The sequence below is a fragment of the Nonlabens agnitus genome, assembly GCF_002994045.1.
Taxonomy (GTDB): Bacteria; Bacteroidota; Bacteroidia; order Flavobacteriales; family Flavobacteriaceae; genus Nonlabens; species Nonlabens agnitus.
Genome location: NZ_MQUC01000003.1, coordinates 1 through 115,343, shown reverse-complemented (window position 1 = coordinate 115,343; position 115,343 = coordinate 1). Strand labels below are relative to the sequence as shown.

112 protein-coding genes, 1 tRNA gene and 1 pseudogene (1 of these 114 running past the window's edge) are annotated in these 115,343 nt (G+C 42.6%); 44 read left to right on the top strand and 70 right to left on the bottom strand.

Features of this window, described 5'->3' with window-relative positions; all coding sequences use genetic code 11:
- The 7 genes from BST86_RS00670 to BST86_RS00640 form a co-directional block, all read left to right on the top strand.
- On the top strand, window positions 1-941 hold the 3' portion of the coding sequence (locus BST86_RS00670) for a pyridoxal phosphate-dependent aminotransferase (RefSeq protein ID WP_105981593.1). Its footprint begins 250 nt before the window's first position; the window shows 941 of its 1,191 coding nt (coding positions 251-1,191); its start codon lies beyond the left edge, outside the window; it ends in the stop codon at window positions 939-941.
- A complete protein-coding gene (murB, locus tag BST86_RS00665) occupies window positions 938-1,969 on the top strand; it encodes a UDP-N-acetylmuramate dehydrogenase (RefSeq protein WP_105981592.1) in 1,032 nt (343 codons plus the stop codon). The genes BST86_RS00670 and murB overlap by 4 nt, the downstream gene beginning before the upstream one ends.
- A gap of 45 nt (window positions 1,970-2,014) precedes the next feature.
- Window positions 2,015-2,221 (top strand): hypothetical protein, encoded by a 207-nt coding sequence (locus BST86_RS00660; protein ID WP_055412033.1) that lies wholly within the window; start codon window positions 2,015-2,017, stop codon window positions 2,219-2,221.
- Complete coding sequence (locus tag BST86_RS00655) at window positions 2,222-3,328, top strand: glycosyltransferase (protein ID WP_105981591.1); 1,107 nt, start codon at window positions 2,222-2,224, stop codon at window positions 3,326-3,328.
- A 47-nt stretch (window positions 3,329-3,375) separates the two neighbouring features.
- Complete coding sequence (gene lipA / locus BST86_RS00650) at window positions 3,376-4,248, top strand: lipoyl synthase (protein WP_055412031.1); 873 nt, start codon at window positions 3,376-3,378, stop codon at window positions 4,246-4,248.
- A 28-nt stretch (window positions 4,249-4,276) separates the two neighbouring features.
- Window positions 4,277-5,272, top strand: a complete 996-nt coding sequence (gene gap, locus BST86_RS00645; protein ID WP_105981590.1) for a type I glyceraldehyde-3-phosphate dehydrogenase — start codon at window positions 4,277-4,279, stop codon at window positions 5,270-5,272.
- Window positions 5,273-5,426: 154 nt separating this feature from the next.
- Window positions 5,427-7,793, top strand: a complete 2,367-nt coding sequence (locus BST86_RS00640) for a tetratricopeptide repeat-containing hybrid sensor histidine kinase/response regulator (protein ID WP_105981589.1) — start codon at window positions 5,427-5,429, stop codon at window positions 7,791-7,793.
- On the opposite strand, the gene lpxK is transcribed toward BST86_RS00640, so the two are convergent.
- Complete coding sequence (gene lpxK / locus BST86_RS00635; RefSeq protein WP_105981588.1) at window positions 7,774-8,757, bottom strand: tetraacyldisaccharide 4'-kinase; 984 nt, start codon at window positions 8,755-8,757, stop codon at window positions 7,774-7,776. The genes BST86_RS00640 and lpxK overlap by 20 nt on opposite strands.
- Before the next feature lie 47 nt (window positions 8,758-8,804).
- On the opposite strand from lpxK, the gene BST86_RS00630 reads away from it, so the two are divergent.
- From BST86_RS00630 to msrA, 3 genes are all read left to right on the top strand, one after another.
- Window positions 8,805-9,896, top strand: coding sequence for a Nif3-like dinuclear metal center hexameric protein (locus BST86_RS00630; protein WP_105981587.1), 1,092 nt, complete (start codon window positions 8,805-8,807; stop codon window positions 9,894-9,896).
- Window positions 9,897-9,900: 4 nt separating this feature from the next.
- Window positions 9,901-10,680, top strand: coding sequence for a zinc ribbon domain-containing protein (locus tag BST86_RS00625; protein ID WP_105981586.1), 780 nt, complete (start codon window positions 9,901-9,903; stop codon window positions 10,678-10,680).
- Window positions 10,681-10,801: 121 nt separating this feature from the next.
- Window positions 10,802-11,464, top strand: coding sequence for a peptide-methionine (S)-S-oxide reductase MsrA (msrA, locus tag BST86_RS00620; RefSeq protein ID WP_105981585.1), 663 nt, complete (start codon window positions 10,802-10,804; stop codon window positions 11,462-11,464).
- Here msrA and BST86_RS00615 read toward each other — a convergent pair.
- Window positions 11,461-12,723 (bottom strand): NRAMP family divalent metal transporter, encoded by a 1,263-nt coding sequence (locus BST86_RS00615; RefSeq protein ID WP_105981584.1) that lies wholly within the window; start codon window positions 12,721-12,723, stop codon window positions 11,461-11,463. The genes msrA and BST86_RS00615 overlap by 4 nt on opposite strands.
- A gap of 185 nt (window positions 12,724-12,908) precedes the next feature.
- Between BST86_RS00615 and asnB the strand changes: the two genes are divergently transcribed.
- The 18 genes from asnB to hisIE all read left to right on the top strand — a co-directional run bounded on the left by asnB (window position 12,909) and on the right by hisIE (window position 30,074).
- Entirely contained in the window at window positions 12,909-14,570 is a 1,662-nt protein-coding gene (gene asnB, locus BST86_RS00610; protein ID WP_105981583.1) for an asparagine synthase B, read from the top strand.
- A gap of 191 nt (window positions 14,571-14,761) precedes the next feature.
- Window positions 14,762-16,168 (top strand): anthranilate synthase component I family protein, encoded by a 1,407-nt coding sequence (locus BST86_RS00605; protein ID WP_105981582.1) that lies wholly within the window; start codon window positions 14,762-14,764, stop codon window positions 16,166-16,168.
- Window positions 16,165-16,650 (top strand): hypothetical protein, encoded by a 486-nt coding sequence (locus BST86_RS00600; protein ID WP_105981581.1) that lies wholly within the window; start codon window positions 16,165-16,167, stop codon window positions 16,648-16,650. Before BST86_RS00605 ends, BST86_RS00600 begins: the two co-directional genes overlap by 4 nt.
- The gene (locus BST86_RS00595; RefSeq protein ID WP_105981580.1) at window positions 16,643-17,218 is read left to right on the top strand and encodes an anthranilate synthase component II; all 576 of its coding nucleotides are present in this window, start codon (window positions 16,643-16,645) and stop codon (window positions 17,216-17,218) included. Before BST86_RS00600 ends, BST86_RS00595 begins: the two co-directional genes overlap by 8 nt.
- 1 nt (window position 17,219) lies before the next feature.
- On the top strand, window positions 17,220-18,212 hold the full coding sequence (gene trpD, locus BST86_RS00590; protein WP_105981579.1) for an anthranilate phosphoribosyltransferase: 993 nt from the start codon (window positions 17,220-17,222) through the stop codon (window positions 18,210-18,212).
- 55 nt (window positions 18,213-18,267) lie between these two features.
- Window positions 18,268-19,071 (top strand): indole-3-glycerol phosphate synthase TrpC, encoded by an 804-nt coding sequence (trpC, locus tag BST86_RS00585; protein WP_105981578.1) that lies wholly within the window; start codon window positions 18,268-18,270, stop codon window positions 19,069-19,071.
- The gene (locus BST86_RS00580) at window positions 19,068-19,706 is read left to right on the top strand and encodes a phosphoribosylanthranilate isomerase (RefSeq protein WP_105981577.1); all 639 of its coding nucleotides are present in this window, start codon (window positions 19,068-19,070) and stop codon (window positions 19,704-19,706) included. The genes trpC and BST86_RS00580 overlap by 4 nt, the downstream gene beginning before the upstream one ends.
- Window positions 19,703-20,878, top strand: a complete 1,176-nt coding sequence (trpB, locus tag BST86_RS00575; protein ID WP_105981576.1) for a tryptophan synthase subunit beta — start codon at window positions 19,703-19,705, stop codon at window positions 20,876-20,878. The genes BST86_RS00580 and trpB overlap by 4 nt, the downstream gene beginning before the upstream one ends.
- A 3-nt stretch (window positions 20,879-20,881) precedes the next feature.
- Window positions 20,882-21,664, top strand: coding sequence for a tryptophan synthase subunit alpha (gene trpA, locus BST86_RS00570; RefSeq protein ID WP_105981575.1), 783 nt, complete (start codon window positions 20,882-20,884; stop codon window positions 21,662-21,664).
- A 3-nt stretch (window positions 21,665-21,667) separates the two neighbouring features.
- The gene (locus tag BST86_RS00565; protein ID WP_105981574.1) at window positions 21,668-21,931 is read left to right on the top strand and encodes a hypothetical protein; all 264 of its coding nucleotides are present in this window, start codon (window positions 21,668-21,670) and stop codon (window positions 21,929-21,931) included.
- Between the two features lie 252 nt (window positions 21,932-22,183).
- Window positions 22,184-23,035, top strand: coding sequence for an ATP phosphoribosyltransferase (gene hisG, locus BST86_RS00560; protein WP_105981573.1), 852 nt, complete (start codon window positions 22,184-22,186; stop codon window positions 23,033-23,035).
- Window positions 23,035-24,327 carry a histidinol dehydrogenase gene (hisD, locus tag BST86_RS00555; protein ID WP_105981572.1) on the top strand — a complete coding sequence of 431 codons (1,293 nt, stop codon included), beginning with the start codon at window positions 23,035-23,037 and terminating at the stop codon, window positions 24,325-24,327. The genes hisG and hisD overlap by 1 nt, the downstream gene beginning before the upstream one ends.
- 60 nt (window positions 24,328-24,387) lie before the next feature.
- A complete protein-coding gene (locus BST86_RS00550) occupies window positions 24,388-25,572 on the top strand; it encodes a pyridoxal phosphate-dependent aminotransferase (RefSeq protein ID WP_105981571.1) in 1,185 nt (394 codons plus the stop codon).
- A 66-nt stretch (window positions 25,573-25,638) separates the two neighbouring features.
- Window positions 25,639-26,748, top strand: a complete 1,110-nt coding sequence (hisB, locus tag BST86_RS00545; RefSeq protein WP_105983903.1) for a bifunctional histidinol-phosphatase/imidazoleglycerol-phosphate dehydratase HisB — start codon at window positions 25,639-25,641, stop codon at window positions 26,746-26,748.
- Entirely contained in the window at window positions 26,745-27,392 is a 648-nt protein-coding gene (gene hisH, locus BST86_RS00540) for an imidazole glycerol phosphate synthase subunit HisH (protein ID WP_105981570.1), read from the top strand. The genes hisB and hisH overlap by 4 nt, the downstream gene beginning before the upstream one ends.
- Before the next feature lie 128 nt (window positions 27,393-27,520).
- Window positions 27,521-28,285: a 1-(5-phosphoribosyl)-5-[(5-phosphoribosylamino)methylideneamino]imidazole-4-carboxamide isomerase gene (hisA, locus tag BST86_RS00535; RefSeq protein WP_105981569.1), complete on the top strand. Its 765-nt coding sequence runs from the start codon at window positions 27,521-27,523 to the stop codon at window positions 28,283-28,285.
- A 194-nt stretch (window positions 28,286-28,479) separates the two neighbouring features.
- Entirely contained in the window at window positions 28,480-29,295 is an 816-nt protein-coding gene (gene hisF / locus BST86_RS00530; RefSeq protein ID WP_105981568.1) for an imidazole glycerol phosphate synthase subunit HisF, read from the top strand.
- A gap of 140 nt (window positions 29,296-29,435) precedes the next feature.
- Entirely contained in the window at window positions 29,436-30,074 is a 639-nt protein-coding gene (gene hisIE / locus BST86_RS00525; protein WP_105981567.1) for a bifunctional phosphoribosyl-AMP cyclohydrolase/phosphoribosyl-ATP diphosphatase HisIE, read from the top strand.
- A 97-nt stretch (window positions 30,075-30,171) separates the two neighbouring features.
- Here hisIE and BST86_RS00520 read toward each other — a convergent pair whose 3' ends face one another.
- Window positions 30,172-31,245, bottom strand: a complete 1,074-nt coding sequence (locus tag BST86_RS00520; RefSeq protein WP_105981566.1) for a hypothetical protein — start codon at window positions 31,243-31,245, stop codon at window positions 30,172-30,174.
- Between the two features lie 149 nt (window positions 31,246-31,394).
- Between BST86_RS00520 and BST86_RS00515 the strand changes: the two genes are divergently transcribed.
- Window positions 31,395-32,507: an alkene reductase gene (locus tag BST86_RS00515; protein WP_105981565.1), complete on the top strand. Its 1,113-nt coding sequence runs from the start codon at window positions 31,395-31,397 to the stop codon at window positions 32,505-32,507.
- Here the strand turns inward: BST86_RS00515 and BST86_RS00510 are convergent.
- Window positions 32,504-33,070 (bottom strand): TetR/AcrR family transcriptional regulator, encoded by a 567-nt coding sequence (locus tag BST86_RS00510; RefSeq protein WP_105981564.1) that lies wholly within the window; start codon window positions 33,068-33,070, stop codon window positions 32,504-32,506. The genes BST86_RS00515 and BST86_RS00510 overlap by 4 nt on opposite strands.
- Before the next feature lie 47 nt (window positions 33,071-33,117).
- Between BST86_RS00510 and BST86_RS00505 the strand changes: the two genes are divergently transcribed.
- Together BST86_RS00505 and BST86_RS00500 are read left to right on the top strand one after the other, a co-directional pair.
- Window positions 33,118-34,800, top strand: coding sequence for an aromatic amino acid hydroxylase (locus BST86_RS00505; protein WP_105981563.1), 1,683 nt, complete (start codon window positions 33,118-33,120; stop codon window positions 34,798-34,800).
- 134 nt (window positions 34,801-34,934) lie between these two features.
- Window positions 34,935-36,881 carry a tetratricopeptide repeat-containing sensor histidine kinase gene (locus BST86_RS00500; protein WP_105981562.1) on the top strand — a complete coding sequence of 649 codons (1,947 nt, stop codon included), beginning with the start codon at window positions 34,935-34,937 and terminating at the stop codon, window positions 36,879-36,881.
- On the opposite strand, the gene BST86_RS00495 is transcribed toward BST86_RS00500, so the two are convergent.
- From BST86_RS00495 to BST86_RS00440, 12 genes are all read right to left on the bottom strand, one after another.
- Window positions 36,878-37,525, bottom strand: coding sequence for a response regulator (locus BST86_RS00495; protein ID WP_105981561.1), 648 nt, complete (start codon window positions 37,523-37,525; stop codon window positions 36,878-36,880). The genes BST86_RS00500 and BST86_RS00495 overlap by 4 nt on opposite strands.
- Before the next feature lie 12 nt (window positions 37,526-37,537).
- Window positions 37,538-37,912, bottom strand: a complete 375-nt coding sequence (locus tag BST86_RS00490; RefSeq protein WP_172443286.1) for a hypothetical protein — start codon at window positions 37,910-37,912, stop codon at window positions 37,538-37,540.
- A gap of 6 nt (window positions 37,913-37,918) precedes the next feature.
- Window positions 37,919-38,917 (bottom strand): hypothetical protein, encoded by a 999-nt coding sequence (locus BST86_RS00485; protein WP_105981559.1) that lies wholly within the window; start codon window positions 38,915-38,917, stop codon window positions 37,919-37,921.
- Between the two features lie 8 nt (window positions 38,918-38,925).
- The gene (locus BST86_RS00480; RefSeq protein WP_105981558.1) at window positions 38,926-40,971 is read right to left on the bottom strand and encodes a hypothetical protein; all 2,046 of its coding nucleotides are present in this window, start codon (window positions 40,969-40,971) and stop codon (window positions 38,926-38,928) included.
- A 173-nt stretch (window positions 40,972-41,144) separates the two neighbouring features.
- The gene (locus BST86_RS00475; protein WP_105981557.1) at window positions 41,145-41,396 is read right to left on the bottom strand and encodes a hypothetical protein; all 252 of its coding nucleotides are present in this window, start codon (window positions 41,394-41,396) and stop codon (window positions 41,145-41,147) included.
- Complete coding sequence (locus BST86_RS00470; RefSeq protein WP_105981556.1) at window positions 41,389-42,300, bottom strand: hypothetical protein; 912 nt, start codon at window positions 42,298-42,300, stop codon at window positions 41,389-41,391. Before BST86_RS00470 ends, BST86_RS00475 begins: the two co-directional genes overlap by 8 nt.
- 31 nt (window positions 42,301-42,331) lie before the next feature.
- Window positions 42,332-43,252 (bottom strand): hypothetical protein, encoded by a 921-nt coding sequence (locus BST86_RS00465; RefSeq protein WP_105981555.1) that lies wholly within the window; start codon window positions 43,250-43,252, stop codon window positions 42,332-42,334.
- A gap of 2 nt (window positions 43,253-43,254) precedes the next feature.
- Complete coding sequence (locus BST86_RS00460) at window positions 43,255-44,148, bottom strand: hypothetical protein (RefSeq protein ID WP_105981554.1); 894 nt, start codon at window positions 44,146-44,148, stop codon at window positions 43,255-43,257.
- An 85-nt stretch (window positions 44,149-44,233) separates the two neighbouring features.
- Entirely contained in the window at window positions 44,234-44,680 is a 447-nt protein-coding gene (locus tag BST86_RS00455; RefSeq protein ID WP_146126677.1) for a hypothetical protein, read from the bottom strand.
- Window positions 44,677-45,372, bottom strand: coding sequence for a hypothetical protein (locus BST86_RS00450; RefSeq protein WP_105981552.1), 696 nt, complete (start codon window positions 45,370-45,372; stop codon window positions 44,677-44,679). The genes BST86_RS00455 and BST86_RS00450 overlap by 4 nt, the downstream gene beginning before the upstream one ends.
- A 96-nt stretch (window positions 45,373-45,468) precedes the next feature.
- Window positions 45,469-45,813, bottom strand: a complete 345-nt coding sequence (locus BST86_RS00445) for a hypothetical protein (protein WP_146126676.1) — start codon at window positions 45,811-45,813, stop codon at window positions 45,469-45,471.
- Between the two features lie 3 nt (window positions 45,814-45,816).
- Entirely contained in the window at window positions 45,817-46,203 is a 387-nt protein-coding gene (locus BST86_RS00440; RefSeq protein ID WP_105981550.1) for a hypothetical protein, read from the bottom strand.
- Window positions 46,204-46,312: 109 nt separating this feature from the next.
- Between BST86_RS00440 and BST86_RS00435 the strand changes: the two genes are divergently transcribed.
- The 4 genes from BST86_RS00435 (at window position 46,313) to BST86_RS00420 (ending at window position 51,830) form a co-directional block, all read left to right on the top strand.
- A complete protein-coding gene (locus tag BST86_RS00435; protein ID WP_105981549.1) occupies window positions 46,313-46,609 on the top strand; it encodes a rhodanese-like domain-containing protein in 297 nt (98 codons plus the stop codon).
- 41 nt (window positions 46,610-46,650) lie between these two features.
- Window positions 46,651-47,493 carry a helix-turn-helix domain-containing protein gene (locus BST86_RS00430; protein WP_105981548.1) on the top strand — a complete coding sequence of 281 codons (843 nt, stop codon included), beginning with the start codon at window positions 46,651-46,653 and terminating at the stop codon, window positions 47,491-47,493.
- 141 nt (window positions 47,494-47,634) lie between these two features.
- Window positions 47,635-47,991 (top strand): isoaspartyl peptidase/L-asparaginase, encoded by a 357-nt coding sequence (locus tag BST86_RS00425; RefSeq protein WP_105981547.1) that lies wholly within the window; start codon window positions 47,635-47,637, stop codon window positions 47,989-47,991.
- Window positions 47,992-48,686: 695 nt separating this feature from the next.
- Entirely contained in the window at window positions 48,687-51,830 is a 3,144-nt protein-coding gene (locus tag BST86_RS00420) for a VPS10 domain-containing protein (protein ID WP_105981546.1), read from the top strand.
- Window positions 51,831-51,913: 83 nt separating this feature from the next.
- Here the strand turns inward: BST86_RS00420 and BST86_RS00415 are convergent, their stop codons facing one another.
- Together BST86_RS00415 and BST86_RS00410 are read right to left on the bottom strand one after the other, a co-directional pair.
- Complete coding sequence (locus BST86_RS00415; protein ID WP_105981545.1) at window positions 51,914-52,312, bottom strand: hypothetical protein; 399 nt, start codon at window positions 52,310-52,312, stop codon at window positions 51,914-51,916.
- Window positions 52,313-52,391: 79 nt separating this feature from the next.
- Window positions 52,392-53,042, bottom strand: a complete 651-nt coding sequence (locus BST86_RS00410) for a MarC family protein (RefSeq protein ID WP_242446422.1) — start codon at window positions 53,040-53,042, stop codon at window positions 52,392-52,394.
- Window positions 53,043-53,304: 262 nt separating this feature from the next.
- Between BST86_RS00410 and BST86_RS00405 the strand changes: the two genes are divergently transcribed.
- Entirely contained in the window at window positions 53,305-55,662 is a 2,358-nt protein-coding gene (locus BST86_RS00405) for a transglycosylase domain-containing protein (RefSeq protein WP_105981544.1), read from the top strand.
- Window positions 55,663-55,806: 144 nt separating this feature from the next.
- Here the strand turns inward: BST86_RS00405 and BST86_RS00400 are convergent, their stop codons facing one another.
- The 8 genes from BST86_RS00400 to BST86_RS00370 all read right to left on the bottom strand — a co-directional run bounded on the left by BST86_RS00400 (window position 55,807) and on the right by BST86_RS00370 (window position 64,361).
- A complete protein-coding gene (locus BST86_RS00400) occupies window positions 55,807-59,406 on the bottom strand; it encodes a ShlB/FhaC/HecB family hemolysin secretion/activation protein (protein ID WP_105981543.1) in 3,600 nt (1,199 codons plus the stop codon).
- A 177-nt stretch (window positions 59,407-59,583) separates the two neighbouring features.
- Window positions 59,584-59,997 (bottom strand): DUF6691 family protein, encoded by a 414-nt coding sequence (locus BST86_RS00395; protein ID WP_105981542.1) that lies wholly within the window; start codon window positions 59,995-59,997, stop codon window positions 59,584-59,586.
- Window positions 59,998-60,000: 3 nt separating this feature from the next.
- Window positions 60,001-60,558, bottom strand: a complete 558-nt coding sequence (locus tag BST86_RS00390; RefSeq protein WP_105981541.1) for a YeeE/YedE family protein — start codon at window positions 60,556-60,558, stop codon at window positions 60,001-60,003.
- Window positions 60,559-60,690: 132 nt separating this feature from the next.
- On the bottom strand, window positions 60,691-60,849 hold the full coding sequence (locus BST86_RS14830; RefSeq protein WP_172443285.1) for a hypothetical protein: 159 nt from the start codon (window positions 60,847-60,849) through the stop codon (window positions 60,691-60,693).
- Between the two features lie 7 nt (window positions 60,850-60,856).
- Window positions 60,857-62,185, bottom strand: coding sequence for an MBL fold metallo-hydrolase (locus BST86_RS00385; RefSeq protein ID WP_105981540.1), 1,329 nt, complete (start codon window positions 62,183-62,185; stop codon window positions 60,857-60,859).
- Window positions 62,186-62,322: 137 nt separating this feature from the next.
- The gene (locus BST86_RS00380) at window positions 62,323-62,697 is read right to left on the bottom strand and encodes a rhodanese-like domain-containing protein (protein ID WP_105981539.1); all 375 of its coding nucleotides are present in this window, start codon (window positions 62,695-62,697) and stop codon (window positions 62,323-62,325) included.
- A gap of 174 nt (window positions 62,698-62,871) precedes the next feature.
- Complete coding sequence (locus tag BST86_RS00375) at window positions 62,872-63,675, bottom strand: sulfite exporter TauE/SafE family protein (RefSeq protein WP_105981538.1); 804 nt, start codon at window positions 63,673-63,675, stop codon at window positions 62,872-62,874.
- A gap of 59 nt (window positions 63,676-63,734) precedes the next feature.
- Window positions 63,735-64,361, bottom strand: coding sequence for a Crp/Fnr family transcriptional regulator (locus BST86_RS00370; protein WP_105981537.1), 627 nt, complete (start codon window positions 64,359-64,361; stop codon window positions 63,735-63,737).
- A gap of 227 nt (window positions 64,362-64,588) precedes the next feature.
- Between BST86_RS00370 and BST86_RS00365 the strand changes: the two genes are divergently transcribed.
- Window positions 64,589-65,749 (top strand): BamA/TamA family outer membrane protein, encoded by a 1,161-nt coding sequence (locus BST86_RS00365; protein WP_105981536.1) that lies wholly within the window; start codon window positions 64,589-64,591, stop codon window positions 65,747-65,749.
- 368 nt (window positions 65,750-66,117) lie between these two features.
- Here the strand turns inward: BST86_RS00365 and BST86_RS00360 are convergent.
- The 17 genes from BST86_RS00360 to BST86_RS14825 all read right to left on the bottom strand — a co-directional run bounded on the left by BST86_RS00360 (window position 66,118) and on the right by BST86_RS14825 (window position 83,075).
- A tRNA-Arg gene (locus BST86_RS00360) sits at window positions 66,118-66,191 on the bottom strand.
- Window positions 66,192-66,220: 29 nt separating this feature from the next.
- A complete protein-coding gene (locus tag BST86_RS00355) occupies window positions 66,221-66,667 on the bottom strand; it encodes a GatB/YqeY domain-containing protein (RefSeq protein WP_105981535.1) in 447 nt (148 codons plus the stop codon).
- Between the two features lie 41 nt (window positions 66,668-66,708).
- The gene (locus tag BST86_RS00350) at window positions 66,709-67,230 is read right to left on the bottom strand and encodes a hypothetical protein (RefSeq protein WP_146126675.1); all 522 of its coding nucleotides are present in this window, start codon (window positions 67,228-67,230) and stop codon (window positions 66,709-66,711) included.
- Between the two features lie 127 nt (window positions 67,231-67,357).
- Window positions 67,358-69,355: a cell division protein FtsZ gene (gene ftsZ / locus BST86_RS00345; protein ID WP_105981533.1), complete on the bottom strand. Its 1,998-nt coding sequence runs from the start codon at window positions 69,353-69,355 to the stop codon at window positions 67,358-67,360.
- A gap of 83 nt (window positions 69,356-69,438) precedes the next feature.
- On the bottom strand, window positions 69,439-70,797 hold the full coding sequence (gene ftsA, locus BST86_RS00340; protein WP_105981532.1) for a cell division protein FtsA: 1,359 nt from the start codon (window positions 70,795-70,797) through the stop codon (window positions 69,439-69,441).
- Entirely contained in the window at window positions 70,797-71,519 is a 723-nt protein-coding gene (locus BST86_RS00335; protein WP_242446421.1) for a cell division protein FtsQ/DivIB, read from the bottom strand. Before BST86_RS00335 ends, ftsA begins: the two co-directional genes overlap by 1 nt.
- A complete protein-coding gene (gene murC / locus BST86_RS00330) occupies window positions 71,516-72,874 on the bottom strand; it encodes a UDP-N-acetylmuramate--L-alanine ligase (RefSeq protein WP_105981531.1) in 1,359 nt (452 codons plus the stop codon). Before murC ends, BST86_RS00335 begins: the two co-directional genes overlap by 4 nt.
- Window positions 72,867-73,958 (bottom strand): undecaprenyldiphospho-muramoylpentapeptide beta-N-acetylglucosaminyltransferase, encoded by a 1,092-nt coding sequence (gene murG / locus BST86_RS00325; RefSeq protein WP_105981530.1) that lies wholly within the window; start codon window positions 73,956-73,958, stop codon window positions 72,867-72,869. Before murG ends, murC begins: the two co-directional genes overlap by 8 nt.
- On the bottom strand, window positions 73,945-75,144 hold the full coding sequence (locus tag BST86_RS00320) for an FtsW/RodA/SpoVE family cell cycle protein (RefSeq protein ID WP_105981529.1): 1,200 nt from the start codon (window positions 75,142-75,144) through the stop codon (window positions 73,945-73,947). The genes murG and BST86_RS00320 overlap by 14 nt, the downstream gene beginning before the upstream one ends.
- Window position 75,145: 1 nt before the next feature.
- Window positions 75,146-76,507, bottom strand: coding sequence for a UDP-N-acetylmuramoyl-L-alanine--D-glutamate ligase (murD, locus tag BST86_RS00315; RefSeq protein WP_105981528.1), 1,362 nt, complete (start codon window positions 76,505-76,507; stop codon window positions 75,146-75,148).
- Entirely contained in the window at window positions 76,507-77,739 is a 1,233-nt protein-coding gene (mraY, locus tag BST86_RS00310; protein WP_105981527.1) for a phospho-N-acetylmuramoyl-pentapeptide-transferase, read from the bottom strand. The genes murD and mraY overlap by 1 nt, the downstream gene beginning before the upstream one ends.
- Window positions 77,739-79,205: a UDP-N-acetylmuramoyl-L-alanyl-D-glutamate--2,6-diaminopimelate ligase gene (locus BST86_RS00305; protein WP_105981526.1), complete on the bottom strand. Its 1,467-nt coding sequence runs from the start codon at window positions 79,203-79,205 to the stop codon at window positions 77,739-77,741. The genes mraY and BST86_RS00305 overlap by 1 nt, the downstream gene beginning before the upstream one ends.
- Window positions 79,202-81,181, bottom strand: a complete 1,980-nt coding sequence (locus BST86_RS00300) for a penicillin-binding protein (RefSeq protein WP_105981525.1) — start codon at window positions 81,179-81,181, stop codon at window positions 79,202-79,204. The genes BST86_RS00305 and BST86_RS00300 overlap by 4 nt, the downstream gene beginning before the upstream one ends.
- Window positions 81,168-81,494, bottom strand: coding sequence for an FtsL-like putative cell division protein (locus BST86_RS00295; RefSeq protein ID WP_055411949.1), 327 nt, complete (start codon window positions 81,492-81,494; stop codon window positions 81,168-81,170). The genes BST86_RS00300 and BST86_RS00295 overlap by 14 nt, the downstream gene beginning before the upstream one ends.
- Window position 81,495: 1 nt before the next feature.
- Entirely contained in the window at window positions 81,496-82,413 is a 918-nt protein-coding gene (gene rsmH, locus BST86_RS00290; RefSeq protein WP_105981524.1) for a 16S rRNA (cytosine(1402)-N(4))-methyltransferase RsmH, read from the bottom strand.
- Window positions 82,388-82,855, bottom strand: a complete 468-nt coding sequence (gene mraZ / locus BST86_RS00285; RefSeq protein WP_055411947.1) for a division/cell wall cluster transcriptional repressor MraZ — start codon at window positions 82,853-82,855, stop codon at window positions 82,388-82,390. Before mraZ ends, rsmH begins: the two co-directional genes overlap by 26 nt.
- A 46-nt stretch (window positions 82,856-82,901) precedes the next feature.
- On the bottom strand, window positions 82,902-83,075 hold the full coding sequence (locus BST86_RS14825; protein ID WP_172443284.1) for a hypothetical protein: 174 nt from the start codon (window positions 83,073-83,075) through the stop codon (window positions 82,902-82,904).
- 40 nt (window positions 83,076-83,115) lie between these two features.
- On the opposite strand from BST86_RS14825, the gene BST86_RS00275 reads away from it, so the two are divergent.
- On the top strand, window positions 83,116-83,880 hold the full coding sequence (locus BST86_RS00275; RefSeq protein WP_055411946.1) for an alpha/beta fold hydrolase: 765 nt from the start codon (window positions 83,116-83,118) through the stop codon (window positions 83,878-83,880).
- Window positions 83,881-83,892: 12 nt separating this feature from the next.
- Window positions 83,893-84,495 (top strand): ribosome biogenesis GTP-binding protein YihA/YsxC, encoded by a 603-nt coding sequence (gene yihA, locus BST86_RS00270; RefSeq protein WP_055411945.1) that lies wholly within the window; start codon window positions 83,893-83,895, stop codon window positions 84,493-84,495.
- Here yihA and BST86_RS00265 read toward each other — a convergent pair.
- The 4 genes from BST86_RS00265 to gldB all read right to left on the bottom strand — a co-directional run bounded on the left by BST86_RS00265 (window position 84,492) and on the right by gldB (window position 87,637).
- Window positions 84,492-84,734 (bottom strand): DUF3820 family protein, encoded by a 243-nt coding sequence (locus tag BST86_RS00265; RefSeq protein WP_105981522.1) that lies wholly within the window; start codon window positions 84,732-84,734, stop codon window positions 84,492-84,494. The two genes, yihA and BST86_RS00265, sit on opposite strands and share 4 nt — an antisense overlap.
- Window positions 84,735-84,754: 20 nt before the next feature.
- Window positions 84,755-85,816: an erythromycin esterase family protein gene (locus BST86_RS00260; RefSeq protein ID WP_172443283.1), complete on the bottom strand. Its 1,062-nt coding sequence runs from the start codon at window positions 85,814-85,816 to the stop codon at window positions 84,755-84,757.
- Between the two features lie 501 nt (window positions 85,817-86,317).
- Entirely contained in the window at window positions 86,318-86,659 is a 342-nt protein-coding gene (gene gldC, locus BST86_RS00255; protein WP_105981520.1) for a gliding motility protein GldC, read from the bottom strand.
- Complete coding sequence (gldB, locus tag BST86_RS00250; protein WP_105981519.1) at window positions 86,660-87,637, bottom strand: gliding motility lipoprotein GldB; 978 nt, start codon at window positions 87,635-87,637, stop codon at window positions 86,660-86,662.
- A gap of 50 nt (window positions 87,638-87,687) precedes the next feature.
- Between gldB and nadE the strand changes: the two genes are divergently transcribed.
- Together nadE and BST86_RS00240 are read left to right on the top strand one after the other, a co-directional pair.
- Window positions 87,688-88,476, top strand: coding sequence for an NAD(+) synthase (gene nadE, locus BST86_RS00245; RefSeq protein WP_105981518.1), 789 nt, complete (start codon window positions 87,688-87,690; stop codon window positions 88,474-88,476).
- 106 nt (window positions 88,477-88,582) lie between these two features.
- Window positions 88,583-89,212 carry a response regulator gene (locus tag BST86_RS00240; protein ID WP_055411939.1) on the top strand — a complete coding sequence of 210 codons (630 nt, stop codon included), beginning with the start codon at window positions 88,583-88,585 and terminating at the stop codon, window positions 89,210-89,212.
- Window position 89,213: 1 nt separating this feature from the next.
- Here the strand turns inward: BST86_RS00240 and dnaG are convergent, their stop codons facing one another.
- The 6 genes from dnaG to era all read right to left on the bottom strand — a co-directional run bounded on the left by dnaG (window position 89,214) and on the right by era (window position 95,744).
- The gene (gene dnaG, locus BST86_RS00235) at window positions 89,214-91,178 is read right to left on the bottom strand and encodes a DNA primase (protein WP_105981517.1); all 1,965 of its coding nucleotides are present in this window, start codon (window positions 91,176-91,178) and stop codon (window positions 89,214-89,216) included.
- A 125-nt stretch (window positions 91,179-91,303) separates the two neighbouring features.
- On the bottom strand, window positions 91,304-92,077 hold the full coding sequence (locus BST86_RS00230; RefSeq protein WP_105981516.1) for a hypothetical protein: 774 nt from the start codon (window positions 92,075-92,077) through the stop codon (window positions 91,304-91,306).
- 81 nt (window positions 92,078-92,158) lie between these two features.
- The gene (locus BST86_RS00225) at window positions 92,159-93,265 is read right to left on the bottom strand and encodes a porin family protein (protein WP_105981515.1); all 1,107 of its coding nucleotides are present in this window, start codon (window positions 93,263-93,265) and stop codon (window positions 92,159-92,161) included.
- A gap of 78 nt (window positions 93,266-93,343) precedes the next feature.
- On the bottom strand, window positions 93,344-94,099 hold the full coding sequence (locus tag BST86_RS00220) for a hypothetical protein (protein WP_105981514.1): 756 nt from the start codon (window positions 94,097-94,099) through the stop codon (window positions 93,344-93,346).
- Window positions 94,089-94,652 (bottom strand): RNA polymerase sigma factor, encoded by a 564-nt coding sequence (locus BST86_RS00215; protein ID WP_105981513.1) that lies wholly within the window; start codon window positions 94,650-94,652, stop codon window positions 94,089-94,091. The genes BST86_RS00220 and BST86_RS00215 overlap by 11 nt, the downstream gene beginning before the upstream one ends.
- A 201-nt stretch (window positions 94,653-94,853) precedes the next feature.
- Complete coding sequence (gene era / locus BST86_RS00210) at window positions 94,854-95,744, bottom strand: GTPase Era (protein ID WP_105981512.1); 891 nt, start codon at window positions 95,742-95,744, stop codon at window positions 94,854-94,856.
- Between the two features lie 189 nt (window positions 95,745-95,933).
- Here era and BST86_RS00205 point away from each other — a divergent pair, with 189 nt between their 5' ends.
- The 3 genes from BST86_RS00205 (at window position 95,934) to BST86_RS00195 (ending at window position 98,816) form a co-directional block, all read left to right on the top strand.
- Window positions 95,934-96,875: a mechanosensitive ion channel family protein gene (locus tag BST86_RS00205; RefSeq protein ID WP_105981511.1), complete on the top strand. Its 942-nt coding sequence runs from the start codon at window positions 95,934-95,936 to the stop codon at window positions 96,873-96,875.
- Window positions 96,876-97,099: 224 nt separating this feature from the next.
- Window positions 97,100-97,969 carry an OmpA/MotB family protein gene (locus BST86_RS00200; protein WP_105981510.1) on the top strand — a complete coding sequence of 290 codons (870 nt, stop codon included), beginning with the start codon at window positions 97,100-97,102 and terminating at the stop codon, window positions 97,967-97,969.
- A gap of 196 nt (window positions 97,970-98,165) precedes the next feature.
- Complete coding sequence (locus BST86_RS00195) at window positions 98,166-98,816, top strand: fasciclin domain-containing protein (protein WP_105981509.1); 651 nt, start codon at window positions 98,166-98,168, stop codon at window positions 98,814-98,816.
- A gap of 563 nt (window positions 98,817-99,379) precedes the next feature.
- On the opposite strand, the gene BST86_RS00190 is transcribed toward BST86_RS00195, so the two are convergent.
- The 17 genes and pseudogenes from BST86_RS00190 to BST86_RS00145 all read right to left on the bottom strand — a co-directional run bounded on the left by BST86_RS00190 (window position 99,380) and on the right by BST86_RS00145 (window position 115,318).
- Window positions 99,380-101,359: an OmpA family protein gene (locus BST86_RS00190; protein ID WP_242446420.1), complete on the bottom strand. Its 1,980-nt coding sequence runs from the start codon at window positions 101,357-101,359 to the stop codon at window positions 99,380-99,382.
- 9 nt (window positions 101,360-101,368) lie between these two features.
- On the bottom strand, window positions 101,369-102,310 hold the full coding sequence (locus tag BST86_RS00185; protein ID WP_105983899.1) for a PorP/SprF family type IX secretion system membrane protein: 942 nt from the start codon (window positions 102,308-102,310) through the stop codon (window positions 101,369-101,371).
- A 32-nt stretch (window positions 102,311-102,342) separates the two neighbouring features.
- On the bottom strand, window positions 102,343-108,393 hold the full coding sequence (locus BST86_RS00180; RefSeq protein WP_105981508.1) for a DUF7507 domain-containing protein: 6,051 nt from the start codon (window positions 108,391-108,393) through the stop codon (window positions 102,343-102,345).
- A complete protein-coding gene (locus tag BST86_RS00175; protein WP_456237719.1) occupies window positions 108,360-112,337 on the bottom strand; it encodes a beta strand repeat-containing protein in 3,978 nt (1,325 codons plus the stop codon). Before BST86_RS00175 ends, BST86_RS00180 begins: the two co-directional genes overlap by 34 nt.
- Window positions 112,338-112,387: 50 nt before the next feature.
- A complete protein-coding gene (locus BST86_RS00170) occupies window positions 112,388-112,612 on the bottom strand; it encodes a DUF7507 domain-containing protein (RefSeq protein WP_105981506.1) in 225 nt (74 codons plus the stop codon).
- Window positions 112,587-112,712: a hypothetical protein gene (locus BST86_RS15055; RefSeq protein WP_262497906.1), complete on the bottom strand. Its 126-nt coding sequence runs from the start codon at window positions 112,710-112,712 to the stop codon at window positions 112,587-112,589. Before BST86_RS15055 ends, BST86_RS00170 begins: the two co-directional genes overlap by 26 nt.
- Window positions 112,713-112,899: 187 nt before the next feature.
- Window positions 112,900-113,079 (bottom strand): DUF7507 domain-containing protein, encoded by a 180-nt coding sequence (locus BST86_RS15150; RefSeq protein ID WP_394340894.1) that lies wholly within the window; start codon window positions 113,077-113,079, stop codon window positions 112,900-112,902.
- 121 nt (window positions 113,080-113,200) lie between these two features.
- A pseudogene (locus BST86_RS15145) lies at window positions 113,201-113,443 on the bottom strand (DUF7507 domain-containing protein); the annotation flags it as partial.
- A gap of 120 nt (window positions 113,444-113,563) precedes the next feature.
- Window positions 113,564-113,752 carry a DUF7507 domain-containing protein gene (locus tag BST86_RS00160; protein ID WP_105981504.1) on the bottom strand — a complete coding sequence of 63 codons (189 nt, stop codon included), beginning with the start codon at window positions 113,750-113,752 and terminating at the stop codon, window positions 113,564-113,566.
- A gap of 14 nt (window positions 113,753-113,766) precedes the next feature.
- Window positions 113,767-113,865 (bottom strand): DUF7507 domain-containing protein, encoded by a 99-nt coding sequence (locus BST86_RS15205; RefSeq protein ID WP_172443282.1) that lies wholly within the window; start codon window positions 113,863-113,865, stop codon window positions 113,767-113,769.
- A 72-nt stretch (window positions 113,866-113,937) separates the two neighbouring features.
- Entirely contained in the window at window positions 113,938-114,048 is a 111-nt protein-coding gene (locus tag BST86_RS15200) for a hypothetical protein (protein WP_456237718.1), read from the bottom strand.
- A gap of 13 nt (window positions 114,049-114,061) precedes the next feature.
- Entirely contained in the window at window positions 114,062-114,223 is a 162-nt protein-coding gene (locus tag BST86_RS00150; RefSeq protein WP_105981502.1) for a DUF7507 domain-containing protein, read from the bottom strand.
- Entirely contained in the window at window positions 114,190-114,447 is a 258-nt protein-coding gene (locus tag BST86_RS14715; RefSeq protein ID WP_146126673.1) for a DUF7507 domain-containing protein, read from the bottom strand. Before BST86_RS14715 ends, BST86_RS00150 begins: the two co-directional genes overlap by 34 nt.
- Complete coding sequence (locus BST86_RS14710) at window positions 114,365-114,547, bottom strand: hypothetical protein (RefSeq protein ID WP_146126672.1); 183 nt, start codon at window positions 114,545-114,547, stop codon at window positions 114,365-114,367. Before BST86_RS14710 ends, BST86_RS14715 begins: the two co-directional genes overlap by 83 nt.
- Window positions 114,548-114,631: 84 nt before the next feature.
- Window positions 114,632-114,802 (bottom strand): hypothetical protein, encoded by a 171-nt coding sequence (locus tag BST86_RS14810; RefSeq protein ID WP_172443281.1) that lies wholly within the window; start codon window positions 114,800-114,802, stop codon window positions 114,632-114,634.
- Window positions 114,744-114,893 (bottom strand): DUF7507 domain-containing protein, encoded by a 150-nt coding sequence (locus BST86_RS14805; RefSeq protein ID WP_172443280.1) that lies wholly within the window; start codon window positions 114,891-114,893, stop codon window positions 114,744-114,746. The genes BST86_RS14810 and BST86_RS14805 overlap by 59 nt, the downstream gene beginning before the upstream one ends.
- Window positions 114,890-115,318: a DUF7507 domain-containing protein gene (locus BST86_RS00145; RefSeq protein ID WP_172443279.1), complete on the bottom strand. Its 429-nt coding sequence runs from the start codon at window positions 115,316-115,318 to the stop codon at window positions 114,890-114,892. Before BST86_RS00145 ends, BST86_RS14805 begins: the two co-directional genes overlap by 4 nt.
- Between the last annotated feature and the right edge of the window lie 25 nt (window positions 115,319-115,343).

Below are 115,343 nucleotides of genomic sequence, written 5' to 3'. Positions count from 1 at the left end.
GCATGAACTTGTCCATCGACGATATCATCGTTTCCACCGGTGGTAGCGAGGCGTTGTTGTTTGCCATGGGAAGCATTTGCGATTATGGTGATGAAGTCATCATTCCAGAGCCATTCTATGCCAACTATAACGGGTTTGCCACAGCTAGCGGCGTTACCGTAAAGCCTATTACAACCAGTATTGACAATAATTTTGCATTGCCATCCATAGCAGAATTTGAAAAATTAATCACAGATAAAACCAAAGCCATTCTCATCTGTAATCCAGGAAATCCTACTGGGTATCTTTATACTCAGGAAGAAATGGATCAATTGGCAGCGCTGGTCAAAAAGCACGATTTATTTCTTGTGGCAGATGAAGTCTATAGAGAATTTGCCTATGATGGACGTGAGCATTTCTCAGTCTTGAATCAAGCAGGTCTGAAAAACCACGCGATTATGATCGATAGTGTGAGCAAACGCTACAGTATGTGTGGCGCACGAATAGGTTGCATGGTTTCCAAAAATAAGGAAGTTGTAGCTGCAGCAATGAAATTTGCTCAGGCCAGATTAAGCCCACCAACTTTTGCGCAAATTGCCGCAGAAGCCGCTCTTGACACACCACAATCCTATTTTGACGACGTGATACAGGAATATATCGAGCGTCGAGACATTCTTATATCCAGCCTTAAAAAAATCGACGGTGTAGAAGTGGCAAATCCAGGTGGCGCCTTCTATTGCGTTGCTCAATTACCCGTAGATGATACTGATGAATTTGCTCAATGGCTACTGGAATCTTTTGACTTTGAGGGCGAAACCATCATGGTGGCACCAGCAGCAGGCTTCTATAGCACACCAGGCATGGGTAAAAACCAGATCAGGATCGCATATGTACTCGAGAAAGATTCTTTGGTAAAAGCAGTAAACATCTTAGAGAAAGGACTCAAGGCCTATTTATCGTGATTGAGATTTCACATGGATACTCTTTAAAGAAGCACAATACTTTTGGTATTTCCGCTTTCGCGAAAGCGTACACCTCAATAACCACCTTACAGCAATTAGAAGAAGCACTCACCTATTTTGTTGGTGCGGAAAAATTTTTGTTAGGTGGCGGCAGTAATATGCTTATCCTGAATGACATTGAAAAGCCGGTCCTACACATCAATTTAAAAGGCATTGAAAAAGTAAACGAGAATGGCAATAAAGTTCATCTAAAGGTGATGGCTGGTGAAAACTGGCATGAATTGGTACTCTATTGTGTCAACAATAACTTTGCAGGAATTGAAAATCTCGCTCTCATTCCAGGAAATACTGGTACTGCTCCTATTCAAAATATAGGTGCCTATGGTGTGGAGCTAAAAGACGTTTTTGTTTCTTGTGAGGTGATGGATCTGGAGACCAGAGCCGTGAAGACCTTGACTAAAGAAGACTGTAATTTTGGCTATCGAGATTCCATTTTTAAGAACGAAGCCTTGGGCAAATTTGTGATTACCTCAGTCACACTAGAGTTGACGGATCTTAAAAAAAACAATGATTATCAACTCAAGGTTGATTATGGTGCCATCAAGGAAGAAATGCAGCAATTGCCTGGTGAAGACACTATAGGCAAAGTCGCCCAAGCGGTCATTAATATTAGGACCAGTAAACTACCAGACCCTAAAGTAATAGGCAATAGTGGCAGTTTTTTCAAAAACCCTGTCATCGATAAAGAAACCTATCTAAAACTCCTCGAATCCTTTCCAGACATGCCTAGTTATCAAGTAAATGATAATGAGGTCAAAATACCAGCTGGATGGCTGATCGATAAATCTGGTTTTAAAGGCAAACGGTACGGTGATGCAGGAGTTCATGATAGACAAGCCTTAGTATTAGTCAATCACGGCAAGGCTACAGGAATGGAAATCTTGAGTGTGGCAAGAGAGATTCAAAAAACCGTCAAGGAAACTTATGGAATCGTCATTGAGACTGAGGTCAACCTTATAGAGAATTAGTATAATCACAAGGTTTAATCATCGCCAAATTATTAAATTTGCATCATGGAATTACTATTGATCACATTCGGTTTGTTAGCTCTGGCGTTTGCTGGGATTGCCATTAAAATTTGGGGTAAAAAGGACGGTAAGTTCGCTGGAACTTGCGCCAGCCAAAACCCATATTTGAACAAGGATGGACAAGCCTGCAGTATGTGCGGTAAATTGCCAGAAGAACAAGGTAATTGCGATACCAGCGATAAAAAAGCATAGATGGCAATAGGTTTATTCTATGTAATCCTTTTGGGTTGTGTCCTACTCAACGTTTGCTTTTACTTTTATTTTTCCAAGGTCTGCTTTTCTAATCCAACGACTTACACTAAAAACGTCACACCAGTATCGGTGATCGTTTGCGCAAAGAATGAAGAGGAAAATTTAAAGAGACTTGTTCCTCAACTTCTTTCTCAGGATCATCCCAATTTTGAAATCATCTTGATCAATGACGCCAGTACCGATGATACTCGATTTGTGATAGAAGAATATATGGCGCAACATCCGCAAATTAAAATGGTGGATGTGGTCAACAACGAGACCTTTTGGGGCAATAAAAAATATGCTTTAACCCTAGGTATCAAAAAAGCAGTCAATGACCATTTGGTTTTTATTGATGCAGACTGTGAGCCAGCAAGTAACCAGTGGCTGTCCCTATTAAGCAGTCCATTGAAGAACGACACTACCATAGTTTTGGGTTACAGCGGCTATCACAAGGCTAAAAATTCCTTACTCAACGCATTGATCCGGTTTGAAACTGTTCTGGCAGCGGTTCAGTATTTGGGCTATGCCATGAGAGGTAATCCTTATATGGGCGTGGGCCGCAATCTGGCTTATACTTCAAAACAGTTTTATGACGTGAGTGGTTTCATGAGTCACATGAAGGTAATGGGTGGCGATGACGATCTGTTTGTGAATGAAGCTGCTACTGGAAACAATACTGCAGTGGTCATTGATCCAGAGGCCTTTACCATGAGCAAGCCAAAACAGGAATGGAATAAATGGTGGATCCAGAAAAAAAGACACGTACAGACGTCAAAACTCTATAAGACCAAGCACAAATTGAGTCTTGGGCTGTTTTTCACTTCTCAGATCTTCTTTTTTATAGCCACCATCTTGGGGTTCCTTTTTGGGCTGCAATGGGAAGCTATTCTATCGCTGGTTCTAATAAGATACGTGATCGTGTGGATCGTAATGGGGAAAGGATTATCTCGCTTTCGCGAAAGCGAACTCATTCCATTCTTCCCATTACTGGAACTATTACTGGTATTTCTTCAGGCCGGTCTATTTATCTCAAACATTACCCACAAACCCAGTCGCTGGAAGTAGTCAGGTTTTAACTCTTTGAACGACTACATTATCCTTAACTTTGTTCTATGAATACAGCAGAAACAAGCGTTGCGCCACCTAAGGGAAAACCAAAATGGTTGCGCGTCAAATTGCCGGTAGGTCAGAAATATAAAGAGTTGCGCGGTGTGGTCGACAAGTACGATCTACACACGATATGTACCTCTGGAAGTTGCCCCAATATGGGTGAATGCTGGACTGAAGGTACCGCGACATTCATGATTTTAGGGAACACCTGCACACGCTCTTGTGGTTTTTGTGGTGTGAAAACCGGCAGACCAGAAGATGTCGACTGGGCAGAGCCTGAAAAAGTTGCCCGCAGCATTAAGCTCATGAACATCAAGCATGCCGTACTTACCAGTGTGGATCGTGATGATCTCAAGGATATGGGTAGTATCATCTGGAAAGAAACCGTTGCCGCAGTGCGACGCATGAATCCCACAACCACCCTAGAAACGTTAATCCCAGATTTTCAAGGAGTGACTAGAAATATTGACCGCATCGTTGCTGCAAATCCAGAGGTGGTTTCCCACAATATGGAGACCGTGAAACGACTGACTCGTGAGGTGCGCATACAGGCAAAATATGAACGTAGTCTCGAGGTATTGAGATATTTGAAGCAAGAAGGCATCAACCGTACCAAATCTGGTATCATGTTGGGACTGGGCGAGCAAGAAAGCGAGGTCATTCAGACCATGGAAGATTTGCGAGACAATAACGTGGATGTTGTCACTATAGGACAATACTTGCAACCTTCTAAAAAGCATCTTCCTGTCAAGGAATTTATCACACCAGATCAATTCAAGAAATACGAGACTCTAGGCCTGGAAATGGGCTTCAGACACGTGGAAAGTGGCGCGCTGGTTCGCAGTTCTTACAAGGCGCACAAACATATTCTATAGATTTCCTTAAAGGTAAATTAGCACAGTTATGATACAGGTTGCCATAAATGGCTTTGGACGCATAGGCCGTACGTTTTTACGCACCACACTATTGAATCCACAAGTCAACGTTGTGGCAATTAATGATCTTGCTTCTATCGAAGTGATGGCGCACCTTTTTAAGTATGATTCCATTCATGGAGTACTACCTAATGAAGTGACCCATGATCAGGATCATTTGATTATCGATGGCAACAAGATCAGGTTCACGCATCATTCCGCTTTAGATCAGCTCCAGTGGAATGACATTGACGTTGTCATAGAATCTACAGGTAAGTTCAAATCTGTTGCAGACCTTAACAAACATCTTACTGCAGGTGCAGGAAAAGTTATTTTGAGTGCACCAGCCGTAGACGATGCTATTAAAACGGTGGTTTTAGGAGTGAATGACCACATCCTTGAAAAATCAGACCGCATTGTTTCCAATGCCAGTTGTACGACTAATAATGCCGCGCCTATGATCAAGGTTCTCGATGAACTTTGTGGTGTGGAGCAGGCATATATCACAACGGTGCACAGCTACACGACAGACCAAAGTCTACACGATCAACCGCATAGAGATTTAAGGCGTGCCCGCGCAGCTGGACAATCCATAGTGCCTACCACAACCGGTGCCGCCAAAGCGCTTACCAAAATCTTTCCGCATTTGAGTGATGTCATAGGTGGTTGCGGTATACGTGTGCCGGTTCCCAATGGCAGCTTGACAGACATGACCATCAATGTAAAGCAAGAAGTTACCATTGATCAAGTGAATGATGCTTTTATCGCTTTCGCGAAAGCGAACCCATCAACCTTTAGTTATACCGATGTACCGTTAGTTTCTATCGATATATCGGGATCTCCTTTTTCATGTATTTATGATAGTCAGATGACTTCGGTCATCGGGAAATTGGTAAAGATCATAGGCTGGTACGATAATGAAAGTGGATATTCCAACCGACTTTTGGATCTAGTGGTGAGATTAGATAGCTTGAACAAAAGTTAATAATTGCACATCTTTATCGATAAACGGATGATCTCTCGCCTAAAACAAGGGTAGATTCCGCATCTTGATTCTAACCGTTTATATTTGTTATTCAAGTTTTTGTGTGAAAAGAGTAATTTTTTTAGCAATCACCATTCTATTAAATTTTTATGGAATGGCGCAGGATACAGACAGCAGGCTATCTCAGGAAGGCCAGCAAATCGCTGTTGATGCCATGTTGGAGCGCGCAAATCTTGAACTACAAAGCAACCGTTTTACCGAGGCCCAGAAAACACTGCAGGCCGCCATGGAGATTGCAAGTGACTCTGCCATACATTTAAGAACGCAGGTCGTTGAGGCGAACTTCTTTATTTATACGGGACAATTAGACGAGGCTCAAAAAAATGTGGATCGTCTTAAAAGTCAGATACCGCTGACGTCAGATTTTTATATAGATCTACTTCTTATCCAAGCGGATATTCACATTAGAAAAAAAGAATATCTCCTAGCTGATGAGATTTTGAAGACGATCAATATTGCGTTGACTAAATCACAGGACAGCACGAATGCACTTAAGGCTCGATACTTATCGGCTAATTTGAATTTGAGCACTGCCAACTATACGGAAGCACTGGAAATCTACAAGGATATCATTCCTAAACTACGTGAGCAGAGTTTATTCTACTTTGAATCTAAAGCCACCTTCAACCTAGCGGAAACGCACTTTGAAAAAGGTGACTATGACAGTGCCAACGAGGTTGTGGAGCAAGCTGTTTCTAAGGCGAGTAGCTATGGATTTACAGGCATATTACTTAGCTGCTATTATTTAAAATCGTCTGTTGAAAAAGGCTTGGGCAACTATGAACAAGCGTTGTTATTCTTAGAGAAATATCAGCAACTTAAAGATAGTCAATCCAACGACACCAATTCACTCGCAACCAGCTCAGCATCTATTGATAAAGTAGGTGAGCTTAAAAAAGAGCTTTTGGCAAAAGATCAACTTATAGCAGATCAGGACACAAAATTGAAAGGTCGTGGGATGCAGAACATCCTGTTTTTTGTATTGCTTACGCTCATGTCCTTATTGACCATGTCCTTATTTAAGAATAATAAGCTAAGAGCGAAAAGTAATCAAACTCTAGAAGGCAAGAACTCTGCTCTTATGGATGAACGTGATCGAGCGCAAGATGCTGCCAAAATAAAAGCAGATTTCTTATCTACTATTACTCACGAACTGCGCACACCTATGTATGCCGTTACCGGTTTGACGCACTTATTATTAGAGACTGAACCTAGACATGATCAAAGAGAGCATCTAGAAACGCTTCAATCTTCAGGTGAATATCTATTATCATTGATCGACAATATTCTGGACTTCAATAAATTGGAAGCCAATAAAGTCGAGCTGGAGCAGATTCCGTTTGACCTTAAAAAGCGAGTGGAAGACATTACGACGTCTCTAACTAATCAAGCTAAGGATCAAGGCAACAGCCTAAGCCTAGAATTTGACAGTAGAATCCCAAGTCGTATTAAAGGTGATCCTGTTAAGATGTCTCAAATTCTTATCAACCTTGTGGGCAATGCCATCAAGTTCACCAAAAACGGTAATGTTTGGATTAGAGTGGATCAGGTAAAACAAGTTGAGGATAGATGCCTTATTCACTTTGAAGTAGAGGATAATGGTAAAGGAATATCTGAAGAGAAACAACAGGACATCTTCAACAACTTTACGCAGGAAGGTTCCAGTACTACGAGAGAATATGGTGGTACCGGTCTAGGATTAGCTATTGTGAAAAACCTTGTAAGCCTCATGGGTAGTCAGATCGTTCTGGATAGTAAGATAGGAAGAGGTAGTATTTTCTCTTTTGATCTTTGGTTTGAGTTACCAGATACCAATAAGTTTTATGAAGATAAAAACTTAAAGATCTACGAAACGGAAACAGAAGAAGAGTATCCAGAGTACAAGAAACCAGTAAGGTCTCCTAAGACCCAAAAAGAAGATAAAACCGCTTCCATCGAGAAGACGGAAAAAATAGAACCAGTTACTGCCGAAGAAAATAAAGCACCACAGAATCAAGAAGACGCTGCTAAAAAAGAAACTCAAGAAACATCAGAAGGTAAAAACAACGATGTCATTGGCCTCAAAAAGGCTACTCCTATTGAACTCATCTCTAAGAAAATTCTGATTGTTGAGGACAACAAGATCAACCAAATGATCACTCGCAAGATTCTTGAAGGAAAGAATTTTGACTGTGACATTGCAAACAATGGTATTGAGGCATTAGGTAAGATCAAGGAGAATACATATGATCTAGTTTTAATGGACATACACATGCCAGGCATGGATGGCAAGCAGTGTACTCGTGAAGTGCGCAAATTTGATCGTGAGCTCCCTATTATCGCCCTTACCGCTGTGACTCTGGACGAATCAGAGAAAGAATTCTATGAGATTGGGTTTGACGATATCATACCTAAACCTTTTAAAATGGATGAATTCTTTGAAAAGATCCAAAAGGCCTTTACTAATTACCAGATATATTAATCTGAGGCTCTTCACCTATGAAGACGGTAGTGATTCCCACGTAGTATAAATTTTCCAGATTAAATTCTTTGAGTCTCACGTAATCCTTTTCGGTGGTGAGAATAATGTCATCTTTTTGCAGACCATCCAGATCTGAAGCTCTAAAATTATAATGATCTGGGAATTTCAAATGCTGGATAATTACAAATCTTTCTAGAAATCGAATAAAGTATTCTGGTTTTGCTATTCCAGTAATCACCTTGACATCTTTTCCCTTTAGACTAGACAAGTCTAGTTCATGATGCTGCCCAATCGCATGATCGCTATACGAGATTTTAGAAAAATAAACTTTCTGATAGGCTTTTGGCTTGATTCGCTCGTTGATAGAAATCATTTCAGCTTCAGTGAGTCCATCTGGACATTTTGTAACAACGATACTTTGAGCACGATCAGCTCCAGCTCTGGACTCTCTTAAATTACCAGCAGGCAACAGTGCATCATTGAAGTATGGCTGGCTGTAATGTGTCAATAGCACATAATGGGACGCCTTGACATATCGATGTTGGAAAGCATCATCCAGTATTATAAGATCTAAATCATGATCTTCTAAAAGTCGTTTGATGCCATCCACACGTTTTTCACAAACCGAAACTATCAATTGATCCCTAAATTTCAGTTTGAATTGCAAAGGTTCATCACCTACCTCAGTCGCCTTACTAGATTCAAAAACTTCTAGATAACCTTTGGTGGCACGACCATAACCACGACTTAGGACAGCGATTTTATGGCCAGCATGCTGCCTTACGAGGTATTCCACCATAGGAGACTTGCCGGTGCCACCAGTACTCAAATTACCTACAGCAATGATGGGAATTTCAAATGAAGTAGCGTTGATCCAGCCTTTATCAAAACCGTAGTTGCGCAAGCCGGTAACACCATCATAAAGAATCGAAAACGGATACAGCAAAAATCGTAGGCCTGTCATGACCTCAAAAGTAGCTTAAATTTTATCTTTACTATTTTACGACATCTATGAAAATCAAGGATATTACAGACCACATTGAACAATTGGCACCGCTACATTATGCGCAGGATTTTGATAATGTTGGATTGCTGGTTGGAGAATACACAACTCAGGTTACCGGTGTTTTGATCACCTTGGACTGCTTAGAGAATGTGGTGCAGGAAGCGATAGAAAAAAAATGCAACTTGATCGTCACCTTTCATCCCATCATCTTTTCAGGCTTAAAGCATCTCAAACCTACCGATTATGTGAGGCGAGCAGTTCTTAAAGCCATCAAACACGATATTGCCATATATGCGACACACACTGCATTAGACATGGCCCATGGCGGCGTGAGCTATCGCATGGCGCAAGAATTGAAACTTCAAAACGTTGAAACACTGGTGCCAGAACGATCAGTGATCAAAAAACTGATGGTTCATGTTCCAGATACCCATAAAAAGGACCTTCAAGAAGCCTTATTTGTGGCTGGCGCTGGGCAATTGGGAAATTATAGCGAGTGTAGCTTTAGCATTGCAGGAACCGGAACATTCAAGGGAAACGAGCACAGCAATCCATCCTTGGGCTCTCCAGGCGTTAGAGAAGTGGCAAGCGAGGTCCTTCTGGAAGTGGCATATCTGCCGCATCTGGAACGATCGATCTTGAGCGCGATGATGAAGCACCATCCTTATGAAGAGGTCTCCTACTCCATCCAGACGCTAGAAAACGAGTACGCTAGAATGGGAATGGGAACCGTTGGAGAATTGGAACAACCACTAGCCAGCGATGAATTTTTAAAACTCGTAAAGACAACGTTTAACGCTGGTGTGGTGAGAAGTTCGCTTTCGCGAAAGCGAAACATCCATAAAGTAGCTTTATTAGGAGGTTCTGGCTCCTTTGCCATTAAAGATGCCATCAGTAGAGGTGCAGATGCCTACATCACCGCAGACCTGAAATATCACGACTTTTTCCAAGGCGAAAACATCTTGCTTTGCGACGTGGGACACTATGAAAGTGAGCAGTTCACAAAAAACCTATTGCAGGAATATATTAGCGAGAAATTTAGTATTTTTGCAATCCTTTGCGCACAGACGCAAACAAACCCTGTAAATTACACATAGACAGATGGCAAAAAAGACCGAGGCAACTGTAGAAGACAAGTTAAGAGAACTTTACGACCTACAATTAATCGATTCTAGAATTGATGAGATACGCAACGTTCGTGGGGAATTACCTCTAGAAGTTGAAGATCTTGAAGATGAAGTGGAAGGATTGAAAACACGTCTTGCAAAACTAGACACGCATCTAGTAGAGCTTAATGAGCAGATCAAGGGCAAGAAGAATTTGATTGAAGAGGCAAAGACCTTGATCAAAAAATATTCTGAGCAACAAAAAAACGTTCGTAACAATCGTGAGTTCAACTCTTTATCCAAAGAAATTGAATTCCAAGAATTGGAAATGGAACTGGCTGAAAAGCACATACGTGAATTCAAAGCACAGATTGAGCAACAAAACGAAGTCATTGCAGAAAGCAAAGAGCGGCTTGAAACTCGTGCAGATCACTTAAAGCACAAGCAAGCAGAACTTAAGGAAATCCTTAAAGAGACTGAAAAAGAAGAGCAGGCTCTTATCAAAATGTCTAACGAGCATGCAGAAAGCATTGAGCCAAGACTTATGAAAGCTTATGCTCGTATCAGAAAGAATGTAAAGAACGGCCTTGCTGTTGTGCCTATTGAAAGAGGTGCCTCTGGTGGTTCTTACTTTACCATTCCACCACAGGTTCAAGTTGAAATAGCATCTCGCAAGAAGATCATCACTGACGAGCACTCTGGAAGAATTCTTGTTGACGCGGCACTTGCGCATGAGCAGGCAGAAAAAATGAGCGCCACATTTGAAAAGATCTAAAGCTGATCTTTTCCATTGTAAATAACCCGTCTAGGTCAATCCTAGACGGGTTTTTCTTTTAACTAGGATTTAAGGGATGAACACCCTACCGACTCTACTTTTGAAGAAAATAAATAATATTATGAAACTAATAAGCTTAATACTGTTGATGTTTGCAGCAAACAGCTGTAACCAAAAAGATAAGGACATGGAGCAAACAGAGGCTGCCATGAATTCAGAACCTATTGAAGTAGCCGCAACGCAAGAAGGAATGGAAAAAGCGTATTTCGCTAGTGGATGTTTCTGGTGTGTAGAAGAAATCTATGAAAGTGTCAATGGTGTGAGCGAGGCCATTTCTGGTTACAGTGGTGGCACGACTGAAAACCCTACCTACGAACAGTCAAACACCGGTACCACAGGTCACGCTGAAGCTAATGAGATTATTTACGATCCTAAAGTTGTAAGCTTTGAAACCCTAGTAGATGTTTACTTTGCCTCTCAAAATATTGAACAGGTAAACGGTCAAGGTCCCGATCGTGGGTCACAGTACCGCAGTATCATTTTCTATCAAAATGATGAGCAAAAACAAATCATCGCCTCAAAAATCAAGGAGCTGGAAGATGCTGGTTATGAAGTGGCTGCAGAGGTCAAGCCCTTTGAAAAATTCTGGGTTGCTGAGGATTATCATCAAGACTATGCAGAAAATCACCCAACGAACGGATATATACAAAACGTATCTATTCCAAGATGGAGACGTTTTGCCGCAGCAATGCCCAACGTTATTAAGGAAGGTGTAAGCCATTAGTCAAAACCTCCAAAGTAGTAGAAGATATATACTACTGAGAATAAGATCAACACAGTAATTCCCAAAAGAGAAATCGACCTCATTAAAAAGTCAGGTTGGTGTTCTTTTGGGAATTTTCTATTGGTGACCAATTTATAATTGAGAACCGCAACGATAGGTGCAAATAGAAAGGATAATATAGTGGCTATATCTACGAGCAATAAAAATCCTTTTGGGTTATCACTCAAAACATAGTTGATCACAAAACCTCCTGTAGCCGTTATCATCAAAGCGACCAAGTACCATTTTGAATTTACTTCAGTTCCTTTTAGGAATAGAACCTCGCAAGATCTTTTAAGCGCTCGAGAATAACCATCCAACACGCCTATACTCGTGCCATACATGATACAAAATGCCGCAACAGCAATCATATAATAGGACCACTCACCTATCGCACCAGTGAACAAACCTATGACTTGATTAAAGAAATCTGCACTACTGGATGCCACTAAAATGTCTGTACCATACACCAAATAAGAACCTAGGGTCAAAAACATCACAGCTAGAACCGCACTTATCCAATAACCTAAGGCAAATTCCCCAGTAGCTTGCTTTACCGTAGACTTGTAGCCGCTAGATTTTTGTTTTTCAAGAGTCCACAAGCTATTCCAGGCACTTAAATCTACAGCGGTAGGCATCCAACCCATTAAGGCAATAGCAAAAGGTATGGTGGTAAGAGACCATAACTCTGGCGCTACAAAATCTGAGGATGGTATGGCAGGACCTTTAATCAAGACCAAAACAAAGGATACCAAGGTGCAAACGATCATTAAAAAACCTACAATCTTGATGAGATGATCCAACAATGTAAACTTCCCAAAAGCTAAAATCCCAAAACAAGACACGATCACCAATAACAACGGGACAAAAGCGCTAGCTGGTGTCTGTATTTGGAACAGCTCCTTCATAAAGACGGCGGTTACATTAAAAACGGCGGCACTAACAAAGAATAAACTCACGATCATTACAAAAAAATAGGACCCTATGGCCCATTTCCCCATACGCCCATAACCATCGATAAGACTTTCTCCAGTACCTGCAGCATATCGCGTTCCGTATTCAAAAAAGGGATACTTCAATATATTGATCACCACTATTGCCATCAAAAATCCAAATCCATAAATCATTCCAGCTCTGGTGCTTTGAACCAGGTGGCTTACTCCAATGGCGGTGCTGGCAAATATTAAACCTGGACCCAAGATCTTAAGAAAATTACTCATCGCTGATTCATAGCATTAAATTTGTTTACTAAGAATTTTTAATTATGTTTGTTTTGTTATGTTACAAAATAATAATTTCAGAACTAATAATAATCCTTCACAAACGTAGGGTAGTCTCTGATATTTAATAATATTCTAAAGGTCTACTTCAAAGTAGACCTTTTTTCATTTAAAAACCAATCATTATGTGCGGAATCGTAGGAGTATTCGATCTAAAAAAAAGCAGTGCAGACCAACGACAGGATGTACTTGAACTTTCAAAAAAACTAAGACATCGTGGTCCAGACTGGTCAGGAATCTACTGTGGTGAAAAAGCCATCCTGGCTCACGAGCGCCTGACCATTGTGGATCCACAATCTGGCGGACAGCCGTTATATAGCCCAGATGGCAAAATTGTTTTGGCGGTAAATGGGGAAATTTATAACCACCAGAAAATACGTGAACAATACAGTGATTATAAATTCAAGACAAAATCAGATTGCGAAGTTATCCTTGCTCTATATCAAGATAAAGGCGTCAATTTTATGGATGATTTAGTAGGCATGTACAGTTTTGCACTATATGATAGCGAGAAGGATGTATTCTTATGTGCTCGGGACCATCAAGGAATCATACCGTTGTATTACGGGACAGATGAAATGGGTCAGTTTTATGTAGCAAGTGAATTAAAGGCCTTAGAAGGAACCTGCAATGAAATCGCTCCGTTCCCACCAGGACACTACTATTACAGTGAGGACAAAGAATTTAAAAAGTGGTACGATCGCGATTGGAAAGACTATGACGCCGTAAAGGACAACACCAGTTCAGTAAAAGAATTGCGCAAAGCGATGGAAGATAGCGTTCACAGACATCTGATGAGTGACGTACCTTATGGTGTCTTGCTTTCTGGTGGACTGGACAGTTCTATTGTAAGTGCCGTAGCAAAAAAATATGCCGCGAGGCGTGTTGAGTCTGGCGATTACGCAGACGCCTGGTGGCCACAATTACACTCCTTTGCGATAGGTCTTGAAGGCAGTCCAGATCTTGCCGCTGCAGAAACGGTAGCAGAACATATAGGAACCGTGCACCACAGTGTCAACTTTACGATTCAAGAAGGTCTTGATGCCATAAAAGATGTCATCTACTATTTGGAAACCTATGATGTGACCACGGTAAGAGCTTCCACACCTATGTATTTATTGGCTCGAGTAATCAAATCCATGGGTATTAAGATGGTACTGTCTGGAGAAGGTAGTGACGAGATTTTTGGCGGTTACCTCTACTTTCACAAAGCGCCTAGTCCAGAAGAATTCCACAAAGAAACCGTTCGTAAACTAGACACGCTACACCTATACGATAACTTGAGAGCGAACAAATCCTTGGCCGCTTGGGGTATTGAAGGTCGCGTACCTTTCCTTGATAAAGAATTCATGGATGTTGCCATGCGATTGAACCCTAAGGATAAGATGTGCGGTAAAGGCAAGATGGAAAAGCACATATTGCGTGAAGCCTTTGAAGACTACTTGCCAAAAAGTGTGGCCTGGAGACAGAAAGAACAATTTAGCGACGGTGTAGGATACAGCTGGATCGATACTCTAAAGGAAACTGTAAACGAACAGGTTACTGATGAAATGATGGAATCTGCTAAATACAAGTTCAAAATCAATCCACCACAAAGCAAGGAAGAATACTATTATCGCAGCATCTTTAGCGATCATTTCCCTAGTGATGCCGCGGCGAGTTGTGTGCCATCAGTAAAATCTGTGGCCTGCTCTACTCCTATTGCATTGGAATGGGATGCCGCATTTAAGAATATGAATGACCCTTCAGGCAGAGCAGTTGCTGGAGTTCACGATGATGGATATTAAAATGTGAGCTTAAAATGTTTGCGCTTTCGCGAAAGCGTAATTATCTTTACACTTCAATGGAAAGAACAAATCATACTTGGTGGTGGAATAACATAGCTCAACAGCCGTGAAGTCACCCGTATGAATGAATATACAAGGTCTGCTTTACGGCAGGCCTTTTTTATTAGCCTATTTCCATTTAAAAAGATATAATGAAAGTTTTTAAACCTACTACTTCCCACCAAACAGTCCTGGCAGATACGATGACGCCTGTGGGCATCTACATGCGACTGCGGGACAAATATCCTGGCAGTATTTTGCTGGAGAGTAATGAATACGGACAACGCAGTAACAGCTTCTCTTTTATTTGCTGTAGTCCTGTAGCAACCTTTGAGATTGACTATGATAAGGTCTCTATCGCAACACCAGATGGTAAGATAGATGAGCAGGATTTTTCTACAGATTATGATCTCGTAAAAGGGCTTGAGAATTTCAAAAATTTATTTGACCCTGGAGCGACAGAGTTTCCTTTTCCCACGAATGGGCTTTTTGGGTACCTTAGTTATGATGCGGTACAGCTGTTTGAAAATATCGAATTCTCTAAAGAAAAAATCATTGATGAGGAAGCTATCCCATTAGTGCATTATCAGGTATTCCAAAATGTGCTGGTCTTTGATCATTATCACAATCAACTATATGTTTTTGATCATGTTTATGAAAAAGGTACTTCAAAAATGGAGAACCTCATCAACATCATACAGCATAGAGACATCGCAAAATATGATTTCTTCACTGATGGTGCTGAAGAATCAGAAATGACAGATGCCGATTTCAAACATCTAGTAGAAAAGGGCAAGGACCACTGCAAGCGAGGTGATGTTTTCCAGATTGTTCTTTCCAGAAAGTTTATCCAAGCTTACAAAGGTGATGACTTCAATGTATATCGCCAGTTGCGAGCGATCAATCCTAGCCCATATTTGTTCTACTTTGATTATGGAAATTTTAGAATCTTCGGCTCTTCGCCAGAAGCTCAATTACTCATAAAAAATGAAAAAGTGAGCATCCAGCCTATTGCAGGTACCTACAAAAGAACTGGCAATGATGCAGCAGATCTAGCTGCCGCCAAGGAATTAAAAAACGACCCAAAAGAAACGGCAGAACATATCATGCTGGTGGATCTTGCTCGCAATGATTTAAGTCGTCACGCTCGTGAAGTACAAGTGACTGACTATCAAAATATTCATTTCTATTCTCATGTAATTCACATGGTAAGCACAGTCACTGGTGTGATTGAGGAAGAAGACCGTATACCGCTTATAGGCGATACTTTTCCAGCAGGCACATTAAGTGGTGCTCCTAAATTTAGAGCCATGCAGCTTATTGATAAGTATGAAAAATCTGCTAGACAATTTTACGGTGGCGCCATAGGTTACCTAGGTTTTGACGGTAGTTTCAACCATGCCATCGTCATAAGAACCATTCTATCCAGTAATAATAAGATGCAATTTAGAGCTGGTGCTGGAGTAGTTGTGGAAAGCAATCTAGAAAACGAAACCCAAGAAGTTTACAATAAAACAAATGCCTTGAGAAAGGCGATCCAACAAGCAAATTTGAAATGAAAAAGAAATTATTAATACTGATAGGTATAATTGGGATTGTAACATCCTGCTCAAATGATAAAGCCATCTTTAAAGTGGACATTATTGAACAAGAAACTGGAGATAAGATTGAGTTTGTTCCTAACATGCCATTTGAACTCATAAAGGATAGCACGTACTTCTATTTTTCTAAAGAAGACTATTATAAGGTGATGGTTGCAGACATTTCTAAAGGAAAACAGATCTACAAGTCCGATAAATTTGAGATAAGGGTGATTCTAAGAAAATATATGAATGCTAAGGGTACTTACTTTGAATTTGTATTACGCTCATTCAGCAAAGATTTTAAAATTATCGATTCATACGTGATGGCTAGTACAATTGAAGAATTAAATTGTAACGGTGTCATTGATGGCAAGCTCAACATAACTACCACTTGTGCCGATGGTACCGTTACTACGGCCACAGTAGACGAATACGGGAAATTTATTATCAATGAATAAAAAGTCCAACATACTGGTAATCGACAATTACGATTCATTTACCTACAATCTCGTCCACTATCTGGAAGATCTTGAGGCAAATGTCACCGTGATGAGGAATGATAAGATTGCACCAGAAGAATGTTTAACCTACGACGCCATCATTCTTTCACCTGGTCCTGGCGTTCCTAGAGAAGCTGGAAAATTGATGGAGATTATTGACACGGTAAAAGACACGGTTCCCATATTGGGGATTTGTCTGGGACATCAGGCCATTACCGAAGCCTTTGGCGGTACGATTATCAATCTAGAAAAAGTATATCACGGTATTGCCACTGTTATGCAGCACGATAATAGTGCATTCTTTGATGGTGTGGACAAACAATTTGAAGCAGGTCGCTATCACTCCTGGAACGCCCAGGAATCTGATTTCCCAGACGTACTTCAAATCACCGCCCGAGATGAAAACGGTCAGATCATGGCCCTGAAGCATAAGGATCTACCCATTTATGGAGTACAATTTCACCCAGAAAGCGTCATGACGCCACAGGGAAAAACCATGCTCAAAAACTTTTTAGCAACACTCTAGGATGAAGGAAATACTCAACGAATTATTTGAACACAAAACGCTTTCGCGAAAGCGTGCTCACGACATCCTTACTGCCATCACCGCAGGTGAGGTCAACGATTCCCAGATTGCTGCTTTCCTTACTGTGTATGGAATGCGTAGCGTTACCGTGGATGAGCTGGCTGGATTTCGTGATGCCATGTTGGAGCAGGCCTTACTAATAGATCTAGAGAAATACAATCCTATAGATTTATGTGGTACCGGTGGCGATGGCAAGAATACCTTCAACATAAGCACGCTGGCAAGTTTTGTAACGGCTGGTGCTGGAGTTAAGGTAGCCAAACATGGTAACTATGGCGTAAGCTCAGTGAGCGGTTCCAGTAATGTGATGGAATCCATGGGCTTTAAGTTCACTAATGATTTTGACACCCTAGAAAAGCAAATTGACGAAGCAAACATCTGTTTTCTTCATGCGCCGTTGTTTCACCCAGCGATGAAAGCGGTAGCGCCTATAAGAAGAGCACTAGGAATCAAAACGTTTTTCAATATGTTAGGGCCGTTGGTGAATCCTGCGAGACCTAAATTACAAAGTGTTGGTGTCTTCAATTTACAGCTAGCCAGAAATTACGAATACCTTTTCCAAAACGAAGAAGGAAAACGATACGCCATACTCCATGCACACGATGGTTATGATGAGGTGAGCTTGACGGGAAAAACAAGAATCGCGGGCAACAATGGTGTCACTGACGTCAAACCAGCAGATTTTAACTTGTCTCAACTAACTTTAGAGCAAATATCTGGCGGTGAGTCACTGGAAGAAGCAGCTACGATATTTAAAAACGTTTTGGAAAATAATGCTACTGATGCTCAAAAGTCTGTGGTACTGGCAAATGCGGCCACAGCCATTGCTGTTGCTCAGCAAGTTTCCTTGATAGAAGCTGTTGGTAAGGCGCGTGAGTCACTGGAATCTGGGAAAGCACTGGAGTGTTTTGAAAAATTGCTAAGCCTTCAATAACACAGGTTTTCACCATTACGGAAGAATACTTTAAAACTTTATACCAACTACCACCTTGGAAGACATACTTAAAAAAATAACCGATCAAACACGAGAAAACCTTGGAAAACGCAAGGAAAAAGTTTCTTTAGATGATCTAAGACAAATGCCACACTACATTCGTAAGACCATCTCTATGCGCAATGCGATCGCTAACGGTAGTGGGATCATAGCAGAGCATAAACGGCAAAGCCCATCAAAAGGTTCCTTTAATTGCCCAGCAACAATCAAAGACGTTGTAAAAGGATATGAGGCCGCAGGTGTAAGCGCCATCAGTTGTTTGACTGATGAACCCTTCTTTGGTGGTACTCTACAAGATCTTATAGACGCCAGGGAAAGCGTTAGCATTCCTATCCTGCGCAAGGATTTTATGATCGATCTATATCAAATTCATGAGGCCAGAGCCTATGGCGCCGATGCTATTTTACTTATCGCTGCCTGCCTCAATGATGAGGAATTGAAGACCATGGCCGCAGAAGCTCTCAATCTGCAGCTTGACATATTGTTTGAAGTACATGATTTAGAAGAATTGAATCGCGTGAAGCACGTAACAGAGTCATTATTGATCGGTAAATTCATGATAGGTGTCAACAATCGTGACTTAAAACGCTTCAAAACTGATATCCAAAACAGTAAGGATCTTTTACCCCATTTTCCTGAAGACGTTTTGGCCATTTCTGAAAGCGGAATTTCAGATCCGGCGATAGTCAAGGAATTGGCTGGATTGGGATATAAAGGATTTTTGATAGGTGAAAACTTCATGAAAACCAACGATCCAGGTCATAGTTGTAGCGAATTTATAAAAGCGATACAATCATGATGATCAAGGTATGCGGCATGCGAGAAACTGAAAACATCAATGCACTGCAGCAGTTGGACATTGACTTTATGGGTATTATTAGATATCCCAAGAGCAAGCGATATGTGGATGATACACAAAAATCCCACATAGAGCAACTCACCATGAACAAAGGAACGGTTGGAGTCTACGTCAATGCTACACTTCAGGAAATTTTGCAGGATATCATTCCTTTGCAGTTAGATGTGGTACAGCTACATGGTGATGAGGATTCCGCTTTCGCGAAAGCGTTACTGGAATTAGATATCAAGGTTTTCAAAGCATTTCAAATGCACGAAGACTTTGCTTTCAACGCTCTGGAAGACTGGCTGGAATTAGGAAAACAGAATCCTGGAAAATTATTTTTCCTTTTTGATACGGCCACCAAGAATTATGGTGGTAGCGGCAAGAAATTTAATTGGCAAATACTCGACTCTTATAACGGCAGTGTTCCCTTTTTGTTAAGTGGCGGCATTTCTGAAGACGATGCGACAGCCGTCAAAAATATAAAGCACGATATGTTTCTAGGTGTGGACCTCAACTCACAATTTGAGGATGAACCTGGATTGAAGAATATCGAGATGATTAAAAGTTTCATAGAAAAATTGAGAAAATGAGCTATCAAGTAGACGAGAAAGGATTTTATGGAGAATTTGGTGGTGCATTCATACCAGAATTGCTCTATCCCAACATTGAGGAACTTCAGGAAAACTACCTGAAAATCGAGAAAAGTGAGGAGTTCCAGACCGAATTTCACCAGCTGCTCAAGGACTATGTAGGCAGACCTACACCGTTGTTCCTAGCCAAAAGACTATCGGCAAAATACGGTGCCGAAATCTGGTTAAAACGTGAAGACCTTTGCCATACGGGCGCTCATAAAGTCAACAATACCATAGGTCAGATCCTACTTGCCGAAAAACTGGGCAAGAAAAGAATTATTGCAGAAACTGGTGCTGGTCAGCATGGTGTTGCCACGGCAACCGTTTGTGCTCTCAAAGGTTTGAAGTGTATCGTCTATATGGGCGAGAAGGACATCGAGCGCCAGGCACCTAACGTTGCCCGCATGAAAATGCTGGGTGCAGAAGTACGACCAGCCATGAGCGGCTCCAAAACCTTGAAGGACGCGACAAACGAGGCGATGCGCGACTGGATCAATAATCCTGAAGACACGCATTACATCATTGGGTCCGTCGTTGGACCACATCCATATCCAGATATGGTAGCGCGTTATCAAAGTGTTATCTCCAAGGAAATCAAAGAACAAATGCAAGGCTTGCCTGATTATGTGATCGCTTGTGTAGGTGGTGGTTCTAATGCCATGGGTGCTTTTTATCATTTCTTGGATGATCCATCAGTCAAACTCATAGGTGTAGAAGCTGCTGGAATGGGTGTTGACACAGATAAAACTGCCGCGACTTTGACACTAGGAACACCTGGAGTTTTACACGCCAGTCGATCCATCATGATGCAGGATAAAGATGGTCAAGTAGTAGAACCACACAGCATTTCTGCTGGTCTAGACTATCCAGGAATTGGCCCAGCGCACGCTTGGTTAAAAGTTTCTGACCGTGCACATTATATGGCAGTAACAGATGCCGATGCATTGACCGCAGCCGTAGAATGCAGCCGTTTAGAGGGAATTATTCCAGCATTAGAAACGGCTCACGCATTTTCTGTTTTAAAAGATCTAGACCTAAAACCAACCGATCGTGTGGTGATCAACCTTTCAGGTCGTGGCGATAAGGATATGGATACGTATATGCGCGAACTCAAACTCAACGAACTTTAAGCCATGCAGAACAAGCTTACCCATCTATTTGCCAGCAAACCTAAGAATTTGCTCAATATATTTTTTACCGCTGGTTATCCTAAACTGGAAGACACCACAGTTATTTTAAAAGCTTTGGAAGATTCCAAGGTGGATCTTGTAGAAATAGGCATACCCTTTAGCGATCCGCTGGCAGATGGCCCAACTATTCAAGAGAGCAGCAAGAAGGCCCTGGAAAACGGCATGTCCATCGAGAAACTGTTCACACAACTGGAGCAGTTTAAATCAGAAAATCCAGATTTCAGCACACCGGTATTGCTCATGGGATATTTGAATCCAGTGATGCAATATGGATTGGATCGCTTTTGCGCGCGTTGTGCTGCGGTAGGTGTAGATGGATTGATCATTCCAGATCTACCCATGTATTCCTACCATATGGAATTTAAAGACACTTTTGAAAAGCACAACATTTCTAATGTTTTCTTGGTAACACCTCAAACCTCAGAAAAGCGCATACGTGAGATTGATGAAAATTCTACGGGCTTTATCTATGCGGTGAGCAGCGCGAGCACGACAGGTTCCAAAGCAGACTTTTCAGCAGCGGCAGATTATCTAGGCAAATTGAGAGATATGGATTTGAACACGCCAGTACTTACTGGGTTCAATATAAAAAATGCCCAAAATTTTAAGGATGCCTGTCAATATGTGGATGGAGCAATCATCGGGAGTGAGTTTATCCGCCAGATAAGTAACGCTACTGATATATCCAGCACCGTACAGCAGTTTGTAAAATCTGTAAAGGCTTAATTTATGGCTGATTCAGAAAACCTATATACCGACGATAATCCAGAAACCACTGTTGAGGGATTGGGTTTTGCAAATAAAGAGAAAGCTGAAGAAAGCGTTGAAAAAATCAAGGCCTTACTAGAAAAGGGTGAGATCGATCAAAACCATGCCAAGCAAATTTGTGTCACTATGGAGCAGCGATCAAAACATCACCCGCATCGCAATGATGACATGAAAGCTGCTGAGAAAGTCTGGAGAAATTACCTAGAGCAATTGAAAAAAGAATAGCATAAAGTTAAATATCTGCAATTATTCATGAGTTCGCTTTCGCGAAAGCGAAACACCACCTACATTTGCACTGCAATGAAATCAAACAACACACATCACCATCATTTAAACACTTCCCGCAAGGCGAGCTAAAAATGTATTGATGTAACTCAACATATTTAAAAACCCGTCTTTTCTAGGCGGGTTTTTGCATTTCCATCAGGAACAAAAAGTGACCTAAAAGAGACTCAAAAAGCTGAAAAGCACCAACAAATGATTAGAATAGCAGTACAAAAATCAGGAAGATTATCAGACAAATCCCTTCAACTCTTGAAAGATTGCGGGATCAAATTTGATAACGGGACGCGCAAATTGAGTTCTAAAGCAAAGAATTTCCCTATCGAGATTTTGTTCCTACGTGATGACGACATCCCACAATATGTGGCGCAAGGAGTGGCAGATCTTGGAATTCTAGGGTTGAATGAGGTCGAGGAAAAAGACCAAAAAGTCGATGTGATCAAGCAATTAGGTTTTGCTGGTTGTAGATTGAGTCTTGCCGTTCAAAAAGATGTGGACTATACAGGTTTGGAATGGTTCAACGGCAAGCGTGTAGCGAGCAGTTACACGACCATCGTCAAAAAGTTTTTTGCCGACAAAGGCATCAACGCCACAACTGAAGAAATAGGTGGATCTGTAGAAATCGCTCCAGGAATAGGCCTGGCCGAAGGTATCTGCGACATTGTTTCCACCGGTTCTACACTTATCATGAACGGCTTGAAAGAAGTAGAAACCGTTATGTATAGTGAGGCAGTTCTCATATCCAACCCATCATTGAACAGCGAGAAAAAGGAACTTCTGGACAAGCTCATGTTCCGTATGGAAGCCGTTATGAATGCGGCCAAAAACAAATACATTCTCTTGAACGCGCCCAACGATAAGATTGAGGAAATCTCTGCATTGTTACCCGGAATGAAAAGCCCAACTGTGCTTCCACTGGCCGAAGAAGGCTGGTCAAGTCTACACAGTGTCATTGAAGAAAATGACTTTTGGAATGTCATCGACCAGTTAAAGGATGCCGGCGCACAGGGAATTCTTGTAAGTCCAATTGAAAAATTAATCGTCTGATGGAAATTATCATAAATCCTTCGCAAGCGCACCAAAAAACACTTTTAGAGCGACCGCTCAAGCAACGCTCTGAAGTCGATCACGCGGTAAAAGAAATTATCCAACTCGTACGCGAGAATGGTGATGAGGCTTTGATTGCTTTTGCAAAGCAATTTGATAAAGCAGAATTAAAAAACCTAAAAGTAAGCCCAGCAGAAATTTCGCAAGCGTCCACCCAAGTGGATGAAGATTTGAAAGCTGCGATTCAAACGGCTTACGACAATATTTATAAATTCCACAAGGCGTGTTACACTCAGGATTATCCTGTGGTAGAAACCATGCCTGGCATGACCTGCTGGAGAAAATCACTGCCTATTCAAAAGGTTGGACTATATATTCCGGGTGGCTCTGCTCCGCTTTTTTCTACTGTTTTGATGCTGGGAATTCCTGCTAAAATTGCTGGCAATAAACAGGTCGTTTTATGCAGTCCTACAGACGCAAACGGCAATATCAATCCAGTCGTGTTACACACGGCAAACCTTTGCGGTATTACTGAAATCTATAAAGTAGGTGGCGCTCAGGCCATCGCTGCCATGACCTATGGAACTGAAAGTGTTCCCAACGTCTACAAGATTTTCGGCCCTGGAAATGCCTTTGTGACTCGCGCTAAGGAACTGGCCCAGCAAGAAGGCGTCGCGATCGACATGCCTGCTGGACCATCAGAGGTGTTGATCATTGCAGATGCGGCCGCAAATCCAGCTTTTGTGGCTTCAGATTTATTGGCTCAGGCAGAACATGGCCACGATTCCCAGGTGATTCTATTGACGGAATCTGAGGATCTTGCCCATGCTGTTAATGAGCAATTAGAAGTTCAATTAAGTTCGCTTTCGCGAAAGCAAACTGCCGAAGCTGCTCTGGAAAACAGCAAAACCATCGTACTGGAAAGTATCGATCAATGTGTGGAATGGTCTGATGTATATGCTCCAGAACACCTGATTATAAATACAGCAAATGCTGATGAAGTGGCTAACCGAATCACGGTTGCTGGATCGATTTTTATAGGTGCGTATACTTGTGAAAGTCTCGGCGATTATGCCAGCGGTACCAATCACACGTTACCAACCTATGGTTATGCACGCAATTATAGTGGTGTGTCGGTGGACAGTTTCGTGAATAAGGTAACCTATCAAAAAGCATCGGCTCAAGGCATTGAAAATTTAGGGCCAACTGTGGAAAAAATGGCCGCTGCTGAAGGTCTGGATGCGCACAAAAATGCAGTGAGTGTTAGATTAAAAAGTTTAAATAATGATTAAATCGTACCTGCACGATTTTCTCCTTTGGGGAAATGTAAGCAGGACAAAGGGCCTTAAAGCATGAGTACATTCAATTTAGAAAACATAGTTCGCAAGAACATTTGGAGCTTAAAGGCTTACTCCAGCGCTCGTAGCGAGTTCCAACTCTATGGAAAAACCGATGGAGCAGAATTGACTCTACTCGATGCCAACGAGAACCCGAATGATCCAGCGATATTGGACATGGATTTGCAGATTCGCAATCTGAATCGTTATCCTGATCCACTGCAAAGCGATATCAAAGAGATTCTGAGCGAGCAAAAAGGAATTGCTACAGATCAGATTTTTGTGGGAAACGGCAGCGATGAAGCGATTGATCTATTGTACCGCATTTTTTGCGAGCCAGGAAAAGACAGCGTGATTACATGTCCGCCAACTTACGGGATGTACGAGGTGAGCGCTGCAATCAACGATGTTGCCGTGGTTGAATTTCCATTAACCAGTGATTTTTCTCTGGATGTACACGGGATTTTGAAAAGTGACGCTTTCGCGAAAGCGAAACTCCTATGGATCTGCTCTCCTAATAACCCAACAGGAAATGCCCTTCTAAAAGCTGATTTACAACACGATTGGCAAGCAGAAAATTATACCAAAGGCGGCATGATGGACATGCCTTATGCGCCAGAATTTGAACAGGAACTCAAAGAAAACAAAGAGAATCTGGATCGACTGATTGGTGGTTTCAATGGAATCGTAGTGGTTGACGAAGCCTATCAAGATTTTACCGAGAATCAAAGTTTCATACGCAGACTGGATGATTATCCTAATCTTGTCGTTTTGCAGACCATGTCCAAAGCACATGGCATGGCTGGTGCTCGTACCGGTTTTGCTTTTGCATCACCAGAGATCATCGCTTTGTTCAACAAGACGAAGCCGCCTTATAATGTCAATGAGCTGTCTCAAAAGGCAGTTTTGAAGGCATTACAACTCACAGATCAAACGGATCAACAGATAAGCGAAATCAAGTCCAACAGAGAAATGTTGAGCACCTTGCTGGAAGATCTGGAATACGTAGAAGAGGTTTATCCAAGCGAGGCCAATTTTATTTTGGCCAAAGTCAAAGATGCCAGCGCTGTATATAATTATTTGAAGGATCAGGGCATTATCATACGCAATCGCAGCAGCCAGATCCCTAATACGCTAAGGTTTACCGTGGGAACGACTCAGGAATGTGAGGTGTTGATGAAGACGTTGAAAGAATATTGAATAATGATTAACGATTTTTGATTTCAGATTTATTCTGAATTCAGAATTCAAAATTCAGAATTGATTTTGAAAAAAGTACTATTTATTGATCGCGACGGCACCATCGTTAAGGAGCCACCAACAGATTATCAGTTGGACAGTTTTGAAAAGTTGGAGTTCTTACCTATGGCAATTACCCAGTTGCATCGCATAGCGAGAGAATTGGATTATGAACTGGTGATGGTGACCAATCAGGATGGTTTAGGAACCGATAGTTTTCCTGAAAATACCTTTTGGCCAGTCCATAATTTGATGATGGACATTTTGGAAAAAGAAGGCGTGACTTTTAGCGAAGTCTTGATTGATCGATCTTTTCCAGAACAAAACGCGCCTACCCGCAAACCTCAAACTGGCCTGTTGACCCATTACATCAAGGGCAATTATGACTTGGCCAACAGCTTTGTCATAGGCGATCGCAATAGCGATATGCAGCTGGCAAAAAACCTGGGCTGTAAAGGAATTCAGTTGCCCTCGATAACTGATGACTCTACTTTTGAAGACGAATTGGTGGTTTTAAAAACCGATTCTTGGAAAGAGATTTTTCAATTTTTGCGAGGTCAACCACGCAAAGTGTCGGTGAGTAGAAAAACCAATGAAACCGACATCAACATCACGCTGAATCTGGACGGTTCTGGAAATGGGACCATCGATACGGGATTGAAGTTCTACGACCACATGCTGGAGCAATTGCAACGTCATGGTTCGCTGGATCTGGATATCAAGGTGGATGGCGATCTGGAAATCGACGAGCACCACACCATCGAGGACACTGCTATTGCGCTGGGTGACGCTTTCGCGAAAGCATTATCCACTAAAAAAGGTATCAATAGATATGGATTTTTATTGCCCATGGATGATTCCTTGGCACAAGTGGCCGTAGATTTTGGAGGAAGACCATGGATCGTTTGGGAAGCAGAATTCAAAAGAGAATACGTGGGCGACATGCCTACAGAATTGTTCTACCACTTCTTCAAATCCTTCAGTGATGCGGCAAAGTGCAACCTGAACATGAAGGTAGAAGGTGACAATGAACATCACAAAATCGAGTCGCTGTTTAAAGCTTTCGCGAAAGCGATAAAAATGGCAGTCAAACAAACAGGCGACGGCAAGTTGCCCAGCACCAAAGGCACGCTATGATTGCGATTGTAAAATATAACGCCGGTAATATAGGTAGCGTCACTAACGCGCTCAATAGACTGGGCATTGAAAATAAGGTCACTGACGATTCTGCAGAATTGAAAGCGGCAAACAAAGTGATTTTTCCTGGCGTGGGCGAGGCTGGTACAGCGATGAGTTATTTGCGGGAACGAGAACTCGATCAGGTGTTAATTAACTTAAAACAGCCATTTCTTGGGATATGCTTAGGTATGCAGTTGATGTGCAATCACAGTGAAGAAGGTGACACTCCATGCCTCGGAATTTTTGATACAAACGTGAAGTTGTTCAAATCGCCCGAGTTTAAAGTGCCGCATATGGGATGGAACAGTTTGAATACTGAATATCGATCAACGAATGACGAATTAAAAACGGATTCAAATCAAAAATCAAAAAACGTTAATCAGCAATCATTAATCCTTCAAGGCTTGCCGCAGAATGCCGATGTGTACTACGTTCACTCCTACTATGCCGAGCTTTGCGAGGACACAGCAGCGGTTTGCGATTACATATTACCATTTAGCAGCGTTTTGCAAAAAGATAATTTTTATGCGACCCAATTTCATCCAGAAAAGAGTGCTGGAGTTGGCGAGCAGTTATTGAAAAACTTTATAAGCCTACCCTAAATCCCTTCCAGCGGAAGGGACTTTATTAAGGATTGGCATTTGAATGAAACACTAACCGATTCCGCTATGCAGTGGAATGACAAACAAATTTTCCCCTTTGGGGAAATGTCCGTAGGACAATGGGGCTTATGAGAATAATACCAGCAATAGACATCATTGACGGGAAATGCGTTAGGCTTTCTCAAGGAGATTATAATCAGAAAACCGTTTATAATGAAGACCCGCTTGAGGTGGCTAAAGAATTTGAAGCCAATGGCATTCAATACCTTCACTTGGTAGATCTTGACGGTGCCAAAAGTGCCCACGTGGTCAACTGGAAAGTGCTGGAACGCATTGCGAGCCAGACAGGTTTGAAGGTAGATTTTGGCGGTGGCGTAAAAACCGATGAAGACATCAAGATGGTTTTTGAAAGCGGAGCCAAACAAGTAACTGGTGGTAGCATCGCCGTGAAGAATTCAGATACTTTTGAGGGATGGATTGAGAAATACGGCAGCGATAAGATCATACTCGGTGCAGATGCTAAAGATGGCATGATTGCCACACACGGCTGGCTGGAAAGCAGCGAACTGGAAGTGGTGAAATTCATCAAGGAATGGAACAAAAAAGGCATAGAATACGTCATTTGTACCGACATTGCCAAAGACGGCATGCTCGCCGGACCCAGCTATGAATTGTACAAAGAAATTCTGGCTATAGAAACCTTAAAACCGGCGGATGCTATTGTTCCGTCAGCAGATGAATTTGAGAATGGTATCAAGCTGATAGCCTCTGGTGGTGTTGCCGTGGCAGATGATCTACATCGCTTGCGCGAAATGGGTTGTGAAGGAGCTATTGTGGGCAAAGCCTTTTATGAAGGTAGGATCAGTTTTAAGGAGTTGAGAGAGTTTATATAATTCCTGCGCACGCAGGAATCTTGTTGATTTGTCAACCAGCATTTGAATAAACACTAAGCGATACCGCCATGTGGCGGAAGGACAAAAAAGTTTCCCCTTTGGGGAAATGTCCGCAGGACAATGGGGCTTGAGGCCTGAATATAAATCAAAAGTAGGTGTTGGATCTTTAGAGATCTCTGCCTGCGCAGAGAATTATGCTAAAAAAAAGAATCATACCGTGTCTGGATATCAAAGACGGTCGCACCGTTAAAGGAATCAACTTTGTGGGCTTGCGAGACGCTGGCGATCCCGTACAACTGGCGCAGCAATATGCAGATCAAGGCGCAGACGAGTTGTGCTTTCTGGACATCACCGCCACCGTGGAAAAAAGAGATACTTTGGTACCGCTTGTTAGAGAAATCGCCGCGGTATTGAACATACCGTTTACCGTTGGTGGTGGTATCAATGACGTGAAACTCGCCAAAGAAATCATCAAAGCTGGAGCCGATAAAATCGCTGTGAATAGCGCAGCAGTTCATAGACCTGAACTGATTAATGAGCTGGCTGCAGAGTTGGGAAATCAGTGTGTGGTGGTGGCTGTGGATACGAAAAGGATTGCGGAAAATGACCAACAGATTCCGGGTCAAGCCCGGAATGACAACTATGCTGACAAAGTCTTTGTCTCTGGCGGTAGAACCGAAACCGATAAAGAAACCATAGCCTGGTGCCTGGAATGTGAGCAGCGAGGTGCAGGAGAAATCTTGCTGACGAGCATGGACCACGACGGCACTAAAAACGGATTTGCACTGGAGATCACAGATACGCTTTCGCGAAAGCTAAACATTCCCATCATCGCCTCTGGTGGTGGTGGCACGGCAGCACACTTTGAAGAATTATTCAAAGACACTCATGCCAGTGCTGGCCTTGCGGCAAGCATCTTCCATTTTGGAGAATTGCCCGTGCCGGTATTGAAAAGGCAATTGGCTGAAACTGGAATCGCCATTCGTATACCTGCCAAAGCAGGAATCTGAGTTTGAGTAGATGAAATACATAGCCGTCCTGTGACGGCTGGATAAATTAAAAATATTGTATTCGGGAATAGAAGATTTCCGACTGCGAATAAAACAGAAGGTGTTGGATCCAAGAGGTTTCCACCTTCGTGAGAATAATTATGAAACTAGATTGGAATAAAGGAGAAAACGGATTGCTACCCGTGATCGTTCAAGATATGACCAGCAAGCAAGTGTTGATGCTGGGTTATATGAACGAAGAAGCATTTGAAAAGACCAAGGCAGAAAAGCGAGTAACTTTCTACTCGCGCAGCAAAAAACGTTTGTGGACTAAAGGTGAGTCTTCAGAAAATTATCTGGACGTGGTCAGCATTTCTAACGACTGTGATCAAGACGCTATTCTAATCATGGCATACGCTCATGGGCCAACATGCCACACGGGTGAGACTTCTTGTTTTGAGGCTGGAGAAGAAGTTCGCTTTGGCGAAAGCGAGATCCTGAAACAAATTAAAGATGACAAGTTCACCATCAACGATCTGGAAAAAACCATTCATCAAAGAATCGATGATCAAGTAGAAGGATCCTACACGTACTCATTGATTCAAAAAGGAATCAATAAAGTAGCCCAAAAAGTAGGCGAAGAAGCCGTTGAAACGGTGATTGATGCCATCAACGGTAAAGAGGAAGATTTTCTTTATGAAGCTGGTGACTTGATGTATCATTATCTGGTTTTGCTTAAAGCCAAAGGCTTCTCACTGGCTGATATCGAAGCAGAGCTTGCCAAACGCCATAAAAATTAACAAGCCGCAACTTCCCTAAGGCTGCGGCTCTTTCCAATTCTACGACCTCTTAAGTTCCCCTAGATCATAAAGGCATATAGAATAGTTAGTCAACAAATCAATCTTGATATTGATACACCAGGTGATTCATTTGGTCATCAATAAATTTGGATCCAGATAGGTAAAGTGCATCGGCAAATTTTTGGCCATCGACCTCTACCATTTTCGCATTTTCAGAAATAGTGCTCGTCCACGTGGTCACTTTGTAGATCGCATTTTCATAATTTGTTGCTGCCGCACCACGGTTGAAGGATTCCACTTTAGTATCTTCAATGACGCCACCTATATAAATGGACTTTGCCAGATAACCTTTCCAAAGTACCTTCTTGAGTCCAGAACCTTGTGCCACATTAAAGTCGGTTTCAAGCATGTAATAATCTTCTTTTCCTCTAGAGCCAAAACCACCACTAGATGGAGCAGATATGGCCTTGTTCCCTAAAGACAAATTGGTTTTGATTACAGCGTTTGCACCGGCAAGCCCAGATAACCAGCTACCACCAGTTTCACTCCAGCTCATGACTAGATTGATGTCCAGAATGATGGCATCATCCAGGTCTTTGGATAAAGCGTTGTTCCCACCAGAGGCCAATTTCCCAAGAGATTTCAAACCAGGAAACATACCTTGCTTTTTAGAATCACCTTTTTCGGCAACCTTTTCACTGGCCAGGCCGCTAAATTGGGTAGGGATAATTTCCAGCATTCCAGGATTTACACTTTCGCGCAAGACAGGTCCTTTTAGCGGTACTGCTTTTTTGTAAAAATCTGTGGCAGCAGCCTTGTCCACTCCAATGATGTTGAAACCTTTTGCTTGTAGGTCTGAAACCATGTCCGCATAGAGTTGATCGACCTTTTGCTGGAGCAGGTCAGCATTTACCCCTTTAAGACCTAAGGCCGCTTGAGAAGTGGCTTCTGCCCTACCTTTTCCTCTAAACTCTCGTTTTGCCTTGTAGTCAATATCTTCCCGGTACACCTCAACCAGCACGTTGAAGTTAGCGATGTAGACATCCTTTGACGCCTTTTTCTTAGGCTTGACACCTAGATAGTCCACTTTGGTCTTAAAGTCTGAGAGCGTTTGAGCACTAACGCCATAACCCAAAAGGACGAAACTGCAAATCCATAAAAAATTCTTCATGATTTATATTTTTAAAGTTGTTCAAATATCGCTTTCGCGAAAGCGAACCATCAATAAGGCAACTGTCGTATTCTACTAAGGCTCATCAATTAACTTGAACTTAACCGCAATCAATTGTACATACAATAACTTTGAGAAAAACAAGAAAAATGAGCGATAAACAAGAATTATTAGAACCTATAAAAATTGGAGCCGTAGAATTGAAAAACCGTGTGGTGATGGCACCCATGACCAGATGTCGTGCTACTAACGAGCATCAAGCTCCAGAACAAAAACACGTCGATTACTACACACAACGTGCTGGTGCAGGATTGATCATTACAGAAGGCAGCGAGGTATCAGAAAAAGCAAGAGGTTATCCTTTTGTTGCAGGTATTTTTAATGATGCCCAAGTAGAAGGCTGGAAAAAAGTTGTCAAAAGTGTTCACGATGCAGATGGGAAAATCTTTTTACAGCTGTGGCATGTAGGCCGTACCTCATTGCCAGATTACCATGACGGACAATTGCCATGGGCACCTAGTGCCGTGAATCCAAATACGGAACTGCGCAACGCCAAAGGTGAGAAAAAACAAACCGTTACGCCACATGCGATGAGCAAGGAAGAAATCCAACAAACCGTAGGCGAGTTTAGACACGCAGCAGCAAATGCTAAAAAAGCTGGCTTTGATGGTGTAGAGATTCACAGTTCTAATGGTTACTTGATCCACCAGTTCTTCAACAATAAATCCAACGTACGTACAGATGAGTACGGCGGTACCAATGAAAATCGGGCACGTTTTTTCTTTGAAGTGCTTGAAGCCGTTAAAGAAAGCTGGCCAGAAAACCGCATAGGTTGTCGTTTGAATCCATCCTTACATGGTGTATTTGGAATTGAAGGAACTCCAGATACGATTCCGTTTTTTGAATATTTGATCGACCGCTTAAACAACTTTGATCTTGCCTATGTCCACTTGTCAGAACCATTTACAGATGTGAGCGACGTCCACTTTCTAGAAACAGACATTGCCAAACACTTTAGACCTATTTACAAAGGTAACTTGATGATCAATAGTGAATTTGATCGCGAGTCGGGAAATAAGGTCATTGCAGATGGTCATGCAGACCTAGTTGCTTACGGTAAATTGTTTATCTCTAATCCAGATCTGGCACACAGGTTTGAATTGAAAGCAGAAACTACAGAATGGGACCAAAACACGTTTTATTCCCAAGGCCGTGAAGGATATACAGATTATCCAACGCTGGAAGAGCAGAAAGCCAGCTAGGCTCTAAGTCCCGTCAACAAAATATTGGGTAATTCCTTTTTAAGGTCAGCTACTTCGGTAGCTGATTTTTTTGGTATCCATAAGTAGATGGATCGTAAAGTGCTCAACAGATTGAATAGTATGGTTTCCACACTCAGGTTTTTGAACTCGCCGCTGGCGATGCCTTCTTTGAGTATCTGCTTAAAATCCAGTTCGTATTTCTTGCGCGATGCGATGTATTCTTCATAGGCAGCTCCTTCTAGGTGCATCCAGTCGGTATTCAAGACCGCGAGAGCATCGGTGTTTTCCACTGCTATTTTGATGTGTAGAGCTATGAGTTGTTCCGCTTTCGCGAAAGCGGTACCATCATTTTTCTTCACCGCATCCATTCCAGCCGTGAATTTACGAGCCACCTCTAGAATCAACTGCTCCAGGATTTCCTGCTTACCCGAAATATGGTTGTAGAGACTTGCCGCCTTAATATCCATGGCCGCCGCAAGATCTCGCATGGTAACGGCGCTATAACCTCGTTGCTTAAAAAGTTGCGCAGCTGTGCGCACGATCTGTTTTTTACGAGTAGTCATGGCCACAAAGGTATGGCTTAATCAGATTTTAATTTAGCTTTGATCCTATGAAGAACTCTAGCGAAAAAATTGTTACAAATCCCTTGATAGATAGGCTGCCGCCGCATCTCAAGCAATTTATCAAGCCGCAAAATTATGAATTGTATACTGCTCAAGATCAGGCAGTATGGAGACACGTGATGCATAAAAATGTGGAATATTTATCGCAGGTAGCACACGGTTCTTATCTCAATGGCTTGAAAAAAACAGGAATTTCCATCGATGAAATTCCATCCATGTACGGTATGAACCGCATCCTTAAGGATATAGGTTGGGCAGCCGTTGCAGTGGATGGTTTCATTCCGCCAGCGGCATTCATGGAATTCCAGGCGTATAAAATTCTAGTAATTGCGGCAGATATACGTCAGTTTGAAAATATCGAATACACGCCAGCACCAGATATTATTCATGAAGCCGCAGGACACGCACCTATTATAGCCAGTCCTGATTATGCAGAATATTTAAGACGTTTTGGCGAGATAGGCAGCAAGGCTATTTCTAGCGCACATGATCATGATGTTTATGAGGCTGTAAGAGAGTTGTCAATTTTAAAAGAGATACGCTCTGATCAAGAAAACCAAGAACTACAGGAAAAAATAGACCATGCCGAAGCTCGCATCGTTGAACTCCAAAATAAAAAAGTAGCGCCCAGCGAAATGGCATTGATTAGGAATCTGCACTGGTGGACCGTGGAATATGGACTTGTGGGAACGCTCGACAACCCTAAACTTTATGGTGCTGGTCTGCTTTCCAGCATAGGAGAAAGTAAAAGCTGTCTGGATCCTGAAGTCGAGAAACGTCCTTATACCATTGATGCTGCCTACCAGGATTTTGATATCACGCGCAAACAACCACATCTTTATGTGACACCAGACTTTGCTCACTTGAGCGAAGTGCTGGAAGAATTTGCCAATACCATGGCAGTGCGTAGAGGTGGCTATCGAGGCCTGCAAAAACTGATAGACTCCAAGTCACTGGGAACTATTGAACTAAGCACTGGCTTGCAGGTTTCAGGAGTTTTTAAAAGGATGATCAAGAATGAAGATAACGAGGTCATCTTTTTTGCAACCCAAGGAAAAACAGCACTCGCCTATCGCGATAAGGAATTGATAGGTCATGGAACAGCGACCCATAAAAACGGATTCTTGTCACCTATAGGGAAACTCAAGGGAATCAACCTTGCCATAGAAGATATGGGACCGCGTGACCTACAGGCATACAACTTTTACGACAACGAGCGCATTGAATTTACCTATGAGAGTGGTATACGTGTAGAAGGCTTGAATGTCACCGGTATGCGTAATATTCACGGTAAATTGATCTTGATCCAGTTTACAGATTGTACCGTGACCTATAAGGATGAGATTCTATTTGCGCCCAGCGACGGCATGCTACATCTCGCCGTAGGTAAGGAAATTATAAGTGCCTTTGCTGGCCCAGCAGATCATCACAGTTTTGATCTCATATTTCACGCCGTGCCTTCCGGCAGGCAGGAGAGCGACACCAAGACTATCAAGCCTCAATATTCCAAACGTGAACTGGCGATCCATGATCTCTACCACAAATTGAGAACCTATCGAGAGGACGATAAAATCAACGTTTCTGTATTGGAAAAAATGAAGCTTCAGGTCATGGAGCATTATCCAGAGCAGTGGTTGCTTATCCATGAGATTGATGAATTGTTGCAGTAAAGTTGTTATTTAATAAGCTTTTCTGCCTTCCGGAAGGCATGGCGCGAAAGCGGAATAATCTTCATCCTGATCACATATTTTCAGTTTGATATTTATGTAGGTTTACTATATTTAGTATACCCAACCTACCGAATATGAAACAACTAGCGCTAACTGTATTTTTATTTTTCAGTATTCTAGCTAACGCACAAACAGAAAAAAATAAGAATAACGTTGAGTTATCAAAAGATGAATTGAAGTTCAAAGCAAAGATTGAACTAGCAGATAAATACTTATTTACCAATATCGATTCTGCAACCTACTTTATAAAACAAGCAGAAGAGATTTCTAATAGGATTGCTGATGAGATATTAATTAGAAGCTTTTTAAAATCTAAAGGCGACATCTATAAAACAAAAAACGACTTTGAAGAAGCTTTGGTTATCTATGAGGAGCTTCTCGATAGTTTTCAAGAAAAAGGAGATCCATATGGGGTTGCTAGAACCCAATCGGATATAGGAGTGGTTTATGAAGAAATGTCTGAGCCACAAAAGGCAATTGAGCAATATTTGAAGGCTCTAAAGTTTTTTGAAAACGATCCAGAATACCAATCTAATGCTGCTGCAACACTTATGAATATTGGCGTCATTCATAAAAAGCAGAAAAATTATTCTGAAGCTGAGAATTATTATCGTCGAGCTCAAGTGATTATCGATTCTGATAATGATGAGGATATGAAATTACGGATTAGAGCCAATCAAGGATCCATGCTCATTGAAGCAGGAAAACCTGACAAAGCAAAAAGTATTTTAAAAGAGGCTTATGTAATTGCTAAAAAAGAAAATCATCAACAAGGAATTGCTACAGTAACACAAAATCTTGCCATACTCGAGTATTATAAAGGAAACCTGTCACAAGCGGCAGACTATTTTACATTAGCAGGTGATGCTCACGAGTCTTATGGGAATCTTCAGGCAGCCATGACTACGAGAGTAGGAATTGCAGAAATCTACATTAAAAACAAAGAGGCGCAGAAAGCGATACCTCTTTTAAAAAATGCTATAGCGTTTTATGAAGAAACTAATGATTCAGATCGCTTATTTCCTTCATATCTATCTTTAAGTTCAGCCTTTGCTTATAATCGTGAACCAGATAGTGCAAGGGCTTACATTGATAAGTATGTTGAATTAAGAGAAAAATACGATGAGGAAAATAATAAGGAAATAATTTTTGAACTCGATAAAAAATATCAAACAGAGAAAAAAGATAGAGAACTAGCAGAACAGAAATCGGCTATTTTGCAGAAGGAACTGGAAGCTAAGCAGCGCAACCTTTACCTTATTCTATTGGGATTGGGACTGTTCTTTGCCGTGATCATAGGCTGGCTTATCATACGTCAAAAAACGCTAAAGAACAATCAACTGCGACAAGAAAGCAAATTAAAAGCAGCCCAAGCCGAAATCGAGAAACAAAACAGCCTGCAAGAACAGCGTCTTAGTATTTCGCGGGACCTGCATGATAACATAGGATCCCAATTGACATTTCTTATAAGCAGCATGGACAGTTTGCGCTATGCCAAACAGGTCGCACCAGAAACCGCAAATGACAAACTGGAAAACTTAAGTCAATTCACCCGCAAGACCATAGGCGAGTTACGAGATACGATTTGGGCCATGAATCATGATGAGATCTCCTTCCAAGATCTTCAAGAGCGATTGACTTCTCACATCAATACGGCAAATCAAGCATCTGCAACGACTCAAATTTTACTCAATATTGATCCTGAAATCAATAAAGCGCATTCTTTTGACTCTGTAAAAGGCATGCACATTTTCCGTTTGATACAGGAAGCGATCAACAATTCCATCAAATATTCAGGTAGCGATACCATCCACATTGATTTTGAAAAAGCAGACCTCAATGGCAAGAATGCCTTCAAAGTCACGATCAAGGATGATGGTAAAGGGTTTGACCCTGAACAGGTGGCGTCTGGAAACGGCATGCGCTACATGAAAGAACGCGCCGACGCTATTGAAGCAGATTTCAACTTGACCTCAAGCCCTGAAAATGGAACCTCAGTGATTGCCGTGGTGCCTTGCTAGATCAGATTGTTGTTGCGTGCTTTTTCTACTGCTTCCATTTTTGAGTGTACTTGCAGCTTTTTATAGATGTTCTCAATATGCTTGCGCACCGTGCTGGGTGACAAGATCAAATTGTCTGCAATCTTTGTATAGCTCAATCCTTGTGCGAGTTGCTCGAGCACTTCGGTTTCTCTAGTGGATAGATCGTATTCCTTATCGTCTTTATATTCTATGCTTTTGGGATTGCGCAGCAGTCGTAAGGTCTTCATCGCGATGGATGGCGTCATGGCCGCGCCACCGTCTAGCGTTTCCAGTATTCCGTTTTTGAGGGATTCTGGATCGACCTCTTTTAATAAGTAGCCATCTGCACCTGCCTGGATCGCGTTGAAGATGTGGTCATCATTATCAAACACAGTCAATATGATGATCTTGATATGTGGATACCTACTTTTTACCAGCGCGGTAGCTTCTACTCCATTCATTACCGGCATTTCAATATCCATAAGGATCAAATCAATATGGCTGTGCTTTTCCAGTTTCTCTAGGACGTCCTTACCGTGAATCGCCGTAAAACGCAGATCAAAATCATCAAAAAAAGATAGCTTTTCTTTAGTCGCATGAATCAAGAACGAGTTGTCGTCGACAATGGCATAACGTATTTTCATAAGGTTAACTGGTTAGTTATTTGAAAGATATGTAAATAATCGTATAAACATCCGCACATTTTCTATCACGATTTTAAAGCTATCGCGATACATTTTGGGTAGGCTTTTGGAGTCTTCAGAAACCGTCTGGTTCCATCGTTGCAGCGAGCCGCAATAATCTTTGAGATGTTGCTGTTGTAGATGATTACGTTGTTGCAGACGATGTATTTCCAGATAGGCAGTATCTAGCTTTGAGGTTATAATTTGGTTGAGTTCGCTTTCGCGAAAGCGATCTATTTCCAGACCAACTGCTATACCAGAGCCTACCAGAAAAAGTACCAACATCAGTAAATATTCCAGTTGTGCCGGGTCAAAAGCAGCCATCGCTATGTGAGTTGCAGCCATCATCGTTGATTATCTCGCCACGCGCATCTGGAACATGAGGTCAAAATCTGTGGAACCAACTTCTTGACCATCGGCATAAAAAAGTTTTCTAAAAATCATCCTGCCATCACCGTTAGTGACCACATAACGCTTGGTCCAGTCAGGAAATCTCGTGTCACGAGATTCTGAGGCGTACATGAGTTTATCGTGCTGGCGGTAGGTTTCACGCATCCATCGAGCAAAGGCATCTGGATCTTTGGCGCGTTGCTGCAGTAGTTTTTGAACCTCAGCAACGGAATTGTCGCTCTCAAAGCCTATTCCCATAAGGTTGACGTCAGACTCGTGATAGACCGCTCTATTCTCACCTTCCATGGTAGAGAAAAGCGGTTTGCCACCTGCGTAAAATACATATTTGGTCTTTAGTTGATCGGTAGTGAAATCGCCTTCTACCTGAGTGACACAGTACAATTCGCCGTTTTTATATTCAAAATCAGTCTTGATCTCAAAACCCGTCTTGTTGACCGTGTGGATGTAACTTATCCTATTTTGTGTATCGTAATGATAGGTCTTGGTATAATTGGTATACACACCTGTGCCTGTTTCCTTAACGAGCCTACCAGCGGCATCGTGGTCATAATCAACATTGGTATTGAAGTTGGCCGCGCTAGCCGTCTTGACCAGACTGTCCAACTGCTGGCCTTTATATTTATAATCCATCAAGGTTTCACTGGGATAATCGCCCATGATGCGTAAGTATTCTTTATCTAGAAGACCTTGCTCATTAAAAATGAGCACCTTGAGCGATGTAGGTTGATAGCCAGTACTATCTGCCTGATAATAAACAGCTTCCGCTTTGGTGACTTTCTTCTCAAATCCATAATCTGCTTGATGGATGAGCGGCAACACTTGATGCAGGTTGCCATCTTTTTCATAGGATGGTTCTTGGTAAACTTTCGAACCACAACAAGAGCGGCAAAAACCTGCTTGTGCAAAGACAAGACAGATTGCGAGAATGATAAGCTGTTTCATGACTTGGATTATTTCTTAAATGTTTGACCCTTGTGTTTTGCCAATGCATAGTTTCCAAGAGTTTTTGAAGAATAGTTAGCCAGATAATAGGCTGGCTTTTCATTGATGTAGAAATGTGCGTTGCCGGCTTTGTCCAGATAAAATTTGAAGGTACCCAACTTGATGTATTCACCGTTTGAAAAAAGGTTCACTCCTTTTTCGTTTTTGTGAATCCAGTCGTTAGCTGAGTAGGTATAACTCGCTCCAAAACGGCTATTGTTTTTATTTTCTATATCTACAAAAATGGTTTTGTTGAGCTTTTTGAGATATACCAACCAGCGGCCTGGTTGTACCACGGTCACCGCATAATCCGCTGGTGGGATGGTGACGCCGTTGTTATAAAAGTAGGCGGCTTTTCCATCCTTATACATCACGATCACCTCATTTTCCTTTGCTATACGTCTGGCATTTGTAACACCATCCATTTCAATGTTCTTGTAATCTGAGATTACAAAATCTTCCAGGCCATAACCAAACAACAGGTCCATATCGCCTTGGGCCTTTATGAAGTACTTGGGGTTTTCAATACGCAGCCCGTTTTGGTAAAATTGAAAGGTGGTTTCTCCTTTTTTCTTAACCTCTATGGTCGCATTTGTATTAAAGGGTACAGTCTCTACACTACTAGCAGACTCTGATTTTTTAGGTTGAAAATCAAAAAGCTTCTCGCCGTTGTATTTTCTACCCAAGTAGAGTTTCTTTTCTGTATTGGCGGCGCTGCCAGTGAGGACATAAACCGGCTTGCCCGCTTTCATAAAAACAAAATCGCCGTTTTCAATAGTCTTCCAGCTGGTGTTGGAATAATCCTCCACCAAGACACCATTCTCTATGATCTGAAATTCATTTTTTTGAGGATCCTGACCATAAGCCATATAGTCACCTATTTTTAACTCTGCGTTATAAAATCCGTTTTCAGATTTATAATCGGGAACTATGTAATGTCTTTGCAGCGTGCTATCTAACACATAATAGCTGTTGCCATAATAATGGCTCTTGAAATTTTTCAATGATAAACCCTTATCGTAGAAATTAATATATCCGTCGTGATGTTCCATAACGTATGGGCTTCCTGCTGCTACTTCTGGCGCGATTCCTTTAACTCCTAAATCTTCGTTTGATACATAACCACCGTCACCCAGATAATAATGCTGTCCTACGTCAATGTAGAACAGGGCGCCGTTGTTGATGGATCTTCCACCCATCCACTGTTTACTTACCGGGCGACCATGTAACATGACATAAGGGATCACTACTTTGCTGCCTTCTACAAAGGGTAGTTTTTCCCATTTGAGCTTGCGGTCTTGAACGATCTTGTCCACATCGTCATAATAGACAATGCTGCGACCGGTAATAGTTGTGGTATATCGCGGATTGATGACTTTTTGAGTGATCCAATTACCCTTGTGGTCAAACGTGTACTCATATTTTATAGGTGGATCACTACCCCAGGACAGTTCCATTTTGAGACCGTCCTTGAACTTTGTGGTACCAAAATACGTGGTGCCATCGCTATTAGTGTTCGTACTTGTCACCCACAACATATCACCTTTAAGTTCATAGGTATACTTTGTGGTTTTAGTGGTTTTATCCTCTTTCCTATAACTACTGGTTTCCATCAACCTCTTACGGGAATCATAGCTATAGCTGTGGATCCAGAAATCATTCTCTTCACGAGTCAGGCATTTATGACCATCATAGGCGTAGTAGCTCGGTGAGTCTGAATAACTAGGCTTCTCTACGGTGATCAAGCCGTTTTTCATTTCTATGAAAGGCTTTTTGTAAGTGATGGCTTCCTGTAAGCTATAATCACTGGGTTGATATTCCAGCTTGCCATCTCTAGAATACCTTGTGTATTCCACACTATAAACAGAGCCCTTGACATTTCTGGCCGGTAATTCAGTGTAGTATTTTCCCACGGGATTCATGGGAGCGTTGACCATGTCAATATGCACTTGCGCTTGTAGAAAGTCCGCTTTCGCGAAAGCGAATACCATTAAAATCAGTAAAACTTGTTTCATGAGTAGGATCTTTGAACCAAAATTGCCCTAAATCAACCATCGCTGAAATAGGGCAATTGACGTAAAGACGATTTCAAGATCGCTCTAACGAGAACCAAATGGCCATCACCAGCGCCAGTACCACCGCCGAAATTTGAATAATGGCGATGCTCTTGATACAGCGATGCTGCGGCTCACGTCTCCACAACATCAAGTTGAGCGCTACCGAGACCACAAAAAGGTAACGTGAAAAATAAATTTACATAATAGAACCAGTACCAACCCATAAGTAAGGCAAACATCGCCAAGACAAGTGAAGGTATCGCGAGTGCATTATTTTGATGGGTTCTATTTTTAAAAAGAACTTGAGATGCTATGATGGAGATCACGAGAATAGCGCCGGCAATACTGCAGGTGGTTACCAGTAATTGAGAGGCGCTATTCATCAAATTTCTTGAGGCCGTATTGCTTTTTGGCGTCTGTGAGTAACTCGTCTAGAGTTGCTGTTTCCTTACCAGTAGTGATGCCTATTTTTTGATCATCTTCGAGGCTATATTCAGTGATAAAACCTTCAACTCTAGGCTTTTTGTCATATCCTTCATAGATCTCGATACGGGCGACTTCAAAGCCGTTGATCATCTTATAGGTATAGGTTCTAGTGTTGGTGGAACCATCCTTTTTCACAGTGGTTTTGCTTATCAAGTTTCCCTTTTTGTATTTGAAGGTTTCTTGGGAGATGACCTGGTCATCTTTGTCAAAAACCGTGTATTCTTCCGTTTTGCCTTTTTTGAATTTAGTGACTCTTTTTTGCCACAGTCGGTCACCATCATACACGACTTGAATGGTCTGGTCTGGAAAATAGGAAGTTCTTGCCGTCAACTTATCATTGCCGTTATAGGAATCTTCCTGGCTTTTCTCTCCTTTTGCATTATAGGAAATAACCGTTTTAGGCGCGTAAGATCGGCTATGAGTGGCTGCCTCAGTTATAGTGACTGGATTGATACCTGTATAGACATAGTCATACTCATATTTACCATCTGTCTTTGAACCGGTACGATAGTGAGTTCTATGTACCATTTGGTTTTTATCGTTATAAGAGAGTTCATAGGAATCGCTACCACCACCTACTCCATAGGCTGTACGTTGGTAGATCAAATTACCTTTATCAAATTTATAGCTAACGGTCCTGCCGGCCTTCCAGCTTTTATTGTAGTTCTGGAAATCGTACTGACGTTCACTTACACTTATGGTATTCTCTGGAAAATCATACTCACTTAGTTGGAGTTTTTCCTGAGCGATACTGGTCCATCCTATAAAAAGAAAGAACAAACTGGCTAGAGCTACTTTCATATATTGAAAATTTAAGAGGTTGCTTGAAAAATTACGGACGCTGTTTAGAGTTTTGCTTGATAAAAGCTTCATCCACTACCACATCACCACTCACGGTTCCATCTGCATAAGTAATCTTACGGAAATAATATTTATGCACCGATGGATCATGCTGAGGTTTGTAAATCGCTGCGGTCCAGTCGCCTTTTTTGTTAGTTTTTGAAACAGACAGCGGTGCCTTCCTGTCAGATTCAGTGAGTTGGGAACTGATGAACTTGTTATAAGCCGCCACATCACTTACCGCCAGATCTCTAAGTTTTCGAACATTAGAGCCTGCTTTATCCAAGTCGAAAAATTTACTGGTCCCATCAAACGGATATAAATAAGCCTCTACATACGGGCTATCGTCCTCATTTTTAAAAAGGATCTGATCCTTGTAAAAAACAAAATAATCCTTGGACGGCGTCGATTCAATCGTAGTCACGGGACCGTAATACCTATAATAATCCTTTTTATCACTTTGTTGTGGGTAATACGTCTGGCTCAACCTACTGTTTTCATACATAAAATGAGCGGTGCCAATCGCCTTGATCTGCCCATCATTGTTGACGAGATAGTCAATCTTATCAGCACTATAATTGGAACCGGACATCTCGCCTGCCAGCTTGCCATTTTTATAGTTGTACTCAACGCCTTTCTGGATAAATTGGTTTTGATCCACATACTGTTTGATCGTGCCATCATCGTTAAAAACGTATCCCTTAAATTCCAGCGGTACCACTTTTTCCGCTTTATCTCTTTCATAAACCGCAATCTCAATTTGCTTTACGGGTGCTTTTACATCGTAGTGTTCCCAGGAAACCTCCACAGGTTTGAACGGCATTTTAAAATCATTGAGTATGATGTGTTGTGCTTGTAGGGAGTTCGCTTTCGCGAAAGCGAAAACCATCAACATCGCTGCTATCTTTTTCATCCTTAGTCTATTTTAATTTTCTTCAACTCTTTGATGACCTCATCCTCTGAAATGGAGGCATTTGTCTCGCCCTTGATTTCTCTCACGGCAAGATTTGCAACCATTCCAGATCCATAATCGCGTATCTCGCGCGACACACGCAGCACCCAAGCATCGTTGTCGTAGGTGTAATAGTAGCCGTAACTTTCCCTGTCACGGTTCATATCTTGATCCAGCATCCAGGATCTTATCTGGTTACCGTTCTTGTCCAGCTCATATTCAACACCTCTGGTATGATTACCGCCTGCATCATACGTTGTGGACTTGACCTCAACGCCGTTTTTGAATTGCTTGACGCGTTTGGAACTAAGCTTACTGTCGTTGGTATAGTAGGTAATAGTCTGCATATCGTCGCCAAATTCTGTGCGCTCGCGCAAGACGTTATCATTATTGTAGATCTCTTCCACAGTTTTATTATCGCCCTCAAAATGTTGGACGATTTTGGGAACATAGTTCTGACCGTTTTCTACCGTCACCTTGATCACTAACGGATTTGTACCTTCATAGGAATAGGTCTTGATGATTTCCTGATCGTAATTAGAATTGCGATCCACGATCTTGCTCAGTCTGCCTTGATCGTCATAGGTATAGTTTTGGGAAATGGTTTGCCCTTCAGGAAACACTTGTTTGTGGGTCAGAAATTTGCCTTCATCATTAAAGGTAAATGTCGAGGTACTTTTAAGCTTGAGCTCGTCACTCGCATATTTATAGATCATGGTTTTCTCGACCAGTTCTGTTGTACCGGCAGGTGCATTCATTACCGCCAAATCATTTTCTGTTTGACTGGTTGCCGAGTTGCATGAGACAAGAACGAACGTGGCGATAAGCAATAGACTGATGTATGGTTTTTTAATCATTATAATCTTATTGATGGTTAGAATTATGATGCGTTAAAATTGCAGCTATCAAGAGTATGATGCCATAGGGCAACTGCCCTAAAATTCACCTGCCATTTATGGAAAGTACCGTATTGCTATGAAAACCTATACCTAACTCAATAATTTGTCCCTTATGTAACTGATGGAAGTGCTTGTCGCCCAAATAATATTTGGCATTGTTCATCACAATATATTTTGACTTGCTACTATGCTTTCCAGTATTGCTATAGGTGGAATAATTGACTTTATCAGTCACGGCGCCTTTGAGCAGTCGTACCTCACCATGGGCTAGGTCTTTCCACTGTTTGTATGCAAGACCAGCAAACATGAGAAATGCGATGGTAGGAATGGCAAATGCAGCCAGCCTAAATAGTTGGGGCAAGTTTTCAAAATAATAGGCGAGCGCGTAAAACAACAGCAGCACCGGCAATAGTAAGAGATAACCCATCAACTTGCGTCTTAAGCTACGTCGCTCCTTCTGATTCATCAATCTGGTGTTCACAGTCATCATTGATAATATGTGATGACGTATTCTTGGGTAGTATCGTAGGCTGGGCTGTAGAAGCTGATAATATTGCCATAATCGTCCAGAACCACGTCTTCATAATTATCGGCGCCCATAAAAATGTAATTGACCATCACGCCATTGTTGTAAACAAAGTCTACCGTTGCGGTTCTATCAAATTCCCTAGTCTGGCGTATCATCAGGTTTTCGGGCGTACCATTATAGGAATAGTTGGTAGTGTAAGCCTGATCATCTTGCCAGTCGGTCGTAGAGATCAACCGATTTTGATCGTCATAGGTGTAGGTCAATCGGCTTATGTCACCATCGCTGGTAGTGATTTCCTCAATTAGATTACCGTTGTCATCATAGGTATAACTGCCAGTATCGTCACTGCTGGCAACGGTGTAGCCTGTAATTTGATTCTTTTCATTGAGTTTGTAGGTAAAGACTTGTCCAAATTGTTCCACAAGGATGGCATCCTTGAGATATTTGAATGTTTTGGGACTGTCTCCGGTCTCAGTGACCAGCCGGCCTTGACGGTCAAATTCAAATTGGTCTACGGTTTTCACGGGACCCAAATAGCCATGATGCGTGGCTTTATATTTGAGCGCAACTGGATTTACAGGCGCCACAGATTTGTCTTGCGCTTGAATCGACAGGCCCAAGAAGAGTAAAAAGAGGATCATCAATGATTTCATGAGAGTTGATTTAAAAGATTAATGGGAGAAATGAAGTATGTGGAGTGTAACACTTTCGCGCCGTGCCTGCCGGCAGGCAGGAAAGCGAACTAAATATTACCAGTGAAACACCTCAAAGAAAATGGCAGAAGTCACTGTCAATAGCAACAGAAGCGCATAATTCCAGAGAATGATCTTAGTCAGTCGTTCTTTAGAACCTAGTTTTCTAACAAAATAGAACAAGATGACGGAGATCAATAGTGCCGGTAATGCCAGAAAAATATTGAAATAATAGAACCAGGTCCAGCAAAAAACCAGTGCCCAAACCGCACATATCATACAAGGAATGGCAAGCGCGTAGTATCTGGTTTTATCGTCTTTATTTTTAGTAAAGATCCACGCGATGAGAATTGCCGCGAGTGCTGCTAAAAAGATAGCTATAGTGTAGGACCACATTCCCATGACCTACTCGTTGCCATAAACTCCCAGGGATCTAACCCTATTGAAAGTGTTGTCACTTAAATGTAATTGAACTCGCTCACCTTTAAAGATATCCTGACTTAATAGCAAGCTTATCTCATTCAAAGCATAATCCATACTCTTGTCAGTATAATACTGATCTTGGGTCACCATATTGACATTGATGATGGAATCTTTGACCAATTGGAAACTCACCATTCCATCTTGTCCATATTCTAGGCTGTCCATAAGCATGGAAAATTGTGTGGCCTGTTCCTTTATTTCTGGATCATTGTAGTACACCTCAACACCACCAGTGGCCACACGGTCGCCATAGCTGTGGCAAGAAATCGTAAGAATGGCGATGGTAAGTAGAAGAAATATCATTTTCATTTTGACAGATTTTTTAAGTGAAACGTTATGTTGATCCAAAGATTCGACAAAACAAAAACAGATACCATAAGGCAATTGCCCTAATCATTTTTAAGCTTCAAGACACCTCATGTTTAACTTACTGAGAAAAAACAAGACTTCACAAATCAAGAAATACCTGCAAGAAGGAGCTACTTTATTAGATGTACGATTTGCTTCAGAATATAATTCTGGACACATTTCAAAATCAGTCAATATTCCTTTACAATCTCTTGATGAAAAGATGGATCAATTGGACAAAGACAAACCCATCGTTGTTTACTGCGCTATGGGTGGTCGCAGCACCATTGCTGCCGCAAAACTTAAGTCCCGTGGATTTAGAGTTATCGATGGTCGCAGTATTAAATCCATAAAAAAGCTCACGTAGCCGACTTTTATTTTTGATTGACAATTGGCTACTTTTAGGACATGAAACATGAATTTCGTGACGATAAGGATGACAGTCTCTTCGTACTTACCAGCTTTCAAAATAGGTCATCGCTAGACCTTCTAGATCTTGATGATCTTTATAAGATTGTATGGTGCCATCACGGTGAGCAGCCACTCGTCGTTGATGGGTATCACATCACACTTCAAGAAAATCAAATTTTATTTTGCACGCCCAATAATAAAATAGAAGTCCAGGAAAAAGACAACTCATTAAAGGCATTTCTTTTTAACCGAGAATTTTACTGCATTAGAGATCATGATAACGAGGTTTCCTGTATGGGCTTGCTGTTTTATGGATCTTCCAGTGCACCAGTAATCCAATTAGGCGATAAGGAAAAAACCACGATGGAAGCCATGTTTTTGATCTTCCGAGAAGAGTTTGAGAATAGGGACCATATTCAAGGTGAGATGTTGCGCACCTTACTTAAAAGACTACTCATAACCTGTACACGACTGATCAAAAAAGATGAACACATTCAAAACATGTCCATCAAACAAGTGGACCTGATCAGGAAATTCAACATTCTAGTGGAGCAACATTTCAAGCAACATCATCAAGTGGTTGACTATGCAGATTTGTTGTTCAAGTCACCCAAAACACTCTCCAACTTTTTCAAAAAACACGACATTCATTCTCCGCTTAAGATCATCAACGATAGAATTACTCTAGAGGCAAAACGATTACTCCAATTTTCAGATCAAACGGCTGAGGAGATTGCCTACGAGTTGGGATACAAAGAACCCAGCCATTTTTCCAAATTTTTTAAAAAACAAACCGGTAAGTCACCTCTTCAATTTAGAAAGGAAAAGTCAGTGTCATAAGACAATAGCATAGGTACCTTTTTCACATCTATATGGCAACGCGTTACGAACGTTCTAGCCCTACAAAAGCGATCATAAAATCAAAGTCTTTACCACATCTTTTTTTGCAAAGAATCACCAACTCCTGTAAGTTCCATAACTATGAAAGGCTATACGATTGCCATTCATGGTGGTGCGGGAACGCTTCTTAAACAGCACATGACTGCCGAAAAGGAGACTGCATACAAACAGGCTCTAAGCATCGCCCTAGATCAGGGAACTGCGATTCCTGAAAATGGCGGCACGGCAGTAGATGCATTAGCTGCTGCGGTAAGAAGTATGGAGGATTCAGCTCTTTTCAACGCGGGAAAAGGCAGCGTTTTTACAGCTCAAGGAACTCACGAGATTAATGCTGCCATTATGGACGGCAAGGATTTGAATACAGGTGCTGTATCACTCATCACAAGTATTAAAAACTCGCTTAGATCTGATAAGAATAATCCATACCGCAAAGACTGACGTACCTATTTGCGAAGCCCTGATAAATGTACAAGACTATGATCTGGATCCAGAAATTCAAAAAATGGAGTACAGTGTTAAGCCGATCGATTGAGACCTAACATCGGTTCTATGGTAAAATAGGCAGATAGTTTTTGCAGATCCTGAAGTATACTATCTAAATACTCCTTATGTCAACTGGTTTATGAGGTCAAATAATAAAGGATACAAACTATCGTCACCAGCAGGACCAGCATTGCAAGAGTAGAATTGGCCTGTGTGAAAACAAGGTTGCCAAATGCTAAGATCATCATTCATAAGAAATCGGTTTAAAATACCTTGATGACATGGACTTTCCTTACATGGTCAATTCTATGAAAGAAAATCATGTTAGTGGGAATAAGGTCGATCTCCATCGCCTGCTATCACGCACGCGGTAGAAAATGCATAACAATGCAGCTTGATCGTGTGTTGCAGCGATGTGGTTCCAGACGCTGCGAATCTAGTTTTTTTCCTAAGGAAAAAAGAGGCCAATGGCCAAGTGCAGTATGCGCAGAAAAACTAGTTCAAGACTTTCTTAAAGTTCACAATACGGTCAGTTTGTAAGAAACTGACCGTGTTTGTTTTCCGTACGCTTCGGTATTGGTTTATGAAGTTGGATGCAGTTCCGCAATTTGTCGCTTGTTTGCTATCTTTAGATTTCAAATTTTGAATTCATGAAGATATATTATGCATTTGCTGTCCTTTGTTATTTCGCTTTTGCGAAAGCGAACTCCCAACAATTACCTGACCCACCAGAGGCTCAAAAATATTATGAATCCCAGGAGTTTCGTCTGTTAGGGCCATTTCGTGGTGGACGTAGTGCAGCGGTAACTGGTGTTCCTGGAAAACCCAACCTTTTTTACTTTGGAGGTACTGGCGGCGGCGTGTGGAAAACTACTGATGGTGGTCGCACGTGGAGCAATATATCTGATGGATATTTTGGCGGTAGTATAGGTGCAGTAAGTGTGGCGCCCAGTGATCACAATGTGATATATGTAGGCGGCGGCGAGAAAACGGTGCGCGGTAATGTCTCCAGTGGTTACGGTATCTGGAAATCTGTTGATGCTGGGAAAAGCTGGACTCAAGCTGGATTGCCTGAAAGTCGTCACGTACCACGAATTGCGATTGATCCAGATAATCCTGACATCGTATATGCAGCAGTGCTGGGAAATATCTATAAGGAATCTACTGATCGTGGTGTGTATAAATCCACTGATGGTGGGAAGACCTGGAAAAAAACCTTGTATACCAACGACCTTGCTGGTGCGGTAGATTTGATTATCGACCCTAGTAATGCCCGTAATTTATACGCATCTACCTGGAGAGTCCAACGCACGCCTTATAGTTTGAGTAGTGGTGGCGATGGCAGTGCGCTATGGAAAAGTACAGACTATGGAGAAACCTGGACAGAAATCTCCAAAAATGAAGGCTTTGCAAAAGGCACCTTAGGAATCATGGGAATCACTGTTTCTGCCGTGAATTCTGACCGTCTTTATGCTATTGTAGAGAATAAGGATCAAGGTGGTGTTTATAGAAGTAATGATGCCGGACTCACCTGGACTAAAACGAACGACGATCGCAGCTTAAGACAACGTGCCTGGTACTACACAAGAATCTATGCTGATACTCAAGATGAAGATGCGGTCTATGTCGTGAACGTTTCCTACCATAAAAGTACTGATGGCGGCCGCAATTTTACCAGCGGTAGAGCGCCACACGGCGATCATCATGACTTATGGATCGCACCTGAAGATCCACAACGTATGATCATGGGTGACGATGGTGGCGCACAGGTCACTTATGATGGCGGCGAGACCTGGTCTACATACCACAACCAGCCAACCGCACAGTACTATAGAGTGACCACAGATAATTCGTTCCCTTATAGAATTTATGTGGCACAACAGGATAATGGTACGATTAGAATACCACATCGCACCACTGGTGGCTCCATTACAGAAACCGATTGGGAAGGAACCGCAGGTGGCGAGAGCGCGCATATTGCAGTAGATCCTAATAACAATGACATTGTGTATGGTGGTAGTTATGGCGGTTTCCTAACCCGATTCAATCACGCTACCAAGTCACAGCGTGGTATCAACGTCTGGCCAGACAACCCTATGGGTCATGGTGCCGAAGACATGAAATACCGTTTCCAATGGAATTTCCCCATCTTCATTTCCAAGCACGGTGACAATAAATTGTATGCATTCTCCAATAATGTTCATGTCACCAGTAATGAAGGCCAAAGCTGGGAAACCATTTCGCCAGATTTGACGAGAAATGACCCTACTAAACTGGTTTCCAGCGGTGGACCTATCACGCAGGATAATACCAGTGTGGAATACTACTGTACGATTTTTGCCGCAGCGGAATCTCCCATCAACCAAGGAGAACTTTGGGTAGGAAGTGATGATGGCCTAGTGCACTTGTCCAAGGATGGTGGTAAAAACTGGAGCAACATCACCCCTAAAAATCTACCAGAATGGGCTCAAATCAATAGCATAGAGCCTAGTTCTTTTGACCCTGCGGTTTGTTACATCGCTGCTACCAGATATAAGTTGGGAGACTTTGAGCCCTATTTATATAAAACCGAGGACTATGGGAAATCATGGAAAAAAATTACCAGCGGTATTCCTGCAGAGCATTTTACACGAGTCGTACGAGAAGACAAGGAACAAAAAGGACTGTTATATGCAGGAACTGAAACAGGCTTGTACATAAGCGGCGATGATGGTAACACCTGGAAATCCTTTCAAATGAATTTACCTATCGTACCTGTTACAGATCTTGCCGTTAAAGACGACAACCTGATTATCGCCACACAAGGTCGCAGCTTGTGGATTCATGATGATCTTTCCATGGTGCGTCAAGGTTTGGAAATGAGTCCGCTTTCGCGAAAGCGTAATACCTCAAGCCTTCCTGAAAAAGTAAAGCTATTCAAACCTAAAGAATCCTACCGTATGGACGGTCGTGGTGGTCGCAGCTCATTGACCGCTGGAACCAATCATCCTGCTGGCGTACAAATACATTATTATCTGCCTGAGTTCAAGGAGAAAGACAGTGTTGCTTTACGTTTTATGGATGCTAATAAAAAGCTGATCAAAGAATATGCAACCTATTCCAAAAAGAATAAGCTGAAACCAGAAACCGGCGCCAATGCCTTTAATTGGGACACTCAATACGACGGTGCGGAAGAGTTGGACGGCATGATCCTATGGTGGGCAGATCTTTCAGGACCCAAAGCCGTACCCGGAAACTATACCGTGCAACTTGAAGTCAACGGTGAAACACAAACGCAACCTATCGTTATCAAGCGCACTCCAATTAGCGAGGCTACCGTTGCAGACATGAAGGCCCAATTTGAATTTGTAAGTGAGGTCAATGAAACGGTAGATAAGGCTCACAAATCCATCAAGAATATTAGAGACTTTAATAAAAAACTATCTGCGTTCAAGACGGTCTATGGCGATAGAGATGTTGAAGGAATCAAAGAAATGGTCACACTAGCCGATTCTATGAAAACAAAATTTGAAGAAGTTGAAAAGGCATTGTATCAAACACAAAACCGCAGTGGTCAAGATCCTTTAAACTTCCCTATCAAATTGACCAACAAACTGGCTCACCTTAATGCGTTGGTCACCATGGGCGATTTTGCACCAACAGCACAAGACATTGCCGTGAAAAACGAGCTTAGTGCTCAAATTGAAGCTGAATTGAATAAATTCAACGAGGTTTTGGATAGTGACATCAAGGAATTCAACAGTAAATTCAACGCTTTGAAACTGGATTATCTGGTGGTAGAAAAAGAGGATTGACAGAAAAGTAATCCACTAAAAAACCGCTATTCTTATGATGAATAGCGGTTTTTTTATTTTTTATAGCGTCGATAGAAGTTCTCTTATTCTAACCGCGCGGCTTCTTTTGCTTTTCTAACCAGTCCAGCAGCCCATGCGATGCTATCTTCAAAGGTCTTAAATACTTTCAGTTCTCTTTTATAAAACAACTGCTCAAATTGAACGCTTTTCTCGTGTAAAACATTATCTGTGATAATCGCCATACCTAACAAGTTATCAATGAGTGTCACCTGTGGATAGACCAAAGGATCAACTGAGTAAGAGCCTACTCTATTTGATATATAAACTAGATCGCGATCTCCAAAGTTTTCCTCAATAATATCGCGCAGTACATGAACGTGCTCCATGCTCACGGTCACGCCATCCTTGATTTGATTGATCAAATAATCCTGAAAAATGAAAATTTCAGCATAACCTAGTTCAATGTATTTTATGGGCCTCATGATTTTATCAATACTTACAAACAAACCTAATCATCTGATTATTAATCTTAAAGATAAGTATAAAGAAACTAGTCTAATATTAAAAAGCCAGCTTTAATCCATCCACCACCATAGTTGTTCCTATAATAGCGATAATCAATCCCATGATTTTACCTATAACAGTAATGATATTGTTTCCTATTTTCTCTACAATGAAGGTACTGTAATTAAAAGCCAAATAATTCATCCAGCAAATCAAGGCAGCAATGGCAATGACGATACCTATATATAGATAAGTGGCATCTGTTACAAAGTTCATGGTCGTTACAATGGTACCAGGACCAGCAATCAATGGAATGGCAAGTGGTGATATCGCGATGTTCTCATCTACATCGACTTGCTCCAAGGTTTTTAAATTCGACTTTTTGGATTGCAGCATTCTAAAACCTGCATAAAAAATAAGTAGTCCACCAGTGATCTTAAATGCCGGTATGGTAATCCCAAAAAAGTCAAAAATAAATTTACCTAATAACGTAAACAGTAGGATGATCATGAAAGCTGTGAACGTTGCCTTTTTGTTGATCCTATGTTTCTCTACGCGGCCAGCACCTTCAGTCAAGCCTAAAAAAACAGGCACATTAGCAATAGGGTTTGTGATCGCAAACAAACCAGTGAACACACTAATGGCAAATGCCCAGACGTCAAGTATTACAAAATCTCCCATAATGCCGGCAAAGATAATCTGATTCATAAACATGACAACTAGCATTGCGTTAATTGGATGCTAACAATTAGATAGATTAAAAACCAACACCTATAGTCGGACCTGGAGCAACCTTGCCTTACTTTTCTAGCTTTGATGTTGGATTATTTCGCTTTCGCGAAAGCGAACTGCTATCTAACTTTCATCCATATAACCGGCGCAGATGATTTAAAATTACCTTTATAATATAAATTGCGTGATTAAATTTTATCTTGGGAAGATCAATTCATTTCCATAACAACACGACCCTATGGCCCAAAGCGTAAGTAATGATCAACAAGCTGGCTTCTTGCAGCAGATATTGCGTTATATCAAAAAGCATCCTTTCAAATCTTTAGGATGGGTTTTTCTTGCGGGTGTTTCCTTTGTGGTGTTTCTGTTTTTGGGGACTTGGGCTGGCGCTTTTGGACACGTTCCCAATTCCAATGAACTAGCCAAACTTGAAAATCCCGTAACCTCAACGGTTTATGGAAGCGATAAGAAGCCCATTGCCTATTTCTACCTGCAAAACCGCAGCAACATTGACTCTACCCAGCTCAATCCTTATCTGGTACAAGCACTAGTTGCGACTGAGGATGTGCGTTTCTATGAACACTCTGGAATTGATTATAGAAGTTATGGTCGTGTGTTTGTCAAGTCCATCTTGATGCAACAGGGAAAAGGTGGCGGCAGTACGATCACACAGCAAATTGCGAAAAACGTCTTTGGGAGAAAAGATCTCTGGCTATTGAGCACGCCTATCAACAAGATGCGTGAGGTGATCATCGCCAAACGATTGGAGTCGATTTATTCTAAAGAAGAGCTGCTCCTACTCTATTTCAACACGGTGTCCTTTGGTGAGAATCTGTACGGTATAGAAAAGGCTGCCCAGCGCTTTTTCAGTAAGTCTCCAGATCAGCTTAACTTATCAGAATGCGCAACGCTCGTTGGGGTTTTAAAAGCGCCATCGTATTACAACCCGAGAAAGAATCCGCAGAATTCTACCAATCGCCGCAATGTGGTCTTGCAGCAAATGGTAAAAAACAATGCCATAACCCAAGAAGAAGCAGACGCAGCAAAAACTGAAATCACACTTAAGTACAGTCCACCAGAGAAAAACTCATCCCTATCGGGTTACTATAAAGAATACATACGCACGGAGTTCAACAATTGGGCTGCAGAAAATCCAGATCCCGATGGCGGCATCTATGATCTAGAAATCGACGGTCTACAGATTTACACCACATTACAACCCAACATCCAGAAGTATGCAGAACAAACCATGGAACGCAACATGGTGCGCCTACAAAAACTCATGGACCAACACTGGACCAGTAAAACCACTGATGGTGGTAAGGAAGCCTTCATTGCTAACCTCATGGCCATCCAGCCCAAAATCATCCAGATGAAAGAAAATGGAATGACTGATGAGCAGATCATGGACTATTGGAAAACCTCTAAAAGCCGTAAATACTGGGAAATAGGTAAAGGCTTTGAACCAAGACAGCAAACGGTAGAAGACAGCATCATAAGCTCCATCATTAGGTTGCATACAGGCATTCTCGCCATGAACTCTCGCAGCGGTGCCATACTGGGATATCTAGGTGGTATTGATTACGGGTTTTCACAAATCGACAACATCAAGGCAAAGAATCAGGTAGGATCCACATTTAAACCTATCACTTATTTAACGGCATTGGACCAAGGCATTGATCCTTGCGACTATTATGACAACTCCCTACGCACGTACAGCAAATACGAGGACTGGCAGCCTAAAAACAGTAGTGGTGGCTATGGTGGTAGCTACAGTTTGCATGGTGCTTTGGCAAATAGTGTGAACACGGTTTCTGCAGCGTTACAACTTCAGGTAGGCGTGGATAACACGATAGAAAAGGCGCGTAAAATGGGTATCACATCAGACATTCCAGAGGTGCCATCCATTGTTCTGGGAACGGCAAACATAAGTTTGATGGAAATGGTCATGGCATACGCCAGCATTTCCAATGGTGGCAACAAGGTCAATCCCTATATGATCCAGCGCATCACAGACCAACAGGGAACGGTTCTTTATGAAGCGAAACCAAAATATGATGGCGGCGTGGCGTCTGTGGCCAGTATCAAGGAACTGCAACAAATGATGGGCGAAGTTTTGACTGAAGGAACTGGAGCTGGATTTAGTAGATGGGAAATCCCATATAATATCATTGGCAAGACTGGAACCACTCAAAATAATGGTGATGGCTGGTTTATAGGTGCCTCACCAGAGATCGTAATAGGATCTTGGGTAGGTGCTCGCGACAAACGAGTCCATTTTGAGAAAACCTATATGGGTAGCGGTGCTAATACAGCCATGCCTATGGTCGCATCCATGTTCAAGAGTTTGAGCAGTTGGAGACGTCCTATGTTGACCAACTTCGAATACGCCAGACCCTATTTCCCATGTCCACCTTTTACTGACCAGGTAGCTTCTGAGGCGACCAATTATTACAAAACCGACAGCACCTATCTGGAAGGTTTGAGAATTAAGGACTCATTGTTGAGAAACCCGCCTATCGTGGTGGACAGTGTGCTCGTGGATAGCTTATCTATTCCAGAACCAGTTCAGGAACAAGCTCCGGTTGATCAATAAGAATTGAATGTGAGCCCAGAATCTTAAGGATTCTAGGTTGACGTTGGAATAGTTCGCTTTCGCGAAAGCGAACTTCTTACTATCTATAAAACATAAAAAAAGGCTTGAATTACTTCCAGCCTTTTGCTTTTTGGTACATTGATTTTAGAATCTAAAACCAGCGGTAAAAATGATACGATTGTCTTCATCACTTTGATAATAACCAATGTTTGCAGTAATCGCCTGGAAACCATTGATGAAAATCGATCCACCATAACTGTTTTTCCATTTTTCTGACGTGTCTGTGTCGTCCCACACGCGACCGTAGTCAAATCCTGCAGTAACACCTATACGAATAGGCACATATGAAGTTCGGAATTTTGTGATACCAATGCGTAGGTCTGTCGATTGAAAAAAGGAAGTCTGTCCTTGGAACCTATCGTTGCGATAACCTCTCAAGCTTTCATTACCACCAACAGATGCTGCATGGTAAAACTCATAGCTCTCGCCTATATTGAACTGTGCTTGAGCCTTGGTTGCGAGTGCTGCGGCACCACTTTCATGAATAGGGTAAATGAAGGAAACTGTAGGTTGCACATAGGAAAACTCATTGTTGAATTCACTATCGACATTGCGTTTGTAACCTGCGACAACGCCTATTTCCATACCACGACGTGGATAGCTTATCAATCCTTGCTTGTTGTTGTAGTTAAAACCTACTTCACCACCAGCGTATAACTGTCTTTCAAAAACATCATTGTTGGCATTGAATTGGGTTTCAATAAAACCACCTTGATCATCGACTACTTCGTTAGACTCTAACCTTGCCGCCACGTGGGCTGTAAAGTCATTGTATTTTTTGAATTTCAAGGATGGTTGAACGTGCCATTGTCTGATTTCAGTACGGTTAAAGTCTAGGCTTACTGCGTCATCGTCATAAAAAGTCCCATTACCTATCCCAAAGAAGTTGGTTGCATAATTCCCAGTGGTGTAGCGAGCGTCCAACCCAAAGTTCCAGTTGTAAAAAATATGTGCAAACTCACCTACATAATTAAATTCAAAACCTTGAGTGGCAGAGAAATATTGAGCTGATATGGAGTGTTGTGCTGTAAATGGATTGCGCAATAACCCATAAGTAGTGTACGTATTGTTGATACCAGCATTGAATCCAGCATCTTGATCAAATCCTATACTAGGTAAAATCACGTTTGTAGAATACACGCGTTTAGTAGGATCAAAATTGTTGATGTCATAAGAATCAGACAGCATTTTATTGACCGGCGTGTTGAAGGTGTTTTTCTTAGAAGCATAATCAAATACTTTGACCTTGCGTCTATTCTCGATGTTATAAATATCATTCTCTTCACCACCAAAAATCTTTAAATCTATGTAGTTGCTGCCGTCACCAGTAACGTTTATCGTGTCATCACCATCCAACGTATACAACCAGATCTCATTAGTTAAGTCACGATTATAGGTGTTCTCAAATATGGTCTTGTCTTTTTGGGTGATCTTGATATTCGTCACACCATTAGGAAGACGCTCTACATCAATTACATTGTCTTTTGTGGTAGCGACAACCGTTTCATATTTCTTGAAATAATCGTAGTAATCTTGGGCGATTTGCACGAGATTAGCTCTTCGTTTTTTCAGGATTTCCTTGATCTGGGCGGTGTTTTCATCTCTAGTATCTGGTAATAAATTTTCAAATGCGTTATCGATCACCTCATCGGTCAAGTTGTTTTGAATGTATTCTGCTTGTGCCTTCCAATCCTGCCAATCTGCTTCATTGATAAAGGTTTTGTCCAGGTAATAACCAGCATTATTGAAGGTTTTGATGTTCTGGACCTCTGGTGCATAGGTTTGCATGTTACGGGCTAATGGTGCTCCTAGCTTCAAAATGGTTGGGAATATACCATCATATTTAGGGAACGCTTGATCACGGTCTCTAGGAATAGGAACGTATAATTGTGTGCCGTCTTCCTTTTCAGTCATTGCCCAGCGCCATTGATCTTCATGTCGGTCCCAATCACCTATCAACATATCAAAAAGTCTTGCTTTAATAAAGGCGGACTCGTCTACTTGGGTATCCTTGTCCTCGCGTATCTCGATCAATAAATCTGAAGTACTGATGATGTCATCAGGATTTCCAAAAATACCTAGTCCAATATTCTCATCGCCTACATGCTCTTCAAACATATAAAGCTTATCACCGTAGCTCTCATTGAATCGGCCCAAACGTTCTTGCTTAGGCAGGTACACCACTCGTGGATTTGCATGATAAATATCGACAGCATCCATCAATTCGTTCACGGCAAATTGTGCATAAGGATGTGCAGAAGTATAGTAATCCTGAACGATTTCTTCTGCAATGGTATTTTTCATATACTCTAACACGTAATGGTCGTCAATGGAAGATTGGATAAAACGAACGGCGCTCTTGCGCAATTCCCTAACGGTAAATTCGTTCTCGTTATCATCGATTAATCGCAAACTTCTGGATTGGTTCCCACCACCTTCAGTAATAGCTCTTACATTATTAGGTAAGTCATCTAGGAATAATACAGGCGCAGTTATTTCTTTGGAATACACTTCTCTATAGTGATCGCCCCAAAACCATTTGTACACACCAGATTTATCGGTTTCTTCTTTGGTATAAATGGAAGCGTCATAAGTTTCACCAAATTCATCTTTAGTATGGTATTCAAAATCTTCCAGGCTTCCTTTCTTAAGTTCAATTTCTGAAGTGTGAACCAATTCTACATTGGCTCCATCCACAGTAAAAATTTCCACCTGGGAACTACCATCCTTAAAAACGGTAAGCTTTGAAAAACCATGGTCACTATTGGAGAAAATTTCTTTTTTGGAATTGTTTCGGGTTTTTTCTGTTCCTGCAGTAGCGCCGCTAATCACTTGTGGGATGCCATCATCCATCAAAAACTGAAGGTTCTTATGGTTTCCAGAAACGAAAACCACATCTTCAAACTGGCTTGCAATGGTTTCCAAACGGCCTACCAAGTACTGCATCTGGTTGTTGAAATAGGATTGATTTGAAAAACCACCCATACGCTCAAAGAAACCACGACGGTTAGCACTTAATATAGGATGATGAATCGCGACGATGACCGTCTTGTTCTGCTCATCCTTGAGTTCATCTTTGAATTGGACAAAAAACTGTTCTCTTGTCTTGATCTCACAATCATTATTGATGTAAGGATAATCATCCCAATCTTCTAGGTACCATTGACTGTCTACCATAACCAGTTCTACCTCATCACTCAAGGTCTCGCGTTCTATGGGACAGCCGTCATTAGGCCAGAATTTTCCTTTGCTGTTATCTTGTAAAAATGATTCTAGATCATCAATATTGTTGTGACCACCTTTATTCCATTCGTTTTTTCCAGGAATATAGATCACCTGGCCGTTGAAGTCTGCCAGTGGATTTAGGACATTGTTGGTAAGATATTCCTCTTCCTGCTTTCTTTTGGTTTTATCCTTGGGATATCCGTTCTTTCTAGTGGTATTTCCCAACGCCACAAAAGCAGCATCCTTATCCTTTTTTGAGGCTTCTACGATCGCTTTGAGAACATCGGCAGATTTGCTGTTGTTGTCATCACCTAGGTTTGCAGTGAGATACACGCTTTTTGAAACCTCCTTTTCCTGCTGTCCATAGACTGATGGTGCACAAAACACAATTAGTAACACTAACAGATAAAGGTGATTAAGAGTACGTTGCGCTGTTTTTTTAGGGTAGAATCTGTCCATGAATCAAATGAGTTTATGGCACAAAACTCATAAATTAATAGGAAAATTCGGGTACGATTAACATTTCCTCTAAAATATAGACACATTTATAACACCTCAAGATTGAAAGCTATGCGGTGAATGATGAAGGTAGTTTCGCTTTCGCGAAAGCAAACTCATTATACAAGTCAACACTACTTAATGTGGCAATTTGCTTTTCAACAAACCGTACAAGAACGTGCCTAAAAGCGCGCCAAAAATGACTACCAAAATAGACGGAAAACCTGCTCCCAACAGAACATACATGGGTCCTGGACAGGCACCAGAAAGCGCCCAACCCAACCCGAAGATCGTACCACCTATCAAATAACGGGCAACGCCTTTATCCTTAGGCTTCAAGCTCATCTCGCTACCGTCCAGCGTTCCTACTCGTTTTCTTTTGATCACCTGGACGCCTATGACTCCTATAACCAGCGCAGATCCTATGATACCATACATATGAAAGCTTCCAAACTGGAACATTTCATAGATGCGAAACCACGATGCCGCCTCTGATTTGAACATGACAATCCCAAAAAATACGCCGATGACTAAATATGTGATGTATCTCATGTCCTAAAAAATTAAAGGGTAAATAAAGTTGATCATGATAAGGCCACCTATAAAGAATCCTATCACGGCTATTAAAGATGGCAATTGCAGGTTACTCAATCCAGAGATCGCGTGACCAGAAGTACAGCCACCAGCATATCGCGCACCAAAACCGACCAGTATACCACCTATCAATAGAATGGCTAGGTTAGTTGGTTCCATAAAATTCTCCAGTCCAAAGATTTCAGTAGGTAAGTAGGCTTCTTGCGCACTTTCAATGCCGTAATCTTGGGATAACTGCTGGGCCACTTCTGGGTTGATCTCTACCGTGTTGTCGCTCATAAAGTTAGAGGCTATAAAACCACCTATGATGGCTCCTAGCACCACCATAAGGTTCCAGCGCTCTGCTTTCCAGTCAAACCTAAAAAAATCAGCAGCCTTTCCAGCTCCTAATGCAGAGCAGGTTGTGCGCAGCGGTGACGACATTCCAAATTGCTTACCTACTAGCAACAGCAAGAACATGGTAAGCGCGATTAAAGGCCCAGCAACATACCATGGCCATGGATCATTTATCCAACTCATAATTATAATTTTTTACAAACTTAGTGTACCCAACTCATTACCCGTGTAACCTTTGTTACCGCTCTAGAAATTATAAAGGTTGAGAAGTATTGCTTTCGCTTTCCTTCCTAGAGACATCACCCTGCTATTCTTCTAAGCTAAGTTCACATCAAAAAGATGCCCTATCAATGCTGTCATTCCCATAGGGGTCGTTCCCCAAAACGTTATGCGCAATACTGGTTTCCAGATACCAGAACCACCAGCTCGCAACCAACCACTGCGGTTGACGTAATATCTCTCGTTAACCTGCAATACCTTTTTATTTAAACTTTTCTATATCATCGCTCAAGTCGTAAATGGTCACACCATTGAGCTGTTTTTCAAGAATGCTGCTACCTGCGGCACTGCGATATCCACCAGCACAATGTACAACAATAGGCTTGTCAGTAGGTATCTCGCCAGCCGTATCCCGCAATTCATGTAATGGATGTGCGAGTGCGCTCTCAAAGAATTTTCCCTGTTCCACCTCGCTGGTATTGCGTATATCCACGATGGTATAATTCTCTAGATGCTTAGCAAAATCCTCTAGATCCAATTTGTCTGTGGTTACAAGATCCTTATTTGCAAGAGTAATGACTTTAGAAAGCTGCTTTTCATAACCTATTTTGGCAACTCGATGCAGTAATTTGTCCTTGTTCTCCTTGTGATCAATGACCAGAGTAAATGCTTCTTGAGGCTCAATGATCGATCCCAACCAGGTTTCAAATTTTGCATTGTCAGACACTGCCTGGATGTTGAAACTTCCCTTAAGATGACCTTTTTTGAAGGTTTCCTCGTCTCGCATGTCAACAATAAGACCACTGGCCGTGGCATTCTCTTCAAAAGGAATGCTTTCTATAGCAGGTACTACCTTATCAGCACCTGTTTTATTGATATCCACATCGTACCCAAAATATGCTGGAATGAAGGGTTGACCATCCAGCAAGGTGTCCATGAATTCTTCCTTAGTCTGGTCTTTAAACGCCCAATTGTTAGCACGCTCATCGCCCAGCGTGCTGCTGGCAGCATCGCTCATACCTTTACCACATAAGGAGCCTGCACCATGTGCAGGATAAACAACGGCATCATCTGGTAAATCTGTGTATTTGTGTTTTGTTGTGTGGTACATCATTTCGGCAAGTTCTTCTCGTTTTGCTTTCATATTGCCTGCCTTTTCACGCAAATCGGGTCTACCTACATCACCTATAAACAAGGTATCGCCGGTAAACATCGCGGTCTGGTCTCCATCTGTTGCAACTATGGTTATGCTGTCTGGAGAATGACCTGGCGTGTTGATCGCCTTCAACACAACCTTGCCCAGCTCGATCTGATCACCATCATCAAATGACTGGTGCGGATAATCAGCTCCTGTTTTTTTGCTGTTATAAATCGTGGCTCCAGTTTCTTGGTGAATTTCCAAATGCGAGCTCACAAAATCTGCATGAGGATGCGTTTCTATAATGGCGGTGATGGTGGCGTTGTTCGCTTTCGCGAAAGCGTAATACTGCTGTGGATCGCGTTCTGGATCGATCACTGCCATTTTCCCACCGCTCAAGATGGCATAGGAATAATGGGATAGTGGCTTATATTCAAATTGTTTGATCTTCATAATTCTGTTTTATGGTATAAAAATAAAAAAGGCAAAAACAAGATGTTGTAACCTTTGATACATAAGGACATTGTTCTTGAAAAGCAATTGATTTTATTTCGTTTTGATTGATGTGATCCTTCGGTTCGCTTTTACGGTTATTCTTCTTTGGTCCAGTCCAGGTAGCCACCTTTTAAATCATAGATTTTAGTAAATCCCAGTTCTTCAAGGATGATCGCGGCCTTACCGCTACGGTTTCCAGACCTGCAATAGATGTAAATGGGCTTTGATTTATTTAATTGTTCAAAGCTTTCTTTGAACTGATCCTTCTCAAAGTAATCGATGTTTATGGCACCGTCTATCGCTCCTTGACCAAATTCTGCTGAAGTTCGTACGTCCACTAATTGGACTTCGTTTTTCGTGATCGCTTCTTTGAATTCCTTCTTGCTCAACACAGTGACCAGACTGTCAGATTGCGCTTGAATATTGCTGGAAAATCCTAAAACTAAAAGAGCTATAAGTATATTTTTCATGCTGAATTTTCTTTTTTAAAGTTACTAAAGATGGACGGCACTGGACGGATCTCGTTCGAGCAATATCATGTAGGCTGAAGCTTTTGCTATCATAAAGGTTTAATAATGTTTGAGAAATCGTTGAAGAACTCGCTTTCGCGAAAGCGAAATATTTATCATCCATCTTGCAAAAGATTATATGGTAAGTTCCTTATAGATGATATAGACACCCATAATGAGCACGAACCAACCGAAGGCTTTTTTGAGCTTGCTGCCTTCCACAAATTTGTTGAGCCAGATGCCTATAAAGATCCCAACTATCGAAATCGCAGTGAACTTCAATAGAAATGGCCAGTCGATGTCGTAGTTCTGGACATCGCCCAAAAATCCAATCAGCGAGTTGATGGCAATGATAAATAAAGAGGTGGCCACCGCATTTTTCATGGGAAGTTTTGCCAGCAGTACCAATGCGGGAATAATTAAAAAACCGCCGCCAGCACCAACCAATCCAGTAATCAATCCAATTATCAATCCCTGGATCCCTAATATGAAGTAATTGGGGTTTAGCTCTGCCTTCTTCTCGATAAGTTGTTCCTTGCTGTTGCGAATCATGGTTATCGCAGTCATAAGCATGATCACGGCAAAAAACATCATGATGGCCAAATCTCTGGTGACCTTGAAGTTTCCAACATTAAACAAATCTTGCGGGACGGCAGGAATAATAAACGCTCGTGTCAAATACACTGCGGTAAAGGCTGGTACAGCAAAAATGATGGCTGTTTTAAACGCGACACGTCCATGAAACATATTTTTGACAGCACCTACCATGGATGTTGAACCTACCACAAATAAGGAGTAAGCAGTTGCGATAACAGGGTTGAATGACAGCGCGTATACTAGAATAGGCACCGTGAGAATGGAACCGCCACCACCTATCAATCCCAGTACTAATCCTATGAAAAGCGCGCCAACGTATCCTAAAACCTCTACAATCTCCATATTATCTTTAGATTCTGGACAAAGGTAGATGGAGCAGAAAGCTAGTTTGGTAACCGTTGTTACAGGACTTCAATAAAGCTGCGGTGCAATTTTATCTTGCCGTCGTTTTCCATTCGTTTTAATAGTCTTGAGATGACGACACGGCTGGTATGTAGGTCGCTGGCAATATCCTTGTGTGTGGTGTAGATGTGCTTGCTGTTGAGCACTTCTATTTTGTCATTTAGGTAATTCTCCAGCCGCTCATCCATTTTATTGAATGCGATATTATCGATGCTTTCCAGCATTTCCATCATTCTTGTATGATAGCTATTAAATACGAAGTTGCGCCAGCTTTTGTACTTGCTGGACCATTCTTCCATTTTGCCTATGGGAATCATGAGCAGTTTTGCGGGAGTTTCTGTCACAGCGTGGATTTCGCTTTTGGTGTTTCCCATACAGCACGTTAAGGTCATCGCGCAAGTATCTCCTTTTTCAAGGTAGTAGAGCAATAGTTCATCACCTTGAGCATCTGCTCGCATGATCTTAATACTTCCTGATAGCAATAAGGGCATGAACTTTATAAATTCACCAACTTTAATGAGGTCTGTTCCTTCTTCCACTTCTCTAAAATGAGACACGTTCTCGATTTCATGAAGTAAGTCCGGTTCAAATAAAGAGCTGTAAAATGCTGTGAATTCTGGTGTCATACGGTTTAATAGGTATTGATATGAATGTTCAGGGCTTATTGCAGTTTTCAAAGATGATAAAAGATGCCCGGCCTTTATAGACTCTCAATAAGCAAAAGTACCTACATCATTTAAGATGTAACAGCAATACACTAAACGTATGTAATATTTTCACAAAAGAAGAATTAGCTGGTCCAGTTTCATTTTAGTGAACTATTTTGCGTCACTTTTATAAAGAATTTTCATACATGCCGACTTCCAAAAATCTTGTTCTTACCATCTTATTGCTTCTTGGGCTAGTTTACACACCACAAGTTGATGCGCAATTTGAGAATTTGAAGGAGTTGTTCACTTTCTATCCCAATAGGAAAGCGGTAGAACGGGACTCAACATTGTATCCTTCTAAATTCATCGCTGCTCCAGTTGTGAGCTATTCTCCAGAGACTGATTTTGCCTTTGGTATAGGTGCTAAATATTTATTCAAGTTTGCAGGTAGTGGTGACGAGACACGTGTTTCCAATATGCCCATAACTTTTCAATATACGTTGAACAGTCAATATTTCTTATACTCTGGTTTCGAAATATTTACCAATCAGGAAAAATGGGTGATCGAGGGAAATATTCTTTTTCAAAATTATCCCAGGTTATACTATGGGATAGGTAATGGCACTTCAGAATCTGCGGAAGAGATTTACAACTATAACCAGCTTCTTGTAGAGCCCATCTTTTTAAAACAAGCATTTCTCAGACATCTATTTATAGGTGCTGGAATACGTTACAACCATATCTACAATACAGATTTTGAGGAAGATGGACTTATCGCTACAGAACAATTGGACGGTTTTGATGGCTCCACATCAGTTGGTGTTGAAGCCGCAGCCCTTTATGATAGTCGTGATGTTATCCTGAATGCCTCCTCGGGTTGGTACTTAGAGTTTACCCATGGAAAATATGGAGAATTTTTAGGCGGTACCAACAAATTCAATTTAACGCGCATTGACCTTAGACATTTTTTGAAGGTTTCTAAGAAAAATAACGATGTGCTAGGTTTTCAGTTCGTAGGTAGAACGGTACGCAATAACCAGCCATTTTCTGAATATTCTTTCCTAGGCAGCAGTGAAATCATGCGCGGTTATCGCGAGGGCCGTTTTATAGACCGTGATCTGGTCGCGGCTCAAGCAGAATACCGCAAGAACTTTAAAGATTCCAGAATAGGTGCTGTGGTCTTTGTTGGTGCTGGTGATGTTTATAGAAACATTGATGAATTTCAATTTAGTAGTTTGAAACCTAGTTACGGTGTTGGAGTGCGTTATAAGCTGGACGAATCAGAGAACCTCAATATAAGGTTGGATTGGGGTTTTGGTCGCGGGACCAACGAACTCTATCTAGGAATTGCTGAGGCTTTTTAGAACGAGAAGCCAGCTGATGGCGCACAGCTTATAATAAGATTCGCAGACATAGAATACCTGAGCGATTGCTCACCATAAAACTATAAGAATTACCTAGAGGTGATCCTGATAAAGCTCCGCTCTGAAAATACAAATACCCTAAAAATGCTTGAGCGAATGCTCATCATAAAAAAATAAAGGATTACTTAAAGGTGATCCTGGTAAAGCACCGCTCTGAAAATACAAACGCCCTAAAAATGCTTGAATGAGCTCATTATAAAAAAAGGATTACCTAGAGGTGATCCTGATAAAGCTCCGCTCTGAAAATACAAATACCCTAAAAATGCTTGAGCGAGCTCAGACATTTTTAGGGTATTTGTATTTATTCGTGACCGCGACAGGATTCAAACCTGTAACCGCTGGAGCCGAAATCCAGTGCGCTATTCAGTTGCGCCACGCGGCCGTTTTATTCGCTTTCGCGAAAGCGCAAACTTAAGACAATTTTGCTTTTACAATAGTGCTAATTGTTCTACCATCTGCTTTTCCTGCAAGTTGGGTATTTGCCATTCCCATAACTTTTCCCATGTCCTTCATACCGTCGGCATTGGTGCGAACGATGATTTCTGCGACAACAGCTTCAATAGCCTCTTCACTTAATTGTTCTGGTAGGAATTGCTCAAGAACAACTGCTTGAGCCAGTTCTGGTTCAGCGAGGTCATCCCTATTTTGCTCAGAATAGATGCGGGCACTGTCCTTTCTTTGTTTGACAAGTTTTTGAACCAGTTTGATTTCTTCATCCTCACTCAAACCATCAGATGCTCCTGAAGTTTTTGCAAGTAAAATTTCGCTTTTTACCGCTCTTAAAGCAGCAAGGGCTGTTTGATCTTTTGCCTTCATGGCCTCTTTCATGGCGGTCATGACGTCTTTCTCTAAACTCATAATTCAAAATTGATTTACAAAAATAGGGATTCTAAAGCCAATTAAAAGCTACCTGACCAGTTACTGCCGGGTAAATTAGCTGCAAGAAATACTCTTTCCTTAAATTGCCAGACCATGGTTCTTGTGGGCAAACCTTCTATCGATTTCACAAAGGACCATTCTGACTTCTCGTCAAAATTACCTTTGAATTGCTCTGCATAATAGGCTCTGGCCGCTTCCTCGTTATAGAAGTAGATGGTCACCTGTCCCAATTCATGACCGGTTCCCTCAAGAAAAGTATACATAACGCCACGATAAGGTTTATCTGAGGCTTGAACAAAAAACTGATCTCGATTCTTGTTGGTATTGTAAGGAAGTCCAGAAGCGATCAGTTGCTGGTCAAAAGATGCCAGCGGATACCTAAATCCAATATTCTTTATTTGATCTGGCATGAACTCTTGATAATAAGAGATATGATTTTCTTCACCTTCAATAAAAGAGGATGGATTTGAGGTATTTTCAGCAGGCTGCTGACCTAATACTAAAAAGCCTGTCAATAGAAATAGAATGGATAGCGGTTTCATAGGTGTAGATTTGATCATCTAAACTAAAACTGATTCAGCAACGATACCATAGGGCAACTGTCGTATAAAAAAACCCGAAGCTGTGATCTAGCTTCGGGTTTTTTAAAAGTTGAAATGTAGAACTTTTCTAGTCTACGTTATCGTGAAGGAAACTGTTGTTATTACCTCGCAACTGGATCTCATTGTTCTCGTCTGTAGACAAGGTCGTTCTGGATCGATCGCTTGATGTAGGAGTTTCATCCAGTTCCACACCATGTCTTAGATAAGCCGGCTTCTTTTCAATTTCTTCCAGTCTATGGCTGCTCTTGAACTTGAAGTTGTAGGCGTGCATTTTACGTTTACGTTCTTCAGCACGCATTTTTAAAACCTCATTGATAGGTAGATCTGTTGGATCCAGATCTTCCATGACTTCTTTCTTGATTGTTTCTGGAGCGGCATTGATAGGAGCTTCAACGGTTCTGATGTTTACCTGCTCTGTTTCTGTTTTAGGTTTTTCAGTAGATCGTCTGGCGTTGTTCAACGTCTGCTCTACTTCCATATAATCATCCAGGGAATACTTTCTAACACCTTCATTAGAAACCTCTGTAATAGGAATGATTTCTACTGCATCGTTGACTTCAATGTCGTCAAGATTGTAGGTGGTCTTTTCTTCTGCAGGCTCCTCATTTTTAGTCAACGGCAAGTCAAAGTTGAGCAAAAACTGATCTTCCTCTTCTTCTACCTCTTCCAGTTTGTGAACGACCGGTTGCTCTTCAACAACCTCTTCTTTAATAATCAATTGTGGTTCTTGATCCAGGACTTCTTCATAAACCACGTTCAGGTTCTTGATAAATTCCGTTGTTGGGATTAATGGGTTTTCGTTTTTGGGAACGATGATTTCCTCCGGTTCTTCATCACCTAGTTCATGCATGATGATCAATGGCTCGCTGGATGGCTCTGATTGTGATGGAGCTGGTTGTGATTCCGCTTTCGCGAAAGCGGACTCTTCTTCATCCTTCTTGCTTTCCTCGACCTCTTCATCCATGATAAGCGTTCCTGCAACCACGCGATCGTTGGTCTCTTCCAAAACCTGGGTGGCTCGCTGTTCCTCTTCCAAAGTGTGGATGATGCGCGTGCCCTCTGTATTTGAGATCTCGTTTTGCTGCTCTGCATTAAAACCCGTGGCAATCACGGTAACTGCGATGGCATCGCCCAGCGCCTCGTCCTCGCCCACACCCATGATAATGTTAGCGCCGCCGCCAGCCTCATTCTGGATGTGCTCGTTGATTTCACCTATCTCGTCAATGGTAATTTCTTCAGTTCCAGAAACGATAAGTAGCAACACGTTTTTGGCACCTGTGATCTTGTTGTCGTTCAACAATGGAGAGTCCAGTGCTTTGAGAATTCCTTCTTGGGCACGGTTGGAACCAGTGGCCTGAGCACTTCCCATAATCGCTGTTCCAGAATTTGACAATACGGTTTTTGCATCACGCAAGTCAATGTTTTGCGTGTAGTGGTTGGTAATTACCTCTGCAATACCGCGTGAGGCAGTAGCAAGTACCTCATCTGCTTTTGAGAATCCAGCCTTGAAGCCCAGATTTCCATACACATCGCGCAGTTTGTTATTATTGATGATCACTAATGAATCCACGTTCTTGCGGAATTTTTCAATTCCTTTCTGTGCTTGTTCATTACGTACTTTTCCTTCAAAATGGAATGGTGTCGTCACGATTCCAACCGTAAGGATTTCCATTTCACGAGCGACTTGTGCAATGATAGGCGCAGCACCAGTACCAGTACCACCACCCATTCCTGCGGTGATAAATACCATTTTAGTTCTCGCATCGAGCATGGCTCTCACATCTTCTATGCTCTCTTGTGCAGCGCGCTCACCAACCTCAGGATTTGCACCTGCACCAAGACCTTCGGTCAAGGTAACTCCCAACTGAATCTTATTGGGAACTGGACTGTTTTCCAAGGCTTGTGAATCTGTATTGCAGATTACGAAATCCACACCTTTAATTCCTTGCTGGAACATGTGCTTGATGGCGTTGCTACCACCACCACCTACACCTATAACCTTGATCACGTTGGATTGGTTTTTAGGTAGATCAAATGCGATACTATTAAAATCGTCGTTGCTCATATATTGCTACTTTTACCTTTACTACTTTATTGTTGAAGGTGGTTTTAAGGCCTTCGTTATTTTCCTTTTCTTTTTTATTTCTTCTATTCTGCTTTGTCCAGAAAGTCCTTGAACTTATTGGCCCAATTCTCAAATATGCCTTTGCTCTTTCTAGGTTGGGTTACGGTTTGCTGTTCTTCTGTTTCAGGTGCTTTAGGCTTTTCTTCTACCGGCGTGTTATTTCCAGCATTAGCATTGGAAACCGCTGCTTCCTTTTGCTGGCTTTTTGCTGTATGGAATTCATTTGCCTCTAATCCTTTCAATACCAATCCTACCGCTGTTGCAAACAACGGGCTGGTACTTTCTGTATCGCTGTCGCCAGCAAGGTGCTCGTTAGGATAGCCTATACGACTGGGCATTCCTGTAACATATTCCGCTAGCTGTTTGATATGCTTGAGCTGGCTACCGCCACCGGTAAGCACCACACCAGCGATCAATTGCTTTTTAGGTTCGTCATGACCGTAATTCTTAATCTCAACAAATACGGTTTCCAGAATCTCAATCACTCTGGCATGAATGATCTTGCTCAAGTTCTTTAGGGTAATTTCCTTAGGCTCTCTACCGCGCAAACCTGGAATAGAAACGATTTCGTTTTCCTTATTCTCGCCTGGCCATGCACTACCAAATTTTGTTTTGAGCAGCTCTGCCTGCTTTTCAATGATTGAGCAGCCTTCTTTGATATCTTGAGTGATGATGTTACCTCCTTGAGGTATCACTGCGGTGTGACGAATGATTCCATCCTTAAAAATTGCGAGGTCTGTGGTACCACCACCTATGTCGATGAGCGCTACTCCAGCTTCTTTTTCTTCCTGACTCAAAACAGCATCTGCACTCGCGAGAGGTTCTAAAGTGATGTCTGACAATTCCAGATCAGCGCTTTTTACACAGCGACCTATATTTCTAATGGACGCCACCTGACCAACCACTACATGAAAGTTAGCCTCTAATCGGCCACCATACATTCCAATGGGCTCTTTGATCTCTGACTGTCCATCAATCTTATATTCTTGAGGCAACACGTGGATGATCTCTTCACCTGGCAGCATGACCAGCTTGAATACCTGATTACACAACTTTGTGATATCATCTTGATTGATGACTGTTTCACTATCGCCACGAGTGATATAATCGCTATGCTGCAAACTACGTATGTGCTGTCCCGCAATACCTACGGTAACGTCTTTGATTTGTATACCACTCACGGCTTCAGCTTGTGAAACCGCTTGTTGTATGGAGGTGATCGTTTGCGTGATATTGTTGACCACACCACGATGAACGCCCAGACTTTTTGATCTTCCTACACCTAGGATCTCAAGTTTGCCGTACTCATTTTTGCGACCAATCATGGCAACGATCTTTGTCGTACCTATGTCTAGTCCTACTGCAAATTCTTGTGGTTCCATTATTCTTCCTTTTTAACTACAATTACCTGACCGTCAAACCTCAAGTCCATCGCTTTGATTTGATCGACTGCTTTGTCTTTTTCTACCTTGGCAAGCATTGCTTTAAAGTTGGTCATCTTACTATGCAACTTATCCAACTTGCCCAGTTTTAATCTCATATCATTGGAACGCAACATCAAAGTGGCGTTTCCCTTGCTATCCAGAACAATTTGCGTGACTGCCGCATGAAGCAACTCATCATTTTCTAGATAGACTAAAAATTCATACAACTCTTCCTGAAATTCAGGCTTGAAGCCCAAGACTACAGGAACCAACGCCGTGTGTTCACTTGATAGCGGCATGATGCTATTATCACTATCCAGATAGACATTAAGGCCTCCTAACAATCTTGCTAGTGGCCTGCGTTGCTCTACCATAACATGTAGTTTCCCGTTAAGATCCACAGAAACCTCTGCGGCTCTGATCATTGGGTCTGCGACAAGTCTGGTCTCGCTCTTATTCAAATCTAATTTTTCTACCAGCCGATTATCGACACTATCTTCTTTTTGTATCAACAATTTATTAACGTTATCTTCAGATATAAACGGATCACTGTAATCTGTAAATGAGATATTTATATCTGTGATTTCGCGATTGTAATGACGCTTGTTAGCAAAAGAATACAGCGCCAAAATCCCAACAAGAATTACAGGTAGAATCAATAGATTGAATATCCTCTTCATCGTGCCAATTCTTTAACTACTCGTTCCACTTCGGCTCCTATATCACCAGCTCCCAGTAACAGCACTATCCTATTACCCATTTCTTTTACAAACTCTGCTATATCTTCCTTTTCCAGCAAGGTCGTCATGTGTGGCGATTGTTCCTGATTACGAATTAAATCACATAGCACTGCAGCATGAACACCTTCCATAGGCTCTTCTCTTGCAGCATAAATGTTAAGCATACCTACCTTGTGAAATTGCGATAAACTGGATGCAAAATCATCCATGAAATCCTTAGTGCGTGAGTACAAGTGCGGCTGGAAAATAACGGTGTATTCTTCATCAGGATACATTTCAGCGACGGCTTGATACACCGCATTGATTTCGGTTGGGTGATGCGCATAATCGTCAATGACAACAAATTTTTCAGTGTCTAACTTGTAAGAGAACCTGCGTTCCACACCTTTGAAGGTGGCCAGTGCTTTTTTAAGTTTTTCAGGATCAGCACCATATTCAAGCGCCATGGCAACTGCCAAAATCGCGTTTGCCAGATTATGTCTTCCAGGCAACCTCAAACTCCAATTTTTTATAGTTCCAGATGGAGTTACCAAATTGAAGTAATAGGCGCCGTCGACGATGGTCAAATGGCTGGTATGATAATCGCCAGAATCAAAACCTATGGTATTACCAGAAAGCTTGACAGATTCATTGATAAACAACGCACCTTCAGGAACTAGCGCACCAAATTCTTCAAAAGCCTTTCTAAATTCTTCCTCGTTTCCATAAATATCCAAATGGTCTGGATCAATAGCCGTCACACCTGCCACATTAGGCTCCAATTGTAGAAAAGACCTGTCAAATTCATCTGCCTCAACGACCATCACATCGGTACCGCTATTCAGGTAGTTGGTGTTGTACCCTTCTAGAATTCCGCCCAAAAAGGCTGTGGTTTTAATGTCGCTTTGATATAGTAAATGCGCCAAAATCGCACTGGTTGTCGTCTTCCCATGAGTTCCAGCGATGGCCAGACAGGTCATTGTTTTAGAAATCTGACCCAGCAATTGAGCACGTTTGGTGATGGGTATTCCGCTTTCGCGAAAGCGAACTAATTCATCAAAGGTTTGTGGAACGGCTGGCGTGTACACTACCTGTGCTGTTTCGGGATTTTTGAAGGCCGAAGGGATCTTATCAAATTTGCTTTCATAATGAATATCAATACCTTCATCTTCCAACTTTTTTGAAAGTGACGTGACGATACGGTCATAGCCAGCTACATGCTTGCCTTGCGTGTGCAGGTAACGCGCCAGCGCACTCATTCCAATCCCGCCGATGCCGATGAAATAAAAATGGGTTATGTCTTTCAAATCACGCATCAATGAGTTCTTTAATATGGTTGACGATCTCTACGGTCGCGTTGGGTTTTGCGAGTTTGGAGAGGTTTGCAGACAGTCGTTGCTGTAAAGCTGTATCACTGGAGAGCTGCTTCCAGATCATCGGGAAATTATCGTCCAGTTCCTGTTCTCTTATCATGAGCGCCGCATCTTTATCCTGGATGGCGAGTGCGTTTTTAGTCTGGTGATCTTCGGCGACGTGAGGTGATGGTATAAAAATGACGGGCTTGCCTATAAGTGCCAACTCTGATATCGTACCGGCGCCAGCACGGGAAATAATGAAATCTGCCGCAGCATAAGCCAGATCCATGCGGTTCAAGAAAGCATTCACATTAACCGTGTTGCTATCGTGTTTTTTATATTGATCATAGTACAGCTTCCCGCATTGCCAGATGATCTGGGTGTCCTGCTGGAGCAACTCCAATTGACTTTCAATCAGTTGATTAATCCTGCGGGCACCTAAACTGCCACCTAAAACTAAAAGTGTTTTTTTATTCGAATCCTCAAAACCGAAATGTTGTAATGCTTCTGCTTTTGAAGTTTTTTGATCTACCAGATCCTGACGCACCGGATTGCCGGTAAAAACTATTTTATTTTTCGGGAAAAATCGTTCCATGTGATCGCTCGCCACACAGACTTTATCCACTTTCTTAGCAAGTAGTTTATTGGTTATCCCTGCATAGGAATTTTGCTCTTGGATTAAAGTTGGTACCCCTTTTTTATGCGCCATAAATAATAACGGACCACTGGCATAACCGCCAGTACCTATAGCGACATCAGGCTTAAATTCACTGACAATCTTGCGTGCATCCATAAGACTTTTCACCACCTTCAATGGAAAGGATAGATTTTTGGCAGACAGTTTTCTTTGCAAGCCGCTTATCCACAAACCCTTGATTTCATAACCGGCCGCTGGAACTTTCTCCATTTCCATGCGGTCGTTTGCGCCTACGAATAGAATGGCACAATCGGGCCATCTACGACGGCATTCATTTGCAATCGAGATCGCAGGGAAAATGTGGCCACCTGTGCCACCGCCAGATATGATAATTCTATAAGACTTCACTCAACACGTCTAATGGGTTCAATTCTTCCTCAGGAGTTTCCTGAGCTTTTATAGCTTGTCTTTTTGCACTTACGCTTAAAATAATTCCTATCGCCATACACGTCATCCAGATGGAGGTTCCACCACTGGAAATCAACGGTAAGGTTTGACCTGTTACTGGAAATAGATTCACGGCTACCGCCATATTGATCAATGCTTGTAAAACAATGGGGAAACCGACACCTATGACTAGTAAGGTTCCAAAAATGGTATCAGCTTTATTGGCAATGACCACTAGTCTGAACAAGACCAGCATATAGACCAGCAATATCACGGCGCCACCTATGAGACCAAATTCTTCTATGATAATCGCATAGATAAAGTCGCTGCTGGATTGTGGTAAAAAGTGTTTTTGCTGGCTTTTGCCTGGACCTTGTCCCCAAACGTACCCAGTTGCTATGGCTGTTTTTGCCTTGTCCACCTGATATTCTGAATCTGAGGTTCCGTCACCAGAGAAGCTTTCAATACGACTTACCCATGTGTCGACGCGATTAGGGAATGCGTCTGGGAAAGCCTTTGCGGTAATGATAAATAAAGTCAACACCAACAAACCGCTACCAACGATAGCTAATAAGTATTTCCATGGATAACCACCTATAAAACACACTAGCAAAACCATTAAAAACAATATCGCTGTCGTTGAGAAATTGGATGGTAATATGAGTGCCAAGATCAATCCTACTGGCAACCATAAAGGCAAAAGCGACTTCTTGAATTCAATGACTTTATCCCGCATGGCGTTAAGATAGCGAGCTACCCAAACCATTAAAACCACTGCGGCCAGTGTACTGGTCTGGAAACCTACACCTACAATTGGGATTTGAATCCAGCGACTGGCGTTTGCTCCATCCATTTCAGTTCCCTGAAAGGCTGTGAAAATGAGTAGTAAAATCACGATGGGCAGCATGATAAAACTCAATCCCTTGAAATAATTATAGGGTATTTTATGGAAGGTATAAGCGATGCCCAATCCCAAAACTAAATGTGCAAAGTGCTTGATCACATATTTGAGCGTATTACCTTCACCGCCATTGAGGTAGGCCAAATTACTACTGGCACTGTATACTGGTAAAAACGAAAATATCGCCAGTATCAATACCAGTGCCCATAAAAAGGAATCGCCAGATATGTAGTCTTTGATCTTCAAATTATAATCCTCTTACTGCTTTTTTAAATTGACGGCCACGATCCTCATAATTGTCAAACAAATCAAAACTCGCACAGGCTGGACTTAGCAATACGGTATCGCCTGCGTTAGCCAACTTATAGGCCACTCGCACGGCATCTTCCATGGAGTTGGTTTCTACCATTTGCTCTACACAGCTACCAAAAGCTTCTACTATTTTAGAATTATCGACACCTAGGCAAACGATCGCTTTGACATGCTTGTTCACTAGATGGTACAGTTGTGAGTAATCGTTACCCTTGTCCACGCCACCAACAATCCAAACTGTGGGCTGTTCCATACTGTCCAAAGCATAAAATGTAGCATTAACGTTAGTGGCCTTAGAGTCGTTGATATATTGAACCTTGTTGATTTTAAGCACTTGCTCTAGTCTGTGCTCCACACCTTGAAAGGATTGCATACTTTGTCTGATCGTCTCTTTACGTATCTTCAAAAGTTTTGCGGTGGTAGCAGCAGCCATGGCATTTGCAGTGTTGTGTTGTCCCTTGAGGGAAAGTTGTTCTAATGGCATAGTAAATGGGGTTTGATCGATGGCGATCTTAATTGTATTGTTTATGAGTGATGCACCATATTCCAATTCTTTTGTCATCGAGAATGGAACTAGTGTGGATCTTATTGGGGTTGTTTTTAAAGCCTGCCCTATAGCTTCATCGTCTGCATTGTACACCAGATAATCATCTTGATCCTGGTTCATGGCGATGCGCATTTTTGAAGCCAGATAGTTTTCAAACTTGTAGTCATAGCGATCCAGATGATCTGGCGTCACATTAAGCAATACAGCGACCTTAGGCTTGAAATTATTGATGCCGTCCAGTTGGAAACTACTTACTTCCAGTAGACGCACCTCGGCAGGAGATTCGGTGACTTGTTGAGCAAAACTTTTGCCTATGTTGCCGCCCATGGTATGATCCATTCCCGCTTGAGTGAATAGATGTCCTAGTAAACTGGTAACGGTTGTTTTTCCATTGCTACCAGTTACGGCTACGATGGTCTCGTTAGAATGTTCTGCGGCAAATTCAATTTCAGAAATCACGGGAATTCCAGCTTTGGTGGCTTTCTGGATGATCTCGGCAGTATCTGGAATGCCGGGACTTTTCACGATTAGACTTGCAGCAAGGATTTTTTCAAGTGTATGAGCACCTGTCTCGTAGGGAATGTTGTGGGTTTGTAACGCTTTCGCGAAAGCGTCACTCAATTCATCCCTATTGCTCAAAAAGACCTTATAGCCACGATCAGCAGCCAGCAATGCGGCGCCCATACCACTAATGCCACCGCCGAGAATGACGATGTTAGAAAAATTATATGTGAATTTCTCCTGTATCATTAACGTACCTTGAGTGTGACGATGGATATGATGGCGAGTAGGATACCGACGATCCAGAATCGCACAACGATTTTGGATTCATGGAAACCTCTTTTTTGATAGTGGTGATGTAGTGGCGACATCAAAAAGATGCGGCGTCCTTCACCAAATTTTTGCCTGGTGTACTTGAACCAGCTAACCTGCATGACTACCGATAAGTTTTCCATGATGAATACACCACACAAAATCGGGATCAAGAGTTCCTTGCGAGTTGCTATGGCAAGTACAGCGATAACACCACCTATGGTGAGGCTACCAGTATCGCCCATGAAAACTTGCGCCGGAAAGGTGTTGTACCATAAAAATCCTACCAACGCTCCAGCGAATGCGGTAATAAACACCACCATTTCTCCAGAATTAGGGATGTACATAACATTGAGATAATCTGCAAAAACGATGTTTCCAGAAATCCACGCAAACAATGCCAACGTGACCACGACAATAGCGCTGGTTCCAGCCGCGAGACCATCGATACCATCAGTAAGATTGGCGCCGTTGGATACTGCGGTAACGATAAATATGACAATAGGAATAAAGATCAACCATGCAAAAGGCGCTAGATCTGGATCGATCCAAGTGACCAATGATTCGTAATCGAACTCATTCTCTTTTACAAAAGGAATGGTAGTTTTAGTAGAGTGCTCTGCTGGACCAAATTCTGCCAATGAATTCTGGGTAATTAACTCTTGAGAATTTACTGGGTTTACCAATTCCTCTTTGATTGTAACGTCTTCATTAAAAAACATGATCGCACCTATAATCAGGCCTAAACCTACCTGACCAATAACCTTGAACCAGCCTTTAAGACCACCTTTGTCCTTTTTGAATATCTTGATGTAATCATCTGTAAAACCTATACAACCCATCCAGACGGTTGTGATCAATAGCATGATCACATAAATGTTATCCAGTTGACACAACAACAACGCCGGAATCAACGTACCTAAAATAATTATGACGCCACCCATGGTAGGTGTTCCTGCTTTTTGAGCCTGACCTTCCAGACCTAAATCGCGTACACTTTCACCTACTTGTTTTCTTTGTAAATAATTAATGATACGTTTACCGTAAATGGTGGAAAAGCCTAATGAGAAAACAAATGCTAGTGCTGATCTAAATGTGATGAATCCAAACAAGGATGCACCAGGCATTTGAAACTCACTCTCCAAATATTGAAATAGATAGTACAGCATTATTTATCAAGGTTTTTGAGGATGGTTGTAATCTTAAGGCGATCATCAAAGTCATGACGCACGCCATTGATTTCCTGATAGGTTTCATGACCTTTTCCAGCGATTAAAATGATGTCCTGTGGATTCGCCATATTGGCCGCTGTCTTGATGGCTTGCTCACGATCTGCAATGGTGATGGCCTTCTTGTAATTCTGTGGTTCCACGCCAGCTTCCATTTCTTTTAAAATCGCTTGCGGATCTTCAGTTCTGGGATTATCGCTGGTTAGGATAACCATATCGCTCAATGTAGTAGCCACATTTGCCATAATGGGACGTTTGGTGCGATCTCTATCGCCACCGCAACCTACTACCGTAATGACCTTTTCATTTTTAGTACGTATGCTATTAATGGTTTCCAGCACGTTTTTAAGTGCATCTGGAGTGTGTGCATAATCTACTATAGCAGTGATCTTGTCCTTTACAGTTGTGAAATATTGAAACCTTCCAGAAACACCATCCAATTTTGATATGGCTTCAAGAACTTCCATTTCTTCCAATCCCAATTCTATGGCGCATGCATATATCGCTAGCACATTGTATGCATTGAACTCACCAATCATCTTGGTCCACAACTCGTGACCATTCACTTTTAATAGCAAGCCGCCAAATTGATTTTCAAGCACATTGGCTTGATAATCTGTATAGGTTTTTAAAGCGTAGCCTAGTTTTCTAGCCTTAGTATTCTGGACCATGATAGGTCCGTTTTTGTCATCTTTGTTATAAAGAGCAAAAGAACCTGCAGGCAAGCCGTCAAAGAACCTCTTTTTGACATCGCGATATTCTGCAAACGTGGCGTGATAATCTAGGTGGTCGTGAGATAGGTTGGTGAAAATACCACCTGCAAAATGCAATCCTGCCACACGCTCCTGTGCGATACCATGACTGCTCACTTCCATAAAACAATAATCCACACCAGCATCTCGCATAGCAGCAAGATGATCGTTGATGGTGAGAGGATCTGGAGTCGTGTGCTTCGTTGGGATGGATTTACCGTTGATCAAAATTTCTACCGTAGAAATAAGCCCAGTTTTGTATCCCACATTTTTAAAGAGTTGGTACAGCAAACTGGTAGTAGTGGTTTTACCATTTGTTCCTGTGACCCCAATCAGTTTAAGATCTCTTGAAGGATTCTCGTAGTAGTTTGCCGCCATCAAAGCGAGTGCTTCATGAGAATTTTCAACCACTACATAAGTGACGTTTTTTTTCTTATCAACAGGCATATCTTCAACTACGATTGCCTTTGCACCTAACTCAATGGCCTTGTCTATAAAATCATGGCCGTCACTTACGGTTCCCTTGAGAGCTATAAAGACGTCGCCGTTCTTGACCTTACGGGAATCAAAGTGAATATGGTTTACCTTAAGATCAGTAGATCCTATTACCGTATCCAGTCTTACTTTATACAATATGTCTCTTAGTATTTTCATGATAGCGTCAGGATTACTTGATGAGACGTATTGATCTTGGTTCCAGGCTTAATACTTTGAGACTTGACTTTACCTGCGCCAACAATTCTTACTTTAGCGCCCATATTTTCAATAATGGCAATCGCATCCATGGCATCCATGCCTCTTAAATCTGGTAGATCTTTCGAGGTTTTTTGTGCCTTGGTATAGTAGGACTTTAAGCTATTCTGAATTTTGACAGGAACTGCTTCAGGTAACTGCACCTCATCTGCTTGTGGATTACTGGCGTATATTTTTTGAGCAATTTTTTTGAAAACTGGTCCTGCGACAATGTTACCATAATAACCTTTGGCCGTGTTTGGTTTATGGATTACCACTATACAGCTGTATTTGGGCTTATCTGCTGGAAAGTACCCTGCAAAAGAGGCGATATAGTTACCGCTGCCTTTCCAGTATTCGGTTTGACAGGTTCCAGTTTTACCAGCCATGGAAAAACGGCTGCTATAAAGATTGTCTGCGGTACCGCGCTTGACCACATTCTCCATCATGACCTTTACCTTATCGATTGTCTCTTGACTACAAATGGACGGATTGATGATCTCGCGATCGTATTTCTCAATCATCTTATCCTTAGACCTTACTTCCTTGATCAAGCGAGGCTTGACCATCACACCATTATTAGCCACAGCATTATAGAAGGTCAAGGTTTGTAGAGGCGTTAACCGCACACCATAACCAAATCCCATCCAGGGCAGCGACAAACCACTCCAATTCTCATCATCTGGATGCGGAATCATAGGCTTCCCTTCACCAATTATGGGAAGGTTGAGCTTATCATTAAGATTCATGCTGTACAAGCGGTCGACATACTTTTCAGGATCACTACCATAATTATCCTGAACCATTTGAACCAATGCTGTGTTAGAACTCAGTTCAAAAGCTCTCGCAACACTGATCTTGCCGTAACCACCATATTTTGAGTCGCGCACATTGCGACCGTAATAGGAAATCTTCCCGTTTTGTGTATCAAAAACGGTACTGGTATCGATGACTTTATCTTCAAGAGCAGCAATCACACTCATCAGTTTAAACGTCGAACCAGGCTCGTGAGATTCCCATAACGCATAATTGCGTTTCTCAAAATATTTACCATCAGACGAGCGGCCTAGATTTGACAAGGCCTTGATCTCGCCAGTCGCGGTTTCCATCACGACTGCAGTACCGTGATCTGCCTCAAAATATTCCAACTGCTCCAGCAACGCATGGTGCGCCACGTCTTGCATGTTTACATCGATGGTTGTGTAAACGTCCAGCCCATCTTTAGGCTCAATCTCATTGACGTTGTTGATAGGTTTCCACTGGTTGCCAGATATTTTTTGTTCCAATCGGGAACCGTTTTCACCTTTCAAAAAGTTGCGGTAGGCACCTTCCAACCCAACTCTAGGTTTACCGACCTCATCATAACCCACTAGGCGTTCTGCCATTTTTCCAAGCGGATATTCACGCTCTACATGTGGCTCTACGATCAAACCGCCACGATTGGCACCGCGCTTGAACAATGGGAAACTTTTCAGTTCCATCAAGTCGGTATAATTGATATCGTCTATGATGTGCAGGTATCTGGAGTTATTGGTTCTCGCCTTTCTGAATTTGGTTAAGAAATAAGATTTTGGTTTGTTCAGCTTTCGCGAAAGCGAACTCGCCAAAGGCTCTATCTCATTATTAAAATCCTTTTGACTAGGAGCAACGGCATCAAATCGTATGTCATATTTAGTGATCGAGGTCGCCAAAAGTTGCCCATTCGAATCATATAGATTACCACGATTTGCCTCTACCATTTGATTGCGGAAGATGCGCTCTTCGGCCTTGGCACGATAGGCATCGCCTTCAAAAAACTGAATACGAACGATTTGCGCCACAATAGCGATCGCTACCACGGCAAAGAAGATGCTGACGGCATATACCCTATGCAATATGTTCTTATCAGTCGTTGCCATGAGACGTGTTTATAATGAGTTTGTACGGCGGCTCTTTTGCTGGAGCGATACCGGTTTCCTTGAGTCTACTGGCCACAGTGCTCTCCATTTGCAAAAACATCAATTGTCGCTGACCATCAACATACTGGCTACGCAACTCGCTCACCTCATCATTGAGCTGGCCTATATAATGCACCTTGCTCTCAAAATTGTGACCTGTATAAATCATGATCAATGCGAGACCGGTCACGAACAAGATGAATTTCCAGTTCTTGAGCGCATCCCTGTTGGTTAGAAAATTGCCGCGTAATATGTCATAGAATTGTGCTGCCATATTATTCCTGTTCTATTCGTTCTGCGATGCGCAATTTTGCACTGCGAGCACGGCTGTTTTGTTTCAATTCTTCTTTGCTGGGCACGATCAGGTTGCCTACTTTTTTAAAGGGTACACTCACACGACCGTACACATCCTTTTCTGGTTCACCTTCAAAAAGACCATTGCGTATGAATCTTTTTACTGGTCGATCCTCTAATGAGTGGTAAGAAATCACACTTAGTCTGCCACCAGGCTCCAACAAATCCTTGCACTGCTCCAAAAACTCATGAAGCACATCCATTTCTTGATTCACCTCTATACGTATGGCTTGAAAAACTTGAGCCATTTGTTTATTCTCTATTCTTGCGGGAACTAGTGGCGCACAAATATCCTTGAGATCCTGAACGGTTTGAATGCTTTTGGTTTTGCGCGCTGTTACGATTTCACGTGCTATGCGTGGTGCGTTGCGCAATTCACCATATTCCTTAAAAATGCGACGCAGTTCCTGCTCGTCATAATCATTGACAATACTTACGGCATCCACGGTCGCTTTTTGATTCATACGCATATCGAGTCGTGCATCAAATCGTGTGGAAAAACCTCTGCTGGCCTCATTGAATTGGTGCGAACTCACACCTAGATCTGCCAGGATACCGTCGACTTTTTTATAGCCGTGCAACCTTAAGAATCTCTTGATGTATCTAAAATTCTCGGGAATGAGCTCAAATCTATCATCATCAATGATGTTTGCCAGCGCATCTGGATCTTGATCAAATCCATATAGTTTACCATCAGGACCCAATCTTTTCAGGATTTCTCTGGAATGACCGCCACCACCATAAGTAACATCGACATAAACACCGCCTGGCTTTATATCGAGTCCATCAACAGATTCCTTCAAGAGGACTGGATCATGATAAGAGGTCATTTGTGTCATCTCCCATTACTTCTTGTGCGAGATCTGCAAAGTCTAGTGCAGACTCGTCAATGGCATTCTCGTATTTATCTTTATCCCAGATTTCAATGATGTTCACCGCACTGGCGATGGTCAAGTCTTTGGTGATTCCAGCAATAGCTTTAAGGTCACTGGGAATCAACAACCTACCATTACCATCCACTTCTACCATCTTGACGCCTGCCGTAAAGCGGCGTATGAAATCATTATGCTTTTTATTGAACCTGTTAAGCTTGCCTATTTTTTCCATCACGGCATTCCATTCACTCATGGGATACAATTCAAGACAAGGCTGGAACACAGACCTGCGTATCACAAAGCCATCATCCAGCATGGGAAGCAATTGCTTCTTGATGGCGACGGGCATCATGAAACGTCCTTTGGCGTCTGCTTTGCACTCGTATGTTCCTATAAAATGATTCATTAAAAAGCTGGATCTGCGGCTTATGTAATCAAATATAGAAAAGTATTTACCACTTGTTCCCACTTTTTACCACAATGTTGATAAAACGCTCCATTCTTGAATAACTATGCCACTTATTAACAATCTGGTAATCGATGAAGTTGAGGATTAGCTCGCTTTCGCGAAAGCGAACTCTAAACAATCCCGCCACAAGATCAATGGCCGATTTGGAAGATTTCATAAAACCAAAACGCCTATATTTGTCTTTGACACTACCCAATATGACGCACGATTTAATTAAGGATGGTAAGTTTGAGTACTACACTTCGGGAGAAGGAACTCCGATAATTATCTTACATGGTTTGATGGGCGGCCTGAGTAATTTCCAGGGCGTTATTGACTATTTCCCAAAGTTGGGCTATCAAGTCATCGTGCCTACTTTGCCTTTGTACACCATGCCGTTGATCAAGACGAGTGTGGGAACTTTTGCAAAGCATATCAATAAGTTCATCGATCACATGGGATTCAAGGAAGTGATTCTTCTAGGCAATTCTTTAGGCGGTCACATAGGTCTAGTAACCACAAAATTATATCCCAAGAAAATCAAAGCCCTTGTGATTACCGGTAGTTCTGGACTGTATGAAAGTGCGATGGGTGAGAGCTATCCCAAGCGTGGCGATTATGACTACATCAAGAAAAAAAGTGAGGACGTCTTTTACGATCCAGCGGTAGCGACAAAGGAAATAGTGGATGAGGTTTTTGGCGTTGTAAATGACCGTAAAAAATTGATCAAGACACTTGCTATTGCAAAAAGTGCGATACGTCACAACATGGCAAAGGATCTGCCTAAAATGACCACGCCTACCTGCATCATCTGGGGAAAACAGGATGGTGTAACGCCGCCTAATGTGGCAGAAGAATTTCATGAAAAACTACCGGATAGCGACCTATTCTGGATCGACAAATGCGGGCATGCTGCCATGATGGAGCATCCTGAAGAGTTCAACGAGATCCTTCACAAATGGCTGGAAGAACGCCAGTTCTAAACTCCTTCTATTATGAAAATCAATAGCGCCGAATTTGTTATTTCAAATCAGGAAGTAAAAAAGTGCCCTACCAACAAGTTACCTGAGTATGCCTTTATAGGTAGATCCAACGTGGGCAAATCTTCTTTGATCAACATGTTGACTGATCGTAAGAATCTGGCCAAAACCTCTGGAAGACCAGGGAAAACACAGCTTATCAATCACTTCATCATCAATAAGAATTGGTACCTAGTGGATTTACCGGGTTATGGATATGCGCGAGTGTCCAAAAGCAGCAAAGCCAAATTCCAGAAGTTCATCACCAATTATTTTGAAAAGCGCCAGCAGCTGGTCAGTGCTTTTGTACTGGTAGATGTGCGTCATGATCCACAGCCTATTGATACAGAGTTCATGGAATATCTAGGTGAAAACGGTATACCATTCGGGATCATATTTACCAAGGCCGATAAATTGAAACCCAATGCGCTGGAGCGCAATGTGGAGAATTACAAGAACGCTCTACTAGAAGGTATTTGGGAAGAAGTGCCTCCTTATTTTGTCACTAGCGCTTCCAACAAAACCGGTCGCGACGAATTACTAGCTTATATTGATGGGATCAATCAAACGATAGATTAATGATCGTTTACCGTATTCTTACGAATTTCTCTTAGCAAACTCTCAATCCCGTTGACTTTCATATCACAAACGGTTTGCATGTAATTGCCTAATTTCCCTTGAGGAAATCCCTGACGCCTGAACCAGGTGTAATAAGGTTCTGGTAATTCACTCAAAAACTTACCCTTATGCGCACCGAATGGCATCTTGTACCAGGCCAGTTCGATGAGTTGTTTGTGGTCAAAGGGTAGTTCTGACATTTTAGAAATAAGATTTAAGGTCAATCCGTCCGTAAATTACGATTTGGCGGTGAAATACTTTCAACGAAGATCAATCCATCAAAGGCTTTAGAAAACCTCTTTTTTTGAAAATTGTGGTCAATATCTATAAGATTATATCCAGGGCCACCTAACAGAAGTTGCTTCTTTTTCTTATCAAAAAACTTAGCTGCACTTCCCTTCAGTGCATTAGCCATATCAATAAAATAAATATCGTCTTCCGCCTCAATTAAAGTTTCCGCATAGGTTTTTGGATAAGGCTTTTCTAAATTGTAAATCTGCCACTCACGTGACTGATCATCATTAATGATATAACTTCTTAAGGCTCCTTTTCCAAAATCAAAGCCGACACTATAATAATCGTCTTTAAACTGTTGCTTCAAATGCCATCCTAAGTTGTGGATTTTTCGTGTAGTGTAATTTAAAAATCCTCTATTATTGATATGCTCATTATGAGCCCAAATGAATGCCTTGCCATTATTTGATTTATTCTCTACAATCCACTTTACATTCTCATACATTTTCAGATCTCTATCTTGACTGTAATGATTTTGAATATAATAAGTATATTTAATAATATAGGCTAAAGCTCTAATGGCTTTATCAAGCTGTTCAGTATTTTCTTTGGCTAGATTAATTTTGAATTTAAGCAGAATATTTTCTAGCTCATTGAGCCTAGGGATATAAGTATCAGCCCAGTTATTCTCTTTTCCATAATTGTACACTATTTTTTTCTCTACGCATTTATCCATGATGCTTAAAAGCTCATCACTTACTGTAATATTATATTCATTGATTGCATCATGGATTTCATTATTAATATTAGTAACGACCTGAATATCCATTCCAAAAAATCGAATCTGTTCTTTTTCAATTTCAGTCAGATTATAATTACGCATCCATTGTAAAAGATTGACGACTTCTTTCGTGCGCCATGGATATATTGTGAGGTTCTCTGCGATGGTTTCGACGTTCCCTTTTCCTCCGCTAATCCACTCGTTTATACCTGCTTCTGCAACATAAGAATCTTCAATGATAAATGTTTTAACGTTTTGAGTTTCCACCAAATACTTAAAAAACTTGGCCTTTATTTCAAAAAACTCTTTACTATGATGAGTAGCCTCTCCAAAACCAAAAATTTTTGCATCAGCGAATTTTTTTGGAAGATTTTGATGGAAGACTGAAGGTTTTGTTCCTTCTCTGCATTTTCTATTTTAATAGAATTTTTGTTGATCCAGTCGACTACTCTCAAATCTTGAGCATTTGTCTGGGAGCAAAATATATATAGAATAGATAGCAGAAGTATTTTCATTAGCGATGGTTTCAATCTAAGATTATGGGAATCAGAAAAGTTTTAAAGGTGGATTATTTCAATATAACCGTTTCTTGACCTGCCGCTAAAAACGGTTGATGTTTGATCACGATAACTATTTGGCAGTTGTCTTGTCAATTGCCTACAGTATGAGAAGAAAGCACAATAACAATCTATTCAAGCATTGGAGATGGTTGAAACTTGAACCCTATTATGAATTATCCTCCTTCTTGTCTCTAAAAACAAAAAACTACTAATCCTCTTTCTTCAATTCCAGCTTTTCTGCAAAGTAGTCGCAAAAGTCCAGCATGGTGTCGCGCATCTTTTCATCATTGGTGGCGCGATGATAGGTATCTGCCATGCTTACTAAGGTCTGGTGGAAAAATACACGCATCTCATCCACAGGCATATCTTTTGTCCACAGATCGATACGGAAACTTTCCTTCTCTACACTATCCCACATGGACACCATCATAGCTTTACTTACTGCGGTATCCACGCCACCATCAGGAGCGCTCCATACGATGTTTTCTGGCACACGGTTCTCATCGAGTTCTATTCCTATCTTGATTTCTGATCGTTTGTTCTTTGACATTTAGGATCTTGGTTTGTATCGGGATTGATTAAAAATTTCTTCGGCAGGTGTGTTGATCACATCCTGTAGGCTTGCATTATTGTTTTCGGCATAGCTGGCTACTATTTGCCATCCTATATATTGTGCCACGCCGCCTGGCGTCTCGTTATCTATTTCCAGATAGAATTTAGAAAAAGGTGCCGGCAGGATAAACCTGGTAAGCAGCTTTGGGTCTGTACTGTATAAAAGTTCCCTATCCACAAAATAGCGGTAGATCTGTTCTTCATTCTCTAGTGAGAATTGAGCCTTATTTTCTGCATAACCCATGATCTGGGCGATACTGGATGATGGCGCAAAGTTTTGTTGTAGATAATGAAGCTTGCCGTAATAAATCATCTGTTCCAGGAACTGACGGCTGTTTGTAGGCGGAACAAACAATTTAGCATATGCCAGCGCAACATCTGCCGGTATGCGATCCCTTTCCAGCGTGACCGCTTTGTATCTATTGATGCCTGCATAGAGCTCATGGTCTGCACCTAGATAGTTATCAATACCTATGATAAGATAATTAGGCGTAGGCAACACTTTAAGATCATTGTCTACCTCACTAAGCACCGTAATTATGGGAGATGGTTCAAACTCTGGGAAATAATATTCTACATGTTTCATGACCAACTCTACCTCTTCTTTGATTTCCTCAAAATCAAAACCGGCATTACCAACTGCTTCTTCAAGAACATTTTGAATGGTATCGCGGCCTTCCATTTTATCCATCCATACGCTATCTGGAACGTAATTGGGGAAAAATGCTGGGTATTTGGCTTTGAGGTTATCCAACTCATTGGATGGTGCCGTGGCAAACTCTTCATGAAACTGGATAAGGTCCACTTGCAATGGGATCGATTTGATTTCCTGCTCTTGTGGGTTTGCGGTATGGCATGATATGATCGCTTTCGCGAAAGCGAGAACCACTAAAACCGTTTTAATCCTGTTAATCATATAGGAACTGTCCGACTTAAGAAATAACTTTGAAAGGCAAAAATACGATTATGCAAACAGAAAAAGTAGCGACGGCGATCGCAAAATGGCTGAAGGATTATGCACTCAACGCTGGTGTTAAAGGTTATGTTGTGGGTGTGAGTGGTGGTATTGACAGCGCAGTAACTTCTACACTATGCGCCATGACTGGACTTGACGTGCTTTGTGTGGAAATGCCTATACACCAGCATGCAGACCATGTGACGCGTGCCCAGGAACATATCGCGCAACTCAAGGAGCGTTTTGTAAATGTAAGAGATGAACGTAGTGATCTCACGCCTGTGTTTGACACATTTGTAAAGGCCATGCCTGATGGTGGGCCAGATGCGGTACGAGCACTGACTGAAGGTAATACCAGAGCGAGGTTGCGCATGACGACACTCTATTTTCATGCAGGCATGAACAGCTTACTGGTTGCTGGTACGGGAAATAAGGTTGAAGATTTTGGCGTTGGGTTCTACACTAAATATGGTGATGGCGGCGTGGACATCAGTCCTATTGCAGATCTAATGAAAAGCGAGGTATATAAACTGGGAGCACACTTAAAAGTGCCAGAGAGCATTATGAAGGCTGCGCCTAGCGATGGACTTTATGGTGCAGAGCGTACGGATGAAGATCAAATAGGCGCTTCCTACGACGAACTGGAATGGGCCATGAATCAACTAGCTGAAGGCAAGTCAATTGACTCCTTTACAGGTAGAGAGAAAGAAATACTTGATATCTACTTTTCTTACAACACAAGAAACCAACATAAAATGAAGCCAATTCCTGTTTGGGAATTTACTCACAATTTAAGATAAAAGAACTCATAAAGTATTGTAAAGTAGGTTTATACCTACGAATGTTTGTGTAGGAAGTATTATAGTTGAATTTATATTTGTACCAATCAACATTTAACTTTTGTAAATGAAAATACTTATAGCTGATCATCATCCCGTATTTCGTCGTGGACTGAAATGTATGTTGAAAGGCGACAAGACATTTGAATTTAAAGGAAAAGTTGAGGATGGTAAATTTTTGATTTCTGAAATACAAAAACAGGAGCCAGACGTCCTGATTCTAGAAATTGATTTACCCAACTCTAATGGAGTAGGTTCTCTAAGACAAATTAGAACTCATTTCCCAGATCTTAAAGTACTCGTAGTAAGTTGCCATCCTGAAGAGATTTATGCCGTTTCTTCATTGAAAGCAGGAGCTCAAGGTTTCATTTCTAAAACCCGTACAGTCAAAGAAGTAAAGCACGCCCTACTGACTATTGTTAAAGGTGAAAGATTCATTTCTGAAAACATCAAAAACAAAAAGAGTTCTGATTCTGAAAAACAGGAAATCCTTAAATTCAAAACGCTCTCTACTAGAGAGATAGAAGTTCTTAATCTATTGTCTAGAGGTAAACGTAATAAGGAAATCGCCCAAGATCTTTCCATCAACGAGAAAACGGTAAGCACTTATAAAACTCGCCTGCTGAAAAAATTGAACGTGGATAATATCGCAGATTTAATCCACCAATCCAGATTACTGCAAATCACTACCAAGTAAATTAAATTACTCGATTAAGCCTTTTTCCTAAGTGTTGGTTCAATTTATTGTAATCGATAACTGAGGTTAAAGCTTCCAGATTATCTTCTTCATCTATAGAAGGTTTTAAATCTGAGTAGAGTGCTTTTACCTTTTCTGCAATCATCAACCTACGGAAGTTAAGAATCGTGTCGGTAACATAGGTAGCCACAGTATCGTCTTTTTGCTTAACAAAAATTTGTTTCTCTTCCCATTTGCTCAATTGGTAACGGTCTTCATCCATGATGAGATCTGCAATAAGTTGGGCTTCTTGATCCTCTAATTCTGACATCACGGTATTCACATCGATTTTTCCCTGCATCAAGAAAATATCGATCAGTTTAGGGTATAGGTTTTTAAAGTACGCATTAGAGAATTCTACCTCATCTTCTTGAAGGTCCAGGAATATCTTCTCATATACAGGTTTACTTTCCTTTTTCTTGATGACCTCGATTTCATTGCCGTCAGGCTCTTGGATATACTCCTCGATAAACTCTTCATCACGGTCACCGTAAAGCAACAGAATTCTAATGATGTTGCGCTCCAGCACTTCACGTCGATCCACTACCGCAGCCGCTGGTGCGTTAGGGACCTTTTGCATCGTCTGTGCTTCCTGCTCGCGACGATTCTTTTTTCTCACCTCGCTAATCTCTGCATTGCGCATTTGCGCCAGTGTTGAAAACAAGACATCTTCACCTATATCCAGAATTGCGGCGCTTTCCTGTACATAGATTTCGCGTGAGATCTCATCTGGAATCTTAGAAATACTTTGAACGATCTCGCGTATCATTCCTGCCTTCTTGATCGGGTCACCAGCAGCCTCATCCTTCAACAATCCAGATTTGAATCTGATAAAATCAACAGCGTTATCCTTCAAGAAGGTTCTTATCTCTGATTCTGTGTGGGATTTTGCAAAGCTGTCTGGATCTTCACCTTCTGGAAAAGTACAGACACGCACGTTCATTCCTGCTTCAAGAATCAAGTCGATACCACGTATGGCGGCTCTCAATCCAGCAGCATCGCCATCATATAGTACCGTAATATTCTTGGTAAGCCTGCTTATTAATCGTATTTGCTCTGTAGTAAGTGCTGTTCCAGAACTGGAGACCACGTTCTGTATACCTGCTTGATACAGTTGTATTACATCTGTGTAACCTTCTACCAGGTAACACAAATCTTCTTTGGCCATGGCTTGTTTTGCCTCATAGATGCCATAAAGCACCTTGGACTTGTCATAGATCTCACTTTGTGGTGAGTTGAGGTACTTTGCTGCCTTTTTGGAACTGTCCAGAATCCTACCGCCAAGACCTAAAACTCTACCAGACATGCTTCTTATGGGAAACATCACGCGTCCTTTAAAACGATCAAACTGCTTATCGTCCTTAACAATGGTTAGTCCTGTTTTTTCAAGAAAGTCAACTTTGTAGCCAGCCTTGATAGCGGCATCTGTAAAGGCGCTCCACTGTTCTGGAGAATACCCTAACTGAAAGTAATTGATCGTCTCGTCCGTAAAGCCGCGTTCCTTGAAGTAACTATAACCTATGGCGCGACCTTCATCAGTTTTGAGCTGTCCTGCAAACCATTCTGACGCAAACTTTGAGACCAGAAACATGGACTCCTTCTCATCCTGCATCTGTTTTTGCTCGTCGGTTTGCTCGGTTTCCTCTATTTCAATACCGTATTTGTTGGCAAGGTATTTAATGGCTTCTGGAAACGTGAAATGTTCATGCTCCATAATAAAAGTGACGGCATTGCCACCTTTACCACTGGAAAAATCTTTCCAGATTTGCTTCACTGGCGATACCATAAAACTAGGCGTACGCTCGTCAGAGAATGGACTCAGGCCTTTAAAATTAGATCCTGATTTTTTCAATTGCACAAAATCACCTATCACCTCTTCTACTCGAGCGGCGTCAAAAACGGCATCAACAGTGGTACGTGCAATCATGGGATTTTGGCATTGGGCAAGCGGTTTGAGATGCGCTGCCTGGAACCTTCAAAAATAGGAAAAATGATGGTGACGGGTTCGCTTTCGCGAAAGCGAACTCATAACAAAACCATTTGAAAAATAGCCTACCTAAATCTAAAACCGACGCTTACCTGTCGTTGATCAATAGGTGAATCTTTGAAGATGCTATTAAGACCATACTTGAAAAATATCTGGAGATCTCCGTACCCAGCATAGGCGCTCAATCCGTAGACAAAATCTTCGGTCTCAAAGTCGTTGTAAAGCCTATTAGTTACATCCCGACCTTCACGCTCGTATCTTATCATTTGGCTAGTGGTTCCATTGACACCTAGATAACCACCTATACCTACAACAAAACTATCCTCATAATCAATCCTGCTTATGTCATCTTTATAGATCTTGCGCTCGCCACGACCTATCTCTAAATGCAGAGGTGCAATAAGGGTGAACTGCTCAAACTTTGATTTATCTACATCAAAACCTATAGGCTGCAATGTAGTTACATCGTTATTAGTAACAAACTGGCGATTGCCATTAATGCGCAGGGTTTGCCATTGAAGAGCTAGACCGTAATTAAATCTCAATAAGTCATCGTTCTTTGACAGTTGGGTAGAAAATTCAAGGCCCAATTCCCAAATTCCAGAACCCCAAAAGCGATAGTCCTCACCTATCCCATTATCATCGCCTAGCGCCTGATTCCAGCCTATACCAAAAACCCCATGAACTTGAGTGCGTACTTCTCTTGTCGTACGGGTTGTATCGATCCTGTCCAAAAAGCTGAGTGGCGCCTCTTCTATAGTTTGTTTGTCATTATCCTGTGCCTGTGTAACAAGTCCGGCAGCGAGCATCGCAAAGCCAACTAAGAGTCTTTTTATCATGGTTGTTGTTTTTTATAAATATAAAGACAATCCCTGTAACCAATTGCTACAGGGATTGTCTAAAGGCTACTTCAAAAAAAACTACTGCAACCTTATTCCAAAGGCAACGTACTGACCGTCTACAGATCCAGATTTGAAAATATCATTCAATCCCAGTCTACCAAAAAGCACGAGGTCACCTTTACCAAAATATGCGTCAAGACCATATACAAAAGCATTGTTATCAAAGGCGTTCACATTGGTTTGCTTGATGTCTTCACCACCCAATTCATATTTGTATTTCAAACGTGAACTCAAATTAAACCCTGCATAACCACCGATACCAAATTTGAATTTATCATAATCAAGGTAGCGCACGCGACCATCTTCATACTCCTTGCGGTCTGTTCCACTAAATTCAAAATGAACTGGTACCACTAATTGATCCTGACGGAATTTTGCCTTATCAAAATCAAAGTTAAGTCGCTCTATTTGAGTGTTATTAGGATCTGAAATGGTAAAGGCTCGATTGCCATTCAGTTCTGTTCCTTGGGTTTGATATTCAATACCATATTTAAAACGCAGTGTCTGACTTTTATTAAGCGCAGTCACCCAATTGTAACCCAAAGAAAAATAATTATTGTTCCCATAGCTAAAGTCATCGATGCCTAGGTTCTCACCATCGATATAGTTATAGCCAAATCCTAGTGTGAATCCAGAGTTGGTGTACACATTCTTCTCTAGTTGCTTATTTCTCTTTTTGATAGAAATATTGACACCATCACTGAAGTCTGCAACGACTGCTGAACCTTCACCGTTGGAGAACTGTTTTACTTTGGCAAATTCGATTTGTGAATCGATCATCTCATTGTGTCTGGATATTTTTTCGGCATAGAACGCGGCTACAGTTTCCTTATCTTTTTGAGCCATCGCTTCAGTATAGTTTTTCCATTTGCCTACTCTTGAATTGATTTCTTCAATTTGTTCTGCAAGGGCCGTTCTCTGGTTGGACTCATAGAGTTGCTTTTCTTGTTCCAGCGCCTTGATTTCCTTATCAATCTTATTGCCCCAATCCTGCGCTGATTTATCGGTAACGGTGATGACTGTTTTACCATCTACATAAGTGGTGTCTCTTGTGGTTTGTGCCCAGCTGGCAAACGTTCCAGCAAGAATTAAAATGATAGTAATAAAGTGTAATTGCTTTTTCATGATAGTTAAATTTAAAGTGAGTAATTTCTGTCTGCTATACTTAAATAGCTGATTATTGTTGTTTTATGTTGTTTTGATTTACTGGTTTCTATCGATAAGCGCGACGGCTTCTCGTTTTAATCTGCCTAGACCATCGAGCAGCGTATTTTCCAATTTATTGCGGTTTTGAGCTTCTATGTCCCATTCGGTTTCTCTTAAGAGCTTTTGTGGATCTACTGAAGTATTGTTACTCGCTGCCACGCTGTTATTGATTTGCTTTTTAAGAGCTATTTTCTTCATCGCATTGTCCAGCAGCTGATCTACCTCATTTAATGACGAAGCCTCTTCTTGTTCAACGGTTTCCAGTGTATTAAAATCTGTCGTGGATGCGATAGCGTTTTGTTCTACAACTTTGTCCTTTGGTTCTATAGATGCAATGTCTGTCACCTTCATGTGTTGTATAGGTAACCTCTTGCTTTCTAATGGTACTCTTTTAGTTTTTACTTCATCTTTTACAGCCGTATCCTTATCGGTTATTACGACGGCATCTTGTGGTTGCTCTTTAATAGTAGGAACCGGCTCCATAGCTTCTGGCTCAAGATCCTTTTGCTGGGTAGATGCTTCTTCCATAACGACTTCACTTCCAGTTGGGTCTATGGTATCATTGAAGAATATCGCAGGTGCTGCCAGTAGTCCCAAAATCAGAATAGCGGCAATCCCACTTAACCAAAGCACGATAGGTTGCTTTTTCTTCTTATCGACGGTAGAAAGTCGCTCAGACAGTCGGTCCCATGAGTCAGCGCTGGGCTGTATCTCACGATCGTCAAATTTGTTTTTTATATCATTAAGCTTCATAGCGCTTCTTTTTGATCTCGTTAATTTCTTCCTGCAATAGCAATCTTGCCTTTCTAAATTGTGATTTGCTGGTGTTCTCACTTATGCCCAACATTGTGGCAATTTCATGATGTTTGAGGCCGTCAATCACATACATTACAAAAACACTTTTGTAACCATCTGGCAACTGGTCAATGCATTGCTGTATTTGATCCAGCGGCACATCCTCAGCTTCCTCTTCGGGTTCGTCTTCAAATTTTCCTTCATCAATCTCACTGCTCCATTTGAATGGATCCTTTTTACGCAAGAAATTCAAACATTCCCTAATCATGATGCGTCGCACCCAACCTTCAAAACTTCCCTCGTGATTAAAGGTCTCCAGTTTTGTAAACACCTTGAAAAAACCGTTAAGCATGATTTCTTCTGCGGTCTCGATGGGTGAAATGTACTGGCGACAAACGCTCAACATTTTACCGGCATGCTTGTCGTATAGCCTGCGTTGCGCCTTACGGTCACCTTGCGTGGCTTTCTCAATCAGCTTTTTCTCGTTGGTATAAAGTTGAATCACCTTCACTTTTTGGTTGCTTTCTATTTACATAGACACAACACTTTTTAAATGGTTGCCTGAAATTTTAAAAAAATCCTGAAATCTTTGGTGAGGTCAAAGTACATCAAAAAAAATGCTCCCTATTCAGAGAGCATTTGATTTGTGATGGTTGATGTTGAGGTGTTTCGCTTTCCTGTCTGCCGACAGGCAGGCGCGAAAGCGAACTTCTTATTTATTCTCGCCTTTATAACCAAAGCGTTTTAACTGCTTCTCGTCACTACGCCAGTTCTTGTTGACCTTGACGTACAATTCCAAGTGTACCTGCTTGCCAAAGAATTTTTCCAAATCCTTGCGGGCTTCAACACCTACACGCTTTATGGCGGTTCCCTTATGGCCTATGATGATGCCTTTCTGGGTCTCGCGCTCCACCATGATGACAGATCGTATGCGTATGATGGTCTCGTCCTCAAAGAATTCTTCAGTATCAATCTCTACGGAGTATGGGATTTCCTTTTTGTAATGGATAAGGATTTTCTCGCGTATGCTCTCGTTGACAAAAAACCGTTCTGGCTTGTCAGTCAAGGCATCCTTAGGATAATACGCTGGAGATTCTGGTAGCATTTCTATAATCCTATCCAGCAATTGCGGTACTCCAAAGTTTTCCAAGGCACTTATCGCAAAGATCTCTGCATTGGGAAGTCGTTCTTTCCAGTGTTTCATGGCTTCAGCGAGTTGGGTCTCGTCACCTTTGTCAATCTTGTTGATCAACACAATGATAGGAACCTCTGCAAAGGTGAGTCGCTTTTCAAAGTCCTCGTTCTTCAATTCCTTCTCGCCCAGCTCCACCATATATAGTATACAATCGGCATCCTCAAAGGCGTTCTTTACAAACTCCATCATGCTTTCCTGCAGTTTGTAGGCCGGCTTCATGATACCAGGCGTGTCACTTAAAACAATCTGGAAATCGTCACCATTGACAACACCCAAAATCCTGTGCCTGGTTGTTTGTGCCTTACTAGTGATGATGGATAGGCGCTCGCCTACCAGCGCATTCATCAATGTGCTTTTCCCTACATTGGGATTCCCAACGATATTTACAAATCCTGCCTTATGTTCCATGGGACAAAGATAACGGCATTTTTATAGATGCGTGCGTAATTAAATGAATCGTCGAACCTGTGCTACATCCTTTGATTTATGAAAAAGTTCTTAAAGATGTTTAAAGAAATAGCTTCAGCTTTGAACTAAAAGCGTTAAAAGCTGTTAAGCCTTATACTATCCAGAAATAAAGAAATTATTTTTGAGATTATGATGACATTCTTACAAGAAGCGGCAGCACAGACGCAGGAAGCCGCAACAAAAACCACTGAAATTAAAGATAGCGGCGAGTTGATCTGGGATCAACTGGCTGGATGGTATAACTCGTTTATTGCACACTTACCTAATATAGGTATCGCAATAATTGTATTGATCGTTGCCTATTTTATCTCTAAATATGTAGATCGAGGTATTCAAAAAGTGCTGCAAAACAAGGTGTCTCAAGCGAGTGTACGCAGACTTGCCGGTAAAGCGGTAGCTATCGTTGTAGTTCTGGGCGGTATTTTTATTGCCATGAGTGTTTTACAACTCAATGATGCAGTTCAAGGTATCATTGCAGGTGCTGGTATTTCTGGACTGGTAATAGGTCTCGCGCTGCAAGGATCCATGTCTAATGTTATTAGTGGTATCATCTTGTCATTCCGCAAGCAGGTGCGTGTGGGCGACTGGATAGAAACGACAGATTTTGCTGGTGAGGTCATGGAGATCCAGTTGGATAAATTTATTATTAAGCAGGCTGATAATAATATGGTGATCATTCCTAACAAAACGATCATTGATAATCCTTTAAAGAACTATTCTTTGACACCGCGCATGCGAGTGGTCGTGGGATGTGGTGTAGGCTATAAAATGGATTTAGAATTTTGTAAAAAACTAGCTATTGATGCTGTTAGCGAGAAATTCCCGCAGAAAGATGGTGAAGAAGTGGAGTTTTTCTATCAGGAATTTGGCGACAGCAGCATCAACTTTATCATTCGATTCTGGGTGGATGCTGTCAAGAATAAGCAAAATTTACAAGCGCAAAGTGATGCGATCCTGGCGATCAAGAAAGTATATGATGCTAACGATATCAACATACCGTTCCCTATCCGTACTTTGGAATTCAATAATAAATTACAAATGGATGGTACAGCGCCATCAAGTGAGAAATAGTTGGAACTAAAAATTAGATGCAAATCCCAAGGCTTTGAGTCTTGGGATTTTTTTGTGTTACGCTTTCGCGAAAGCGATACCACCACAGTCTATTTGCATATGACTGGCCTGATTTGAAAAGATTCACTTTGCAAAACGTTAGCAATCTTTAACAAAACTCTAATATCTAGAATATACTAGATCAAAATTATGAGGGTTTTGAGTAGAACCTAAAAACCCTAATTATGAATAACAAGTTAACCAAGGCTGTTGGTGCCCTAACCATGGCAGCCGTTTTAGTAAGTTGTGTATCAAAGAAAAAATACAACGAACTAGAAACCGATTACAACAACACTAGATCTGAATTGTTAAAGACAAGAGTCGAGAAGGAAGATCTGGAAGCCAAGTTTGCAGCGATTGAAACGCGAGTTGATCGCTACAACGAGAAGATTGCTTCCTTGCAGTCTGACAAGGAAGGCATGCTGGTCACTTCAAACAATGGTGAGTTTGCTGTTTCTGAAAAGAACAAACAAGCCATGAGACGTACACTTCAAAATGTGCCTCAAGAACAGCTGGCTACAGCAACCACTCTTAAGGATAGTCTCAATCTGGCCATAAGCTACAAGATGTCACAGCGTTTGCAAGGCGAGAATGCCGGTAAACGAGTGGATATGAAAATTGAGAATACTGTGGTGATGATTCAAATAGCTGATGATTTGCTATTTGGCGACAGTAGTTATCGCGTGGGCAGCAAAGCAGACGATATCCTATCAAAGATTGCTGCAGTGGTAAATTCTGAGCCATCGCTTGAAGTTCTCGTAGAAGGTCATACAGACAGTCGTACGGTAAAAGAAGGAAGCTATATTAAAGACAACTGGGATTTGAGTACAGAACGTGCTGCTGCCATTGCGCGCAGATTGAATTCCAAATTTAGCGTACCACAAGAGCAGCTAATCGTTGCAGGTAGAGCAAGCTATGATCCAATCGCTGCCAATGATTCTAGAGAAAACATGGCCAAAAATAGACGTACGCAGATCGTCATCATGCCTAATCTAGATAAATTCTTTGCGATGCTGGATAGTGATTTAGCCGTTTTGGACGAATCTGAGAAGTAAAAAGATCCTTTTTTGATAACAAAACCGCCTGGACAATAGTTAAGGCGGTTTTTTATTTACCTGAATATTAGGATATTATATGGAAAGAATATACGTGATTGTTAAATATTAGCTAATCAATTGATAAACATACGTTAGACGTAGTTTCTAATGGTGTTTCCCACAATATATTTACACCTCAATTAAATCAACAATTATGAAATTTACACAAGTATTAAGCGTAGCAATTCTAGCAGGTACACTAACCATGGTGTCTTGTAAAGATGCTGAAAAAGAACAAATGGAAGCTGAAAAAATGGAAATGGAACAGCGTGCTGCTGACTCTCTTAAAATGGTAGAAGAGCAAATGGCAGAACGTGAAGCTATGGCTGTTGAAGTAGGTGGTGCAAAAATGTATGCAGACCAAACTATCGTAGAAAATGCCTCTAAAGCAGATAATTTGACTACTCTAGTTGCAGCGGTACAAGCAGCAGGTCTAGTAGAAACTTTAAACAGTGATGGACCATTTACCGTATTTGCTCCAACCAATGCAGCTTTTGACGCATTGCCACAAGGAACTGTAGCTACATTGCTAAAGCCAGAAAACAAAGAACAATTATCAGGAATCTTAACTTACCATGTAGTAAGTGGAAATGTTGATGCTGCTAGTTTGATGAACATGATCGAACAAAATGGTGGTACTGCAACTTTAGATACTGTTAACGGTGGACAACTAACTGCAAGTGTTGTAGACGGTAAAGTTGTTATTACTGATGCAAAAGGTGGAAAATCTACTGTAATCATTGCTGATGTTAAACAATCTAACGGTGTTGTACACGCAGTTGATACTGTTTTGATGCCTGCATAATCTTTTAGATTATAACTTTTAAGGAAAGCCTGAAACTTACGTTTCAGGCTTTTTTTATGCGTTAATTTTTAGAGTAAGTAAGCACTTAGGCTTCTTTATCAAAAGCCTGAGAATTGGCTTAATTATGATTGGCAAAGACATTCTGAGTTAGATAGAGGTGCATTCCAATTAAATAACTAATCGATATACTAAAAGCGGTATTTGAGTAGTTACCAAACAGTGATGCGAATTTGCATTATAGACTCTCTGATGGGCCGCAGACAAACTTCTGTAATACTTTTACTTGTTAAGGTTTGGTACGCTTATGAGCTTTTGTAGGATTACATCTAGATCTCTTATTAATGACTTGACTTTAAGGTTCTAGAAAGCCGTGTACTCTATTATATAGAGTTGTACATCTGTTTTAAGCAGTTTGGACAACGACAATGGTATTGAAATCTGCCTCAAATAAATCCAAGGGTTACAGTTTAAATAACGCTGCAAGCAACGCTCCTAAAACTCAGACAAGAAAAAAGAGTCGCTATTAGGCGACTCTTTTTTATAGTGATTATGGTTCTTGAGTTTTACATGGATATGATGATAAACTCAGATCTTCTATTATCCTGATGTTGTTCTTCAGTACATTCCACACCATCAGAACATTTGTTGACTAACTGACTTTCACCATAACCTTTTGAAGTCAATCTAGCCTCGTCAATTCCCTTAGAGATTAGGTAGTTTCTCGTACTTGCCGCACGTCTATCTGATAACCTCTCGTTATAGGATTTGGTTCCTCTACTATCAGTGTGCGAACGAATATCAATGGTCATCGTTGGGTTATCTTCCAGAACCGACAGTACTTTTTGCAGTTCTAATTCAGCATCCTCACGTATAAAGGACATATCAAAGTCAAAGTAAATTGGGTTCAAATTGAGAAGCTTAGCTAAATCATCTCCAACTCTACCTTTATAGGATTCTGGATCAAGTGCCAGGTCTACCTCAATAACACCAGTAGTTGTAGGTGTATTTACAAGTTCCTCTGCTGTATTGAATTCTCTCTTTTCTGCTCTAATGAAGAAGGTCTTATCACATTCTAATTTTAAAGCGTACTTTCCATTTCTATCTGACCGTCTGGTAACTACAATGTTGTTGTTGATATCCACCACAGAGATCATGGCGTCCTCTAGAGCTTCTTTGGTAATCGCATTAGTTACAGTACCTGTAATGATTTGCTCACAAGTTTCTCTCAGGTCTTCAATCTGTACAAATCTATAGATGTCATCATTCTCGCCTTGGCTCACCCTATTAGAACTAAAGTAACCCGTATTGACACTTTCATCAACGATGAAAGCAAAGTCATCATCTGGACTATTGGCAGGCTCACCTATATTGACTGGATTACTAAGCGATCCATCCTTATTGATGGTAGAGACAAAAATGTCAAGCCCACCTAAACCCTGCAGCCCATTACTGGCAAAATACAGATTGCCGCTACGGCTGATATAGGGATAGCTTTCACGGCCTTCTGTATTAACAATGCTTACGTTTTCTAGATCACTGTAAGAGCCGTCATCCTCAATAGTGACTCTCCATATGTCAGTTTCCTTGAAGGTACTTTCAGTTCCCATAGTTCCAGGCATATCGCTTGAAAAGTATAGTGTCTTCCCATCAGGCGTTAGCGCTGGATGTGAAGTACTGAATCCGCCTTCAGCAAATTCGACGGCTTGCGGCTCACTCCATTTACCGTTCTTTCTTTCAGATTTGAAGATCTGTAGTCTGCTGACTCGCTCATCATCCTTTCCTAACGTACCATCCTCATAATTGTTACGAGTAAAATAGACGGTATTCAAATCCTTAGAAAATGTAGGTGTACTCTCATGAAAAATGGAGTTGATTCTAGAATCAAACTTCTGTACATTACTCATGTTCCCTTGCTGATCACGATCTGCCACGTATAAATCCAAGAATGGTTTCTCATTCCAGGAATGACGTCTCTTGTAGAAAACACCAGTATCTCTTGCGCTAGCAAAAGCCACTTGAGCTGGACCGTAATAAGCCGTTCCAAAATCCTGATAATTTGTATTTATGGAAACTGGCTCTACCTCAAATCTTCCCTTTTGGAAATCAACAATCGTTAGGTAATTGGGCGCATTTTCTAAAGATTGTAATCTACTATCCTTCTCGCCTTTGACCGCAAAAGTTTTTAGCAACCGGTCTGCTTTAGCATACTGGCGGTCACTTTTCAACGTTTGGGCGTATCTAAAATAGTATTCTGAAGGAATGGTATCATTATCCAACTTGAAGAGTTGATTGTACCACTTCAACGCATTTTGATAATCGTTGTTAAAGTAATACGTGTCTCCAAGTTTTGAGAAGATCTCAACACTCTTGAATCCTTTATTGGCAATCTTTTCAAAGATTTCCCTTGAATCGATAAAGGCGTATTTGTCGTACTCTCTTTCTGCCTTTGGTAATGTTTTGTTGGGGTTTGTTTGCGCTTTCGCGAAAGCGAACACAAATACCAGCAACATTGCAATACCATATCTTCTCATGTTGTTTGTCATAACTAGGTCTTAGAAGAATCTAGGCGTCAACATGCGGTTGTAGGAATTAAAGAGTTCAAATCGAACAAACACCTCAAAACTACCATCGTCAAATTGTGTGTTACCAAGCTCTGTAGTCTCACGGTCATAGGCAAAACCAAGGCTTACCTGATCACTTACCTGATATCCTATCAAACCACTAACTGCAGCGTCCAATCTATACGCAGCGCCTAAGGTCAACTTCTCACTGATCAAGAAATTAGCCGTAAGATCGACTTGTAAAGGTGCACCAGCAACAGCTTTTATCATGGTACTAGGTTTGAATTTCAACGTAGGGTTGATATCAAATACATAACCACCAGTCAAGTAATAGTGAATACGCTCTGCTGCTACAAATGATGAATTGTTATTGGTATTGTTAGAAGCTTCAAAATGCTCGTTACGCAATAAGTTAGGCGCACTCAAACCGGCATAAAATTTATCTGTATGATAATAGATACCTGTACCAATGTTAGGCGTCAAACGATTGTCAATATTGTTTTCAAAAGCAGGATCAATAGTTTCAGGAGGTAAATTCAACTTATTGAAATCGACGTCCAGCACGTGAGCACCCAACTTTAAACCAAAACTCAATCGCCCTTCCACACTGGTCTGTATGGTATAACTAATGTCACCATTAAAATAGGTTTCACTAGATGGACCCAGCTTGTCATTAACAATTGAGAGACCTAGTCCCAATCTACCAAGACCTACTGGACTGTGTAAACTTATGCTTTGGGTTTCTGGTGCTCCATCAAGTCCAACCCACTGACTGCGGTGTAATGCAATCGCACTCAACATACCGCGATTCCCAGCATAAGCTGGGTTAATCGCGATGGTGTTGTACATATATTGAGTGTATTGAGCATCTTGCTGTCCAAAGGCACTATAACCTATTAAAAGAAGAAATATGCTAACTAAAAATTTCATCATTCCGTTTTTGTTGTTATTAATTCTCATAATTTCTATCTCTGTATATAGATGTATCCAGCCTTAGATTGTCCATTGCCATCAAGGTCTATGTAGTTAAATACATAGTAGTAAGTACCTACTGGTAACTCTTCACCTTGCTCAATGGTTATCCTACCTTCAGATATTCCTCTAAAGACATTTCCATCTTGACCATAATTATCTGTGTTATACACTTCAACTCCCCAACGATTGAATATCGCTAAGTTGTTTTCTGGATAACATTCAATTTGATCAATTACTAAGAAATCATTGATGTTATTACCATCTGGTGAGATACCATTGTAAACCTCTGGCTCTTCACATAATGGTTCCACCACTTCTTCATCAAACTCGAGGTAATCGAAGATTCCGTCGCCATCGGTATCTCTGGTGTTACCAGTGTTCGGGTTTTGATCTCCATCAGGATCTGGACCTTCATCAATAGTTGGGAATGGGTCACCATCATCATTATCATCAAGATAATCTGGGATACCATCAGAATCTGTATCCTGATCTGTTGGATCATTATCACCATCATAATCTTCATAGATAGTGTCCACTGTATCACCATCATCATCCACGTCTCTGTAATCGACATCTTCAGTTCCATCAAGATCTGGAAGTACGCTAGGATCTCCATCGACTTCTAGTCCATCTGGATCTCCAAAGCCATTCAAGTCACCATCGTAATTGTCATCCAATCCATCGATATCAACATCTGCTCCGAGAGGTAATACATCTGCAATACCATTGTGGTCAAAGTCATGTCCTTCTAAACGATCTGGCACATTATCATTATCTGAATCTGTATCGATATAATCAGGACTACCGTCACCATCAAAATCAAACTCCTCGATTGGTGATCCATTGGTATCATACGCATCGTCCACTCCATTGCGATCTACATCATTCCCGGTAGGTGCGATGTAGCCAAAGGTTTCTTGAGACTCTACATTATCTGTGATACCATCGTTATCTGCATCTTGATCTAGATAGTCTGGGATTGCATCTAGATCTGTATCTCTAGGAGCTTGAGAAACACCATTTCCATCAATACCGCCATCTTCAGCAGCATCAGGAATACCGTTTTCTCCTTCAGGTCCATCAACCATACCGTCATTATCAGCATCAAGCGCAGAGTTACCTGTTTCATTCACATCATAGACACCGTCGTTGTCGCTATCTAAATCTAAATGATTAGGAATGCCATCACCATCAGTATCAAATTCTGGATTGACTACTCCATCATCATTTCCTACTAGTGGATCGTTGTCATCATCGTCGAGGTATGCAGGCACACCGTCATCGTCGTTATCAATATCTGGATTAGAACCAACTTCTACGATATCTGGGATACCATCATTATCATCATCTAAATCAAATAACGCAGTATCATCAATAGGATCTAGATAGTTAGGTGTACCGTCTCCATCTGTATCATCATTAGTAGGGTCGCCATCATTATTGACGTCTTCACCATTATTTGGGTCATTATTAGGCCCACCAGGCTCAAAAGTTAGCAATCCATCTTCATCATCATCTTGATCTCTAAAATCAGGATTGTCATTCAGACCGTCACGGTTAGGTAGATCGAAGGCATCATCCATAACTAAGACACCATTTGGATCGTCAAGATCACCAATTGAACCATCAAAAGCATCGTCTAAACCATCGTTATCAGCGTCAGTTCCAGAAGGTGATAGATCAGGTATACCATCTGCATTGAAGTCAGTACCTTCAATAGCATCAGGAACATTATCACCATCAGAATCCAAATCTAGATAATCAGGTAACGCATCTTGGTTGGTATAGTTGAAGTCAACTTCTGTATTCACCGGATCGATTGGTGTTCCCAAAGTATCATAAGCGTCATCGACACCGTTACCATCAGAGTCAACGCCACTAGGTGGGACATAACCACTTGATGATTGCGACTCTATGTTGTCAGTAATACCGTCACCATCAGAATCTTGATCCTTATAGTTTGGTATGTCATCAGCATCTAAATCAGACTCAAGAGGATCGCCACTAACACCAGCTCCATCAACACCACCGTCTTCGGCAGCATCAGGAATACCGTTATCACCAGCTGGTCCATCTACCATACCATCATTATCAGCATCTAGATCACCATTACCGTTTTCAACAACATCGTAAATTCCATCGTTGTCAACATCCAGGTCTAAATGATTAGGGACTCCATCGCCATCTAAATCAGTAGTTGGATTTACCAATCCATCTTCATTTCCAACAAAGAAATCATTATCATCATCATCTAGGTATGAAGGAACACCATCATTGTCGTTGTCAATATCTGGGTCTTGGCCGTCCAATTCGACAATATCTGTGATACCGTCGTCGTCGTCATCTAAGTCAATAGGATCTGGTATTCCATCTCCATCAGAATCAAAATAGACAATAGTTGGATCGTCAGGATCGCCATCACCGTTTTGATCAATATCAGCTGGATTATTTGGATCATCAGAAATATCGTTCACAACATCTCCATCTGGATTTGTAGCTGTTCCTAATATGGAGTTGATAGCTCTCTTGTTTCTAACGTCAGCCTCTGTAATAGTGTGACTCGCCACCGCTGTCACTGATTCACCAGGTGCTATAGATGCAAAGCTGGAAGGAATCAATGTTCCTGGATCGGCATTGTCATCAGTTAATACAAGATTACTCAACGTTTGATCACCAGTGTTTGTCACCGTTATACTGAAAGTAAGTACATCACCAACCTGTGTGAATGTTGTTTGATCTGCTGCTTTCAAAATACTGAAGCTGCCATTATTATTTGGAAGGTCCGTATCCGTTGGATCATCTGGGTCGCCGTCGCCGTCAGGATCCTCATCCGTCGGGTTGTTAGGGTCATCAGAGGTATCCGTCACATCGTCCCCATCAGGATTCGTTCCCGTGGCAAGTGCCTGGTTGGTTACCGTTCCCGCATCAATGTCGGACTGCTGGATCGTGTAGCTTCCGCTAAAGGTCGTCGTGTCCACCGCTCCAGGTGCAAGGCTCGCGATCGGTCCGCCGGTCAATGTACCGTTGGCACCATCAAGTAGTGGATCCGTGATCGTGATGTCCGTCAACGTAGTCGCTCCGGTGTTCGTTACAGTGAAGCTGTAGCTGATCGTCTCGCCCAACTGTGCGAAGCCGTCACCGTTCTCATCGTTGAACGTGCTCTCCTTAAGCAGCGATATGTCACTGTCATCTGGAAGGTCCGTATCCGTTGGATCGTCTGGGTCACCGTCGCCGTCAGGATCTTCATCCGTCGGGTTGTTAGGGTCATCAGAGGTATCCGTCACGTCGTCCCCATCAGGATTCGTTCCCGTGGCAAGTGCCTGGTTGGTTACCGTTCCGGCATCAATGTCGGACTGCTGGATCGTGTAGCTTCCGCTAAAGGTCGTCGTGTCTACCGCTCCAGGTGCAAGGCTAGCGATCGGTCCGCCGGTCAATGTACCGTTGGCACCATCAAGTAGTGGATCCGTGATCGTGATATCCGTCAACGTAGTCGCTCCGGTGTTCGTTACAGTGAAGCTGTAGCTGATCGTCTCGCCCAACTGTGCGAAGCCGTCACCGTTCTCATCGTTGAACGTGCTCTCCTTAAGCAGCGATATGTCACTGTCATCTGGAAGGTCCGTATCCGTTGGATCATCTGGATCGCCGTCGCCGTCTGGATCCTCATCCGTCGGGTTGTTAGGGTCATCAGAGGTATCCGTCACATCGTCACCATCAGGATTCGTTCCCGTGGCAAGTGCCTGGTTGGTTACCGTTCCCGCATCAATGTCGGACTGCTGGATCGTGTAGCTTCCGCTAAAGGTCGTCGTGTCCACCGCTCCAGGTGCAAGGCTCGCGATAGGGCCGCCAGTAAGGCTGCCGTTAGGCGCCACTAGTAGTGGATCCGTGATCGTGATATCCGTCAACGTAGTCGCTCCGGTGTTCGTTACAGTGAAGCTGTAGCTGATCGTCTCGCCCAACTGTGCGAAGCCGTCACCGTTCTCATCGTTGAACGTGCTCTCCTTAAGCAGCGATATGTCACTGTCATCTGGAAGGTCCGTATCCGTTGGATCATCTGGATCGCCGTCGCCGTCTGGATCCTCATCCGTCGGGTTGTTAGGGTCATCAGAGGTATCCGTCACATCGTCACCATCAGGATTCGTTCCCGTGGCAAGTGCCTGGTTGGTTACCGTTCCCGCATCAATGTCGGACTGCTGGATCGTGTAGCTTCCGCTAAAGGTCGTCGTGTCCACCGCTCCAGGTGCAAGGCTCGCGATAGGGCCGCCAGTAAGGCTGCCGTTAGGCGCCACCAGTAGTGGATCCGTGATCGTGATATCCGTCAACGTAGTCGCTCCGGTGTTCGTTACAGTGAAGCTGTAGCTGATCGTCTCGCCCAACTGTGCGAAGCCGTCACCGTTCTCATCGTTGAACGTGCTCTCCTTAAGCAGCGATATGTCACTGTCATCTGGAAGGTCCGTATCCGTTGGATCATCTGGATCGCCGTCGCCGTCTGGATCCTCATCCGTCGGGTTGTTAGGGTCATCAGAGGTATCCGTCACATCGTCACCATCAGGATTCGTTCCCGTGGCAAGTGCCTGGTTCGATACCGTTCCGGCATCAATGTCGGACTGCTGGATCGTGTAGCTTCCGCTAAAGGTCGTCGTGTCCACCGCTCCTGGTGCAAGGCTAGCGATCGGTCCGCCGGTAAGGCTGCCGTTAGGCGCCACTAGTAGTGGATCCGTGATCGTGATATCCGTCAACGTAGTCGCTCCGGTGTTCGTTACAGTGAAGCTGTAGCTGATCGTCTCGCCCAACTGTGCGAAGCCGTCACCGTTCTCATCGTTGAACGTGCTCTCCTTAAGCAGCGATATGTCACTGTCATCTGGAAGGTCCGTATCCGTTGGATCATCTGGATCGCCGTCACCGTCCGGATCCTCATCCGTCGGGTTGTTAGGGTCATCAGAGGTATCCGTCACATCGTCACCATCAGGATTCGTTCCCGTGGCAAGTGCCTGGTTCGATACCGTTCCGGCATCAATGTCGGACTGCTGGATCGTGTAGCTTCCGCTAAAGGTCGTCGTGTCCACCGCTCCTGGTGCAAGGCTAGCGATCGGTCCGCCGGTAAGGCTGCCGTTAGGCGCCACTAGTAGTGGATCCGTGATCGTGATATCCGTCAACGTAGTCGCTCCGGTGTTCGTTACAGTGAAGCTGTAGCTGATCGTCTCGCCCAACTGTGCGAAGCCGTCACCGTTCTCATCGTTGAACGTGCTCTCCTTAAGCAGCGATATGTCACTGTCATCTGGAAGGTCCGTATCCGTTGGATCATCTGGATCGCCGTCGCCGTCTGGATCCTCATCCGTCGGGTTGTTAGGGTCATCAGAGGTATCCGTCACATCGTCACCATCAGGATTCGTTCCCGTGGCAAGTGCCTGGTTGGTTACCGTTCCCGCATCAATGTCGGACTGCTGGATCGTGTAGCTTCCGCTAAAGGTCGTCGTGTCCACCGCTCCAGGTGCAAGGCTCGCGATAGGGCCGCCAGTAAGGCTGCCGTTAGGCGCCACTAGTAGTGGATCCGTGATCGTGATATCCGTCAACGTAGTCGCTCCGGTGTTCGTTACAGTGAAGCTGTAGCTGATCGTCTCGCCCAACTGTGCGAAGCCGTCACCGTTCTCATCGTTGAACGTGCTCTCCTTAAGCAGCGATATGTCACTGTCATCTGGAAGGTCCGTATCCGTTGGATCATCTGGATCGCCGTCGCCGTCTGGATCCTCATCCGTCGGGTTGTTAGGGTCATCAGAGGTATCCGTCACATCGTCACCATCAGGATTCGTTCCCGTGGCAAGTGCCTGGTTGGTTACCGTTCCCGCATCAATGTCGGACTGCTGGATCGTGTAGCTTCCGCTAAAGGTCGTCGTGTCCACCGCTCCAGGTGCAAGGCTCGCGATAGGGCCGCCAGTAAGGCTGCCGTTAGGCGCCACTAGTAGTGGATCCGTGATCGTGATATCCGTCAACGTAGTCGCTCCGGTGTTCGTTACAGTGAAGCTGTAGCTGATCGTCTCGCCCAACTGTGCGAAGCCGTCACCGTTCTCATCGTTGAACGTGCTCTCCTTAAGCAGCGATATGTCACTGTCATCTGGAAGGTCCGTATCCGTTGGTCATCTGGGTCGCCGTCGCCGTCCGGATCCTCATCCGTCGGGTTGTTAGGGTCATCAGAGGTATCCGTCACATCGTCCCCATCAGGATTCGTTCCCGTGGCAAGTGCCTGGTTGGTTACCGTTCCCGCATCAATGTCGGACTGCTGGATCGTGTAGCTTCCGCTAAAGGTCGTCGTGTCCACCGCTCCAGGTGCAAGGCTCGCGATAGGGCCGCCAGTAAGGCTGCCGTTAGGCGCCACCAGTAGTGGATCCGTGATCGTGATATCCGTCAACGTAGTCGCTCCGGTGTTCGTTACAGTGAAGCTGTAGCTGATCGTCTCGCCCAACTGTGCGAAGCCGTCACCGTTCTCATCGTTGAACGTGCTCTCCTTAAGCAGCAATATGTCACTGTCATCCGGAAGGTCCGTATCCGTTGGATCATTCTCCAGGTTGCTGTTGTCATCCGAAAGGTCGCTGACATCATCTCCATCAGGTGTCGTTCCCGTAGCCGTAGCCTGGTTCGATACGCTCTGCGCATCGATGTCGGACTGCTGGATCGTGTAGCTTCCGCTAAAGGTCGTCGTGTCCGTTGCTCCTGGTGCCAGTGTAGCGATGGGACCGCCAGTCAACGTACCGTTGGCACCATCAAGTAGTGGATCCGTTACCGTTACATTCGTTAGGGTCGTAGCACCACTGTTCGTCACCTCAAAGCTGTAGCTGATCGTCTCGCCCAACTGAGCAAAGCCATCGCCGTTCTCATCGTTGAACACAGAGGTCTTGATGATCGATATCTCGCTGTCCTCAGGAAGATTCGTATCCGTTGGATCATTCTCTAGGTTGCTGTTGTCATCCGAAAGGTCGCTGACATCATCTCCATCAGGTGTCGTTCCCGTAGCCGTAGCCTGGTTCGATACGCTCTGAGCATCGATGTCCGACTGCTGGATCGTGTAGCTTCCACTAAAGGTCGCCGTGTCTACCGCTCCTGGTGCAAGGCTCGCGATAGGACCGCCGGTAAGGCTGCCGCTTGGCGCCACCAATAGTGGATCCGTTACCGTCACATTCGTTAGGGTCGTAGCTCCACTGTTCGTTACCTCAAAGCTGTAGCTGATCGTCTCGCCCAACTGAGCAAAGCCGTCACCGTTCTCATCGTTGAACACAGAGGTCTTGATGATCGATATCTCGCTGTCCTCAGGAAGATTCGTATCCGTTGGATCATCCTCCAGGTTGCTGTTGTCATCCGATAGGTCGCTCACATCATCTCCGTCAGGTGTCGTTCCCGTAGCCGTAGCCTGATTCGATACGCTCTGAGCATCGATGTCCGACTGCTGGATCGTGTAGCTTCCACTAAAGGTCGTCGTGTCTACCGCTCCTGGTGCAAGGCTCGCGATCGGTCCGCCGGTAAGGCTGCCGCTTGGCGCCACCAATAATGGATCCGTTACCGTCACATTCGTTAGGGTCGTAGCTCCACTGTTCGTTACCTCGAAGCTGTAGCTGATCGTCTCGCCCAACTGAGCAAAACCATCGCCATTCTCATCGTTGAACACAGAGGTCTTGATGATCGATATCTCGCTGTCCTCAGGAAGATTCGTATCCGTTGGATCATTCTCCAGGTTGCTGTTGTCATCCGAAAGGTCGCTCACATCATCTCCGTCAGGTGTCGTTCCCGTAGCCGTAGCCTGGTTCGATACGCTCTGCGCATCGATGTCGGACTGCTGGATCGTGTAGCTTCCGCTAAAGGTCGTCGTGTCCGTTGCTCCTGGTGCCAGTGTAGCGATGGGACCGCCAGTCAACGTACCGTTGGCACCATCAAGTAGTGGATCCGTTACCGTTACATTCGTTAGGGTCGTAGCACCACTGTTCGTCACCTCAAAGCTGTAGCTGATCGTCTCGCCCAACTGAGCAAAGCCATCGCCGTTCTCATCGTTGAACACAGACGTCTTGATGATCGATATCTCGCTGTCCTCGGGAAGGTCCGTATCCGTTGGATCATTCTCAATTGGGCTATTATCATCAGAAGTATCCGTGACATTATTATTATCAGGATCTTGTCCAGTAACAATTGCTTGATTCGTGACTTGCAAATTATCAATATCTGACTGCTGGATCGTGTAGCTTCCGCTGAAGGTCGTCGTGTCTATCGCTCCAGGTACAAGGCTCGTAATAGGACCGCCAGTCAATGTACCGTTTATTCCTTGTAATAATGGGTCAGATAAAACAATGTTAGTAATTGTCCTATTACCTGCATTTCTTATAGTAAATGAATAACTGACAGTTTCACCAACCTGAGCGGACCCATCTCCATTCTCATCATTAAAGGTTCCTCTCTTAATAAGGTTAATCGCATCGACCGCATCGTAAGATGTTATAGTCGGATCGTTTTCGAAATTACTATTATCATCTGATAGATCCGTGACATTTGAATTATCGGGATCTTGTGCTTCGACGGTCGCTTGATTGCTGACCTGTGATGCGTTTACGTCAGTTAAGGATAAAGTATAAGTTCCTACAAACGTATTCGAATCACTTTCGCCAGGTACAAGGCTCGCAATAGGGCCACCCGTAAGACTGCCATTTGGTGTAACCAATAACGGGTCTGCAATAATAACGTTCGTTAACGTAACATTTCCGGTATTTGTTACTACAAAAGAATAACTTATAGTTTCGCCAACCTGCGCCACTCCATCATTGTTCTCATCGTTGAAAACCCCTATTTTAATCAAAGATATTCTACCATTTTTAAGAAGGTCCGTATCCGTTGGATCATTCTCCAGGTTGCTGTTGTCATCCGATAGGTCGCTGACATCATCTCCGTCAGGTGTCGTTCCCGTAGCCGTAGCCTGGTTCGATACGCTCTGAGCATCGATGTCCGACTGCTGGATCGTGTAGCTTCCACTAAAGGTCGCCGTGTCTACCGCTCCTGGTGCAAGGCTCGCGATAGGACCGCCGGTAAGGCTGCCGCTTGGCGCCACCAATAGTGGATCCGTTACCGTCACATTCGTTAGGGTCGTAGCTCCACTGTTCGTTACCTCAAAGCTGTAGCTGATCGTCTCGCCCAACTGAGCAAAGCCGTCACCGTTCTCATCGTTGAACACAGAGGTCTTGATGATCGATATCTCGCTGTCCTCAGGAAGATTCGTATCCGTTGGATCATCCTCCAGGTTGCTGTTGTCATCCGATAGGTCGCTCACATCATCTCCGTCAGGTGTCGTTCCCGTAGCCGTAGCCTGATTCGATACGCTCTGAGCATCGATGTCCGACTGCTGGATCGTGTAGCTTCCGCTAAAGGTCGTCGTGTCTATCGCTCCTGGTGCCAGTGTAGCGATCGGGCCGCCGGTAAGGCTGCCGCTTGGCGCCACCAATAGTGGATCCGTTACCGTTACATTCGTTAGGGTCGTAGCTCCACTGTTCGTTACCTCGAAGCTGTAGCTGATCGTCTCGCCCAACTGAGCAAAGCCGTCACCATTCTCATCGTTGAACACAGAGGTCTTGATGATCGATATCTCGCTGTCCTCAGGAAGATTCGTATCCGTTGGATCATCCTCCAGGTTGCTGTTGTCATCCGATAGGTCGCTCACATCATCTCCGTCAGGTGTCGTTCCCGTAGCCGTAGCCTGGTTCGATACGCTCTGCGCATCGATGTCGGACTGCTGGATCGTGTAGCTTCCGCTAAAGGTCGTGTCCGTTGCTCCTGGTGCCAGTGTAGCGATGGGACCGCCAGTCAACGTACCGTTGGCACCATCAAGTAGTGGATCCGTTACCGTTACATTCGTTAGGGTCGTAGCTCCACTGTTCGTCACCTCAAAGCTGTAGCTGATCGTCTCGCCCAACTGAGCAAAGCCATCGCCGTTCTCATCGTTGAACACAGAGGTCTTGATGATCGATATCTCGCTGTCCTCAGGAAGATTCGTATCCGTTGGATCATTCTCTAGGTTGCTGTTGTCATCCGAAAGGTCGCTGACATCATCTCCATCAGGTGTCGTTCCGTAGCCGTAGCCTGGTTCGATACGCTCTGAGCATCTATGTCCGACTGCTGGATCGTGTAGCTTCCGCTAAAGGTCGCCGTGTCTACCGCTCCTGGTGCCAGTGTAGCGATGGGACCGCCAGTCAACGTACCGTTGGCACCATCAAGTAGTGGATCCGTTACCGTCACATTCGTAAAGGGTCGTAGCTCCACTGTTCGTCACCTCAAAGCTGTAGCTGATCGTCTCGCCCAACTGAGCAAAGCCATCGCCGTTCTCATCGTTGAACACCGACGTCTTGATGATCGATATCTCGCTGTCCTCGGGAAGGTCCGTACCCGTTGGATCATTCTCCAGGTTGCTGTTGTCATCCGATAGGTCGCTGACATCATCTCCGTCAGGTGTCGTTCCCGTAGCCGTAGCCTGGTTCGATACGCTCTGAGCATCGATGTCGGACTGCTGGATCGTGTAGCTTCCGCTAAAGGTCGCCGTGTCTACCGCTCCTGGTGCAAGGCTCGCGAATCGGTCCGCCGGTAAGGCTGCCGCTTGGCGCCACCAATAATGGATCCGTTACCGTCACATTCGTTAGGGTCGTAGCTCCACTGTTCGTTACCTCGAAGCTGTAGCTGATCGTCTCGCCCAACTGAGCAAAAACCATCGCCATTCTCATCGTTGAACACAGAGGTCTTGATGATCGATATCTCGCTGTCCTCAGGAAGATTCGTATCCGTTGGATCATTCTCCAGGTTGCTGTTGTCATCCGAAAGGTCGCTCACATCATCTCCGTCAGGTGTCGTTCCCGTAGCCGTAGCCTGGTTCGATACGCTCTGCGCATCGATGTCGGACTGCTGGATCGTGTAGCTTCCGCTAAAGGTCGTCGTGTCCGTTGCTCCTGGTGCCAGTGTAGCGATGGGACCGCCAGTCAACGTACCGTTGGCACCATCAAGTAGTGGATCCGTTACCGTTACATTCGTTAGGGTCGTAGCACCACTGTTCGTCACCTCAAAGCTGTAGCTGATCGTCTCGCCAACTGAGCAAAGCCATCGCCGTTCTCATCGTTGAACACAGAGGTCTTGATGATCGATATCTCGCTATCCTCAGGAAGATTCGTATCCGTTGGATCATTCTCCAGATTGCTGTTGTCAATCCGATAGGTCGCTCACATCATCTCCGTCAGGTGTCGTTCCCGTAGCCGTAGCCTGGTTCGATACGCTCTGCGCATCGATGTCCGACTGCTGGATCGTGTAGCTTCCACTAAAGGTCGCCGTGTCCACCGATCCAGGTGCCAGTGTAGCGATCGGGCCGCCGGTAAGGCTGCCGCTTGGCGCCACCAATAGTGGATCCGTTACGTCACATTCGTAAGGGTCGTAGCTCCACTGTTCGTTACCTCAAAGCTGTAGCTGATCGTCTCGCCCAATTGGAGCAAAGCCATCACCATTCTCATCGTTGAACACAGAGGTCTTGATGATAGATATCTCGCTGTCCTCAGGAAGATTCGTATCCGTTGGATCATTCTCTAGGTTGCTGTTGTCATCCGATAGTCGCTAGACATCATCTCCGTCGGTGTCGTTCCCGTAGCCGTAGCCTGGTTCGATACGCTCTGAGCATCGATGTCCGACTGCTGGATCGTGTAGCTTCCGCTAAAGGTCGTCGTGTCCGTTGCTCCTGTGCCAGTGTAGCGATGGGGCCGCCGGTAAGGCTGCCGCTTGGCGCCACCAATAGTGGATCGTTACCGTCACATTCGTTAGGGTCGTAGCTCCACTGTTCGTTACCTCAAAGCTGTAGCTGATCGTCTCGCCCAACTGAGCAAAGCGTCACCGTTCTCATCGTTGAACACAGAGGTCTTGATGATCGATATCTCGCTGTCCTCAGGAAGATTCGTATCCGTTGGATCATCCTCCAGGTTGCTGTTGTCATCCGAAAGGTCGCTGACATCATCTCCGTCAGGTGTCGTTCCCGTAGCCGTAGCCTGGTTCGATACACTCTGCGCATCGATGTCCGACTGCTGGATCGTGTAGCTTTCCACTAAAGGTCGCCGTGTCCACCGCTCCAGGTGCAAGTGTAGCGATCGGGCCGCCGGTAAGGCTGCCGCTTGGCGCCACCAATAGTGGATCCGTTACCGTCACATTCGTTAGGGTCGTAGCTCCACTGTTCGTTACCTCAAGCTGTAGCTGATCGTCTCGCCCAACTGAGCAAAGCCGTCACCGTTCTCATCGTTTGAACACAGAGGTCTTGATGATCGATATCTCGCTGTCCTCAGGAAGATTCGTATCCGTTGGATCATCCTCCAGGTTGCTGTTGTCATCCGAAAGGTCGCTGACATCATCTCCGGTCAGGTGTCTTCCCGTAGCCGTAAGCCTGGTTCGATACACTCTGCGCATCGATGTCCGACTGCTGGATCGTGTAGCTTCCACTAAAGGTCGTCGTGTCTATCGCTCCTGGTGCAAGGCTCGCAATAGGACCGCCTGTCAATGTACCGTTGGCACCATCAAGTAGTGGGTCGTTACCGTTACATTGGTAAGGGTCTGGTTACCCGTATTAGTTACAGTGAAGCTGTAGGTGATCACCTCGCCTACCTGCGCTCTACCGTCATTGTTATTCGCTGCCGTTTCCGCTGCCACTATCAGTGAAAAGTCCCGTCTTGATGATCGCAATGGAAGGAGCAGAAGGACCGTAGTTATCGTTGGATCGTTCTGTAGGTTGCTGTTGTCATCTGAAAGGTCCGTGACTTGTGTGTTCTGTGGGGTCGTCCCTGTAGCCGTAGCCTGATTGCTGAATCGACCAGAGTTAATGTCTGCCTGGGTAACTCTATAGCTTCCCGTAAAAGTCGTAGCGTTGGTTGCTCCTGGCGCAAGGCTCGCAATAGGACCACCCGTAATCGAACCGTTTGGCGCCACCAATAATGGATCCGTAACCTAACAT

Bases quoted from the DNA above. Each gene is read 5' to 3' on its own strand.
- BST86_RS00660 (WP_055412033.1), top strand. From the start codon at position 2,015: ATGGAATTACTATTGATCACATTCGGTTTGTTAGCTCTGGCGTTTGCT.
- BST86_RS00655 (WP_105981591.1), top strand. From the start codon at position 2,222: ATGGCAATAGGTTTATTCTATGTAATCCTTTTGGGTTGTGTCCTACTC.
- lipA (WP_055412031.1), top strand. From the start codon at position 3,376: ATGAATACAGCAGAAACAAGCGTTGCGCCACCTAAGGGAAAACCAAAA.
- gap (WP_105981590.1), top strand. From the start codon at position 4,277: ATGATACAGGTTGCCATAAATGGCTTTGGACGCATAGGCCGTACGTTT.
- BST86_RS00640 (WP_105981589.1), top strand. From the start codon at position 5,427: ATGGCGCAGGATACAGACAGCAGGCTATCTCAGGAAGGCCAGCAAATC.
- lpxK (WP_105981588.1), bottom strand. From the start codon at position 8,757: ATGACAGGCCTACGATTTTTGCTGTATCCGTTTTCGATTCTTTATGAT.
- BST86_RS00630 (WP_105981587.1), top strand. From the start codon at position 8,805: ATGAAAATCAAGGATATTACAGACCACATTGAACAATTGGCACCGCTA.
- BST86_RS00625 (WP_105981586.1), top strand. From the start codon at position 9,901: ATGGCAAAAAAGACCGAGGCAACTGTAGAAGACAAGTTAAGAGAACTT.
- msrA (WP_105981585.1), top strand. From the start codon at position 10,802: ATGAAACTAATAAGCTTAATACTGTTGATGTTTGCAGCAAACAGCTGT.
- BST86_RS00615 (WP_105981584.1), bottom strand. From the start codon at position 12,723: ATGAGTAATTTTCTTAAGATCTTGGGTCCAGGTTTAATATTTGCCAGC.
- asnB (WP_105981583.1), top strand. From the start codon at position 12,909: ATGTGCGGAATCGTAGGAGTATTCGATCTAAAAAAAAGCAGTGCAGAC.
- BST86_RS00605 (WP_105981582.1), top strand. From the start codon at position 14,762: ATGAAAGTTTTTAAACCTACTACTTCCCACCAAACAGTCCTGGCAGAT.
- BST86_RS00600 (WP_105981581.1), top strand. From the start codon at position 16,165: ATGAAAAAGAAATTATTAATACTGATAGGTATAATTGGGATTGTAACA.
- BST86_RS00595 (WP_105981580.1), top strand. From the start codon at position 16,643: ATGAATAAAAAGTCCAACATACTGGTAATCGACAATTACGATTCATTT.
- trpD (WP_105981579.1), top strand. From the start codon at position 17,220: ATGAAGGAAATACTCAACGAATTATTTGAACACAAAACGCTTTCGCGA.
- BST86_RS00580 (WP_105981577.1), top strand. From the start codon at position 19,068: ATGATGATCAAGGTATGCGGCATGCGAGAAACTGAAAACATCAATGCA.
- trpB (WP_105981576.1), top strand. From the start codon at position 19,703: ATGAGCTATCAAGTAGACGAGAAAGGATTTTATGGAGAATTTGGTGGT.
- trpA (WP_105981575.1), top strand. From the start codon at position 20,882: ATGCAGAACAAGCTTACCCATCTATTTGCCAGCAAACCTAAGAATTTG.
- BST86_RS00565 (WP_105981574.1), top strand. From the start codon at position 21,668: ATGGCTGATTCAGAAAACCTATATACCGACGATAATCCAGAAACCACT.
- hisG (WP_105981573.1), top strand. From the start codon at position 22,184: ATGATTAGAATAGCAGTACAAAAATCAGGAAGATTATCAGACAAATCC.
- hisD (WP_105981572.1), top strand. From the start codon at position 23,035: ATGGAAATTATCATAAATCCTTCGCAAGCGCACCAAAAAACACTTTTA.
- BST86_RS00550 (WP_105981571.1), top strand. From the start codon at position 24,388: ATGAGTACATTCAATTTAGAAAACATAGTTCGCAAGAACATTTGGAGC.
- hisH (WP_105981570.1), top strand. From the start codon at position 26,745: ATGATTGCGATTGTAAAATATAACGCCGGTAATATAGGTAGCGTCACT.
- hisA (WP_105981569.1), top strand. From the start codon at position 27,521: ATGAGAATAATACCAGCAATAGACATCATTGACGGGAAATGCGTTAGG.
- hisF (WP_105981568.1), top strand. From the start codon at position 28,480: ATGCTAAAAAAAAGAATCATACCGTGTCTGGATATCAAAGACGGTCGC.
- hisIE (WP_105981567.1), top strand. From the start codon at position 29,436: ATGAAACTAGATTGGAATAAAGGAGAAAACGGATTGCTACCCGTGATC.
- BST86_RS00520 (WP_105981566.1), bottom strand. From the start codon at position 31,245: ATGAAGAATTTTTTATGGATTTGCAGTTTCGTCCTTTTGGGTTATGGC.
- BST86_RS00515 (WP_105981565.1), top strand. From the start codon at position 31,395: ATGAGCGATAAACAAGAATTATTAGAACCTATAAAAATTGGAGCCGTA.
- BST86_RS00510 (WP_105981564.1), bottom strand. From the start codon at position 33,070: ATGACTACTCGTAAAAAACAGATCGTGCGCACAGCTGCGCAACTTTTT.
- BST86_RS00505 (WP_105981563.1), top strand. From the start codon at position 33,118: ATGAAGAACTCTAGCGAAAAAATTGTTACAAATCCCTTGATAGATAGG.
- BST86_RS00500 (WP_105981562.1), top strand. From the start codon at position 34,935: ATGAAACAACTAGCGCTAACTGTATTTTTATTTTTCAGTATTCTAGCT.
- BST86_RS00495 (WP_105981561.1), bottom strand. From the start codon at position 37,525: ATGAAAATACGTTATGCCATTGTCGACGACAACTCGTTCTTGATTCAT.
- BST86_RS00490 (WP_172443286.1), bottom strand. From the start codon at position 37,912: ATGATGGCTGCAACTCACATAGCGATGGCTGCTTTTGACCCGGCACAA.
- BST86_RS00485 (WP_105981559.1), bottom strand. From the start codon at position 38,917: ATGAAACAGCTTATCATTCTCGCAATCTGTCTTGTCTTTGCACAAGCA.
- BST86_RS00480 (WP_105981558.1), bottom strand. From the start codon at position 40,971: ATGAAACAAGTTTTACTGATTTTAATGGTATTCGCTTTCGCGAAAGCG.
- BST86_RS00475 (WP_105981557.1), bottom strand. From the start codon at position 41,396: ATGAATAGCGCCTCTCAATTACTGGTAACCACCTGCAGTATTGCCGGC.
- BST86_RS00470 (WP_105981556.1), bottom strand. From the start codon at position 42,300: ATGAAAGTAGCTCTAGCCAGTTTGTTCTTTCTTTTTATAGGATGGACC.
- BST86_RS00465 (WP_105981555.1), bottom strand. From the start codon at position 43,252: ATGAAAAAGATAGCAGCGATGTTGATGGTTTTCGCTTTCGCGAAAGCG.
- BST86_RS00460 (WP_105981554.1), bottom strand. From the start codon at position 44,148: ATGATTAAAAAACCATACATCAGTCTATTGCTTATCGCCACGTTCGTT.
- BST86_RS00455 (WP_146126677.1), bottom strand. From the start codon at position 44,680: ATGATGACTGTGAACACCAGATTGATGAATCAGAAGGAGCGACGTAGC.
- BST86_RS00450 (WP_105981552.1), bottom strand. From the start codon at position 45,372: ATGAAATCATTGATGATCCTCTTTTTACTCTTCTTGGGCCTGTCGATT.
- BST86_RS00445 (WP_146126676.1), bottom strand. From the start codon at position 45,813: ATGGGAATGTGGTCCTACACTATAGCTATCTTTTTAGCAGCACTCGCG.
- BST86_RS00440 (WP_105981550.1), bottom strand. From the start codon at position 46,203: ATGAAAATGATATTTCTTCTACTTACCATCGCCATTCTTACGATTTCT.
- BST86_RS00435 (WP_105981549.1), top strand. From the start codon at position 46,313: ATGTTTAACTTACTGAGAAAAAACAAGACTTCACAAATCAAGAAATAC.
- BST86_RS00430 (WP_105981548.1), top strand. From the start codon at position 46,651: ATGAAACATGAATTTCGTGACGATAAGGATGACAGTCTCTTCGTACTT.
- BST86_RS00425 (WP_105981547.1), top strand. From the start codon at position 47,635: ATGAAAGGCTATACGATTGCCATTCATGGTGGTGCGGGAACGCTTCTT.
- BST86_RS00420 (WP_105981546.1), top strand. From the start codon at position 48,687: ATGAAGATATATTATGCATTTGCTGTCCTTTGTTATTTCGCTTTTGCG.
- BST86_RS00415 (WP_105981545.1), bottom strand. From the start codon at position 52,312: ATGAGGCCCATAAAATACATTGAACTAGGTTATGCTGAAATTTTCATT.
- BST86_RS00410 (WP_242446422.1), bottom strand. From the start codon at position 53,042: ATGAATCAGATTATCTTTGCCGGCATTATGGGAGATTTTGTAATACTT.
- BST86_RS00405 (WP_105981544.1), top strand. From the start codon at position 53,305: ATGGCCCAAAGCGTAAGTAATGATCAACAAGCTGGCTTCTTGCAGCAG.
- BST86_RS00400 (WP_105981543.1), bottom strand. From the start codon at position 59,406: ATGGACAGATTCTACCCTAAAAAAACAGCGCAACGTACTCTTAATCAC.
- BST86_RS00395 (WP_105981542.1), bottom strand. From the start codon at position 59,997: ATGAGATACATCACATATTTAGTCATCGGCGTATTTTTTGGGATTGTC.
- BST86_RS00390 (WP_105981541.1), bottom strand. From the start codon at position 60,558: ATGAGTTGGATAAATGATCCATGGCCATGGTATGTTGCTGGGCCTTTA.
- BST86_RS00385 (WP_105981540.1), bottom strand. From the start codon at position 62,185: ATGAAGATCAAACAATTTGAATATAAGCCACTATCCCATTATTCCTAT.
- BST86_RS00380 (WP_105981539.1), bottom strand. From the start codon at position 62,697: ATGAAAAATATACTTATAGCTCTTTTAGTTTTAGGATTTTCCAGCAAT.
- BST86_RS00375 (WP_105981538.1), bottom strand. From the start codon at position 63,675: ATGGAGATTGTAGAGGTTTTAGGATACGTTGGCGCGCTTTTCATAGGA.
- BST86_RS00370 (WP_105981537.1), bottom strand. From the start codon at position 64,361: ATGACACCAGAATTCACAGCATTTTACAGCTCTTTATTTGAACCGGAC.
- BST86_RS00365 (WP_105981536.1), top strand. From the start codon at position 64,589: ATGCCGACTTCCAAAAATCTTGTTCTTACCATCTTATTGCTTCTTGGG.
- BST86_RS00355 (WP_105981535.1), bottom strand. From the start codon at position 66,667: ATGAGTTTAGAGAAAGACGTCATGACCGCCATGAAAGAGGCCATGAAG.
- BST86_RS00350 (WP_146126675.1), bottom strand. From the start codon at position 67,230: ATGAAACCGCTATCCATTCTATTTCTATTGACAGGCTTTTTAGTATTA.
- ftsZ (WP_105981533.1), bottom strand. From the start codon at position 69,355: ATGAGCAACGACGATTTTAATAGTATCGCATTTGATCTACCTAAAAAC.
- ftsA (WP_105981532.1), bottom strand. From the start codon at position 70,797: ATGGAACCACAAGAATTTGCAGTAGGACTAGACATAGGTACGACAAAG.
- BST86_RS00335 (WP_242446421.1), bottom strand. From the start codon at position 71,519: ATGAAGAGGATATTCAATCTATTGATTCTACCTGTAATTCTTGTTGGG.
- murC (WP_105981531.1), bottom strand. From the start codon at position 72,874: ATGCGTGATTTGAAAGACATAACCCATTTTTATTTCATCGGCATCGGC.
- murD (WP_105981528.1), bottom strand. From the start codon at position 76,507: ATGATACAGGAGAAATTCACATATAATTTTTCTAACATCGTCATTCTC.
- mraY (WP_105981527.1), bottom strand. From the start codon at position 77,739: ATGCTGTACTATCTATTTCAATATTTGGAGAGTGAGTTTCAAATGCCT.
- BST86_RS00305 (WP_105981526.1), bottom strand. From the start codon at position 79,205: ATGAAAATACTAAGAGACATATTGTATAAAGTAAGACTGGATACGGTA.
- BST86_RS00300 (WP_105981525.1), bottom strand. From the start codon at position 81,181: ATGGCAACGACTGATAAGAACATATTGCATAGGGTATATGCCGTCAGC.
- BST86_RS00295 (WP_055411949.1), bottom strand. From the start codon at position 81,494: ATGGCAGCACAATTCTATGACATATTACGCGGCAATTTTCTAACCAAC.
- rsmH (WP_105981524.1), bottom strand. From the start codon at position 82,413: ATGACACAAATGACCTCTTATCATGATCCAGTCCTCTTGAAGGAATCT.
- mraZ (WP_055411947.1), bottom strand. From the start codon at position 82,855: ATGAATCATTTTATAGGAACATACGAGTGCAAAGCAGACGCCAAAGGA.
- BST86_RS14825 (WP_172443284.1), bottom strand. From the start codon at position 83,075: ATGAAATCTTCCAAATCGGCCATTGATCTTGTGGCGGGATTGTTTAGA.
- BST86_RS00275 (WP_055411946.1), top strand. From the start codon at position 83,116: ATGACGCACGATTTAATTAAGGATGGTAAGTTTGAGTACTACACTTCG.
- yihA (WP_055411945.1), top strand. From the start codon at position 83,893: ATGAAAATCAATAGCGCCGAATTTGTTATTTCAAATCAGGAAGTAAAA.
- BST86_RS00265 (WP_105981522.1), bottom strand. From the start codon at position 84,734: ATGTCAGAACTACCCTTTGACCACAAACAACTCATCGAACTGGCCTGG.
- gldC (WP_105981520.1), bottom strand. From the start codon at position 86,659: ATGTCAAAGAACAAACGATCAGAAATCAAGATAGGAATAGAACTCGAT.
- gldB (WP_105981519.1), bottom strand. From the start codon at position 87,637: ATGATTAACAGGATTAAAACGGTTTTAGTGGTTCTCGCTTTCGCGAAA.
- nadE (WP_105981518.1), top strand. From the start codon at position 87,688: ATGCAAACAGAAAAAGTAGCGACGGCGATCGCAAAATGGCTGAAGGAT.
- BST86_RS00240 (WP_055411939.1), top strand. From the start codon at position 88,583: ATGAAAATACTTATAGCTGATCATCATCCCGTATTTCGTCGTGGACTG.
- dnaG (WP_105981517.1), bottom strand. From the start codon at position 91,178: ATGATTGCACGTACCACTGTTGATGCCGTTTTTGACGCCGCTCGAGTA.
- BST86_RS00230 (WP_105981516.1), bottom strand. From the start codon at position 92,077: ATGATAAAAAGACTCTTAGTTGGCTTTGCGATGCTCGCTGCCGGACTT.
- BST86_RS00225 (WP_105981515.1), bottom strand. From the start codon at position 93,265: ATGAAAAAGCAATTACACTTTATTACTATCATTTTAATTCTTGCTGGA.
- BST86_RS00220 (WP_105981514.1), bottom strand. From the start codon at position 94,099: ATGAAGCTTAATGATATAAAAAACAAATTTGACGATCGTGAGATACAG.
- era (WP_105981512.1), bottom strand. From the start codon at position 95,744: ATGGAACATAAGGCAGGATTTGTAAATATCGTTGGGAATCCCAATGTA.
- BST86_RS00205 (WP_105981511.1), top strand. From the start codon at position 95,934: ATGATGACATTCTTACAAGAAGCGGCAGCACAGACGCAGGAAGCCGCA.
- BST86_RS00200 (WP_105981510.1), top strand. From the start codon at position 97,100: ATGAATAACAAGTTAACCAAGGCTGTTGGTGCCCTAACCATGGCAGCC.
- BST86_RS00195 (WP_105981509.1), top strand. From the start codon at position 98,166: ATGAAATTTACACAAGTATTAAGCGTAGCAATTCTAGCAGGTACACTA.
- BST86_RS00190 (WP_242446420.1), bottom strand. From the start codon at position 101,359: ATGACAAACAACATGAGAAGATATGGTATTGCAATGTTGCTGGTATTT.
- BST86_RS00185 (WP_105983899.1), bottom strand. From the start codon at position 102,310: ATGATGAAATTTTTAGTTAGCATATTTCTTCTTTTAATAGGTTATAGT.
- BST86_RS15150 (WP_394340894.1), bottom strand. From the start codon at position 113,079: ATGGTTTTTGCTCAGTTGGGCGAGACGATCAGCTACAGCTTCGAGGTA.
- BST86_RS15205 (WP_172443282.1), bottom strand. From the start codon at position 113,865: ATGAGAATGGTGATGGCTTTGCTCCAATTGGGCGAGACGATCAGCTAC.
- BST86_RS14810 (WP_172443281.1), bottom strand. From the start codon at position 114,802: ATGCGCAGAGTGTATCGAACCAGGCTTACGGCTACGGGAAGACACCTG.